The organism is Acidovorax sp. GW458-11-26-14-TSB4, assembly GCF_059423865.1.
The window spans coordinates 257,289-367,958 of sequence record NZ_JBWKYR010000002.1 but is presented as its reverse complement, the minus strand read 5'-3'; the positions used below and the strand labels follow the sequence as shown (position 1 = coordinate 367,958).

Below are 110,670 nucleotides of genomic sequence, written 5' to 3'. Positions count from 1 at the left end.
GCCCGAGCACTATGGCCCGCTGAGCCCGCTGCTGCACGTGGTGCCGCTGCAGCTGCTGGCCTACCACACAGCCTGCGCGCGCGGCACGGACGTGGACAAGCCACGCAACCTGGCCAAGAGTGTGACGGTGGAGTGAGGGTGTCATGCACTCCCTGGGCAATTTGAGCTGAAACAGGCCCGTTAACTTTTAAAGTTCGCTGTTGGCGAATTTATTTTTCGCTGTCAGCGAATTTCGATGTATGATTGCGGCTATGTTCGGCACGGAAGAAGATCAATCTAGCGTGCAGTAAAGGACCTCACCAGGTCTGCGGAAGGGAAACCTTCCAAATCTCTCTCGGGGCACGGCGACGTGCTGCGGGACGCCGCTGGCGGCTGGAGCGCCAGCGGCAGTTAGGGTGAGCAGGGTAAAAGTCGTCCCTCTTCACTGGTTGCGATGCTGGAGCCAGCAATCTTGCTGGTGCAACCGGAGAATGCTTATGGGTAAAGACCCCGCCGAACATGGACGACCGTCGATTGTTTTGTTTCTGAAGCATTTGTGGGCAAAGTGGTTGCCCGTGCTGAAGAACAAATGGACTTTGCAAATTGCCTTTTGGCTTTTGAAGATCCTGTATTGGATTGCTAAAAAGTTCGATTGGCTGTGAAGCCCGAGCGGTCGACCCCTGCTCCTTCCTTATGGCGGTCAAAAATGCTTAACAAAGCTCTCAAACATCTGCGTCGATACCATGGAATGAAGCAGCAGGAACTGGCTTCAAAACTGGGTATCTCGAACAACTATCTCAGCGAAATTGAGTCAGGCGCAAAGGCTCACGCGATAACGGTCGATCTTCTTACTAGGTATGCTGAGGTGTTTCAAGTGCCTGTGTCCTCGTTGATGCTCTTTTCTGAGCAATTAGGGGCTGGAAAAAGGAGCGACAAACTGCGTGTGTCGATGGCTAGCAAAGTGCTGAAGATGTTGGATTGGATTGACCAGCATGACCAACCTGACAAGCAAGAAGCACCTGCACGATAGGCGTGCCCTCAAGCGAGAAAACCGCCGTAGCCCAAGCGAAAAGTATCCGCTCGAGCGGTCGCCGCTCTACATGTTAGGTGGTCCGAGAGAGTTGGCTGGACTGATGCAGCTTTCGATGGATCGCATCAAAGAGATTGCAAGACGGCCGGATTACCATTGTTTTGAAGAGGCTGCAAGCCGACCAGGGAAAGCACCCAGGTACATCCAAGATCCGCGTGGGGATACGCAGACACTTCAGTATCGATTTGCGAAGTTCTTGAATCGAATTGAGCGCCCTGCCTTTTTGCATTCAGCGACCAGAGGTAGATCCCACATCTCCAATGCACAGGCGCACAAGGGGACTGATCCAGTCGTGTGTGCAGACATCGAAAAGTTCTATGAAAATACGACGCGCGCCCATGTAAAGGACTTTTTACTGCACGACCTCAAGTGGCCGATGGACTTGGCGACAACGATGGCAGATGCACTTACTATCAACCAGCATTTGCCTACCGGAAGCGCAGTCAGCCCAATATTGTCTTACTTCACGCACAGGCGAATGTTCGATGACATCGAAGTGCTATGCGTTGATGCAGGATGCACGCTGACATTGTTCGTTGACGACATCACAGTCTCTGGACCCCGTGCATCGATGTCGCTGCTTCGCAGCATCAAAAGGAGACTCCTGGGTCGCGGGCTCCGAGCGAAATCGAGCAAAGACAAGTCTGCACCCGCAGGTTCGGCTGTGATCATCACTGGGGCCGTGAGGGACGGCGATCAACTTCGCATTCGGAACGAGCATCGCAAGGGCATCATCGCGCTGTTGGCTCAGTACGAAGCAGGGGCGGTTGGGGTGGAGCAAAGTCTGCAGTCGAAAATTGCGGCAGCCAAGTGCGTTGATCCAAGTGGAGCAACGCCGCTGGAAAGTCGGTTCATCCGATTGCGTAGCGCTGCAATACGAACGAGGACGATGGCGTTGCAAAGTGCAGCGCCCCAATGACAGGGGTGACCTGGAATCACCTCAAAAAGTCCTTCTAGGCACCGCGAATAAGAGCCGTGTCCATTCGAAATTCAACTACTCTAATTTGCTTGGCATTGGACAACGCTGCTCTCTCGAGTTCACACCAACAACAGAGCAGGGTTTCTGATTAAGCTCTAGGATGGCCCCGGGACAGGGACAAGAGCCTTCTGAAATGGCGAACGAATCTGCTTTTCTCGATGCAAGCCAGCGAAGTGACCATAAGGCCCGACTTCTTGATCGTGCGTGCTGTACGCACTATGCAAATCTGCTGAAGCACGCAGCCATCTTCGGTGCGCACTCGGTGGCATCAAGCAGGCTGCAGGGGCTACACCACTTTCGACGCGCTGTATGAGAAGTACGGATATCCCTATCTGTAGCAAGGTGGCCGGCATGAGACATGCTGCAATGCGGCTCTTTGCAATGGAGGTCCCCTGGTTCGGGTCTCTGTGCGATATTCATGGGACACCGTTCTGAAAACAGCCAACCCCGCAGCATCAGGCGCCATAGACCATGGACCGCACAGACCAACTCCTGGCCGACCTGAAAGACTGCGAAGCCGCCAGTCTCGTGGGCGCCCACGACGCCGGGGTCGAGATTGCGGCGCGTGCCCTGCAAACCGCAACGGAGGGCGGGCTGCGGCCTGAAGCCGCGCTGGCGGCCGCCTGGCTGGCCGAGCACCAACTGCGCCGGGGCGAGAGCGACAAAGCGGCACAGAGCGCACGTGCAGCGCTAGCGGAGGCCGATGCCCTGGAACTGCACGGGGTCGGTATCAAGCTGCGCAACACCCTGACCCGGGCCTGGTGCCAGCTCGGGCGGGCGGACGAGGCGCTGCCCGAGGCCATGCTGGCGCTGGGGCGGGCACGCAAACTGGGTGTGCCCGGGATGGTGTCGCGCAGCCTCTCCAGCCTGGCGGGCGTGGTGGAGTTGCTGGGCGACCATCCGCACGCGATCACCCTGCTGCACAAGGCGGATGAAGAGGCCCAGCGCGACAGCGACAAGGTCGCGCAATTCGCTGCGGTGGTCAACCTCGCCGGCGCCCTGTGCCGGTCCGGGCGCAAGCTGGCCCATCTGCCGGGCCCGCTGGCGCCGACCGAGGCGCAGGCGGCGGATCTGCGCGAGGCCCTGGCCGTAGTGCAGCGGGCGAAAACGCTCGCGCAGGGGCATGTGCGCTGGGAAATGGTCTGCGCCGAAATCGAGTGCCTGGCCCTGGAGGCCCTGGGGCGGCTTGAAGAGATGCGCGTTGCGGTCGATCGGCACCGGGCCTTCGCCTTGCAGGCCAAGGCCCCCGATGCCCGGGCAGAAAACGAACTGCTCAACGCCGACTGGCTGTTGGCCAGCGGGCGCGCGGTCGACGCCTGCGAAGCGCTGGACCACCGGGTGGATGCGGCCGCGGCGCAGAGAAACGAGGGATGCCGCCGGTGGTGGTGGCGATCCCGGTACCGGGCCTTCAAGGCCGCGGGCGCCGATGCGCAGGCCCTGGCGGCGCTGGAGGCCATGGTGGTCCAGGTGCGCCGCGACCGGGAGCTCAGCCTGGATGCCCAGGCGCGCGTGCTGCTGGGCGAGGTGAGGATGGAGATCGCCCAGCAGGAACTGGCCCAGTTGCGGCGCGAAGCGCAGGAGCTGCGCGAGCGCGCCGACGTGGCGACGCAGAAATCCCTGCTGGACCCGCTCACCGGGCTGGCCAACCGGCGGGCGCTGGACGCCCGCCTGATGGCCCTGCTTCCGATGGCGCATGGCCAGGAAGAGGTCTTTTCGCTGGCCATCATCGACATCGACCACTTCAAGCAGATCAACGATGGCTGGGGCCATGATGTGGGGGACGCCGTGCTGCGCGAGATCGCCCAATTGCTGACCGGCGGCGTGCGGGGCGGCGACTTCGTGGCGCGCATCGGCGGCGAGGAGTTTGTCGTGCTGCTGTGGGGGCAGGCCTTGGGTGATGCCTCCCTGGTGTGCGAACGGCTCCGGCAGCAGGTGCAGGCCCATGACTGGTCCCGCTTCGTGCCGGGGCGTGAGGTGACCGTCAGCATGGGGCTGACCTGTGCCCAGCCCCAGGACGATGCGGCCCAACTGCTGCGGCGTGCCGATCAATCGATGTACACGGCCAAGCGCGAAGGGCGCAACCGGTTGCAAGGAGGGTGAGGCGGGCAGTGCCGCGCGGTCCGCGCGTGGCAGGGAGTTTTGCATGGTTTTGTACGCAAGCGCTGCAGGCCCTGCATGGCTTCAGAAAACCGCTGGGACGGAATGCCTTGCGGATTCAACAATCCGGTCGTCATTTCGACAGACACCATCTCTCCCAAGGACGAGACCATGACCGCAGCAACCGACGCCCACGTTCTCTACCTCGTACCCGGCGCGGCGAACGGCAGCCTGTGCGCTTTCACGTGACGCTGGATGGGCAGCCGCCCGGCATCCACCATGGCACGGACGTGGACGCCGAGGGCAACGGGATGGCCGATGCGACGCGGCTCCACCAGCCCATCCGCCAGGACGAGGCCGCCAAGCCCCGCACCGTGGAGATCCAGTTCCTGGATGCGGGCGCGCGCAGCTATGCCTTCACCTTTGGCTGAAGGGCCTTGCCCTCCAGCGCTGCTGTCAAAGCAGGTGCTCCAGCCGGATCGGCAGCTCGCGCAGGCGCTTGCCCGTGGCGTGGAAGATGGCGTTGGCAATCGCTGGAGCCACGCCGGTCATGACCACCTCGCCCAGGCCCTTCACGCCCAGGTGGTTGATGCGCGGGTCGGGCTCGTCGATGAAATCGGCCTCGATGCTGCCGATATCGAGGTTCACCGGCAGCACGTACTCGGCCAGGTTGGCGTTGAGGAAACCGCCGTAGCGCGGGTCCACCTCGCTGACCTCGCGCAGCGCGGCGCCTATGCCCCAGACCACGCCGCCCTGCACCTGGCTGCGCGCGGTGCGCGGGCTGGCCACACGGCCGCAGTCGGCCACGCTCACCACACGCGGCACACGCACGCGGCGGGTGTGCGGCTCGATGCGCACCTCCACGAAGTGCGCGATGTAGCTGAAGGCGGTGAACTCCGGGTAGTGCGGGCCCGCCGCCGAGGGCAGGCCCTGGGCCAGGCGGCCGTAGATCTGCTCGGGCTGGCCCGGCGCGCGGTGGCGGCTTTCCACCTCGATGAAGGGCGTGCGCGCAGCCTTGAGGATCTGCTGCGGCGTGCGGGCTCGCCGTGAGGGGTTGAGCGCCGCCAGTTCCGCCATGGCCTGCTCGGCCGCCTGCAGCGCTGCCGGCAGGGCCGTGGCTGTGCCCCAGGAGCCGGCGGTCAGGTGCTGGGGCACGCCGCGCGTATCGCCCAGCACCACCGTGACCTGCCGCGCAGGCACCTGCAGCACACCGGCCACGGTGTTGGCCACGGCGGTGCGGATGCCCTGGCCCATCTCGTGCCCACCGATGTCGATGCGCACCCGGCCATCGTCCGACACGCGCAGCCGCGCGATGGCCGGCGCCGTCGCTGCCTTGTAGGCGCCGGCGGCCACGCCCCAGCCGATCAGCGTGCCATCGGCCGCCTGCATGGACCCGGGGGCCGGGTTGCGGCGCGCCCAGCCAAAGCGCTCGGCGCCGCGTGTGAGGCACTGCGCGAGGTGGCGTGACGAAAAAGGCTTGCCCGAATGCGGATCCACCTGCGTGTCGTTGGCCAGGCGCAGGGCCACGGGGTCCTGGCCCAGGGCGTGGGCCAGCTCGTCCATGGCGCTCTCCAGCGCGAAGCAGGTGAAATGCTCCCACGGCCCGCGCATGAACCCCGGCGTGTGGGTGTCGGTGCGCACCAGGCTCTCGCGCCCGCGGAAATGGGGGCAGGCATACATGCTGGCAGAGATCTCGGTGCACGACGAGGGGAACAAATCGTGCTGCGAGGTCTGCTGCTGCACCTCGTGCGTGATGGCCTGCAGCCGGCCCGCGGCGTCGGCACCGAGCTGCAGCCGGTGCATGCTGGCGGGCCGGAAGCCCGAGGCGTGGAACACCTGCTCGCGCGGCACCACCAGCTTCACCGGGCGGCCCAGCCGGCGCGCCGCCAGCGCCACCAGCACCGTGTGCCCCTGCAGCGAATTCTTCTGGCCGAAGCCGCCCCCGACCGAGGGCGAGACCACGCGCACCTGATCGGGCGGCACGGCCAGCTGCCGCGCCAGGCCGTGGCGCAGTGCGCCGCTGTTCTGGGTGGATTCGTACACGGTGAGCATGTCGCCCTGCCAGTGCGCCACCGTGCCCAGCAGTTCGATGGGGTTGGCATGCTGGGCAGGGCCGCGGTACTGCGCCTCGACGCGCACGGGGGCTGCGGCATAGGCCGCATCCGCATCGCCGCGCAGCTTGTCGGCAAAGGCCGGCTTGGGCAGGGGCGAGTCGGCCTGCGCCAGTGCGCGCAGGCCCGGTGCGCCGAAGTCCACGGTGAACGGCGCTTCGTCGTATGTGGCGCGCACCAGGGCGGCGGCCTCGGTGGCAGCTTGCAGCGTATCGGCTACCACAATGGCGATGGGCTGGCCGTAGTAGGCGATGGCCGCGCCGGCCAGCGGCTGCAAACTCTGCACCCCGTAGCCACCGCCCAGGATGAAGCCGGCAGAGGCCAGGCCCTGCACGTCCTCGTGCGTGAGGATGAGGCGCACGCCGGGAACGGCCTGGGCCGCGCCGCGGTCGATGGAGCGCACCGTGCCGCGGCCGATGCGCGCCACGGCGAGCATGGCGTGGGCCATGCCGGGCAGGTTCTGGTCCGTGCCGTAGCGCGTGGCGCCGCGCACCTTGTCGTAGGCGTCCACGCGCGCGGTGTCGGGGTAGGCCTTGGTCGGTTGGTGTGTCGTGGTGGTCATGCAGTGCCTGCCCGTTCCCTGGCGATGAGGAGTGCGTCGGCCACCGTCTGGCGGCCCAGTTCGATACGAAAGCCGCTGTGCTGCCCGGCCCGGGCTTTTTCGAAGGCGATGGAGCCCGCGCGCATTGCGCTCTCGTGCGTGAGCGGCTGGCCCAGCAGTGCTTCCTCGGCTTGGCGTGCGCGCCAGGGCCGGGTGGCGACGCCGCCCAGGGCGATGCGCGCGGCGCGCACCATACCGCCCTCGATCTGCAGTGCCACGGCCGCAGATGCCAGCGCGAAGGCATAGGACTCGCGGTCGCGGACCTTGTGGTACGTGGAGGCCCGGCCCAGCGGCGAGGCTGGCACGCGGATGTGCGTGACCAGCTCGTCGGCGGCCAGGGCGGTCTCGATGTGCGGCGTGCTGCCCGGCTCGCGGTGCAGTGCTTCGATGGGAATGGAGCGTGTGCCGCGCGGGCTGATGGTGTCCACCATGGCATCGAAGGCCGTGAGCGCGATGGCCCAGTCGCCAGGGTAGACCGCGTTGCAGGCGTCGCTGGCGCCCAGCAGGGCCTGGCCGCGGTCGGCGCCGTCGATGGCGGCGCAGCCGCTGCCGGGCTGGCGCTTGTTGCAAGGGTAGGCCTCGCCGCCGCGGAAGTAGGCGCAACGCGTGCGCTGCAGCAGGTTGCCGCCCACGCTGGCCATGTTGCGCAGCTGCTGCGAGGCGGCCTTCCACAGCGATTCGGCGAGCGCCGGGTAGAGCACCATGACGCGTGGATCGGCGGCCACTTTGGCCATGGGCGCGAGTGCACCGAAGCGCAGCTCGCTGCCCGAGGTCTGGATGGCCGTGAGTTCGCGCACGCCGGTGATGTCGATCACGGCGGGCGGCGACATCACGCCCAGCTTCATCAGGTCGTACAGCGTGGTGCCACCGGCCAGGTAGCGTGTGCCCTCGGGGGCGGCGGCCATGGCGTGCATGGCCTCGGCCGCCGTGGTGGCGCGGGAGTAGGCGAAGGGGCGCATGCTCAGGCCCTCCGCACCAGAGGGGCCGCCTGCTGGATGGCGCCCACGATGCCCACGTAGGCGCCGCAGCGGCACAGGTTGCCGCTCATGTACTCGCGGATCTGTTCGGGCGACTTCGCATGCCCTTCGCGCACGCAGGCGATGGCCGCCATGATCTGGCCCGGCGTGCAGTAGCCGCATTGCAGTGCATCGTGGTCGATGAAGGCCTGCTGCATGGGGTGCAGCGCGCCACCAGGGCCTGCGATGCCCTCGATGGTGGTCACCGCGCGCCGGTCGGCCTGCACCGCCAGCGTGAGGCACGAGGCCACACGCTGGCCATCGAGGTGCACCGTGCACGCGCCACACTGGCCGTGGTCGCAGCCCTTCTTGGCGCCCGTGAGGGCGAGGTCTTCGCGCAGTGTGTCGAGCAGCGAGGTGCGGGCATCGACCACCAGGTGGACCGGCTGGCCATTGACCTGCAGGCGGATGGGCAGCTCGTAGGCCGGCGTCGAAGCGCTGGTGGCCGGTGCGGCGTCGGCATCGAGGGCGATGCCGCCGGCCAGCGCGGCTGCGGCGCTGCCGAGGACCATTTCGCGGCGGTTGAGTTCGGGGCCTGCCAGGCCGCAGGGCGGGGCGTGGGTGGTGTCGTTGGAGGAGGGGGGCTTCATCGTCGTTTCCTGCTAGGGGGAAACCAGCCCAACAGCACGTGTGGCCATTGGCGGGTCGTGGTGGGGCGGATCGTATGATCGGCCCGAGCCCATGGGAAGTAGGCACTTGAAAGTGCCTCACTTACCGCGCGGAAACCGCCATGACCCAGCCCGACACCACCCACGCCCTCCATCGCCATCCGCTGCACAAGCACCCGCCCGCTGGCCCCACCGATCCGGAGCTCGACCAGCTGGTGCGCGAGATCATCGGCCGCGTGGCCGACAAATGGACCATGCTGGCGCTGGAGGTGCTGGCCGAGCACGGGCGCCTGCGCTTCACGCGCGTGGGTGAACTGGTGGGCGACATCAGCCAGAAGATGCTGACCAAGACCCTGCGCCAGATGGAGGCCGATGGCCTGGTGGTGCGCACCGTGTTCGCCGTGGTGCCGCCGCGCGTGGAGTACGAACTGACCGAACGCGGCCAGAGCCTGGGCGCGGCCTTTTGCGGGGTGTGGCTGTGGGCCGAGGAGCACCGCCAGGGCATCCTCGAATCGCGCAAGGCCTTCGAAGAAGGCGCTGGAGCGCCCTGAAATTCCGGATCAGGCAGGGCGCTGGCTTGAGCGGCCGCTACCCTTGGCTGGCAGGGTGTTCCAGGTGATGGGCTGCCACAGAGCCAGTTGCGCCAGGGCGGGGCTGGTGTTGACCAGGTCGGCGATCGAGTAGCGGTCGAGCTCGCGCAAAAAGACCTCGGTGGCCTGACGCAAGGCCACCTCCAGGCCGCAGCCGCCGGTCAGCACGCACTGGTTGTCCTCCCCCAGGCATTCGACCAGCGCGAAGTCGGCCTCCAGCCGGCGCACGACTTCGCCGAGCGAGAGCTTGCGCGGGTCGGCCGCCAGGCGCATGCCGCCATTGCGCCCGCGCACCGTGTCCACCCAGCCCGTCTTGCCCAGCGTCTGGGTCACCTTCATCAGGTGCGCCTGCGAGATGCCGAAGGCTTCGGTGATGTCGGCGATGGTCACCAGCGCATCGGTGCGCGAGGCCAGCACCAGCAGCACGCGCAGGGAATAGTCGGTGAAAACGGTCAGGCGCATGGGGCAGGGCGGTGGGGCATGGCGCCGGATTGTCTCAGCTGGCGTGCTGCACAGTGACCGGGCGGGTCAGCGCGTCGGCAAAGCCGTGGTTCACGTCGCGGTGGCCGGCCTCATCGGCGCGCACGGCCAGCACCACGTCGCGCAGGCGGGCATCGGCGGGCAGCTTCCAGTAGGCAATGGCGATGTCGGGGGCGGGCACGTTCTCCACCCGGCCTGCGTCGATCTCTGCCAGGTACAGCGTGTAGCTGACCACGGCCTGCTCTTCGAAGTAGCCGACCAGGCGGTGCGCCGTGCGCGAAGAGACCAGGTACAGCGCGAAGAAGCATACGAAGAACACGGCCTGGGTGAGCAGGATCACAGCGCGCTCGAACCAGCTGGGCCGGGCGATCTCGATGAAGGTCATGAGGTGCATGCGCTCGTTCTCGGCTTCGTCCAGCAGGGTGCGGATCCAGCCTGCGTCGTCCACCATCCAGCGCAGACAGCGCAGGTGCACGAGCATGCCGCCCACCATGCCGGGAACGGCGGCCACGGTTTCCAGAACAATGGCGCGGTTGCCATAGCGCTTGGCGAAGAAGGTGTCGGCAAAGAAGCGCAGTGCCAGGGTGATGGCCAGGGCCACGCGGTCCGAGAGGCCGTGGGCGTGGTGGTGGGCATCGAGGCTGCGGGCGGAATCGGGGATGTGGGTATCGGTGTTCATGCTTGCATTCCAGTGGTGGCGCCGGGATGAAAGGCCAGGATCCTGGATGGCTTGTGTCTACCGCGCCGCGTAAACATTTATTTAATGTATATCTTTAAATGGTCGGCGTCAAGGACGCGGTAGCGGCTCTGGCGTCCAGTCTCAGGATTTCAGCCGAAGCCGGGCCAAAAGAGGCGCACCGAATACGTTCACGAACAGGCCCACCATGAGCAGGGCGCCGCCTGCGAAATGCACTGGCTGCAGCGCCTCGCCAAAGGCGATCCAGCCCGTGGTCAGCCCCACCAGGGGCACGAGCAGCGTGAAGGGCGCGACGCGGTTGACCGGGTAGCGCGCCAGCAGGTAGGTCCACACGCCATAGCCGAACAGCGTGGCCGCCCAGGCCAGGTAGGCGACCGAGGCGAACGAGGCCCAGCTGAAGCCCTGCAGCGCCGCCACGATTGCATCCGGCCCCTCGATCAGGCCCGACAGCGCCAGCAGCGGCAGCGGCGGCACCAGGCTGGCCCAGACCACGAAGGCCAGCTGGTTCATGGGCCCGTAGCGGCCCACGGCGCGGCTCACGAGGTTGCCGCAGGCCCACATGGCGGCGGCGGCCACGGTGAGCAAAAAGCCCAGCAGCGGCATCGATGCGCCATGCGCGCTACCGATCAATGCCAATCCCCCGGCTGCGAGCAGCAGGCCCGCGAGCTGGCTGCCCTGCCAGCGCTCGCGCAGCCACAGCACCGTGAGCACCAGCGTGAAGAACGACTGCGACTGCAGCACCAGCGAGGCCAGCCCCGAGGGCATGCCCACGTGGATGGCGCTGAACAGAAAGGCGAACTGCCCCACCGACATGGTCAACCCGAAGACCAGGTACAGCCGCAATGGCACCTTGGGTGCCTTGAAGAACAGCAGCGCGGGGAAGGCCGCGAGCATGAAGCGCAGCGCCCCCAGCAGCAGTGGCGGCACGCCGGCCAGGCCGACCTTGATGACGGCGAAGTTGACGCCCCAGACCAGGATGACGAGCAGCGCCAGACCCAGGTCGCGCGGGCGCAGGGAAGCAGTTGGGGTCATGGGGCAACCCCTGGGGTTGCGAGAGGGGTGTTGGGGCAGGTCAGGCGGAACATGCCGGAATCTTAGGCCCCCGGCCGCCGGCCCGCCATGCGCGCGCGAGACGACCGAGGATCAGAATCGGACATTCACCCCGGGTCGATCACAATGGCGCGGAAATCGTTCACATTGGTCATCGTGGGTCCGGTCACCACCGCGTCGCCCAGTGCGCCGAAAAAGCCATGGCCATCGTTGCGCGCAAGCGCGTCGGCGGGCCGGATTCCCAGGGCCTGTGCGCGCTGCAGCGTGGTGGGCGTGATCTGGGCGCCCGCGATTTCCTCCTGCCCGTCCACGCCATCGGTATCGCCCGCCAGCGCATGGATGCGCGGGTGGCCCTGCAACGCCAGCGCCATGGACAGCAGGCATTCCACATTGCGCCCGCCGCGCCCGTCGCCACGCACGGTGACCGTGGTCTCCCCACCCGAGAGCAGCACGCAGGGTGCGGCAAACGGCTGGCCGCGCTGTGCGACCTGCAGGGCCATGCCGGCCAGCACCCGGCCCACGTCGCGCGCCTCGCCCTCCAGCGCATCGCCCAGGATGTACGGTATGTAGCCGGCCTGGCGCGCCACCTCGGCAGCGGCCTCCAGGGCCATCTGCGGCGTGGCCACCATGCGCACCGCGCTGCCGGCCAGGTGCGGATGGTCGGGTGGGGGCGATTCACCTTGGCCCGACTCCAGCACCTCGCGCACGGCGGGTGGCAGCGCGATGCCGTAGCGGCGCACGATGTCCAGTGCATCGGCGCAGCTTGTGGGGTCGCCCACCGTAGGGCCCGAGGCGATGTCCATGGGCGCATCGCCGGGCACGTCCGACAGCAGCAGTGTCAGCACGCGCGCCGGGTGGCAGGCCAGCGCCAGCCGCCCGCCCTTGATGGCCGAGAGGTGGCGGCGCAGGCAGTTCATCTCGGCAATGGTGGCGCCCGATTGCAGCAGGGCGCGGTTCACCTCTTGCTTCATGGCCAGGGTGATGCCGGGCAGCGGCAAAGGCAGCAGGGCCGAGCCGCCGCCCGAGATCAGGCACAGCACCAGGTCATCCTCGTGCAGCCCGGCCGCGGTGCTGTCCAGCATGCGCTGCACAGCGGCCATGCCGGCGGCGTCGGGCACGGGGTGGGCGGCTTCCACGATCTCGATCTGCCGGCAGGGAACGGCGTAGCCGTAGCGTGTGACGACCAGACCCGATAGCAGTCCGTCCCAGTGGTCCTCCACCGCCCGCGCCATCGCGGCCGAGGCCTTGCCCGCGCCGATGACCACCAGCCGGCCCGCCGTGCCCAGGTCCCTGCGCGATGGCAGATGGGGCGGCACGCACAGCGCCGGCTGGGCGCTGGCAATGGCCGCGTCGAACATGCGGCGCAGCAGCGCCTGCTGCGCTGCCATCAGCGCGCGGCCGGCTGGCCGATCTCGAAATGCGCCAGGGTCTCCAGCGCCCGCACCAGGGCCGAGTGGTCCCAGGCCGCGCCACCCTGCGCCACGCAGCTGTTGAACAGCTCCTGCGCGGTGGCGGTGTTGGGCAGGGCCACGCCCAGGGCCCGGGCACTGGCCAGGGCCAGGTTCAGGTCCTTCTGGTGCAGCTCGATGCGGAAACCGGGGTCGAAGGTGCGGCGCAGCATGCGTTCGCCATGCACTTCGAGGATCTTGGAGGAGGCGAAGCCCCCCATCAGCGCCTGTCGCACGCGCGCCGGGTCGGCACCGGCCTTGGCGGCGAACACCAGCGCCTCGGCCACGGCCTCGATGTTGAGCGCCACGATGATCTGGTTGGCCACCTTGGCGGTCTGCCCGTCGCCGTTGCCGCCCACCAGGGTGATGTTCTTGCCCATCAATTCGAACAGCGGCTTGACGCGCGCGAACGCCGCGTCCGGCCCGCCCACCATGATGGACAGCGTGGCGTTCTTCGCGCCGACCTCGCCGCCCGAGACCGGCGCGTCGAGGTAGTCGCAGCCCAGGGCGTTGATGCGCTGCGCGAAGTCCTTGGTGGCGATGGGCGATATCGAGCTCATGTCCACCACGGTCTTTCCCTTGCTGAGGCCGGCCGCCACGCCGCTCTCGCTGAACAGCACGTCCTCGACATGCGGGGTGTCGGGCACCATGGTGAAGACGATGTCGGCCCGCTCGGCCACGCCGCGCGCCGTGACGCACTGGGTGGCCCGGCTTTCGGCAATGGCGGGCGGCACACGGCCGCGGGTGTGCACGAAGAGCTGGTGGCCGGCCTGGATGAGGTGCTGCGCCATGGGCGCGCCCATGGTGCCAAGGCCGATGAAACCGATCTTGAGGGAGGTGCTGGTCATGGGAGTGTGTCCTTAAAAGTCATGCGTGGGTCAGGGCCGTGCGCCAGCCCAGGCCGGCCTCGGTGGTGGTGGCGGGCTTGTACTCGCAGCCGATCCAGCCCGTGTAGCCGATGGCGTCGATGTGCTTGAAGAGCCAGGCGTAGTTGATTTCGCCGGTGCCCGGCTCGTTGCGGCCCGGGTTGTCGGCCAGCTGGATGTGGGCGATGCGCGGCAGGTGCTTTTGCAGCGTGGCGGCCAATTCGCCCTCCATGCGCTGGGCGTGGTAGATGTCGTACTGCACGAAGGCGTTGCTGGCATCCACCTCGTCCAGCAGATCGAGCGCCTGGGCCGTGGTGTTCACGAAGAAGCCAGGGATGTCATGGGTGTTGATGGGCTCCACCAGCAGGCGCAGCCCGGCCTGGCGCAGTTCCTGCGCGGCAAAGCGCAGGTTCTCCACCAGCGTGCGGCGCAGCAGCGCAGGGTCCGCTCCTTCGGGCGCCTTGCCCGCCAGGCAGTTGAGCTGGTTCACGCCCAGGGCCTGGGCATAGGCGATGGCCTGGGCCACACCCGCGCGGAACTCGGCCTCGCGCCCTGGCAGGCAGGCGATGCCGCGCTCGCCCGCACCCCAGTCGCCCGCAGGCAGGTTGTGCAGCACCAGCTGCAGGCCATGGGCGTCGAGCTGGGCGCGGATTTCTTCGGCCGGCCAGGCGTAGGGGAACAGGAATTCGACGGCGCTGAAGCCGGCGCGCGAGGCGGCGCTAAAGCGGTCTATGAAAGGCAGCTCGGTGAAGAGCATGGTCAGGTTGGCGGCAAATCGGGGCATGTCGGTCTTTCGTTGCTTGTTCAATCCAGCAGGCCGGCGAGTTCGAGGCCGGCGCGCCCGCCAGGGTGGCGGCAGTCGATCTCTTCGAACTCGTTGACCTTGTCGATCTCGGTGCCCATGGCGATGTTGGTGACTTTCTCCAGGATCACCTCCACCACCACCGGCACGCGGTGCTCGCGCGCCAGGGCCAGGGCCTCGCTGAGGGCGCCGGCGATCTTCTCGGGGTCGGTCACGCGCAGGCTGCGGCAGCCCAGGCCCTGCACCACGGCCTGGTGGTCCACGCCATAGCTGCGCAGGTCGCCCTCGCCCGGTGCCACGTTCTGGTTCTCGAACGCCAGCTGCACGCAGTAGTCCATCTCGAAGCCGCGCTGCGCCTGGCGGATCAGGCCCAGGTAGCTGTTGTTCACCAGCACCTGTACATAGGGCAGGTTGAACTGCGCGCCCACAGCCAGCTCTTCCATCAAGAACTGGAAGTCGTAGTCGCCCGAGAGGCCCACCACCGTGCGCGTGGGGTCGGCCGCCACCACGCCCAGTGCGGCGGGAATGGTCCAGCCCAGCGGGCCGGCCTGGCCGCAGTTGATCCACTGGCGCGGGCCGTAGACGTGCAAAAACTGCGCGCCCGCGATCTGGCTCAGGCCGATGGTGCTCACGTAGATGGTGTCGCGCGGCAGCACGGCATTCATCTCCTCGTACACGCGCATGGGCTTGATGGGGGTCTCGGTGAAGTGCGACTTGCGGTGCATCAGCGCCTTGCGCTCGGCGCAGCGGCCGGCCCACTCGCTGCGCTCGGGCAGGCCGCGGGCGTCCCGGCGCTCGCGCGCCACCTGCACCAGCAGCTGCAGTGCGGCATGGGCGTCGCTGACGATGCCGTAGTCGGGGTTGAACACGCGGCCGATCTGCGTGGGCTCGATGTCGATGTGCACGAACGTGCGCCCCTTGCAGTACACCTCGGGCGAACCGGTGTGCCGGTTGGCCCAGCGGTTGCCGATGCCCATCACGAAGTCGCTGGCCAGCAGGGTGGCATTGCCGTAGCGGTGGCTGGTCTGCAGGCCGCACATGCCGGCCATCAGCGGGTGGTCGTCAGGGATGGCGCCCCAGCCCATGAGCGTGGGGATCACGGGCACGCCGGTGAGCTCGGCAAACTCCACCAGCAGGTCGGCCGCATCGGCGTTGATGATGCCGCCGCCGGCCACGATGAGCGGGCGCTCGGCGGCCTCCAGCATGTCCAGGGCCTTTTCCACCTGTTTGCGTGTAGCGGCGGGCTTGTAGACAGGGAGCGGCTCGTAGGTGTCGATGTCGAACTCGATCTCGGCCATCTGCACGTCGAAGGGCAGGTCGATCAGCACCGGCCCCGGCCGGCCCGAGCGCATCAGGTGGAAGGCCTGCTGGAAGGCGCGCGGCACCAGGGCCGGCTCGCGCACCGTCACGCTCCACTTGGTCACGGGCTTGGAGATGGACTCGATGTCCACCGCCTGGAAGTCTTCCTTGTACAGCCGTGCACGCGGTGCCTGGCCGGTGATGCACAGGATGGGAATGCTGTCGGCGATGGCCGAGTACAGCCCGGTGATCATGTCGGTGCCGGCCGGCCCGCTGGTGCCCACGCACACGCCGATGTTGCCGGCCTTGGCGCGGGTATAGCCTTCGGCCATGTGCGAGGCGGCCTCGACGTGGCGGGCCAGGATGTGGGTGAGCGACTGGCGTTCGCGCAGCGCGGCATACAGCGGGTTGATCGCCGCGCCGGGCACGCCGAAGAGCTGGGTGATGCCCTCCTTTTCCATCACCAGAACGGCGGCCATGGCGGCCTTCATCATTGCCATTGCGGGGTCTCCTGTCAGGGGTTGATTGGTCGATGGACTGGATGCTCCGCCCAATGGCCGCTGCCCGGAACCCGCATCCAGGGCATTAGCGTTATTCCCTTTTGGAATGCAATCGGCGGCGGGGCGCTGCCGATAATCGTTTCCATGGATCGCCTTCTCGGAGTCAAACTGTTCGTGCGCGTGGTGGACCTGGGCTCGTTCAGCAAGGCCGCGGCCGAGATGGGCGTGGGCCAGCCCTCGGCCACCAAGCTCGTGGCCCAGCTCGAAAGGCAGCTGGGCTCGCGCCTGCTGCACCGCAGCACGCGCGGCGTGTCGCCCACCGAGATCGGCCGCCTGTACTACGACAAGTGCAAGCTCATCACCCACCATGTCGAAGAGGCCGAGACCGTGGCCGCGCTGCTGCAGTCGCAGGTGCAGGGGGGCTTGCGCATCAGCACTTCGGTGGCCTTCGGGCGGCGCGTGCTGGTGCCGCTGGTGATGCGCTTCATGCGCGAGAATCCGCGCCTGCAGATCGACCTGGTCTTCGAGGACCGCTATGTGAACCTGGTGGAGCAGGGCATCGATGTGGCCATCCGCATGGGGCGCCTGGCCGATTCGACACTGGGCGCGCGCTACCTGGGGCTCAACCCCTGGGTGCTGGTGGCTTCGCCCGGCTACCTGGCGCAGCGCGGCATGCCGGCCGCTCCGGCCGACCTGGCCCGGCACGATGCGCTGATCTACAGCACCGTGCAGGGCGATGCGCGCTGGCATTTCAGCAACGGCACGGGCGTGGCGCATGCGGTGCCGGTGGCGGGGCCGCTGCGCTCCAACAACCTCTCGGCCCTGCTGGCCGCCGCGCGCGGGGGCATGGGCATCGCTGCGCTGCCGACCTATGTGGCGCATGGCTCTCTCGAAAGTGCCGCCGTCGTGCCGCTGCTGCCCGGCTGGACCCTGCCGCCGCAGGAGATCCACGCCGTCTACCCCTCGCCGCGCATGGTGCCGGCCAAGGTGGTGAGCTTCATCGAATGGCTGCAGCAGCAGATGGGCGAGCGCTGGTGGGCAGCGCAGGGGGTAGACGCGTCTCCCTGAAATGAAGCACCCCCTGAGTCGCTTCGCGCCTTCACCCCTCTCTCGACTCGCTGCGCGAGTCGGGAGGGGGACGCCCCCGGTGCGGCGGGGCGGCCCTTGCACGGGGGCGCTGGCTTTTGGGCGCGCCAGTTTCATGCACTGCGATCGGCGCGTAGCGCGGTGAGCAGGCGAAAAGAAGCTACGCTTGAGGTTCCTTCATCGACTTGCGGCGGCCACTCCGCCGCTTTCTCGACCATGCGTGAGACCATCCAGACCCTCGAACCTTCCATGATCCGCGAGGTCGCCAATGCCGGCCTGGGCCGCGACGATGTGCTGGCCTTCTGGTTCGGCGAGAGCGACGAGGTCACGCCCGAGGTGGTGCGCAACGCGGCCATCGAGTCGCTGCAGCGTGGCGAGACCTTCTACAGCCACAACCTGGGCCTGCCCGCGCTGCGCGAGGCGGTGGCGCGCTACACCAGCACGCTGCATCCGGCGGTGGACGCGGGCCGCATCGCCATCACCTCGGGCGGCGTCAGCGCGCTGATGCTGGCCGTGCAGACCCTGGTGGATGCCGGCGACGAGGTGGTGGTGGTCACGCCGGTGTGGCCCAACCTGGTGGCGCAGCCGGTGATCCTGGGGGCGCGCGTGCGCACCCTGCCGCTCACGGCGGCCGATGGGCAGTGGACGCTGGATCTGGACGCCCTGTGCCAGGCCGTGACCGCCAAGACCCGGCTGCTGATCGTCAACGCCCCCAACAACCCCACCGGCTGGACGCTGACGCGCGCCGAGCAGCAACGCATCCTGGACCACTGCCGCAGCACGGGCACCTGGATCCTGGCCGACGAGGTCTACGAGCGCCTGTACTACGAGCCCACCGAGAACCGCTGCGCGCCGAGCTTTCTCGACATCGCCAGCGCCGACGACCGGCTGGTGGTGGCGCACAGCTTTTCCAAGAGCTTTCTCATGACCGGCTGGCGCCTGGGCTGGCTGGTGCTGCCGCCTGCGCTGGTGGACGGCATCGCCAAGGTCATCGAATTCAACACCTCGTGCGCGAGTGTGTTCACCCAGCGCGCCGGCCTGGCCGCGCTGGAGCACAGTGCCGAGATCACGCCGCGCGTGGTGGCCCAGCTGCAGACCTGCCGCGACACGCTGGTGCCGCTCCTGGCCCAGGTGCCGGGCGTGAAGGTGGTGGCCGCGCGCGGCGCCATGTACGCCTTCTTCCAGATCGAAGGCGTCACCGATTCGCTGGCCCTGGCCAAGCGCCTGGTGGCCGAGGCCGGCCTGGGCCTGGCGCCCGGCAATGCCTTTGGCGCCGAAGCGCAGGGCTGGCTGCGCTGGTGCTTCGCCTCCCAGGACCCGGCGCGCCTGGTCGAAGGCGTGCGCCGCCTGCGCACCTGGCTGGAAGCCAACCCGGCGCGCTGACTCCCGTTACTGGGCGTCGGGCTGCTGCGAAGGGTGCGCCTGCTGGAAGGCCGGCAGCGCCTGGCAGCGTCCGTCGATGGCCACGAGCGTGGGGTAGGGCGACAGGTCCACCTCGAAGCGGCGGGCATTGAACAACTGGGGCACCAGGCAGCAGTCCGCGATGGTGGGGGTGTCGCCAAAGCAGAACTTGCCGGCGCCGCTGCCGGTAGCGGTGAGTTCCGCCTCCAGCGCCGCAAAACCTTCGGCGATCCAGTGCTTGATCCAGTCGCTCTTGGCGGCCTCGGCCACCCCCAGCGTGCCGCTCAGGTACTTGAGCACGCGCAGGTTGTTGAGCGGGTGGATCTCGCAGGCCACCACCAGCGCCAGCTGGCGCACGCGCGCGCGGTCGGCCGCCGCAGCGGGCAGCAGGGGCGTGCCGGGGTACTGCTCTTCCAGGTATTCGAGGATGGCCAGCGACTGGCTGATGCGCATGCCGTCCTCGCCGAACACGGGCACCAGGCCCTGTGGGTTGATGGCCTTGTACTCGGGTTTCAGGTGCTCGCCGCCATCGCGCACCAGGTGCACGGGGATCTGGGTGGCCGTGAGGCCCTTGAGGTTGAGCGCGATGCGCACCCGGTAGGCGGCCGAGCTGCGGAAATAGGTGTAGAGAATGCGGTCCATGGCCGAATGATAGGGCTAGCCAAGAGCGAGGTAGACCCGGCCGCCATCGATGCGCACGGGATAGGTGCGCACCGCATCGGTCACGGGCTGGCAGGTGGGCGCGCCGCTGCGCACATCGAACTTGCCCTGGTGCAGCGGGCACTCGATCTCATGCCCGTCCAGAAAGCCGTCGCACAGCCGGGCGTGGCCGTGGGTGCACAGGTTGTCGGTGGCGTAGACGGTGCCGTCCACGCCGTAGAGCGCGATGTCGCGCCCGCCGACCGCCAGGCCGATCACGTCGTCCTGCGGCACCTCGTCGAAGGCGGCCGCATCGGTCCATTGCAGGGTGGTGCTCGTATCGCTCATGGTCGTTTTCCTAGATGGGGTAGATGATCGAGTTGGGGATCATTTCGCTGTCGAAGACAACGAGCTTCTTCGCGAACTTCAGGCCTTCGGGCGTGCGCACCACCTCGTCGATGTAGCGGCCCACGTTGAACACCGTGGAGACCTGCGACAGCTTGGTGCGCAGCACTGCGTAGTTGGCTTCGCAGTGGATGCGCTCGCCCTCCACCCGACGCACCACGGGCGCACCGATGATGTGGCGCTGGTAGTAGGGGTCGTGGAACAGGGTTTCCTTGATCCCGTAGACCCGGTCGCGCAACATGCCCTTGCTCTCGAACGAGAGCGTGGCCAGCGGAAAGCCGCGCTCTTGGTTCTCGCGCGGCTGCAGGCGGTAGCTGCAGTCGTCGGTGAAGAAGCCGGGCCACAGGTCCCAGTCGCCCGAATCCACGGCGCTCGCGTAGTCGGCATAGAGCTGGGTGAGGGCGTAGTAGGTGGCGAAGTCCATCTCAGCCCCCTGCCTTGTCCTGGGGTGCGTCGCCGTCCTCCATGACCTCACGCCAGTATTGGTACATGCCGCGGATCAAGGTCTCGGTCACCATGTGGTCGGTGTTGCCCACCTCGCGCCCGCCCAGTTCGGCCAGCGCGCGGTGAAAGGGTTTTTGCTCGAAGCCTTGCTGCGAGAATTCGATCACCTCGCCATCGTCGGCCGAGACGAATCCCGCAGGGCCGAACAGGTTGGCCTGGCGCAGCCGGAGCTGGGTCATCTCCTGGGTGTCGTCCGCAAAGCCGAAGTGGGTCCACACGAAGTCGAAGGCGCCATGGCCTGAGGGCTGGATGTGGCGCGTGGAGACGCTGTTGACCTGCTGCTGCAGGATGACGCTGGGGAACAGCGTCATCATCACCGCCGTGGGCCCGCCCCACCAGGGCTCGGGCACGATGTCGAGGAAGCGCGGGTCTTCGAGCTGCATGCTCTCCTTGAAGCTCGACACCTGCGTGACCTGGCCCGCCTTGCCCGCCTGGCCGCGCGTGGAGACCATGGCCGCGTGGCGGTGGCGCGCATCCATCCTGAGCTCGCTCTTGTTGTCCGCGCGCCAGAGCCCGAAGGTCACGAACCAGGTGTGCAGCAGTCCGGGGTGGTAGGGGTCCTTGATGTTTTCCTGCATCAGCTTCCAGTTGCCGGGAATGCGCTGGCGGCTGTAGCCCAGCAGGGTGAGCTGGCGACCGTTGAACAGGCGGTCGAAGTAGGCCAGGATCTCTGGGCCCAGGAAGTCCTCGAACGATTCCACTCCGTGATCGAACGAGGCGAACACCACGCCGCCGCGCGTGGCCACCTTGAGCCGGTTGAGCCCATGGTCGGCAGGGTTGAAGTCGGCCGGCATGCCGCCGTGGACCTTGCCGTCCTGCTTCACGCCGCGGCGGAACGGCACACCCTGCAGCTCGCCCTTCAAGGTGTAGTTCCACTGGTGGTAGGGGCAGACCAGTTCCTTGCGGTTGCCCGAGCGCTCGCGGCAGAACTGCATGCCCCGGTGGGCACAGACGTTCTCGATCACGTTGATGCCGCCCTCGGCATCGCGCACCAACACGACCGAGCGCTCGCCAATCACCGTGCGCTTGAAGTCGCCCGCGTTCGGGATCTCGGCCTCCAGTCCCACGTAGCACCAGTGCTTCTGGTAGAAGAAGCGTTCAAGCTCCTTGCGGTGCAGTTCCTCGTCGGTATAGACCTTGAAAGGCACACGGCTGGTGCCCGGGCCCTCCCACCTGGCCTGCGCCGGGAAGATGGTGGCGGGTTCACTGTTCATGCCTGTCTCCTTGTTGTGGGTAGGGTTCAGAGCCGCTCTTCGCGCCACAGGCCCAGGGTCTTCTGCACGGGGCGGTCGGAATAGGAAAAGAGAACGCTGTCGGCCCGGGCGCGCAACGCCAGCGTGTGCCAGGACGGTACGACGAAGACGTCACGCTCCTCGAAGCGATAAACCTGGCCTTCGATCTCGGCTTCGCCACCGCCCTCCAGGCACACATACACCGTGCCATCGGTGCAGCGCCGGGGCCGGGTGGCGAAGCCGGCTGGCAGCCACTGGGCGAAAGTGCCCATGGTGGGCATGGGCGATGCGCCGGTGGCCGGGTTCACGAAGCGCTGCTTGAAACCCAGGTGCGCGTCTGGCGTGCCCTGGGCCAGGGTCTGCAGTGCTGCCCGGGTCTGCGCGTAGCGGTAGATGAACAGGCGGGTCGGGTCGCCAGGCTGCGGCGGCGCCTCGTCCACGGGCAGCATGTTCGTGCCGTAGCGCGCCAGGGCATCGCCTTCGGGCCGCTCCACGCCCTGTGAGCGTTCCAGCGACTTCTCGGCAAAGCCCGCATCCAGGAAGCGCACCAGCGGAATGTCCAGCCCGTCGAGCCAGACCACGGGCTCGCTGCCCAGGTTGCCGTGGTCGTGCCAGGTCCAGGCCGGGGTGATGATGAAGTCGCCGCAGTGCATGGTCACGCGCTCGCCGTCCACTGCCGTGTAGGCGCCTTCACCGTCGAGCACCAGGCGCAGGGCCGACTGGGTGTGGCGGTGCGCCGGCGCCACCTCGCCCGGCAGGATGAGCTGCAGACCGGCGTACAGCGACTGCGTGATGCACGACTGCCCGCGCAGGCCCGGGTTCTCGAGGATCAGCACTCGGCGCTCGGCCTCTTCGGCGCTGATCAGCCGCCCCGCCTCCAGCACCTGGTCGCGCACGGCCGCGTAGGACCAGCGGTGCGGTACGGCCGGCGAGCGTGGCCGGGGCGGCACCAGAGCGCCCAGCACCTCCCACAGCGGGGTCATGCTGTCACCGCCGATGCGCTCGTAATAGGCCTTGCGGGCGGCCAGGGTCTCTGCGGAATGGGTTCGAGGCTGTTCCATGGGGCTTCCTTGGGCGGTCACGTGCCACTGGCGTAGAAGGCGTCTGCATAGATGTGCTCAGGCAGCACGCCCCGGCGGCGCACAAGCAGCGCGGTGGCCTCCACCATCGGGGGCGCGCCGCACAGGTAGGCGCGAAAGCCGGCCAGGCGGGGCCAGTCTGCGGCGATGGCCTCGGTGACCAGGCCGCTGCGGCAGCCTGGCGCGCGGCCCGAGGCCAGCACGGTGTGCACCGTGAGGGCCGGGTGCGCGCGCTGCAACGCGGCCAGCCAGTCCAGGCCGTAAACGTCGCGCTCCGAGCGCACACCAAAGTACAGGTGCACCGGGTTGGGCAAGCCCGCCGCGAGCGCGCCGCGCACGATGGACAGGATGGGCGCGAGGCCCGTGCCGCCCGCCACGCAGAGCATGGGCCCGTCGTGCCGGCGGCGCAGGTAAGCCGAGCCGAGCGGGCCGCTCACGCGCACGGTGTCGCCCACCTTCAGGCCCTGGGCGATGTAGCCGGTGACGCGCCCCTCGGGCACCAGCCGCACGTGGAATTCCAGCTCGCCATCGCCCGCCAGCCCCGCCATGGAGTAGGGGCGCGCATGCGCGGGCGTGAACTGCAGCTGCGCGTACTGGCCGGGCGAGAAGTCCAGGGGCTTGGCCGGCTGCAGGCGCAGGCGCTTGATGTCGTGGGTGGCGTCTTCTATGGCGATCACCGTGGCCTTGAGGGTGCGCGCGGTGTGCACCACCACCTCGTCGGGCTCGGCGATCTCCACCGTGCAGGGCTCGGTCACAAAGGTCTGGCAGGCCAGCACGTAGCCGCCATCGTCCCCGACCACGGTACCCAAGGGGCGCTGGGCTTCACGACCCGCGTCGAGCACCGTGCCATCGACCACCTTGCAGCGGCAGGTGCCGCAGCGCCCGGCCATGCAGCTGTACGACACGGGCACGTCGTGGGCGCGCAGGGCCTCCAGCAGGTTCACGCCAGGGGCGACGTGCAGGGTGCGCCCGAGCGGGCGGACTTGGATTTCCATCGTGCGTTGTCTCTTGCGGTCGCAATGTTCTTGTGCGGCGGATGATCCGGGGCACCTGAAAATCAGTCAACGCGATGGTGTGAATGTTGAATATCATTGAAATCAATATTCATGAAGGCAGGCCATGGAACTCAAGGACATCGACCTCAACCTGCTGGTGGTCTTCAACCAACTGCTGGCCGAGCGCAAGGTCTCCAAGGTGGCCGAGAACCTGGGCCTGGGCCAGCCTGCGGTGAGCAATGCCCTGGCGCGCCTGCGCCGGCAGTTCGACGACCCCCTGTTTCTGCGCACCGCCAGCGGCATGCAGCCCACGCCGTTCGCCGAGCAGCTGGCCGAATCGGTGGGCTATGCGCTGGGCATGATCCATGGCGCCGTCAATGCGCGCAACGCCTTCGACCCCGCCAGCAGCCAGCGCAGCTTCACGGTGGGCATGACCGATATCGGCGAGATCTATTTCCTGCCCCAGCTCATGCAGCACCTCGGCGAACTGGCGCCCGGCGTGGGCATCAGCACAGTGCGCAACACCGCCGTGAACCTCAGGGACGCGATGGAAGCCGGCCAGGTGGACCTGGCCATCGGCCTCTTGCCGCAGCTCAAGGCCGGCTTTTTCCAGCGCCGGTTGTTCGAGCAGGACTACGTGTGCCTGTTGCGCGCCGACCACCGGCTGGCGCAGCGCCGCCAGCTGCGCCTGGCCGACTTCTTCGCGGCCGAGCATGTGGCCATCGTCTCGGCCGGCACCGGCCACGGCCAGGTCGACGAGATCCTGGACCGGCACACGCCCCAGCGGCGCGTGAAGCTCAAGGTGCCGCACTTCGTGGCCATCGGCCACATCCTGCAGTCCACCAACCTCATCGCCACCGTGCCCGAGCGGCTGGCCGCGCGCATGGTGGAGCCGTTCGGCCTGGCGGTGCGGCCGCACCCGGTGAAGCTGCCGCGCATCGCCATCAACCTGTTCTGGCATGCCAAGTACCACAAGGACCCGGCCAACCAGTGGCTGCGCACCCTGGTGTTCGACCTGCATTCGGACTATGCAGGCGGCTCGGCTCAATAGCGGTCGTCGTCTGTTCTGTTGCCCCAGGTGCCGACATTGGCAGACTTGAGCAGCGGTGACGCCTGGCCTGCGAGGGCCAGCTCGTCCGCCGCGGCCATGAGGTCCGGGCCGAAGCGGGCCATGGCCTTGGCCGTGAGCCGGGCCGATGGCCCCGCGATGACCAGCACGCCCGTGGTGGGCTCGCCCTTGCGGCGCACGGGCGCGGCCATGGAGCTCATGCCGGGCGCATAGCCGTCCTGGATCAGGCTGTAGCCGCGCCGGGCGTGGGCGTTCAGGGCCGTCTGCAGCGCCTTGAGCGAGGTGGGCGCATTGGGTCCGAACTGGCGCGGGCTGCCCAGGCCCTGCTTCGACACACGCGCGGCGGCCTCGTCCTCGGGCAATGTCATGAGCCAGGCGTGGCCTGCGGCGCTGCACGACAGGCGCAGGTCGATGCCCATGTCCGGGTCGTACAGCAGGCCCGAGCGGGCGCCCTGTGCCTTGGCCACCAGCGTGAGCCGGTCGCCGTCCACGATGGCCAGGCGCACCAGTTCCTCGGTGGTGCGCGCGAGCCGGTCGATCACCGGCTGGGCGATGTCCACCACGCCCGAGCGGCTCAGAAAGCTCAGGCCCATCGAGGCCATCTTGGTGGTGAGCGCGTAATCGCCCTTGTGCGGCATCTGGCGCACATAGCCATACCCGATCAGCTCGTGCAGCGTGCGGTGGCAGCCGCTGCGCAGCATGTTCAGGTCGGTGGAAATGCGCGCCAGCGCCACGCCATCGGGGTGCGCGACCAGGTACTCCAGGATGGCCAGGGATTTTTCGAGCGCTCCGCTCATGGGGTCTCCTTCGGGTTCATGACGCGATCATACGCAGCCTTTCAGTTTTTGAATGATATGTAAATGTTGAATGGTGTTCAGAAAATATGGATACCATGCGCCTCGTGCAGCGAAGCAGGGGGGCTTCACCCGGCAGGCCGCCACGATCCATCACGAAAGAAAGGAAGAGACAAGCATGACCACTTCAACCTTGCGCCGTGCGGCGCTGGCCACCATCGGTGCCCTGGCCTTCGCCTGTGCCGCGCCCTCGGCGCTGGCCCAGGACATCAAGGAGCGCAACCTCAAGTTCGCCTTCAGCCTGGCCAAGGACCACCCGCTCGGCCAGGGCGCGCAGAAGTTCGCCGATCTGGTCGCGCAAAAGAGCGGCGGCAAGATCAAGGTCACGCTGTTCGCCAATGCCGTGCTGGGCAGCGACACGCAGAACCTGTCGGCCGTGCGCGGTGGCACGCTCGATTTCGCGTCCATGGCCACGGGCCTGCTGGCCGGCATCGACAAGCAGTTCATGGTGTTCGACTTTCCCTTCCTGTTCGACAGCCCGCAGGAAGCCTATGGCCTGGCCGATGGCCCCCTGGGCACGAAGCTGCAGGCCGGGCTGGCTGCGCACGGCATCGTCGGCCTGGGCATCTGGGACCTGGGCTTTCGCAACATGACCAACAGCAAGCGCCCCATCGCCAGGCACGAAGACCTGCAGGGCCTCAAGCTGCGCGTGATCGCCTCGCCGATCTACCTGGACATGTTCAACACCCTGGGCGCCAACCCCGTGCCCATGACCTTCGGCGAGGTCTACGGCGCGCTGGAGTCCAAGGCCATCGACGGCCAGGACAACCCGGTGGGCGTGATCGAATCGGCCAAGTTTGCCGAGGTGCAGAAGTACCTCTCGCTCACGCGCCATGTCTACACCGGCATGCCCGTGCTCATGAGCAAGAAGACCTGGGACGGCATGTCCGAGGCAGAGCGCAAGCTCATCACCGATGCCGCCAACGAAGCGAAGCAGGAAGAACGCCGCATCGCCCAGGCCAAGGAGGCGGAGTCCATCACCAACCTGCGCAAGACCATGCAGGTCAACGAGGTGGCGCCGGCCGAGCTGGCGCGCCTGCGCCAGAAGGTGCAGCCCGTGGTCGACAAGTTCGCCAAGGAAGTCGGCGAGCCGCTGATGACCCAGGTCAACGCCGAGCTCGCGCGCATGCGCGGCGGCAAGTGAGGGCGGGCCATGGCACTGTTGGGTGACGCCGCCCTGGCGATGTGGTGGGACATCGCACCTGCCCACCGCGCCGAGTTCGAGGACTGGCATACGCACGAACACTTCCCTGAGCGCATGGGCATCCCCGGCTTCCACCGGGGCTCGCGCTGGTCCGCGGTGGACGGCGGCGAAGGCTTCTTCGTGCTGTACGAACTGGCGGCTTACGAGACCTTGTTCTGTGATGCCTACCTGGCGCGCCTGAACGCTCCCTCGCCCTGGTCCACAAAGATGATGCCGCACCACCGCCACATGGTGCGCAGCCAGTGCCGCGTGCTGGAAAGCCGCGGCGGCGCGCTGTCGCGCCATGCGCTCACGGTGCGGCTGTCGCCCGCCGAGGGGGCGGGCGAGCGGCTGCGTGCCCACCTGGGTGCGCTGGCAGGCTCGCTGTCATCGCGCCCCGGCACCACGGCCGGGCACCTGCTGCAGAACCAGACGCCGCAGATCGCCACCACCACGGAGCAGCAGATCCGCGGCGGGCCCGATCCGGCGGCCGACTGGGTCTTCATCGCCTGCGGGTACGAGCGGGCGGCGCTGGAAGCACTGGCCGGTGCTGAGCTGTCGGAGGCTGCGCTGGTGGCCGGCGGTGCGCAAGCTGGCGCGCTGCGCTGCCTCTACGCACTGGCGCACTCCAACACGGCGCAGGACCTGGGTTAGCAGCCCCGCAGCGCGTTGCGGTCAGACGATGCGCAGCTTCAGGTTGGGAAAACGGTCGATGTGGATTTCGATCTCGTCGCCCTTGACCACTGAGCCCACGTTTTCGGGCGTGCCCGAGTAGATGATGTCGCCGGCTTTGAGCTCAAAGGCGCGGGACAGGCGGCTGATCTGCTCGGCCACCGACCAGATCATGTGCTGCAGCGTGGCGCTCTGCTTGGTGGTGCCGTTCACCTTGAGCCAGATGTCGCCCTCCTTGATGTGGCCGACCTGGCTGACCGGGTAGAGCGGGCCCACGGGTGCGGACTGGTCGAAGGCCTTGCCGATCTCCCAGGGTTTCTTCTGGTCGCCCATCTCGCGCTGCAGGTCGCGGCGCGTCATGTCCAGGCCCAGCGAGTAGCCGAACACATGGTCCAGCGCCTTCTCGACCGGGATGTCGCGCCCGCCCTTGGAGAGGGCCACCACCAGCTCCACCTCGTAGTGGTAGTTCTTGGTGAGCGTGGGGTAGGCATGGTCGGCCACCACGCCGGGCTGCACGAACTGGATCGCGTCGGCCGGCTTCTGGAAGAAGAAGGGCGGCTCGCGCGTCGGGTCCGAGCCCATCTCGCGCGCATGGGCGGCGTAGTTGCGGCCGATGCAGTAGACGCGGCGCACGGGAAACACCTGGTCGCTGCCCACGATGGGAATCGTGGGCTGCGGCAGGTCGAAGGGGGTGGCGGCGGCTTTGCTGGCGCCTGCGGGCAGGGCGCAGCCGGCCACGGCGCCGGTGGCGAGAAGGGCGGAGTGGGTCAAGATGTTGCGTCGGGGTTGGTCCATGGTGCTTGTCTCCTGGCGTTGTAGTGGTGTGCCAGCGATTGTTGGGCCCTGGAGCCTGGGCGACTTGCACGCATCTACGGCCAAACCGGACTGGGCCCACACTGCACCAGCCGCTACCATGTGCGCATGCCTTCCCCGTCCCGACCGAACGCCCATGCACGCCTGTACGGCATGCAGGAGCGCGCCCAGCACCTGGATTTCGACATCCGCTTCCAGGGTGCGCGCGACGTGCTCAGCCGCCCGCACCGTCACGAGTATTTCCAGATCCAGGTGAGCCTGGAAGGCGGCGACCGGCAGGTGGTGGGCACGGCCACGCGGCCCTTCGGCGCAGGCACGCTGAGCTTTGTGCTGCCCTACCGCATGCACGTGGTGCCGCACCCGGTGGGCGCGCGCTATGCCATCATCAATTTCGACCAGCGCTTTCTCTGGCCCGAGCTCGACGTGCCCGCGCTGGACCTGGAGGACGTGCGCATGGCGCAGCACCCGGAGCTGGCGCCCTTCCTGTTCCAGGAGCACCTGGACTTCATATTCGGCCCCGAGGACTTTGCCCAGATCCTCCAGTGGCTCGATGCCCTGGTGGTGCACAACCAGCCGCGCACGCTGGGCTCGGCGGCCAGCATCCGCGGCACCCTGCTGCAGCTGCTGGGCCTGGCCTGCACGCGCTTCGCCGCCGACCTGCACGCCCAGGCCGCACGCCACCACCGGCAGGGCGGGGTGCACCATGATGCGCTGCAGCGCGCGCTGCGCCACCTGCGCGAGCACTCGCACGAGGACATCGCGCTCACCGACACGGCCGCGGCCGTGGCGCTGTCACCCAACTACCTTGCGCACCTGCTCAAGAAGCAGACCGGGCGCACCTTCACCGAGCTGCTGACCGAGCGGCGCCTGGAGCATGCGCGCGAACTGCTCGCCGGTTCCGACACCCTGATCCGCGAGATCGCGCGCCAGAGCGGCTTCCACGACGAGGCCTATTTCAGCCGCCGCTTCCGGCAGGAAGCCGGGCTCACGCCGCGCCAGTTCCGCCAGCAGGCCAGGCTCACGGGGTGATGCCTGCCGGGAGCGGGCGGCCCGCGCGCTCACCCACTGCCCGCAACTCGGCCAGCAGGCCGGCGGATACGGGCACGCCATCGCGGCTGCGCTGCTGCTCGCACTCGGCCTGGCGTTGCCCCGGGTAGCGGGCGCCAGGGCCGCTGGCCGCCAGGTAGGTCTGCATCCAGGCCTGTACGCTGGCATCCAAGGCCTCGCGCCCGGTGGTCAATGCAGGGTTGATCACCAGCGCAAAGGCGCTGGCGTTGGCGGCGGACCCTGCTGTACCGGCGCCCGCCTCCGGTGCCGAGGTGACGCCGCCCATGCTCGCCGCCAGGCACTCGACCAGCATCGCCAGCCCCAGGCCCTTGTGCCCGGCGATGGGCTGCATGGCGCCCTGCAGGGCGAGGGCGGGGTCGCTGGTCGGCTGCCCATCGGGGCCCAGCGCCCATTCGGGCGGAATGTATTGTTGCCCCTCGCGCACGGCCTGGGCCACGTGGCCGCGTGCCACCACGCTGTTGGCCATGTCGAACACCAGGGGCGCGTGGCCTGCCAGCGGCAGGGCAAAGGCCAGGGGGTTGTTGCCGATCACCGGGCCGCTGGCGCCCGGCAGCGCCATGACCGGTGGCGTGCGCTGGCACAGGAAGGCGAAGAAGCCCTGCTCCGCTGCTGCCGCCACGTACACCGCCAGCGCGGCCAGGTGGCCGGTGGCGCGGATGTGGCAGGCCACCAGGGGCTGCTGGCGGGCCCGGGCCATGGCCTGCTCCAGCGCGAAGCTGGCCACCACCTGGCCCAGCCCGCCGTCACCATCGCAGCGCAGCCAGCCGGCGGCATCGGACTCGATGCGCGGCACGGCGCGGGGATTCACCTCGCCGGCAGCGAGCCGTTCCACATAGCCCGGCAGGCGCGAGATGCCGTGCGTGTCGATGCCGCGCAGGCTGGTGCGCAGCAGCAGGCCTGCAGTCTGCAGGGCAGGCTGTGCGGCCACGCCCTGGGCCATGAGCACATCGGCCATCCAGGCGAGCAGGGTGGGGGCAGGGAGCAGGGCAGCTGCGGTCATGCGAAGGGACTTTGGATGCACGGCCGCGACCATCGGAGCCCGGGCCCCGCGAGGTCAGGGCCGCTCGGGGTTGAAATGCTTGCGCAGGCCCTGCCAGCAGCGGTAGTAGTCGTCCTGCAACTGGGCCGACTGCAGGGCCTGCGCCGTGGGGCGCTGCACGCAGCGGGTCTCGAACATGAAGGCCATGGTGTCCTTGATGGCGTGCGGCATCGAGAGATCGGCATTGCTGGCCTTCTCGAAGGTCTCGGCATCGGGCCCGTGGCCGGTCATGCTGTTGTGCAGGCTGGCGCCGCCGGGCATGAAGCCTTCGGCCTTGGCGTCGTAGACGCCGTGCACCAGGCCCATGAACTCGCTGGCGGTGTTGCGGTGGAACCAGGGCGGACGGAAGGTGTCCTGCATCACCAGGGTGCGCGGCGGGAAGACCACGAAGTCGATGTTGCTCACACCCGGCGTGTCCGACGCGCTGTGCAGCACAAGGAAGATCGATGGGTCCGGGTGGTCGTAGCTGATCGAGCCGATGGCGTTGAAGCGACGCAAGTCGTATTTGTAGGGCGCGTAGTTGCCATGCCAGGCCACCACGTCGATGGGCGAGTGCTCCATCTTCGCGGCCCACAGGTGGCCCATGAATTTGGCCACCAGCTCGTGCGGCGCGTCGATGTCCTCGTAGGCGGCATGCGGTGTGAGGAAGTCGCGCGGGTTGGCCAGGCCGTTGGAGCCGATGGGCCCCAGGTCCGGCAGGCGGAAGTTGGCGCCATAGTTCTCGCAGATGTAGCCGCGCGCCTCGCCGTCCGGCAGCTCCACGCGAAAGCGCACGCCGCGCGGTATCACCACGATCTCCTGCGGCTCGGCGTCGATCACGCCCAGCTCCGTCACGAAGCGCTGGCGGCCTTGCTGCGGCACGATGAGCATCTCGCCATCGGCGTTGTAGAACACGCGCCGCTCCATGGAGCGGTTGGCCGCGTACAGGTGCATGGCCGCACCGTTCTGGGCGTGTGGGTCGCCATTGCCGGCCATGGTGACGATGCCCTGCACGAAGTCGGTGGGCTCCGTGGGCATGGGCAGGGGGCTCCAGCGCAGCTGGTTGGGCGGCGTGGGCACGGCGCTGAAGTCGCTCACGATGCGGCCATGGTCGATGCGCTCGAACGGCGTATGCATGGCCGACGGGCGGATGCGGTACAGCCAGGAGCGGCGGTTGTCCGCGCGCAGCGCGGTGAAGGCCGTGCCGCTCAGCTGTTCGGCATACAGGCCGTAGGGACAGCGCTGCGGCGAGTTGCGGCCCACGGGCAGGGCGCCCGCGAGCGCCTCGGTGGCGAATTCATTTCCAAAGCCGGATTGGTAAGGGGTGCTCATGGTGTGGGCGTGCAAGGTGGGGGTGGGCGCGGCCCCCGATGGCCGCGCCTTCACGGCCCATTGTGCGGCGGTTCGCGCGCAGGTTTCCTGCGCGGCCCGCAATACCGCTGCCGGCGGCCAGGGAGATTCCTACTCGACCGTGACGCCCGCCTTCTTCACCAGCCGCGCGTAGCGCTCCTGCTCGGTCTTGAAGAACTGCAGCGAGGCTTCGGGCGACATGGGGTTGATGATGTTCTCCTGCTTGGCCATGGCGTCCCGGGTTTCGGGCATGGCGAAGGCGGCCACCACGGCGGCATGCAGGCGCTTGACCTCGGCGGCCGGCAGCTTGGCCGGGCCCACCACGGCGAACCAGCCGGCAATGTCCACGTCGGGGAAGCCCTGCTCTGCAATGGTCGGCAGGTCGGGCAGCGAGGGCACGCGCTGCTTGCCCATGATGCCGATGGCGCGCAGCGAGCCGGCCTTGAGCTGGCCCTGCACGGCGGGAAGGGCCACCACGCCCATCTCGACCTGGCCGCTCATCAGGTCCGTGACCATCGGGCCCACGCCCTTGTAGGGTATGTGGCGCACATCCACGCCCGCCGCTTCCATGAACATGGCGCCAGCCAGGTGGATGATGGTGCCGTTGCCCGAGGAGGCGTAGTTGTACCCGTCGGGTTTGGCCTTGAGCAGGGCCTGCAACTCCTTGGCATTCTTGGCGGCGACCTTGGGGTTGACCACCAGCACGAAGGGCGTGGCGCCGACGACGGAGATCGGCGTGATGTCACCCACGGCGTCGAACGGCATCTTCTTGAACACGCTGGGGTTGACCACGTGGTTGTTGGACACCACGCCCAGCGTGAGCCCGTCGGCCGGCGCGCGCACGATGACCGAGGCCCCGGTGATGCCGCCGGCCCCCGGCAGGTTCTCGATGGCCACGGGCTGGCCGTTCAGCGCCTTGATGAGCTGCGGCGCGGCGGCGCGCATGATGGTGTCCACACCCGAGCCGGCGCCCACGGGCAGCACCATGCGGATGGGCTTGTCGTTGGCGCGCACGGTGGCGGCGGCGCCGCACAGGGCCAGGCCGGCGAGGAGCAGGGCGGCGCGGCGGCGGTTCAGGTGGGGGATGGGGGTGGCTTGCATGGTGTTTGTCTCCTGGATGATTCTTGTGTGGTGAAAAGGGTCAGGCGGGTACGCGGTCGGCGCGGCGGGCCAGGCCGGCGAGGATTTCCTCGGTGTGCTCGCCCACCTTGGGCAGCGGGCTGCGCACACCGGGTCGGCGCCCGTCCATGCGCAGGGGCAGCAGCACCACGTCGGTGGTGCCCCCGTCGTCGGTCTGCATGGGCACCAGGCCGCCGCTGGCCTTGAGGTGCGGGTCGTCCATCAACTGGTCGGGCCGCACGATGGGGGCGTAGGGGATGCCGGCGGCCTCCAGCTTCGGTGCCAGTTCCTGCACGCGGTGGTGCTGCAGGATGGCGCCGAGCTTGTGCAGCAGCTGCGGGCGCACCGCCACGCGCAGCGCGTTGGTGGCCAGGGCCGGGTCGGCCGCCAGTTCGGGCGCCTCGATCACGCGGCACAGCGTGAGGAACTGCTTGTCGCTGACCGCACCGATGAACAGCTGCTCGCCGCCGGCCAGCGTGAACACGTCGTACACGCTCCAGGCCGACACGCGCGAGGGCATGGGCGGCGGTGCCTCGCCTGTCATGGCGAACTGCTGCATGTGCTGCGATGCCAGGAACACGCAGTTCTCGAACAGCGCGCTCTGGATCTCCTGGCCGCGGCCGGTGAAGTCGCGCTCGCGCAGCGCCGCCAGCACGCCGATGGCGCCGAACATGCCGCCCATGATGTCGTTGACCGAGGTGCCCGCGCGCAGCGGCCGGCCGACCGGGCCCGTCATGTACGACAGGCCGCCCATCATCTGCACCACCTCGTCCAGCGCCAGGCGGTTTTCGTAGGGGCCGGGCATGAAGCCCTTGTGTGTCACGTAGATCAGGCGCGGGTAGCGCGCGGACAGCGTGGCGTAGTCCAGCCCGAAGCCGGCCATCAGCCCGGGCCGGAAATTCTCCAGTACCACGTCGCAGGTGCCTGCCAGCTCGGCTGCGGTGGCGCGGCCCTCTTCGGTGGCGATGTCGATCACCACACTCTTCTTGTTGCGGTTGAACGAGCGGAAGAAGCCGATCCCCAGGCCCGGCAGCTCGCGCGTCTTGTCGCCGCCGGGCGGCTCGACCTTGATGACCTCGGCCCCCAGGTCGGCCAGCACCATGCCGCAGGTGGGGCCCATGACCATGTGGGTGAATTCGAGGACGCGGACGCCAGTGAGGGGCAGGCGGGCTTCAGTGGGGGTGCTCATGGCAGATTCCTGGTGGCGGGGCAATTCAGGCGGCAAGCGCTGCCTGGGGAAAGGTCTTGGGCAGTCCGGCGCGCCACAGCGTGCCGTGCAGGGTCTCGCCGGCCAGCCAGCCGGCCACCTGGCCGCGCAGTTCCAGCAGCCGGGCGATGTCGATGCCGGTGGCAACGCCCATGCTGCCCAGCAGGTAGGCCAGGTCCTCGGTCGAGACATTGCCGCTGGCGCCGGGCGCATGCGGGCAGCCGCCGATGCCGGCCAGGCAGGCGTCGAAGCGGTCCACACCCACTTCGAGCGCGGCGTAGACATTGGCCAGGCCCAGGCCGCGCGTGTCGTGGAAGTGCCCGCACCAGAAACGCTCGCCCGCGATGCGCACGGCGTCCTCGAACAGGTCGCGCACCATGGCGGGGTCGGCATAGCCCACGGTGTCGGCCAGGCTCACGCGGTCGGCACCGGCGTCGAGCAGGGCCTGCATCAGGCGCAGCACCTCGGCCTTGTCCACCGTGCCCTGCAGCGTGCAGCCGAAGGCCGTGCCCACGCCGCCTTCGATCAGGGTGCGCGAACCTGCTGCATCGCGTGCCGCACGGATGCGCGCCACCTCGGCCACCACCTCGTCGGGCGTCTTGCGCAGGTTGGCCAGGCTGTGGGCGTGGCTGGCCGACAGCGGCACGATCATCAGGTCGGCTGCGCCCGCAATCGCGCTCTCGGCGCCGCGCAGGTTGGGCACCAGCACCGAGGCGAACAAGCCCGGCAAGGTCTTGGCATAGGCCAGCAGCTCGCCCGTGTCCGCCAGCTGCGGCAGCAGGCGCGCGGGCACGAAGGAGCCGACCTCGATCTCGCGCTGGCCGGCCGCGTGGGCGGCGTGGATCCAGGCACGCTTGTACTCGGTGGGCAGGATGGTGGCAATGCTCTGCAGGCCGTCGCGCAGGCCGACTTCGCGGATGGTGGCGGCGCGGGGCAGGCGGGCGCTCGTGGGGGGCATGTCGTTGTCTCCAGGATCTTGGATGGCACTGTAGACATTCCCGATGCATTGAAAAAGCGGTATTCTGGAAGCTTTGGCGTTCCAAATTGGAATGGCAGATCCCTTTAGACCCATGCGAGACCTGGACCTCACCACCTTGCGCCTGTTCGTCGCCGTCTGCGAGGCGCGCAACATCGCCCGTGCCGCCGAGCAGCACCACATCGTGGCCTCTGCCATCAGCAAGCGCCTGGCGCAGCTGGAGCAGCAGGTGGGCCACGCGCTGATCGACCGGCGCCGCCGCGGCGTGGTGCCCACGGGCGCGGGCGAGATCCTGCTGCAGCACGCCCGCGCCATGCTGGCCGCGGGCGACCGCGTGGGGCGCGACATGGCGGCCTATGGCAACGGCATCACGGGGCAGGTGCGCATCCTGGCCTCGGTGTCTTCGATTGCCGAGTTCCTGCCCGACGACATCGCCGCCTTCCTGCAGGTGCCAGCGCACCGCGACATCCGCGTGGACATCGAGGAGGCAGTGAGCAGCGAGCTGGTGCGCAGCCTGCGCGAGGGCGTGGTGCCCGTGGGCGTGTGCTGGGATGCGGCGGACCTCAATGGCCTGCAGACCCGCAGCTACCGGCGCGACCACCTGGCCATCATCACCCCGCTGTCGCACCCGCTGGCGCGGCGCAAGCGCTGCGCGTTCGAGGACACGCTGGCGTTCGACCACGTGGGCCTGCCCGCGTCGACCGCCGTGCATACCATGCTGGCGCGCGCGGCGGCGATCATCGGGCGGCCGGTCAATTACCGCGCGGTGGTCAGCACCTTCGATGCGTCCATGCGCTGCGTGCGTGCCGGCCTGGGCATTGCCGTGGTGCCGCGCGAGGTGGCCGAGCCCGTGGCCGCGAGCCTGGGCGTGCGCGTTCTGCCGCTCACGGACGGCTGGGCGCAGCGGCGTTTTGCCGTCTGCTTCCACGACGAAAAGAAGCTGTCACCCGCCGCGCGCATGCTGGTGGAGCACCTGCACCAGGCGGCGCTGGCGGCCGAGGGGAGTCAGGCGGCCGGATAGAGCTTGCGCACCCGGCCGAACAGGCGCACCAGGCCCAGCAGGGCGTCGATGTTCGGCGTGGCCTCGCCCACGCGGTGGCCGATCTCCTGCACCGCGGCCACCAGGGCGTCGATCTCCAGCGCGCGGCCGGCTTCCGCATCCTGCAGCATCGAGGTCTTGAACGCACCGAGCTTGCGCGTGAGGGCATGGCGCTCCTCGGGGCTTTGCGCAATCGGGCAGCCGATGCGTGCGCCGATGCGCCCGGCCTCCTGCATGGCGGCCGAGCAGAAGCCGCGCACCAGCTCGTCGTCGAGCAGACGGTCCACCGTGGCGCCGGTGATGGCCGAGACCGGGTTCATCGTCATGTTGCCCCACAGCTTGTACCAGATGTCGTAGCGCACGTCGGCCGAGTGCGTGGCCTCGAAGCCCGCGTGGTTCAGCAGCTCGGCCAGGCGCTGCACGCGCTCGCTGCGGCCACCGCCGGGCTCGCCGATGAGCAGCCCTTGGCCCATCTTGTGCAGCACCAGGCCGGGCTCGGGCGTGGAGGTGGCGGCATGCACCACGCAGCCCACCACCTGGGCCAGGGGAATGGCGCGCGTGATCTCGCCACCCGGGTCCACGCTGGCCAGCGGCACACCGCCAAAGCCCAGTAGCTCCTGGCAGAACCACCAGGGCACGCCGTTCATGGCGGGCAGCACCAGGGTCTCGGGGCCGAGCAGCGGCGCGATGCCCTGCGCCACGCCGGCGAGGGCCGGGCCCTTGACGGCAATGACCACCAGGTCCTGCACGCCGAGGTAGGCCGGCTGGTCCGTGGCATGCGCGGGTGCCTGCACCAGCCCGTCGGCCGTCTGCAGGCGCCAGCCCTTCTCGCGCAGCGCCGCCAGCGTGGCGCCGCGCGCCACCGCGCTCACCTGGGCGCGACCTGCCGCGGCCAGCCGCGTGCCGATAAAACCGCCGATGGCGCCCGCGCCGATGATGCAAACCTTCATGGAACCTGCCTGGTCGTGGAGTGGTGAGGCGCGCGAGTCTGCCCGGCTTTGCCGTTCCCCACAATCAATCCTTTCTGATGGATTGATTAGGCGGGCTGAAGAATGCCCCGGCCTTCGGCGACGTGCTCCAGCATCAGGTCCAGGTTCTGCACGGCTGCGCCCGAGGCGCCCTTGCCCAGGTTGTCGAACACCGCAGCCAGCAGCACCTGGCCGTGCTGCGCGTTGGCGAAGACCGACAGGCGCAGCTGGTTGCTGCCGTTCAGCGCCTCGGGGTCCAGGTGCTCGGTGGACTCGGCCTCGGCCAATCCGGTCACCTCCACATGGCGCTGGCCTGCGTAGTGCTGCGCCAGGGCGTGGTGGATCGCTTCGGCGCTGGTGGCTGCAGGCAGGCTGCGCAACTGCAGGGGAATGGTGAGCACGATGCCCTGGCGGAAGGCGCCGTAGGCCGGCAGGAAGAAGGGGCGCGCCGACAGGCCTGCATGGCGCTCGATTTCGGGCGTGTGCTTGTGTGCCAGGCGCAGGCCGTAGACCTGGAAGGCCGGGGCCTGCGCGCCGGGGGCTTCGTGCTCCTGCACGCGGGCGCGCCCGCCGCCGGAGTAGCCCGACACTGCGTGGATGGCCAGGGGGTGGTCCGCCGGCACCAGGCCGGCCTGCACCAGCGGGCGCAGCAGCGCGATGGCGCCCGTGGGATAGCAGCCAGGGTTGCTCACGCGCTGTGCTCTGGCGATGCGTTCGGCCTGGCCCGCGGCCATCTCGGGAAAGCCGTAGACCCAGCCTGGCGTGGTGCGGTGTGCAGAACTTGCATCGATCACGCGCACGGCGGGGTTGGTGATGGCCGCCACCGCCTCGCGCGCAGGGCCATCGGGCAGGCACAGCACGGCAATGTCGCTGGCGTTGATGGCCTCAGCCCGGCGTGCCGGGTCCTTGCGGTCCTGCTCGGGCAGGGTCAACAGGCGCAGGTCGGTACGGCCGTGCAGGCGCTCGTGGATCTGCAGGCCGGTCGTGCCCTGGTCGCCATCAATGAAGACAAGTGGTGTGCTGTTGCTCATGGGGTTCGCTCCTGCGGGGTGCCAAATGGGTGATGCGCAATCTTCGGGCGCTGCCTAGAATTTGAAAAGTTGAATTTCACAAACATCTGGGTCAGAATTTCTGAACGACATGCGTGAACTGAACCTTGATCGCCTGCGCACCCTGGTCACCATCGCCGACCTGGGCTCCTTTGCCGAGGCCGCGCGCGTGCTGCACCTGGCGGCCCCCACGGTGAGCCTGCACATGGCCGACCTGGAGGCCCAGGTGGGTGCGCCGCTGCTGCTGCGCAAGCGCGGCGAGGTGCGCGCCACGGGCGTGGGCGAGGCCCTGGTGGAGCGTGCGCGCCGCCTGCTGGCCGATGCCGACGAAACCCTGGCCGTGGTGCAGCGCCAAGTGCAAGGCCTGGCGGGGCGCGTGCGGCTGGGGGCGTCCACCGGCGCCATCGCCCACCTGCTGCCGCAGGCGCTTGAAGTGCTGGGCCAGCAGCACCCGGGCATCGACGTGCAGGTGGCGGTACTGACCTCGCAGGACACCATGGCGCGCCTGGCCGGCGGCACGCTGGACGTGGGCCTGGTGGCGCTGCCGCAGTCCGCCCGGCGGGGTGTACAGGTGGAGCCCTGGCGGCGCGACCCGGTCATGGCCTTTGTGCCCGCGCAGTGGCAGGCCCCGACGCGCGCCACGCCGCACTGGCTGGCGCGCCAGCCGCTCATTCTCAACGACGAGGGCACCAGCCTGTCGCGCCTGACCGCCGAATGGTTCGCAGCGGCAGGCGAGCAGCCCACGGCCCGCATCCAGCTCAACTACAACGACGCCATCAAGAGCCTGGTGGCTGCGGGCTACGGTGCCACGCTGCTGCCGCACGAGGCGGCGGGCAGCACGCCGCCCGACCCGCGCATCACCATGCTGGCACTGCGCCCCGCACTGTGGCGGCCCCTGGGCCTGGCCTACTGCACCGGGGCCCTTGAGAAAGCCACGCAGCACGTGCTGGAAGTCTTGCGAGAGCAGCGCCAGGCGTGAGTGCCCTTCGGCGGGCAGCGCTGGCATGCTTCGAGAGTAGAATTTGAAAGTACTACTGTGGGTGCCGGTATGTCGGAGGGCAAGAGGCGTTCAGGCATCGGAATCTGCTGCCGCAAGCCCCTCGATGGCGCGGAGTCGATGGCCCATGGTTAGGTTTGCCAACACCTGTCGATCTCTTTGCCGGGCCCATTCATGAACCTTGCCGCACCCCTTGCCATTGCCCTGAACGAGCCTCTTGGCGCGGGAACCCGGGGGACTTGCGCGCCAGGCCGATGCCCCGATGGCGGGGGTGCCGGGGCTTGACTCCCACGACCCCACCCAAAGGCATTCCTGCCCGGACCTTGGGGGGCAGCGCAAGGCTGCGCAAGCCCTTGCACCCCGCTCCCGTGGCGCAGGCGGCCAATCCCCTGGAGGATGCGGCGGCAGAGCGTGCGCCGGTACTGCAGCGCCTGCGCAAGGCGGGCCTGCGGCCCACGATCGCGCGCATCGGCATCTACCAGGTGATCGCCGGGGCCAAGCCCTTTGGCCTGTCGGCCGACGAGGTGTACCAACGGATGCTGCTGCGCGGCACCCATGCATCGGCAAGCACCGTCTACCGGGTGATCCGGGAGTTTGACGAGCATGGGCTCGTCTCCAGCGTGTGGGACGAGAGCAGAAAGGCCGTCTACCTGGTCAAGCCTGCCGAGCCCCAGTCCAGCGTGCTGCTCATCGGATGCTCGCGCACCGGCCAGTTGGTGGCCATCGATGACGCGGATCTCCATGCGCGCCTGGTTGCCGCCGCCCGGCGCTTCGGCCTGGAGATCGAAGGGCGCGAGCTGCTCGTGCGTGCGTGAGCCGCTGACCCGCTGGACCCTGTGGGATGCAGCACCGGGGAACCCGCCACAGCGTGTGAAGACGCTTACACCGGATTCGGCGCTGGCTGGACCCCGCTGGCAGGCAGGCAGGCAGGGCGCGTTGCTGGGCCAGGCACAGCAAGAGCCAGGCGGCTTCGGCCAGCACGGCGCCCAGCACATCCGGGGGGAGTGGACCCCCAAGTACACCCGGCTGGAGGCCACGCTGCACACCAGCGCCATGCCGCATGGCGCGTGCCCTGGAGCACGGCGTGCACCAACCATCCGGCCATCAAGGCGGCTGCGCAGGTGTGTCCGTCCGGGAATGGCGCTCTCGAGTTCGTCCAGGTCTCCATTGAATTCGTCAACGGCCCGGTCGATGATGGCCAGGAGATCCTTGTCGGTCATGGGGGCAGGTCGGGGCGGGGTCGAGGGGCGCGCGGCGCCGTGTCGGCAGGCGGGTTGCGCAAGTGTCCCAATGGAACGCTGCAGGCAAGCGCCGATAATGAGACGCATCCTTAACCCCTACCGCCCGCCAGGCGTTCCATTCTTGTGTTCGATGCATTTGCGGTGATGCTCCGGGAGTCCGCCGAGCTGATTCTCATCCTGGCCTCGCTCGTGGCCTGCCTGCGCTCTGCCCGCGCCGGGGACCTGCTGCGCTGGACGGCGGCCGGTGCCGTGGCGGGCTGCACGCTCGGTGCCGGGCTCAGCCTGTGGCTCATTGCCTCGGACATCGACGCGCGCTGGACTGCGGGCCTGACCTTCGTGCTGGCCGTTGGCGTGCTGCTGATGGTGAGCACCATGCTGGTCACCGCCACCTCCATTCGCTCGCGCACGCAGGCGCTGGTAGAGGTGTGGCTTGAACGTCCTTCGGCCCCGCTCGTGATCCTGGGCTTCGCCACCGTGGTGGCCTTTCGCGAGACGCTGGAGGTGGGGCTGTTCCTGCGCTCGCAGTGGTTGCGCGCCGAGGGCTTGGACGTGCTCGCCGGCGCCGCGCTGGGCGTGCTCGGCGTGGTGTGCCTGGTCATCGCATCGCGCAAGATCAGCACGCGCATCGGCCTGCTGGCGGCCTTTCGGGTGTCGGCGCTGGTGCTGTCGCTGCTCTCCATCCAGATGATGCTCGGGGCACTGGCGGAGTTCGCGCATGAGTCGGTCGCCGCGGGCGCGGATGCACAACTGCTGGCCTGGGCCCGGCCGGCACTGCCCGAAGGCCGGTGGTACGGATGGATGTGCGCGGCGCTGATGTCCATGCCCGTGGTCTGCGTGCTGCGCAGCTGGTGGCGAGAGACTTGCGCATAGCGCAAAACGGAGCGGGCCGCTGCCCTCGCGGCCGTGCAGGCAGCGCGGCCAAAAATGAAACAGGGCCGGCGCTTGCGCGCACGGCCCTGTGTCAAGGGTGCAGGGTGGCGATCAGGCCGTTGCGTCCTTGAGCTTCTTCAGCGCGCGGGTCTTGATCTTCACGCTGGCGGGCTTGGCGGGGAACCAGCGCTCTTCACCGGTGAAGGGGTCCTTGCCGAAGCGCTTCTTCTTGGCGGCCACTTGCTGCAGGCCGATCTTCAGCACGCCGGGCAGCGTGAATTCGCCGGAGCCCTTCTTGTGCACGGAGCCCAGGATGGCGGCTTCGAGCGCTGCCAGCACGGCCTTGGTGGCCTTGGGTTCCACGCCCGATTGCTCGGCCAGGTGGGCCACCAGGGTCGTCTTGTTGAAGGCGGCCTTGATGGGCTTGAGCGCTGCAGGCGTTGCTGCTGCGGCGGCGGGTGCAGCCTTCTTGGCTGCCGGTGCTGCGGCCTTCTTGGCAGCAGCAGGCGCTGCCTTCTTGGCCACGGGTGCTGCAGCCTTCTTCGCTGCGGGTGCTGCTGCCTTGGGCGCAGCGGTCTTCTTTGCAGTTGCCATGATGATGATTCTTTGTTTTCGAGAGTTGCAATGGGCCTCCTCGCATATGCAAGGAGGTGCGCGATTTTAGAAGCACTGCGCGCGCGAACGCTATAGGACAAGACCGCAAAACCCCAGCGGCCTTTGCTTGGCGTGATTTTTACAACGGCGGCAATGCGTTTTTGTGCACTGTCAGGCGCGCAGAAATGCCGAAGGCGGAGTGCCCAGGCGCTTCCTGAACATCGTGGAAAAAGCGCCGGGGCTTTCGTAGCCGAGGTCCAGCGCGACCGTGGTCACCGCATCGCCAAGCGACAGGCGCGACAGGGCCGCGAGCAGGCAGGCCTGCTGGCGCCACTCGCCGAACGACATGCCGGTCTGCAGGCGAAAGAAGCGCGTGAAGCCGCGCTCGCTCCTGTGCAGCTGCTGCGCCCAGTCGGCAGGTGACGCATGCACATCCGGCCGGTGCAGAAAGCGCGCGCACAGGGCCGCCAGCGCCGCGTCGCGCGGCATGGGCGCGAAGAAGGGCAGGGTCGGCGCACGCTGCAGTTCGTGCACGATGAGCTGCACCAGGGCGGCGTCGCGCCCCCGCCGCTCGTACTCGGCCGGCAGGCCGGCCGAGTCCAGCAGCAGCTGGCGCAGCAGGGGCGAGACCTGCAGCACCTCGCACTGCAGGGCCGCCCGCGGTGCGGCGCGCGGCTCGATGTACAGGCTGCGCGTGCTCACGCCCAGCATGCGCACGCGGTGCGGTTTGCCGGCCGGTATCCACACGCCGCAGCTCGGCGGCACGACCCAGGCGCCATCGTCCGTGCCGACTTCCATGCTGCCTGTGGCACCGTAGAGGAACTGCGCGCGCCGGTGGCTGTGCGTGTCGAGCAAGGTGCCCGCGGGGTAGTCGGTGGCAATGGCCAGCAGCGGCCGGTCCACGCCATCGACGGTGCTCAGGGGAATGTTGCGCATGGGCCTGGGCGAGTGGCTGAAATGCAAACATTATTGTCCTGGCTGCGAAAGCGGGCCAGGGCCTTGCGGGCTACGCTGGGGCCTGTGTCTTGTTGCCCTTGGATCTGCGCATGGAGTTCTACCTCGTCCTGGCCGTGTTCGGCACCCTGGCCGGTGTCACCACCGTGCTCTTCGGCTTTGGCGGTGGCTTCGTCGTCGTACCCGTGCTCTACCGCACCCTGGTGCATCTGCATGGTGCGGACAGTGCCGTCGGCCAGTCGGCCATGCAGGTCGCGGTGGCGACCTCCACCTGCGTGATGATCGTCGGCGCGGGCCTGGCCACGCGGCGCCACCACCGCGCCGGCAATGTGGACTGGGTGCAGGTGCGGCCGCTGCTGGCGGCCATTGCGGCGGGTGCGGTGGCGGGTGCAGCGGCCGCCACCGCGCTGCGCAGCGACTGGGTGCGCTGGGCCTTTGTTGCCTACCTGGCGCTCACCATCCTTGACGGCCTGCTGCGCCCGGGCTTCATCCGGCCGCGCGTTGCTGCAGCGGACCAGGCCGCCAAGCGACGGCCCTCCGGCCCGCTGACTGCCGTTCTGGGGCTGGTCATCGGTGCGGCGGCCGCGTTCCTGGGCGTGGGGGGCAGCGTGATGACGGTGCCGCTGATGCGCCGGCGCGGCGCGCCCATGGTGCAGGCCACGGCGGCGGCCAATCCCCTGTCGCTGCCGGTGGCGCTGGCCGGCACCGCCACCTACGTGCTGCTGGCCTGGAACCAGTCCGTGCCGCTGGGCGCCTGGCATGCGGGCTTCGTGGACCTCAGGGCCTTTGCGGTGCTGGTCGTGGGCTCGTGGCTCGGCATCCGCCTGGGCGGGTGCTTCGTGGGGCGCCTGCCCGATGGCCTGCACGCCAAGGTCTACCTGGCGCTGCTGACCCTGGTGCTGCTGGCCATGCTCATGCGCTGACGATCACGTCCGCGCGCCGCAGGCTGGCGTGCAGGGCGTGTACGTCCTCCTCGCGGTGGGCGAGCACGGCGCTTTGGTTGATGTAACCCTTGTCGGTGATCTCGCCCGCATCCGCATCGGGCGGCGTGCGCAGCACCAGCGCCCGCGTGGGGCATTGCGACGAGCCCGCGCCCGCCTCGCGCCGCGCACGCATCACGCTGCGCAGGGCCTCTTCCAGCCGCGGCGCATCGCCCGCGCCAGCGGCCGAGGGAAAGACCAGCATGCCCACTTCGTCGCGGTCGTGCCCGGTGAGCACGATGTCCTGCACCAGCGGCGCCAGCTGCGAGACCAGCTCCACGCGCAGCGTGCCCACCGAGACCCAGCTGCCGGTGGACAGCTTGAAATCCTCGGCCACGCGGCCGTTGAACACCACGCCGCGCTCGGGCCGCCCGGTGTCGGCCAGATAGCCTGCGTCGCCGATGCGGTAAAAGCCCTCCTGGTCGAAAGCCGCCTCGGTTTCGCGCGGTGCATTGCGGTAGCCCGGGAACACCGACACGCCCTTGACCCGCATCTCCAGCTTGCCCCCGTTGGGCACCAGCTTGAGCGTGAGGCCCGGCAGCGGCGCGCCGATGCAGCCCGCACCCTGCATGCGCCAGTGGGCCGTGGTGATGGCCGGGGCGGTCTCGGTCGCACCCCAGGAGGTGGTGAGCCACAGCGGCTGCGTGGGCCGGGCGCGCGCGGCCACAGCCTCGAGCCGCTGCCAGGTGGAGGGTGCGAGCGCCGCCGCTGCGTAGAAGGCCAAGCGCAGGCGCGAGAACACCTCGGCCGCCAGGGCCGGGTCGGATTCGAGCGCGGGCAGCAGCATGTCGAAGCCGCGCGGCACGTTGAACAGCAGCGTCGGCCGAACCTCGCGCAGGTTGCGCAGGGTCTTCTCGATCAGGCCGGGCGCGGGCCGGCCCTCGTCGACGTACAGCGCGCCGCCGTGGCACAGCACCATGTTCAGGTTGTGGTTGCCGCCAAAGGTGTGGCTCCAGGGCAGCCAGTCCACCAGCACGGGCTTTTCGTGGGCCAGGAAGCGCCAGATCTGCGCGATCATCTGCTGGTTGGCGCAGAGCATGCGGTGGGTGTTGATCACCACCTTGGGCTTGCCGGTGGAGCCCGATGTCAGCAGGTACTTGGCATGGGTGTCGGGCGTGATGGCCTCGAAGGCCTGCATCACCGCAGGCGTTTCCCGGCCCGCGAGCAACTGCTCAAAGCCGAGGGCGCCCGGGACTTCCTCTGCGTTGCGGCTGAATACCCGCACCGCGCTGCCGCCATAGCCTGCCAGGGCCGGCGCGTAGGCGCGGGCGTCCGATGCATAGACCAGGGCGGGGTCGAGCGCGGCCAGCATGCTGTGCAGCCGGCCCGGGTCGCGCGAGCGTGCATACGCACTCGACAGCGAGCATGGCGTGCGGCCGATGTGCATGGCGGCCAGCATCAGCACCGCATGGTCCACCGCGTTGTCCGACAGGATGGCGATGGGGCGCCCCGCAGGCAGATCCAGGTCCAGCAGCGACTGGGCCACCGCACCCACGGCCTGGCGCAGTTGGGCGTAGCTCAGCCGGCGCCAGTCCGCGCCATCGCCGCTGCGTTCGGCCAGGGCCAGCGCGTCGGCGGTCTCTAGCGCCCAGTGCTCCAGCCATTCGCCCACGCAGCGCGCATACAGGCCCAGTGGTTCGGGCGAGTGCAGGGTGAAGGCGCCGCCAGGCAGCGGGGTGTGGACGGTGTTCGGGGGCGCCAGCTCGGCGGGATCGTCGACGAAATCGGTGGGCATCGCGGTGTCTCTTGTTTTCTTGTGAGGGGGTCAGTCGAGATGGCCCGAGGTCTGCTTGGCGCGCAGCAGGTCCAGCAGCAGCGCATCGCGCGTGCGCGTCAGGTCCTCAGCGGTGCGCTTGCCCAGTTCTTCGGCCACGCCCTGCGCCACCTGCTGCTTCAGGGCATCGGTCATCGCGGGGGCGCCCAGGTCCTGCCACCAGCTTTCGATGGGGCCGCCCAGGTGCGCCAGCACATGGGCCACGCCGCCCGCACCACCTGAGAGGTGCAGGTTCATGAACGGGCCCATCAGCGCCCAGCGCAGGCCGGGGCCGTGGGCGATGGCGGTGTCGATGTCGGCCACCGTGGCCACGCCCTCGTTCACCAGGTGGAAGGCCTCGCGCCACAGCGCCGCCTGCAGCCGGTTGGCGATGTGGCCCTTGATCTCGCGGCGCACGTGGATGGGGCGCTTGCCGATGGCGGTGTAGAAGGCCATGGCGCGCGCAATGGCCTCGGGTGCCGTCTGCTCGCCCCCGCCCACCTCCACCAGCGGAATCAGGTGCGGTGGGTTGAACGGGTGGCCCAGCACCACGCGCCCAGGCGTGGCGCACAGCGCCTGCATGGCCGTGACCGACAGGCCCGAGGAACTCGATGCCAGCAGGGCATGGCCCGGGGCGGCGGCATCGATCTGGCGCAGCAGCTCGGCCTTGAAGTCGGCGCGCTCGGGGCCGCTTTCCTGCACGAAGTCGGCATTGGCCACCGCGTCCTCCAGCCGCTCGTGGAAGGCCAGGCGCGCCAGGCTGGCGCCCGGTGCCAGCCCCTGGCGCTCCAGCGTGGGCCAATGCGCGGCCACGGCCTCGCGCAGGCGCTCCTCGGCGCCGGGCGAGGGGTCGGTGGCGTCCACGTCCAGCCCGCGCGCCAGGAAGTAGGCGGCCCAGCTGGCGCCGATGACGCCGGTGGCCACCACGGCGACGCGCTTCACGGTCGAATCCATGCGGGGGGCTCCTTTCAGGATTCAGCGGTGAAGCCGATCTTCTTGACCAAGGGGCCCCAGCGGTCGAACTCCGCGTGCTGGGATGCCGCCATCTCGGCGGCGGTGGAGCCCTGGGCGATCAGCCCCACCACGGCCAGGCTGTCGATGACGGACTTTTCCTTGATCGCCGCATTGATGGCGGCATTGGCCGCGGCCACCACCGGGGCGGGTGTCTTGGCCGGCGCATAGAAGCCGAACCATTCCTCGGTGGTCAGCTCGGGGAAGCCCTGCTCGGCAAAGGTCGCGACCTCGGGCGAGAACGGCGAGCGCGCCTTGCCCGAGGTGGCGATCAGCCGCAGCTTGCCGGCCTTGTGGTTGGGGATGAAGTCGCCGCTCGGTGTCACCATCGCGGCGATCTGGCCGCCCACCACGTCGGTCACGCCGGGCACCGAGCCGCGGTAGGGCACATGCTTCAAGTCCACCCCGTGGTTGATGCCCAGCAGCGCGCCGATGAAGTGCGGCGTGGAGCCCGCGGCCGGCGAGCCGTAGTTGGCCTGGCCCGGGTTGGCCTTGGCCCAGGCGAGGAAGTCCTTGACGTTCTTCACCGAAGCCGGCACCAGCGGCCCCACGGCCAGGCCGTGGTGCATGATGGCTGCGATGGACACGGGCACGAAGTCCTTCACCGGGTCGTAGCTGAGCTTGCTGTAGATATGCGGGTAGATCGAGGTGCATGAGAACGGCGACAGCGTGAGTACGCTGCCATCGGCTGTGGCGCCGCGCAGGGATTCGAGCGCGATGCGCCCGCCCGCGCCGGGCTTGTTCTCCACCACGCCGGCATTGCGTGTGTAGGCCGAGCCCGCGAGCTTCTCGCCCACGCGCCGGGCCACGCTGTCGCCCGAGCTGCCGGCCGGAAAGCCGTAGAAGATCTTCACCTGCTCGATACCCTGGGCGAAGGCCGCCAGGGGCGAGAGCGAGCCCAGCGCCGCGGCAGCGCCCAGGTGGCCCAGGAAGTGGCGGCGGGTGGTGGTGTGGTGGGTCGTCATCGTCTTGTCTCCTCGTTGTGGTCTTGGGATGGTGGGTTCAGCGCGCCGGGTTGGTCAACCCGGGGCAAACTCGGGGCGTGGGCCGCCCTGGCGCGGCAGGCCCATCAGTGCGCGGGCTTCGGCCGGCGTGGCGGGCTCCATGTCCAGCTCGCGGATGATGCGCACGATGCGCTCGGTGAGCTGCACGTTGGTGGCCAGTTCGCCCTGGCGGAAGTACAGGTTGTCCTCCAGCCCCACGCGCGCATGCCCGCCCAGCAGCAGCGCGGCGACGTTGGCTTCGAGCTGCGAGGGGCCGATGCCGCTCACGCAGAACAGGCTGTTCCTGGGCAGCGTGTCCACCATCATCTGCAGGAAGCGTGGCGAGTAGGGCATGGCGTTCTGGAAGGCGCGGTGCACGTTCATCACCAGGTTGATGAAGTGCGGGCCGTCGCCGTCGTGCCCCTCCTCGATCAGCGTGGTGGTGTCCTGCAGGATGTGGGTGGGGCTGAACACCTCCCACTCGGGCTTGATGCCGCGCGCCTTCATGCCGGCGGCCAGTTCGCGCCCACGGCTGAGCGGCGTGTCCATCAGGATCTCGCGGCCATCGAAGGAGAGGTTCAGCGTGGTCGCGTCCAGGGTGCACATCTCGGCGCCGGCGTCCATGCCCTTGATGCGCTCTTCCCACGCGATCTCCCAGCGGCCGCCGGGCAGGGGCTTGACCATGTCGCCATGCACGCCACCGCCGGTGGAGTTGTTGAGCACGATGTCGCAGCCCTTGGCGCGGATGCGGCTGTTGATGTCGCGGTAGACGTTGGCATCGCAGGTGGCGCCGTCGTCGGGCCGGCGCGCGTGGATGGCGACCACGCTGGCGCCGGCGTTCCAGCAGCGCTCCACGTCGTCGGCGATCTCGACCGGCTGGGTGGGCAGGTGGGGGTTTTGCGACTTGTGGGCCATGCCGCCCGTGGGGGCGATGGTGACTATGACTTTGCGCTTGCTCATCGGGGTCCTGGTGGAGAATTGCGGGGTGCTCCGCATTGTTTTTCTGGGCACCTTTCCACTCAGTCATCGCGATGACATTTGGGGGCAGGGTATACGCGGGGCCTGTGTTTTCTTCCGGGAGAAATCCACTTTGTCACCCCCTGCGACACGGCCTTCCACCACCAGCCTGCTGGCTGCGTCCGCCTGGTTCCCGCTGCTCGACGCGCCGGCGCAGCAGCGCGTGCTCGACGATGTGCGCGAGGTGGAGGTGCCCGCAGGCGGCGCGCTGTGCCGGCGCGGCGACATCCCCGTGCACTGGTTCGGTGCCATCGAAGGCCTGCTCAAGTGGTCCGTGACCTCGGACGACGGGCGCGCCGTGACCCTGGGCGGCCTGTCGGCCGGCAGCTGGTTCGGCGAGGGCACGCTGCTGCGCGCCCTGCCGCGCACGGCCGACATCATCGCCCTGCGCCCCAGCCGCGTGGCGGTGCTGCCGGTGGAGACCTTTGCGTGGCTGCATGCCACGCAGCGCAGCTTTGACCACTTCCTGCTGCGCCAGATCAACGAGCGCATGCACTGGTTCCTCGGCACCTTCACGGCCCACCACCTGCTCGATACCGACAGCCAGGTGGCGCGCGCGCTGGCCGGCCTGTTCCACCCCTTTCTCTACCCCGGCATGGACCGCCACCTGCAGATCTCGCAGGAGGAGATCGCCAACCTCACGGGTGTCTCGCGCCAGCGCTGCAACGCGGCTTTGAAGCGCCTGCAGGAGTCAGGCATCCTGCAGATCGAGTACGGCGGCATCACCGTATTGGACCTGCCCGGGCTCAGGCGCTACGTCGAATAGACAGGAAGTCCGCAGCCGCCGCGATCACCGCCTCTGGCTGGTCGCGGTGCGGCGAGTGCCCGCACGCCGGCAGTTCCAGCAGCTGCGCACCCGGCACCTTGCGTGCGATGCCGCGGATCTGTTCCAGCGTGCCGTACTCGTCGTCCACCCCCTGGATGGCCAGCACGGGCGCTCGGATGGCGGCGATCTCGGCCTCGATGTTCCATTGCCGAAAGGGCGGGTGCAGCCAGATGCGGTTCCAGCCCCAGAAGGCCGAGTCCGCGTCATCGTGGTAGCGGCCGAGCTTCGCGGGCAGGTCGGTGCGCTGGTAGGCATCGCGCGCGATCTCGATGTTGGCGATGGTCACGTCCTCGACGAAGATGTGCGGCGCCATCAGCACCAGGCCGCGCACCGCATCGGGGAAGCGCGCCGCGTACAGCAGCGCGATCGATCCGCCATCGCTGTGGCCCAGAAGCCAGGGCGCCTCGGTGAGGCCGACCGCATCGAAAAACGCCGGCAGCACCTCGTGCGCCTGCCGATGCATGAAGTCCAGGTCCCAGGTCTCATCGGCTTCCCGCGGGGTGGATCGGCCATAGGCCGGGCGCGAGAACACCAGGCCGCGCACGCCCGCCGCGTTGCACAGCCGCTCGGGGAAATCCTTCCACATCGCCACCGAGCCCAGGCCCTCGTGCAGGAAGACCAGCAGCGGGGCCGTGCTGCGCTCGGACGCGATCCACTGGTGCTCGATGCGCGCCGTGCGGCCGCGCCATTCGATGCTGGCGAACTCCGTGGGCCCCTGCGTCACGCGCGGGCCTCCTTCTCGCGCAGGCGAAAGCGCTGGATCTTGCCGGTGGCCGTCTTGGGCAGCTCCTCGATGAACTCGATGAAGCGCGGGTACTTGTAGGCTGCCAGTCGCTCCTTCACGAAAGCCTGCAGCGCCTGCGCGTCCACCTGCTGGCCCGGCTTGAGCACCACGTAGGCCTTGGTCTTGGTCAGGCCATCGCCGTCCTGCACGCCGATCACGGCCGATTCGAGCACGGCAGGGTGCTGCATCAGGGTGGCCTCCACCTCGAAGGGCGAGACATAGATGCCGCTGACCTTGAGCATGTCGTCGCTGCGGCCGGCATAGGTGTAGTAGCCGTCTGTGTCGCGGGTGTACTTGTCACCGCTCTTGGTCCAGCCGCCCTGGAAGGTCTCGCGCGACTTCTCGCGGTTGGCCCAGTACATCAGCGCCGCGCTCGGGCCGCGGATGTACAGGTCGCCCACCTCGCCGTCGGGCACGGGCCGGCCGTCCTCGCCTCGCAGCTCCACCTCGTAGCCCTGCACGGGCTTGCCGGTGGTGCCGTAGCGCACATCGCCCGGGCGGTTGGAAATGAAGATGTGCAGCATCTCGGTGGAGCCGATGCCGTCGATGATCTCGCAGCCGAAGCGCTCCTTGAAGCGCTGGGCGATCTCGCCAGGCAGGGCCTCGCCGGCCGAGGAGCACATGCGCAGCGCCACGGCTTCTCGCGCGGGCAGCGCGGGCGAGGCCAGCATGCCCGCAAAGCCCGTGGGCGCGCCGAAGAACACCGTGGGCCGGTGCTGCGTCCAGCGGCGGAAGGTGGCGTCGGGCGTGGGCCGCTCGGCCATTAGCACCACGGTGGCCCCCACCGAGAGCGGGAAGGTCAGCGCGTTCCCCAGGCCGTAGGCGAAGTACATCTTGGCGGCCGAGAAGCACACGTCGTCCTCGGTCAGGCCGAGCACCGGCTTGCCATAGAGCTCGGCCGTCCACCACAGGTTGGCGTGGGTGTGCACCGTGCCCTTGGGCTTGCCCGTGGAGCCCGAGGAATAGAGCCAGAAGCCCGGGTCGTCCGCCGCGGTGCTGACCGGTGCGGCGAGTGGCGCAGCCTGCGCCAGCGCAGCCTCGAAGTCCTGCGCGCCCTCGGGCAGCGGCCCGGCGGGCTGCGAAACCAGCAGGGTGCGCACCTCGTGCGGGGTGCGGCCCATGGCGTCTTGCAGCACGGCCAGCAGCGCCCCCGAGACGATGGCTGCTTGTGCGCGGCTGTGGTCCAGCATGTAGGCGTAGTCGTCGGCCGTGAGCAGGGTGTTCACCGCCACCGGCACCACGCCCGCGTACAGGCAGCCCAGGAAGGCCACGGGCCAGTCGCTGCAGTCGTGCATGAGCAGCAGCACGCGCTCTTCGCGGTGCACGCCCGCGTGGGTGAGCGCCGCGGCCAGGCGCCGGGCGCGGTCTTCGAGCGCGCCGTAGGCCAGGCTGCCCCGGTCGTCGATGTAGGCGGTGCGCTGTGCGCGGCCCCGGTTCAGGTCGAACAGGTGCTGGGCAAAATTGAATCGTGGGGGCAGGCCCATGGTGTTGTCTCCTTTGGCCCTCTCGGGTCGGGTGCGCGCTTGGTGCCGCGTCTGTGGTGGTGTGTGGTGTCAGAGGCCCAGCGCCGCCAGCACGCCGGGGCTGGCCTGCACGGCCGTGCGCTGGTGGTAGAAGGCAAGGGCACGCAGACCACCCAGTTCGGCGCCACCGCCCGCGCGGCCCGGGCCGCCGTGCTGCGACATGGGCATCACATTGCCGTGGCCGGTGTGGGTCTGCGCCACATCGGGCGTGACCACATGCACGCGGCCATGGCTGGCGGCCACGGCCAGCGCGGTCTGTGCCAGCGCGGCCTCGTCGCTGCCATAGAGCGAGGTGACCAGCGAGCCCTGGCCGCGGTGTGCCAGCGCCACGGCATGGGCGCTGTCGCGGTAGGGCAGCAGCGTGGCCACGGGGCCGAAGACCTCCACGTCGTGCACCGCCTGCGCCGCATCGGCATCGCGTGCGCCCAGCAACACCGGGCCGATGCAGGCGGCCACGGCGGGGTCGGCATCCAACAGCGGGCGGTCGCGCCCGTCGTGCAGCACCGTGGCCTGCGCTTGCAGCGCGGCCAGGCCTTCGCGCACGGCAGCCAGCTGGGCCCGGCTGACCAGCGCGCCCATGCGCACACCGTCGTTGCGCGGGTTGCCCACGCTGATGCCGGCGAGCTTGGCGGCTATGGCCTCGGCAGCCGCGTCATACACCTCGGCCGGCACCAGAATGCGGCGGATCGCGGTGCATTTCTGGCCCGACTTCACCGTCATCTCGCGCACCACTTCGCGCACCAGCAGGTTGAAGGCCTCGCTGCCCGGCGCCTCACCCGGCAGCAGCAGGGCGCTGTTGAGGCTGTCGGCCTCGATGTTGGCGCGCACCGAGCGCTGGGCCACGGCAGGGTGCGAGCGGATGATGCCTGCCGTCTCGGCCGAGCCGGTGAACGACACCACGTCGAAGGGCTGCAACTGGTCCATCAACCCGGCCGAGCTGCCCGCGATGACCGACAGCGCGCCCGCGGGCAGCACACCTGCCTCCACCACATCCTTGACCATGCGCTGGGTGAGCCAGGCGGTGGCCGTGGCGGGCTTGGCGATGACCGGCACGCCCGAGAGCAGGGCGGGCGCGGCCTTTTCCCACAGGCCCCAGGAAGGGAAGTTGAAGGCATTGATGCACAGCGCCACGCCCCGCGTGGGCACCGACAGGTGCTGCGACTGGAATACCGGCTCCTTGCCCAGGCGCACGGCGTCGCCGTCGCGCAGCGCGCGCACATCGCCCAGGGCATCGCCCCACTTGGCGTACTGGCCCAGGGTGAAGATGGCACCGTCGATGTCCACGGCCGAATCGTTCTTCACCGTGCCGGCATTGGCGGTGGCGATCTCGTAGTAGGCATCGCGGTGGGCCTGCAGCACCTTCACGATGGCCCCCAGCAGCGCGGCGCGCTCGCGGTAGGTCAGCGCGCGCAGGGCAGCGCCCCCCTGCTGGCGCGCAAAGGTGAATGCCTCGGCCAGGTCGAGCCCGGTGGAATCCACGCGCACCAGTTCGTTGCCCAGCACGGGGTCGAACAGCGGGGTGCCCGCGCCCGTGCCGATCTGCCAGCGGCCGGCGGCGTGGTTGGAGAGAAGTTCGGTCATACAGATAGAGAGATAAAAACGCGGGTCAGTTCTTCGTGAACTGGATCTGGCCCTCAGGGAGCAGGTAGAGCACCAGGGCACGGCCCTGGGCCACGGTGGGCCTGTGGGCGGTTCCCGGGCCATAGACGCACCAGCCCGCGGGCCGGCCATCGAAGGTGGCGCTGCTGCCTTCGATGGGCATGATCAGGTCGATCTCGCCATTCGGATGCGTGTGGTGCGGGCCGGCCAGGTCCTGCATGTCGACGACATCCACCGAGAAGCGGTGCAGCGCGTCCTCGGCCTTGAAGACCCGGCCGTACTTGATGCCGCCGCCCTCGCGCTCGCACAGCCAGCCTTCGGCCACGCCGGTCTGGCAGGCGCTGCGCAGCTGTTCATAGGTGGTGCTGCCTGCGCCGTGGGCGGCGTTGAGCCACTGGTCCAGCGCCGCGTCGAGCGGGCGGCCGTCGATCTGCGCGGTGAGGTCGGCGATCAGGGCGTGGAAGGCTTGTTGGCTGGCGGGGCGGGTCGTCGTCATCGTGGCGGGCTCTCTTGGAAGCTGGCTGGGGCCGGGACATGTGCACGGCCGTTGGCCATTGATGGCCTTGCGGTATCGCATAACGTGCAGTATCTTGCGTGCGACTGAACGATAAACTTCGATGTGACGTTCGTCAAGCACTATAGTGCATATATTTAGGTGGCGCCTCGGAGGGCACAATCCGGTGGTGTGAACAAGGACGCGCATGAATGAGCAAGACGACGCAGTGCTGGCCACTGCGCCCACCGACGGCAATGGCGCTGCCGCGCCAGGCGGCGAGGCCCGCAACCCGCTGCTGACGGCGCTGGGTGAGCGCGTGCGCAACCTGCGCGCGCAGCGTGGGCTCACGCGCAAGGCCGTGGCCCTTGCGGCCGACGTGTCCGAGCGCCACCTGGCCAACCTGGAGTACGGCACGGGCAACGCCTCCATCCTGGTGCTGCAGCAGGTGGCGGGTGCACTCCACTGCTCCCTGGCCGAACTGGTGGGCGACGTCACCACCAGTTCGCCCGAATGGCTGCTGATCCGCGAACTGCTGGAGAACCGCAGCGAGGCCGATCTGCGCCGCGTGCGCATTGCCCTGGGCGAACTGCTGGGCACGGCTTCGGTGGATCCGGCGCGGCACACGCGCATCGCCCTCATCGGGCTGCGCGGCGCGGGCAAATCCACCCTGGGCCAGATGCTGGCGGACGACCTGGAACTGCCTTTCGTGGAACTGAGCCGCGAGATCGAGAAGCTCGCGGGTTGCAGCGTGCGCGAGATCCACGACCTCTATGGCACCAACGCCTACCGCCGCTACGAGCGCCGTGCGCTGGAGGAAACCATCCAGATCTACAGCGAGGTGGTGATCGCCACGCCCGGCGGCATCGTCTCCGACCCCGCCACCTTCAACGAGCTTTTGGCCCACTGCACCACCGTGTGGCTGCAGGCCGCCCCCGAGGAGCACATGGGCCGCGTGGCTGCGCAGGGCGATACCCGCCCCATGGCCGCCAGCAAGGAAGCCATGGACGACCTGCGGCGCATTCTCAACGGGCGCGCGGCCTTCTATTCCAAGGCCGATCTCTCGGTGGACACCAGCGGCAAGAGCCTGGCGCAGGCCTTCAATGGATTGCGCACTGTCGCTCGCCAGTCCATGAGCGCATTCTGAGCGCCTGACCCCGCCATCTGCGGGGCAAAGCAGACACACCTTTCGCAACGAAAAAAGCAGCCCAGGCATTGACGCGCCCGTAAACATGCATCATGATGCATGTCATTGAAATCAAAAGCTGCATTATTTTTCTTGTTCTGAGGTTTGCAGCCGCCCCCGGCCCCACAGGAGACATGCCATGACCGCCACCACCACCACCAGCGCCCCGGCGCGCGTCGACTACCGCACCGAACCCGGCCAGTACCGCCACTGGTCGCTCAGCGTCGAGGGCGCCATCGCGCGCCTGTCGCTCAACATCGCCGAGGACGGCGGCATCCGCCCCGGCTACAAGCTCAAGCTCAACAGCTACGACCTGGGTGTGGACATCGAGCTCAACGACGCGCTCAACCGCGTGCGTTTCGAGCACCCCGGGGTGCGCACCGTGGTCGTCACCAGCGGCAAGGACCGCATCTTCTGCTCGGGCGCCAACATCTTCATGCTGGGTGTCTCCAGCCACGCCTGGAAGGTGAACTTCTGCAAGTTCACCAACGAGACGCGCAACGGCATCGAGGATTCTTCAAAGCATTCGGGCCTCAAGTTCCTGGCCGCCGTCAACGGCGCCTGCGCGGGCGGCGGCTACGAACTGGCCCTGGCCTGCGACGAGATCCTGCTGGTGGACGACCGCTCGTCGGCCGTCTCGCTGCCCGAGGTGCCCCTGTTGGGCGTGCTGCCGGGCACCGGTGGCCTGACCCGCGTGACCGACAAGCGCCATGTGCGCCACGATCTGGCGGACATCTTCTGCACCAGCGTGGAAGGCGTGCGCGGCCAGCGTGCGGTGGAATGGCGCCTGGTGGATGCGGTGGCCAAGCCGGCCCAGTTCGCTGCGGCGGTGCAGGCACGTGCCACCGAGCTGGCTGCCGGCAGCGACCGCCCGGCCGGCGCCAAGGGCGTGGCCCTGACCCGGCTGGAACGCGAGGACGGTGCGGACAGCTTGGGCTATTCGCACGTGCAGGTGCAGATCGACCGCGCCAAGCGCACTGCGACGATCACCGTGAAGGCCCCCACGGGCGCACAGCCCGCGGACATCGCCGCTATAGAGGCGGCCGGCACGGCCTGGTGGCCGCTGGCCCTGGCGCGCGAACTGGACGACGCCATCCTCAACCTGCGCACCAACGAGCTCGACATCGGCACCTGGCTGCTCAAGACCGAGGGCGATGCCAAGGCCGTGCTCGCTTCCGACGCCGTGATGCTGGCGCACAAGGACCACTGGCTGGTGCGCGAAACCATCGGCGCGCTGCGCCGCGCACTGGCGCGGCTCGATGTGTCCTCGCGCACGTTGTTCGCGGTGGTGCAGGAGGGCTCGTGCTTCGCCGGCACCCTGGCCGAGCTGGCCTTCGCCGCCGACCGCAGCTACATGCTGGCCCTGCCCGACGACGCCGAGCGCGCGCCCAAGCTCACGCTCAACGAATTCAACTTCGGCTTCTTCCCCATGGTCAACGACCAGAGCCGCCTGCAGCGCCGCTTCTACGAAGAGGCCGCGCCGCTCGACGCCGCACGCGCCGCGGCGGGCAAGCCGCTCGACGCCGACCAGGCCCTGGCCCTGGGTCTGGTCACCGCCGCACCCGACGACATCGACTGGGACGACGAGCTGCGCATGGCCATCGAGGAGCGCGCCGCCATGTCGCCCGACGCCCTGACCGGCCTGGAAGCCAACCTGCGCTTTGCCAGCAAGGAGAACATGGCCACGCGCATCTTCGGCCGGCTCACCGCCTGGCAGAACTGGATCTTCAACCGCCCCAACGCCGTGGGCGACAAGGGCGCGCTCAAGGTCTACGGCACCGGTGAAAAAGCTGGCTTTGACCTGAACCGCGTCTGATCCCGCCGCCCGAACCATCCAAGGAGACCTCCATGAGCACGATCAACTACAGCGAGAAGATCCCCAACAACGTCAACCTCGGCGAAGACCGCACGCTGCAGCGCGCGCTCGAAGGCTGGCAGCCCAACTTCATCAACTGGTGGGACGACGTGGGCCCCGAGGGCTCGACCAACCACGAGGTCTACCTGCGCACCGCCGTGAGCGTGGACCCGCAGGGCTGGGCCCAGTTCGGCCACGTGAAGATGCGCGACTACCGCTGGGGCATCTTCCTGAACCCGGGTGATGCCAACCGCGAGATCCACTTCGGCGACCACAAGGGCGAGAAGGCCTGGCAGGACGTGCCCGGCGAGCACCGCGCCAACCTGCGCCGCATCATCGTCACGCAGGGCGACACCGAGCCCGCCTCGGTCGAGCAGCAGCGCCACCTGGGCCTCACGGCGCCCAGCATGTACGACCTGCGCAACCTGTTCCAGATCAACGTGGAAGAGGGCCGCCACCTCTGGGCCATGGTCTACCTGCTGCACAAGCACTTCGGCCGCGACGGCCGCGAAGAGGCCGAGGCCCTGCTGCAGCGCACCTCGGGCGACGAGAACAACCCGCGCATCCTGGGGGCCTTCAACGAGGCCACACCCGACTGGCTGGCGTTCTTCATGTTCACCTATTTCACGGACCGCGACGGCAAGTTCCAGCTCTCGGCCCTGGCCGAAAGCGCCTTCGACCCGCTGGCGCGCACCACCAAGTTCATGCTGACCGAAGAGGCGCACCACATGTTCGTGGGCGAGAGCGGCGTCTCGCGCGTGCTCACGCGCACCGCCCAGGTCATGAACGAGCTCAAGACCGACGACCCGCAGAAGATCCGCGCCGCTGGCGCTATCGACCTGGGCACGGTGCAGCGCTACCTGAACTTCCACTACAGCGTCACCATCGACCTGTTCGGTGCCGACCAGTCGAGCAACGCCGCCATTTTCTACAGCTCGGGCCTCAAGGGCCGCTACGAGGAAGGCAAGCGCACCGACGACCATGTGCTCAAGGGCCAGACCTACACGGTGCTGGAGGTCCGTGACGGCCAGCTCGTCGAGAAGGAAGTGCCCATGCTCAACGCCCTGAACGAGGTGCTGCGCGACGACTTCATCAAAGACTCCGTCGCCGGCGTGGGCCGCTGGAACAAGGTGCTGGAGAAGGCCGGCATCCCTACCCGCCTGGTGGTGCCGCACAAGGCCTTCAACCGCCAGATCGGCGCGCTCGCCGGCATCAAGATGTCGCCCGAAGGCCGCGTGGTCAACGAGATGGAGTGGGCCGCCAAGAAGGACGAATGGCTGCCCAGCGCCGAGGACTTCGCCTTTGTCGCATCGCTGATGGGCCGCGTGGTCGAGCCCGGAAAGTTCGCCGGCTGGATCGCCCCGCCGGTGATGGGCATCAACCGCCAGCCGGTCGACTTCGAGTACGTGCGTTTCGGCTGATGGACAAAGCAGTGCCCTCGGCGTATGAACGAGGGCAGCAGGGATGGCGGCCGGCCCCACGAGCATTGCAGGCCCCATCCCGCCCCCCGCACCTGCGGGGGTGACACAGGAGAATTACATGGACATGGCCGTTGAAGCCGGGGTCATCAAGCAGCACCTGATCGACCCGGAAATCTGCATCCGCTGCAACACCTGCGAGGCGACCTGCCCCGTCAACGCGATCACGCACGACGACAACAACTACGTCGTGCGAGCCGACGTCTGCAATGGCTGCATGGCCTGCATCTCGCCGTGCCCCACCGGCTCCATCGATAACTGGCGCACCATGCCGCTGGTGCGCGCCTATTCGATCGAAGAGCAGCTGACCTGGGAGTCGCTGCCCGCCGAGCTCAGCCCAGAGGAGCTGGCTGCGGCAGGCGCCGATGCCGGGGAAGGGGACGCACCTGCAGCGGCACCTGTGGCCGTGGCCACCGCCGAACCCGGGGTGCAGCCCCAGCCGCCCCTGCACCGCGGTGCCACGGTGCCGCCCTGGTCGGCGGCGCATGCCTACACCAACCTCTACCCGCCCAAGTCACCCACCACGGCCACGGTGGTCGGCAACTTCAACTGCACCGAGGTGGGTTTCGAAAGCGAGACCCACCACGTGGTGCTGGACTTCGGCAGCCTGCCTTTCCCCGTGCTGGAGGGGCAGTCCATCGGCATCATTCCACCGGGCACCGACGCCCTGGGCAAGCGCCACCATGCGCGCCAGTACTCGATTGCCAGCGCGCGCAATGGGGAGCGGCCGGGCTACAACAACCTGGCGCTCACCGTGAAGCGCGTCACCTCCGACCACGATGGCACGCCTGTGCGCGGCGTGGCATCGAACTATGTCTGCGACCTCCAGGTGGGCGATACGGTGGAGGTGGTGGGCCCGTTCGGCCACTCGTTCCTGATGCCCAACCACCCGAAGTCGCACGTGGTGATGATCTGTACCGGCACCGGCAGCGCCCCGATGCGCGCCATGACCGAATGGCGCCGCCGCCTGCGCAAGAGCGGCAAGTTCGAGGGCGGCAAGCTGATGCTGTTCTTCGGGGCGCGCACCCAGCAGGAGCTGCCGTACTTCGGCCCGCTGCAAAGCCTGCCCAAGGACTTCATCGACATCAACCTGGCCTTCTCGCGCACTCCGGGCCAGCCCCGGCGCTACGTGCAGGACCTGATGCGCGAACGCGCGCCGGACCTGGCCGCACTGCTGCGCGACGGCAACAGCCATTTCTATGTCTGCGGCTTGAAGAGCATGGAGGAGGGCGTGCTGCTCGCACTGCGCGACGTGGCGGCCGACGCGGGTCTGGACTGGGACGCCCTGTCGGCCACCCTGGCGCGCGAAGGGCGCCTGCACCTGGAGACCTACTGAGGCTTACGTGCCTGTCAAGCTGGCCAGGCCCTCCTGCCGCACCAGCTCCTCGTACCACTGCTGGTAGCCCGCGCTGCTCGGGTGCAGGCCATCGGCCGCATGCAGCTCGTCGGCGCGTTGCACGAACGGGTCCAGCGCGCGCGGCTTGAGCAGGCGCACGTAGCGCACGCCGCTGTCGAGGGCGATGGTCTGCGCGGTGGCGTGCAGGCGCTTGGAGCGGCTCTCCATGAACCACGAGACCGGGGGCACGAAGAGCGGAGCATGGCCGACATTGCCGCAGGGCATCAGCACCACCTGCTTGCCGCGCGCCTTGGCGGTGCGGATGACCTGTTCCATGTGGTCGTGCAAATGCTGTTCCGACGTCAGCCGGATCACGTCGTTGCCGCCGGCCAGCACCAGCACCAGGTCATAACCCGTGCCGGCACGCTCGAGCTGGGCCTGCACGTCCTCGAACTTGGCACCATTGGAGGCCAGGTTGTCGATCTGCCAGCGCGGATGGGCGCTGCCGATGCGCCCCACCAGGCTGTCCTCGGGGCGGGCCGCGCCGGTGCCCACGGCGGTGCTGTCGCCCACCACGAGGATGCGCCGCTCGGGCTGGGACGGCTGGGCGGTGTAGGGGCGCGATGCCTTGGCCAGGTCCGATGCCGTCATCAGGCGCCAGGGGGCGCAGCCGGTGAGCAGCAGGGCACCTGCCGCGACGGCGGCCAGGGCCCACCAGCGCGGTGACGGGGCGTGAAAGTGGCGGGCAGGGTGGGGCATGGGGCGGTGGTGCAGGTGACAGGGGTCGATACTGCAGAGTACGCGCCGAAACCGGCCCTGGATGTCGGATGCCTCGATGCCCGCGCGTAGGACGCCGGGCCACGCCTGCGCGCTCCGCTGGGCCCTACTTCTTGAACACCACGGCTTCCAGGCCCATGCCGCGGATGGTCTGCGCGGCCGTGTCGGCCTCGGACTTGCTGGCGAAGGGGCCCACGCGCACTCGGATGCGCGGGCCTTTGGCGCTTTCCAGCGGCTGGCGGAAGGCCGGCAGGCCCTCGTTGAGCAGGCGCGACTGCGTCTTGCGCGCATTGGCCTCTTCGGCGAACAGGCCCACGTTGATGTAGAAGCCCGATGCGCTGCCCACCATGGCGAGCTCGGGGTCGCTGGCGGCCGAAGCTGCGGGGCTGGCCGGTGCGGGCGCGGGCGCTGGCCGGGCGGGCTTGCTGGCGGCCGGGGTGCTGGCCGTGGCCTTGGATGCGGGAGCGGCTGGGGCACTGGCCCGGGTTTTGGCAGGGGCGGGGGCCTGCGGTGCCGCGGCAGGTGCCGGGGCCGGCTTGCTGGCGGCCGCCGCGGGAGCGCTTGCCCTGGGTGCCGCGGGCGCGGGCGCCTTGGCCAAGACCGGCGCGGGTGCGCTGGCTGCGGCGGGTGCCGTGGGGGCGCTGGCCGGCTGGCTGCGCGCGGCGGGCGCCGAGGCCAACTGCGGCGCGGCAGCCGGCACGGGGACTGGTGCAGGGGCAGGGGCAGGTGTCGAGGGTGCGGCGTTTTCCGCGCTGGCTGGCGGGGCGGTCTCGGAGGCCGCGCCGATGCTTCCCGAGGCGCTGGGCGCGGCAGGTGGGGCGGCGGCGCCGCGCAGTACCGACACGGCCGCCAGGCCCGAGGTTGGAAGCGGCGCGGAGGCCGCAACCGCAGGGGCTGGGGCACTGGTGGCCACAGCGCTGCTGGCTTCGGGCGCGCTGCCGGGCGGGAACAGCATGTAGGCCAGCAGGGCCGTTGCCACCACGATCACATGCCCGATCACCACGGTGCTCAGCCGCTGGCGCGAACTGGCCTGGCGCTCCAGCAGCGCGGCGGCCTCGGGCAGCGTGCGCGAGGCCGACAGCGCGCGCGCGATGCGCTTGCGGATCTCGGTGTGCAGCACGGCATTGGCAAACAGGCCCGGCAGGGCGCAACTGAACAGCACGATGGCCGCCAGGAGGCCCCACTCCACCTGCTGCGGCAGGTGCAGGAACTGCCGGCCCAGGCCGAAGACCAGCAGCGCCAGCCCCTCGGCCGCAGCCACGTAGACCAGGGCCGCGCCCCAGAGCTGGCGGAACACCAGCCAGCTCAGCGTGAACAGCGCGGCCGGCCAGTTCCAGGTGGTGGTGGTACGCCCTGCATCGTCGAAGCGCGCGAAGATGGGCAGGTAGTGGTCTGCGTTCACCGGGCCCAGGGCGACCCGGTACAGCGCCGTCATCGTGTTGTCCGACGGGGAGTCCAGCGACATGGGTGCGATGGCGTTGGCAGGGTCCAGTGTCAGGGGCATGCCCGATTCTGGCACGGGCCATGGCCCTCGTAAAAGAGGGAAGTGGCCGGCAGGCGCCCCCTTCCCGCTGCGATCAGACGCCGCCGCGGACCATGGACATGACCTTGGCAGCGTCCAGGGTCGAGGCCTTTTCGCGGATCTGCGGCAGGTACTGGGCCTGCAGGTCCTTGGCCGGGCCCAGCAGGTTCTGGAAGCTTTCGCGCAGCACGGCGGTGCTCATCACGCGCCCGCCTGCGTAGTAGCGCTTGGCCACCTGGCCCAGCGCATAGGTGGTGGCGAACGAGAAAGCCACGCCCGTGGCTGCCTGGCCGATGCCGCCGATGGTGCGGCCCGCCACCTTGCCCAGCAGGCCGCCGAGCAGCTTGCGGCCGAACTGCTCGATGTACTGCGAGGCCATGCCCACGCCGGCCGCCGCGATGAAGTCCTTGATGTGGCCCTGGTCCAGCTCCACGCCATGCGCCTTGCCCACGGCATAGACCATCTTCACCTGCAGGGGGATGATGGCCATCGAGGCCCAGGACTGCGGCAGCAGCTCCAGCGCGCCGCACAGCAGCGCGTAGTTGAGGATGCTCTTGTCCAGCTCGGCATCTGGCACCTGCGGCACATTGCGAACGGGCAGGGCCGCCGCTGCGGCTGCAGCCACCGTGCCCGCGGCCACAGGCGCCAGACCCCGGGCAATGGGGGCGGCACGCTCGGCCACTTCCACCAGCGCATCGGCCTGCTGCTCGAAGGCCGCGGTGTCGCCGTCGCCGAGCTGCAGCCAGCCCTTGAGCTGCGCCAGGAAGGCGCGCTCGGTCTCGGTCTGGCGCCCATCCACGTCGCAGACGCAGACCGCCATCTCGTAGGCCAGCTGGCGCAGGCCCGGCTCGGTCAGCGCGGTGGCGGCGGCCTGGGCGCTGGTGCGCTGCAGCAGCACATCCTGAACCAGGCGCGGCAGGTCGATGGCCGGCGCGTCCTGGGCCAGCGATTGGGCGATGCGCCGGATCTCCTCGCGCTCGCTGTCGCCCTTGTGGCCATCGGCGAAGGCGGCGAACAGGGCGATGGTGAGAATGGCTTGTTGCTGGTCGAGTTGCATGGTGGCGTGGCTCCTGAGGAAGCCGTGGGTGGCAGGACAGGGGTGCAGTGTGGCAAACCCAGGCTTTTCCATCACTGCGGTGGGGGCTTGCAGGGGGGGGCAATGGCCGTACCGCTGCAAGGACGTGCCAATCGTCCTAGGATATTGTCCTGACCTCCTGGTGACCGCATGACCACAGCCCTCAAGATCGATTTCGTCTCCGACGTTTCCTGCCCCTGGTGCATCATCGGCCTCAAGTCGCTGGAACAGGCGGCCGAGCGCCTCAAGGGCGAGGTCGCGCTGGACCTGCACTTCCAGCCCTTCGAGCTCAACCCGCAGATGGTGCCCGAAGGCCAGGACATCGCCGAGCACCTGCACGAGAAGTACGGCGCCACGCCCGAGCAGAGCCAGAAGAACCGCGACGCCATCGCCGCGCGCGGTGCGGCCCTGGGCTTCACCTTCAACATGGCGCAGCGCAGCCGCATCTACAACACCTTCGACGCGCACCGCCTGCTGCACTGGGCCGAGGAAGAGAGCGACAAGCAGCCCGCCCTGAAGCACGCGCTGTTCAAGGCTTACTTCACCGATGGCCAGAGCCCCGGCGACCATGAAGTGCTGGCCCGCGTGGCTGGCGAGGTGGGGCTCGACGAGGCCGAGGCCCGTGCCGTCCTGGCATCGGACCGCTACGCGCAGGAGGTGCGCGAGCGCGAGCAGTTCTACCTGCAGCAGGGCATCCACTCGGTGCCGGCCATCATCATCAACGACCGCCACCTGATCTCGGGCGGCCAGCCGCCCGAGGTGTTCGAGCAGGCCCTGCGCCAGATCGCATCCGGCAAGGTCTGAACAACAGAAAAGGGCGCCTCGGCGCCCTTTGTCATTTCAGCGGAATCGGGGTGGCCCGGTCCACCGGCACGGCCGTCACGCTGTTCTGCGGCGAGCCGTCCACCAGTTTTTCGGAATAGGTCAGGTAGACCAGCGTGTTGCGCGCCGGGTCCACCATGCGCACCACGCGCAGGCGCTTGAACAGGATGGACAGGCGTTCGCTGAACACTTCTTCCTGCTTGCGCAGCGGCGCGGGAAAACTCACCGGCCCGGTCTGTCGGCAGGCGATGGAGGCTTCGGAGCGGTCCTCTGCCAGGCCCAGCGATCCCTTGATGCCGCCCGTGCGGGCGCGCGAGACATAGCAGGTCACACCCGCCACGGCCGGGTCGTCGTAGGCCTCGACGATGATGTCGTGGTCGCGGCCCAGCAGCTTGAAGGCCGTGTCCACGGTGCCGATCTTGTCGGGCGCGGCGCTGGCGGCGCCTGCTGCCAACAGCGTGAAGGCAGCCAGGGCCGCCGTGTGCAGGGCAGCGCGCGTCATGCCGCGGTCCCGGCTTCGGCGCAGCGCTTGGCCAGGTGGGCCAGGGCTTCCTCGACCTGGTCCACCAGCACCAGGCACAGGTCGCCTGGTTGCAGGCGGCCGAGGGCCGTGTCGATGGCGATGAACTCGCCGCGGATCTCTTCCACATGCGTGGTGCGCGCCGCGCCGGCCAGGCCTTCGCGCAGCAGTGCCATCACCTCGCCGTCGCCGCGGCCACGCTGGGCCGCGTCCTGGTACAGGATCACGTCGTCGAAGGCGGCGCCCAGGATCACGGTCTGCTCGCGGATGTCCTCGTCGCGGCGGTCGCCGGCGCCGCTGATGACCACGCTGCGGCGCTTGCCGGGCAGGGCATCCACGGCAGCCACCAGGGCGCGCATGGCGTCGGGGTTGTGGCCGTAGTCGGCGATCACCGTGGCGCCGTTGTGGTCCATGATGTTGAAGCGGCCGGGGGCGTTGTCGCTGTCGTTCACGAAGCCCGACAGCCCGCGGCGGATGGTCTGCCAGGGCAGGCCGGCGCCCCAGGCGGCGGCCACCGAGGCCATGACGTTCTCCACCTGGAAGCCGATGCGGCCGTTGCGCGTGATCGGCACGTCGCGCAGGTGGATGGTCTCGCGCCAGGAGCCTTCGGAGGCGACGATGGAGTCGCCATCCACGTACACCGTGCGGTTGCCCTGGGCGCGGTGCGTGGCCATCACCGGGTTGTGGCGGTCGCTGGCGAAGTAGATGATCTTGCCGGGGCAGACCGGCGCCATGGCCGCGACGATGGGATCGGCCGCGTTGAGCACGCCATAGCCGTCGGGTGCCACGTTCTGCACGATCACGCGCTTGAGCACGGCCAGGTCTTCCACCGTGGTGATGTAGTTCAGGCCCAGGTGGTCGCCCGCGCCGATGTTGGTGACCACGGCCACCTGGCAGCGGTCGAAGCCCAGGCCCTCGCGCAGGATGCCGCCGCGCGCGGTCTCGAACACGGCCGCGTCCACCTCGGGGTGCAGCAGCACGTTGCGTGCGCTCTTGGGGCCGCTGCAGTCGCCGCTGTCGATCTGGCGGCCGTTCACGTACACGCCATCGGTGTTGGTCATGCCCACACGCAGGCCCTGGGCCGTGAACAGGTGGGCGATCAGGCGCGCCGTGGTGGTCTTGCCGTTGGTGCCGGTCACGGCCACGGTGGGGATGCGGCCGTCATCGCCGTGGGCGTAGAGCTTGTCCACCATGGCCTGGCCCACATTGCGCGGCTTGCCGTACGACGGTGCCAGGTGCATGCGCAGGCCGGGCGCGGCATTCACTTCGACGAAGCCGCCGCCTTGTTCTTCCAGCGGGCGCAGCACGGTCTCGGCGACCATGTCCACGCCGCAGATGTGCAGGCCCACCATCTGGGCTGCCGCGATGGCGCGGGCCGCCACCTCGGGGTGCACGTCGTCCGTCACGTCGGTGGCGGTGCCGCCGGTGGACAGGTTGGCGTTGTTGCGCAGGATCACGCGCTGCCCCTTGGGCGGCACGGAGTCGGGCGTCAGGTCCTGGGCCGCCAGGCGGGCCACGGCGATGTCGTCCAGGCGGATCTTGGTCAGCGAGGTGGCATGGCCTTCACCGCGGCGTGGGTCCAGGTTGACCTGCTCGACCAGTTCGCGCACCGTGTGCTGGCCGTCGCCCAGCACCTGGGGCGGCTCGCGGCGCGCGGCGGCCACGAGTTGGTCGCCCACCACGAGCAGGCGAAAATCGTGGCCGGGCAAAAAGCGCTCGACCATCACGGTGCCGTATTCCTCGGCGTTCTTGTAGGCGGCTTCGAGCTGGGCGCGGTCGGTAATGTTCACCGTGACGCCCTTGCCCTGGTTGCCGTCCTGCGGCTTGACCACCACGGGCATGCCCACCTTCTGGGCCACTTCCCAGGCTTCGTCGACGCTCTCGACCGGCTTGCCCAGCGGCACGGGCACGCCGGCGGCATGCAGCAGGCGCTTGGTCAGATCCTTGTCCTGGCCGATGGATTCGGCCACGGCGCTGGTGGAGTCCACCTCGGCGGCCTGGATGCGGCGCTGCTTGGAACCCCAGCCGAACTGCACCAGGCTGCCGCGCGTGAGGCGGCGGTAGGGAATGCCGCGGGCCACGGCGGCGTCCACGATGGAGCCGGTGCTCGGGCCCAGGCGCTCGTCCTCGTCGAGCTCGCGCAGGTCGGCTACGGCCTTTTCGGCATCGAAGCTGCCCTTGCCCAGCGCGGCCTGGATCAGCTTTTGCGCGTCCTCGAAGGCCTGGCGGCCCACAGCCTCTTCGCTGTACTCCACCACCACCTGGTACACGCCGGCATCGGTGGTGGCCGTGGTGCGCGCAAAGGTCACACGGCAGCCGGCCTGGGCCTGCAGCGCCAGCGCGGCGGTCTGCAGCACGTGGGCCAGCGAGATGTCGCCGTCGCCGCCCTCGGGGTGCAGTGCGCCGATGGCGGGGAACAGGGCGCGCAGGCGCGCCTCGAACCCGTCCATCTGGCGGATGGCGCGTTCGTTCTCATCGCAGGCCACGACGGCCTCGATGGCCATGTGGCGGCTCCACAGGTTGGGGCCGCGCAGGGCCCGGGTGCGGGATACATCCATGGAAATTCTCTTTCAGTGTCCATTGGGGCGGGCAGGCCCCGGAGTCATCGCAGTGTTCGGTCTATCGGGCGCGCAGGGGCTCAGGTGCGCAAACCTGGGGGCGGTGGCAGGTCGGGCTCGAAGGTCTTGATGCCGGCACCGATCAGATCGGGCGCAATGTCCATGGCCCAGGCGGCGCCTGCGGCGGCCAGCAGGGCATCGGTGTCGGGCACCACGGCATTGCGGCCAAAGGTCAGCTCGGCCAGCGTGCCCAGCACATGCTCGGCACTGCCCGTGGCCAGCACCACGCGGCCGTTCTTCACCACCACGGCCCGGCCGTTGTCCTTGGCACGGTGTTCGACGATGGCCGGCAGCGTGTGGTCCTGCGCATACAGCACCACGTCGCCATCGCACAGGCGGGCCAGGTCGACCACCTGTTCCTCGGCGGCGTTGAGCACGGCGGCGCCGTCGGCCAGCACCACGTCCACCTGGGTGCGCAGCACCTTGGTCATCTGGTCCTGTTCGTGCACGTCGAATTCGGCCAGGGTGCCGGCGCCGTCCATGTCGGTCACCACGCCCACCTTGCAGCGGTCATACGCCAGGCCGTCGCGCAGGATGGTGCGGGCGTCGTTCTCGATCACCGCGGCCTGCACCATCTGGTTCATCAGCAGGCGGTGGGCGGCTTCCCAGTGGGCGCTGTCGGTGGCATCCACGTGGCGGCGGTCCAGGAACAGGCCGTCGCGGCAGGCCACTCCGGTGTGGCGGCCGCTCAGGTGCAGCAGCCAGGCCACCAGGCGCGAGATGGTCGCGGTGTTGCGCGTACCGGCGACGCCCACCACGGGGATGCGGCCGGCCGTGCCCTCGGCATGGTCCTCGGTCGGGAACAGGTGCTCCACGATGGCCTGGCCCACGGGGCGGGGCGCGCCCACGGCGGGTTTCAGGTGCATCAGCAGGCCGGGGCCGGCGTTCACCTCGACGATGGCGCCACCCTGGGTGTGCAGGGGCTTGGAGATGTCCTGCGCCACCATGTCGATGCCCGCGATATCCAGGCCCACGACCTTGGCTGCGAGCTGGGCGATGTAGGCCACCTCGGGGTGCACGTCGTCCGTGCAGTCCACGGCCACGTTGCCGTTGCGCTGCACCACGATGACCCGGCCGGCAGCGGGCACGGAGCCGGCATCCAGGTCCTGGCGCTTGAGTTCCAGCTGCACCTTGGTGTCGGTGGCCAGGTCGATGATTTCCAGCGGGTATTCCTCTTCGTAGCCGCGCCGCGGGTCGGAGTTGAGTTGGCTGTCGATCAGCTCCTTGACGGTGGAGCGGCCGTTGCCGGTGATGCTCACCACCTCGCCGCGTGCGGCGGCCACCACCTTGCCGCCCACCACCAGCAGGCGGTGCTCGTCGCCGGGGATGAAGCGCTCGACCATCACGTCGCTGCCCTCGGGGTAGGCCACGTGGTAGGCAGCCTCGATGTCTTCCCGCTTGCGCAGGTCCAGGGTCACGCCGCGGCCGTGGTTGCCGTCCGAGGGCTTGACCACCACGGGCAGGCCGATGTCCTCGGCCGCTTCCCAGGCTTCCTCGGGGCTGTTGACCACCTGGCCTTCGGGAATCGGCACGCCGCAGGCCTTGAGCAGGCCCTTGGTCAGGTCCTTGTCGCTGGCGATGCCTTCGGCGATGGCGCTGGTGAATTCGGTCTCGGCGGTCCAGATGCGGCGCTGGCTGGCGCCGTAGCCCAGCTGCACCAGGTTGCCATCGTTCAGGCGGATGTGGGGGATGCTGCGGTCGGTGGCGGCCGTGACGATGCAGGCCGTGCTGGGGCCCAGGTACTGGTCGTCCACCTCGGTGCGCACGCGCGCCACGGCGGCGGCCACGTCGAAGGGCTCGTCGTTGATGGCCGACATCAAGAGCCGGTGGCCCTGGGCCAGGGCCACGCGCGCCACCTGTTCGTCACGCGCGCGGAACACCATGCGGTATACGCCGCGCTGCGAGGTGCTGCGCGTCTGGCCAAAGCCCGTGGGCATGCCGGCCAGGTTGAGCAGCTCGATCACGATGTGCTCCAGCACGTGGCCGCACCATGTGCCTTCCTCCAGGCGCTGCAGGAAGCCGCCGCGCTCGCCCACACCGCAGTGGTGCTCGATCAGCGCGGGCAGCCAGGCCGTCAGGCGATCGTTCAGGCCGGGCAGGGTGTGGGAGGGGTGGTCCTCCAGCACGCCCAGGTCCAGCCAGACTTCCAGCACGGGCCGGTAGGTCCAGATGTTGGGTCCACGCAGGTAATTGATGCGGAGCAGTTGGATGTCGTTGAATTTCGCCATGGGATGCAGCGGTAGGGTTTCCGGCCTTTCGGGGCTATGCGGGGAGGACAACGAGAAGAATATGGGGGAATATTGTGCTCCACCCGGACGGCAGCAGCGGCTGTCAGCCGGGGAGCCGTCGCAGACGTTACAGGTGGATGCCTTGGCGTTCCTGCCCGCAGTATCGGGGAGAATTCGCGCTGTGGCGCAATCGGTGACCGCTGGCTGCCAGGGGCGCAAATACCAATCCAACATGCAACATCACCATTCTGTGGACGCCTCCGGTGTCTTTTCCGGCCCCCTGGGTGCCGACCTGCGGGCCATGCTCGCTTCCCAAGAGAACGTGCTGGCCACGTTACAGGTTGACCTGAGCGCCGAGTTGCGCTTTGCCACGGGGTGGGTGGTGGTGACTTCCGAGCGCCTGCTGGCCTGCGAGCCCGGTACCAGTGCCTGGCGGGCCTGGCCGCGCAGCCCCGCCCTGGAACTGCGCATGCACGACCACGGGGGCATCGGCGCGCTGGAGCTGCACGATGCCGACGCGCGCCTGGCGCTCTGGCGCTTCACCCTGGGCCAACATGCCCAGGCGCTGCGCCTGGTGCAGCGCTTCGAGCAGCCCGCTGGCGCCAGCGAGGCGGAGGAAGCCACCTGCCCCCAGTGCCACACCCCCCTGCCGCCCGATACCGAAGAGTGCCCGGCCTGCGCACGCGCCCAGCCGCCGCAGACCTCCACCTGGGTGCTGCTGCGCCTGTGGCGCTTTGCCCGCCCCTACCGTAAGCAATTGGCGGCCGGCTTCGCGCTGACCCTGGCCTCCACGGCGGCCACCCTGGTGCCGCCCTACCTGACCATCCCGCTGATGGACGACATCCTGATCCCGTTCCAGAACGGGCAGAAGATCGAGCCCGGCCTGGTCATGCTGTACCTGAGCGGGCTGCTGCTGTCGGCCCTGGCGGCCTGGGGCCTGTCCTGGGCGCGCACCTACATCCTGGCGCTGGTGTCCGAGCGCATCGGCGCCGACCTGCGCACCACCACCTACGAGCACCTGCTGCGCCTGTCGCTCGACTATTTCGGCGGCAAGCGCACGGGCGACCTCATGGCGCGCATCGGCTCGGAGACGGACCGCATCAACGTTTTCCTTTCCTTGCATGCCCTGGATTTCGTGACCGACGTGCTCATGATCATGATGACGGCGGCCATCCTGTTTTCCATCAACCCCTGGCTGGCCCTGGTCACCCTGGTGCCGCTGCCCTTCATCGCCTGGATGATCCACACCGTGCGCGACCGCCTGCGCACCGGCTTCGAGAAGATCGACCGCGTCTGGTCCGAGGTGACCAACGTGCTGGCCGACACCATCCCCGGCATCCGCGTGGTCAAGGCCTTCGCCCAGGAAAAGCGCGAAGCCCAGCGCTTTCGCGACGCCAACCAGCACAACCTGGAGGTCAACGACAAGCTCAACAAGACCTGGTCGCTGTTCACCCCCACGGTGTCGCTGCTGACCGAAATCGGCCTGCTCGTGGTCTGGGCCTTCGGCATCTGGCTGGTGTCGCGCAACCAGATCACGGTGGGGGTGCTCACGGCCTTCATCGCCTACATCGGGCGCTTCTACAGCCGGCTCGACTCCATGAGCCGCATCGTCTCGGTCACGCAGAAGGCGGCCGCCGGCGCCAAGCGCATCTTCGACATCCTGGACCACGTGAGCAACGTGCCCGATCCGGCCCAACCGGTGAAGGTGGACAAGGTGCAGGGCGCCATCGCCATGCGCAACGTGGGTTTCCGCTACGGCAGCCGGGCCGTCATCAAGGGGCTGGAGCTGGATATCCGCCCTGGAGAGATGATCGGCCTGGTGGGCCACAGCGGCTCGGGCAAGAGCACCCTGGTCAACCTGATCAGCCGCTTCTACGACGTGACCGACGGCTCTATCCAGGTCGATGGCGTGGACATCCGCCGTTTTGCCGTGGCCGACTACCGGCGCCACATCGGCCTGGTGCTGCAGGAGCCCTTCCTGTTCTTCGGCACGATTGCCGAGAACATCGCCTACGGCAAACCCGAGGCCACGCGCCAGGAGATCGTGGCCGCAGCCCGTGCGGCCAACGCGCACGAATTCATCCTGCGCCTGCCGCACGGCTACGATTCGCTGGTGGGCGAGCGCGGCCAGGGCCTGTCGGGCGGCGAGCGCCAGCGCATCAGCATCGCGCGGGCTCTGCTGATCGACCCGCGCATCCTGATCCTGGACGAGGCCACCTCGGCCGTGGACACCGAGACCGAGAAGGAGATCCAGAAGGCGCTGGACAACCTGGTCCAGGGCCGCACCACCATCGCCATCGCCCACCGCCTGTCCACCCTGCGCAAGGCCGACCGGCTGGTGGTGATGGACCGCGGCGAGGTCGTGGAAGTAGGCCCGCACGACGAACTCATGGAGAAACAGGGCGCCTACTGGCGCCTGTATGAAGCCCAGGCCCGCCGTGCCGAAGAGGATGCCCAGGCCGCCGGCGTGATCATCGACAGCAGCCTGCTGCACCCGGCCCACCCTGCGGGCAACGCCTGAGACAGGGGCACAGGAATCACCATGACCGAATTGAACATGTCCCCGACCCAGCCGGTGCAGCTGCACCGCGACCCCCACGGGCGCCTGGTGCTCACCCTGCCCGACGGCACCGTGCACCAGGGCGTGGTGCCCGTGCGCGCCTTTCCCATCGCAGCGCCTGCCGAGGGCCTGTCCCTGGTGGGCAGCGATGGCCATGAACTCCTGTGGCTGGACCGCTTCGACCAGTTGCCCGCGGCCGGGCGTACCCTGGTCGAGGAAGAGCTGGCGGTGCGGGAGTTTGTGCCCACTATTGAAAAAATAGCCGCGGTATCGAGTTTTTCGACGCCCAGCACCTGGGATGTGGAAACCGACCGGGGCCCCGCACGCCTGGTGCTCAAGGCCGAGGAAGACATCCGCCGGCTCGGCGGACGCACCCGCTTGCTTATTGCCGCAGGCGAGGGTGTGCAGTTCAAGGTGCCCGATACCACGCAGCTGGACCGGCACTCGCGGCGCCTGCTCGAACGCTTTCTCTGACGCCTGGCCCACCCCCGCCCGCCCCGGCTTGATGCAGGGGCGGGTTTTTTTCGCCCTTTTATGGCTTAAAAACTAGGGGTAAACCCCTAATTTTGGGCTTAAAGGCAAAAAAGACCTCAATTTCCCCTTTTGTTTGCCGTTATGAATGTACGAAGAGTCCGGAAGTGCCTCTGTCCATTCCATCCACCACCTGGGGCCCGCCATGCAAATGCCACCTGTTGATCGATCGCCGACCTGGCGTCCTCCGGGCGCCGATTTGTATTCCACCGGCGCCTCGGGGGCGCCGCCGATACGCCCTGTGAACGCGCCACTGCCCGTCGAGTCCATGGACCGGCTGGGGGAGGGGGCTATCGTGCGCGAGCCCGACAAGCCCTCGGCGCCCGAGGCGCCGAACCGCGACTGGACCGAGGTGAAGAAGAAGGAAACGGTGGAGGAGCCGCCCGAGCCGCCGCCGGAGCCCATCTACAAGCAGTTGCTCGAACTCATACAGTCCATGTGGCGTGCCAGCGGCAGCGCCGTGGAGGTGGCGCAGGACATCAACAAGGTGACCCAGCAGGAGCGCCTGGCCCAGCAGGTCAAGAACGAACCGCTGACCTACTCGGATCCCAAGGTCAAGCGCACGGCCGGGCTGTGAACCGGTAGCCAGGATGTGGCGCTGCGGCGGCGCCGGACAGGGTGGGTTTTTCGCTATCGAAGCGATAGCAATTGAGGTCAGGGAGCGCTGGCTGCAGGAGCGGGAGCGGCAGGCGCCTGCTGTTGTTTGGCGCGATCCCGTTCGTCGCGGTACTTGGCCGCAAAAACGCGCACCTCTTCGTACGAGACAAAGCCATCGCGGTCGGTATCGGCCTCGTCGAAGGCATTGGCCAGGCGCGGGAACAGTTTCACTTCGGTCCGGCTGAGCTTGCCGTCACCGTTGAAGTCCAGCATCTTGAACTCCCGGATGGCCTTGGCCTCACCCTTGGACAGGCCTTCGGTATCGGCGGGCGGCGGAGCGACCGGCGCCTGTGCGGACGCCAGGCTGCACGCGATCAGGGCCGCGGCGCCCCATGCCAGAAAAATCGTCTTCTTCATGCGCTCAAATCCTTGTGATGGGCCATGGTCCCACAGATGCAGCCTGCCGGTGCCCTTTGCAATCGGTCAGAGGCCGTCTTTCACCACAAGTTGCAAACCATTGCACAAACTTGCGCGCGGGTTGCCCTTCAATCCGCCAGCAGCGTGACCGGGTTGGACACCCCGCTGTTCACATGCCCGGCCGGCACATGCAGCGATGCCGAGGTGACGTGTCCGGTCTGGTCGTCGAAGAAGAAGTCGGGCTCGAACTCGCGCAGGAACTCACCCTTGGGCAGCCCGCCGAGGAACATGGCCTCGTCCACGGCGATGTCCCAGTCCATCAGCGTGCGGATGGCGCGTTCGTGCGCGGGCGCGCTGCGCGCCGTGACCAGCGCGGTACGGATGCGCATGCCCGTGCCGCCCGCGTGCTGCAGCCGGTGCAGGGCGGCCAGCAGTGGTTTGAACGGGCCATCGGGCAGGGGCTGCGCCGCCTTGTCGGTCTCGTGCCGCTGGAAGGCGGCCAGCCCCTCGGCCTGGTAGACGCGTTCGGCCTCGTCCGAGAACAGCACGGCATCGCCGTCGAAGGCAATGCGCACCTCGTTCGGGTTGGTGTCGCCCGCGCGCACGGATTCGGTCAGCACCCGCGCCGCCGGGTAGCCCAGGTGCAGGGCCTGGCGCACGTCGGCCTCGTTGGCCGACAGGAACAGGTGCGCCCCCAGCGGGCGCAGGTAGCGGAACGGGTCGCGGCCCTGGGTGAACACGCCGCGCTGCACCATGGGCAGGCCGTGGGCGAGGCAAGAGCGGAACACACGCATGCCGCTCACCGGGTCGTTGCGCGAGAGCAGCACCACCTCCACCCGCTGGTGCTCGGTGGTGTTAAAGGCCAGCAGCTTGCGCACCAGCGAAAAGGCCACGCCCGGCGCGGCCGGCACGTCCAGGCGCTGGCGCTGCATCTCCACGTAGGCGCGGTCGTCCGTGTCGTCGAAGACGCGGTTTTCTTCCTCGAAATTGAACAGCGCCCGCGAGGAGATCGCGACCACCAGCTTGTCGTCCAGGGTGACGGCCATGGCGTGTCTACCTACTTGACGAACTGGTTGAGCTGGATGATGGGCAGCATCACGGCCAGCACGATGGCCATCACCACCAGCCCCATGGCCACGATCAGCAGGGGCTCCAGGATGGTGGCCAGCTGCATGGCGCGGCGCTGCACCTCGACCGACAGCTGCGTGGCGGCGCGCTGCAGCATCACCGGCAACTGGCCGGTCTGCTCGCCCAGGCGCGCGAACATCGACAGCAGGCCCGGAAAGCGCTTCTTCTGCGCCAGGGCCGAGGCCAAGGGCGCGCCCTCGCGCACCAGCACCAGGGCATCGAGCGCATCGGCACGCAGGGCGCGGTTGTTCAGGGTTTCGGCGGCGGCCTGCAGGGCGCGCAGGATGGGCACGCCGGCACTGGCCAGCATGGCCAGCGTGCTGGCAAAGCGCGCCGCGTTGTAGCCGCGTGCGAGCTTGCCCACCAGGGGCAGGTTGAGCCAGGCGGCATCGAAGCGTTCACGCACGCTCTCGGACTTCAGCGACCAGCGCAGGCCCAGTGCGCCGATGACCAGCACACCGAAGATCGCCAGCCCATAGTTGCGCACCAGGGCGCTGATGCCCAGCATCACCGTGGTGATGAAAGGCAGGGCGCGCTTGGAACCCGCGAACACGCTGGCCACCTGGGGCACCACATAGCCCAGCAGGAACATCACGATGGCGATCGCCACCAGGGTCACGATGGCCGGGTAGAGCGCGGCGCCCACCAGCTTGGCCTTGAGCGCCTGGCGGTCTTCGAGGTCATCGGCCAGGCGTTCGAGCACCAGGCCCAGGTTGCCGCTGTGCTCGCCGGCACCGATCACCGCGCAGTAGATGTCGGAGAACTCGCGCGGGTGCTGGCCCAGCGCACGGGCGAAGGTGGCGCCGGCATTCACCTCGGCGCGCAGCGCGGCCACCAGGTGGCGCTGGCGGTCGTCGTCGGCCTCGTCCGAAAGGGCGCTCAGGGCGCGCTCCAGCGGCAGGCCCGAACTCACCAGGCCGGCGATCTGCCGCGTCCAGATGGCCAAGCCGGTGGCGTTGAACACCGGGCGGGTGAACAGGCTGCGGTTCCAGCCCTGGCCGGAGCCGTCGCGGGACTGCCCGGTCTGCACCTGCTCCACTGCAATCGGCACCAGGGCCTGCGCACGCAACTGGGTGCGGGCGGACTTGGCGGTGTCGGCCTCCATCAGGCCTTTGCGGGTCTGGCCCTGGGCGTCCAGGGCTTCAAAGGAAAAAGCGGGCATGCAGCAGGTGGTGGGTGGGCGGTTGCGAAGTGCACAAATGCACTGTCATCAGCCCGATGGTAGCGGCAACCGGCACCCGATACCGTGACGCACCACCCCCGCAGGTGACAAGCCGGCTACCCCAGCCGATTTCTCAGGCCGCCACGGCGCTGCCCAGGGCCGCATGGGCCTGCGCCGCGATCTCCAGCGAACGCAGCCGCAATGCGGGGTCGTAGACATCGCTCACCAGCATCAGCTCGTTGGCACCGGTCTCGCGCACCAGGTCGGCCAGACCAGCCTGCACGGTCTCGGGCCCGCCGATCACGGCCGCTGCCAGGAAGTCGCCGATGGCCGCGCGCTCCTGCGGCTGCAGGCGCGCCGCAAAATTCTCCACGGGTGGCAGCAGCAGGCGCCGGTCGCCGGTGAGGATGCCCAGCACGCGCTGGTAGGTGCTGCTGGCCAGGAACTCGGCCTCCTCGTCGGTAGGCGCCGCGATCAACGGCACGCCGATGGCCAGGTAGGGCTTGGGCCAGGCGGCCGAGGGGCGGTACAGGTTGCGGTACAGGTCGATGGCCTGGTGCAGCAGGCGCGGCGCGAAATGCGAGGCAAAGGCATAGGGCAGGCCGCGCTCGGCCGCCAACTGGGCCGAGAACAGGCTCGAACCCAGCAGCCAGATGGGCACATTGGTGCCGGCACCGGGCGTGGCCACCAGGCGCTGGCCCGGCTCCGGTGCGGCCAGCAGGCGCTGCAGCTCGGCCACATCCTGCGGAAAGTCGTCGGCCGTCTCCACGCGGCTGCGGCGCAGCGCGCGCATGGTGGCGGGGTCGGTGCCGGGCGCGCGGCCCAGCCCCAGGTCGATGCGGCCGGGGTAGAGCTCGGCCAGCGTGCCGAAGGCCTCGGCCACCACCAGCGGCGCATGGTTGGGCAGCATCACCCCGCCCGAGCCCACGCGGATGCGCGAGGTGCCGCCCGCGATGTGCCCCACCAGCACGGCCGTGGCCGAGCTGGCGATGCCGGCCATGTTGTGGTGCTCGGCCAGCCAGTAGCGGGCAAAACCGAGCTTTTCGGCATGCTGGGCGGTGCGCAGGGCGATCTGCAGGGCCTCGGCCACGGTGCCGCCATCGCGGACGGCCACCAGGTCCAGCATGGACAGGGCGGTGCGGGGGGAAACAGGTTCAGTCATGTGCGCATTGTGGTCCGGCCCGGCCGGCAGCGCTTGCATGGCGACCAAGAGCCGAGGCTGGCAGCAGGGGCGCAGTGCACACGCCGGCAGGGGTATGGCATTTTTTGGTAGCCAAAACCCAAAACGCTACACAAAATGTTTCAAATGGGTGGCGGCATTCCGTGCGCGGGGGCCTGCCCGCATACCAACACGGGGTCGCACATGGGTTTTTTCAGCCGACTGTTCAAGATGCGGGAGCAAGACCCGAGCAGCCCCGACACGACCTGGGCCATGGAAGACAACGGCAGCGAACTGGTGCTGGACGCCGAGTACGCCACCATGCTCATGACCGAGATCGACATCGATGCGGCCATCGCCAGCCATGAGCGCTGGCGCCTGCAGTTGCAGGACATGGTCAATGGCGTGAGCAACGAGGTGATGCGGCCCGAACGCATCTGCCAGGACGACCGCTGCGACCTGGGCCGCTGGCTCTACGGCACGGGCCGTGTGCGCCTGGGGCACTACCCGGCCTTCGGCATGCTGGTGGCACGGCACAAGTACTTCCACCAGCAGGCTGCCGCTGTGGTCACCTTGTTCCATGCGGGGCAAAAGCCGCAGGCGGTGCAATTGCTCAACAGCAGCTGCCGCCACGCGTCCAACCAGGTGCTGCTCTTGCTCAAGGAGCTCAAGCGCGGGCTGGGCAGCGCCGGACCTGCAGCCCCCGACGCTCCTCAGTAACTTCTGCCGCCCTTGTACATGGCGTGTTGTCGCCTTTGCAGCGTACTGGCCTCGCCCAGGCGGGCCATGGCGGCGCCCGCATGCGCATGGGTGATGGCCATGCCCAGGCCGTCGGCGGCGTCGGTTCCCGGCAGGCCGGGCAGGGAAAGCAGGCGGCGCACCATCTCCTGCACCTGGCTCTTGGCGGCGCGGCCATGGCCGACCACGGCTTTCTTCATCTGCAGCGCGGTGTACTCGGCCACGGGCAGGTCGCTGGCCACCAGGGCCGTGATGCAGGCGCCGCGCGCCTGGCCCAGCAGCAGGGTGGATTGCGGGTTGACGTTGACGAAGACGATCTCGACCGACGAGGTGTCGGGCTCATAGCGAGCCACCACCTCGGTGATGCCGTCGAACAGCATCTTCAGCCGCCCCGGCAGGTCGCCCAGGGCCAGCGTGGTCGTGCGGATGGTGCCGCTGGCCACGTAGCTCAGTTGGTGGCCGTCCACGTCCACCACGCCGAAGCCCGTGGTCTGCAGGCCGGGGTCGATGCCCAGGATCCTCATAGCCCGAAGTACCAGCGCACCGAATGGAAGAACACCGGCGCCGCAAAGCACAGGGCGTCCACCCGGTCGAGCAGGCCGCCGGCCCCGGTGACCGACATGCCCTGCATGCCCCAGCTGGTGATGCCGCGGTCGCGCTTGAGCGCCTTCATCACCAGGTGGCCCAGGCTGCCGGCCACGCAAGCCAACAGGGCCATGCCCAGCGCCTGGCCAGGCTTGAACGGGGTGATGAAGGTCAAGAGGCCGCCCACCAGGCCCCCCACGGCCACGCCTGCCAGCCAGCTCACCCACTGGAAGCTCTGGCTCACCTGGGGCGCCACGGGCTTGTGCGGAAAGCGCCGGCCCAGCAGGTGCTGCACCACCATGCAGGTCTGCACCACGAACACCAGGAAGAACACCAGGAAGGCGCCCTTGTCCTTGTAGCCCGGAAAGTCGAGCAGCAGCAGTGCCGGCACATGGCTCATGCCGTACACGCAGACCATGATGCCCCACTGCAGCTTGGCATTGCGTTCCAGGAAGCGCTGCGGGTCATTGGCCAGCGCGCTCACCACGGGCAGCGCCAGGAACACATAGACCGGGATGAACACCGTGAACAGGTCGAAGTGCCGGCTGCCCACGATCCAGAACTGCAGCGGCAGCACCACGAAGAAGGCCAGCACCAGGCTGCGGTGGTCGCCCCGGCGCGTGGGCGAGAGCGTGATGAACTCGCGCAGCGCGAAAAAGCCCACGATGGCGAACAGCACCGTGGCCACGGTGTCGCCCAGCGCCCAGCCGACCCAGAACACGGTGGCCATGGCCCAGGAGGTCTTGAGCAGGCCCCAGAAGCGTTTGGCCTCCAGCGCGTCGGCCTCGGCCATCGGGTCGTCGGCCTGCTGCTCGCGCAGCATGCGCACATAGGCCCAGATGGTGGTGATCGACAGGATGCCGAAAACCACGAGGAACAGGGCGCCGATCTGCTGGGTGGCCGTGAGGCTGCGCAGGAAGTTGTTCACGTCACACCTCCCGGAGCGCAATGACGGCGCGGCGTGCGCGGTCGAGGAAGGGGCGGCGCTCCTCGTCCGGCGCCAATTCGATCGGTGCGCCGAAGGTCACCGAGCAGAGGATGGGCACGGGCACCACTTCGCCCTTGGGCATCACGCGCTGCACGTTGTTGATCCAGGCCGGCACCAGCACCACCTGCGGGAACATCTGGGCCAGCTTGTACAGCCCCGACTTGAAGGCCTGGGGCTCCTCGCCATGGCCGCGCGTGCCTTCGGGAAAGATCACGATGGAGTCACCACTCTGCAAGGCCTTCACCAGCGGCGCCAGCGGGTCGCCCTCGGGCAGCGCCGCGCGCAGTTCCTCGGGCGTGGGTTTTTTGGGCGGCACCTCGGGGGAGGGGTCCGGCCCACCGGCAGAGGCGGTTTCCGCCTCGGGCTGCATGGCGGCGGCCAGCGGCTCCGCAGGCGCGGGCCGTGCCGGCGTGGCCTGGCGGTCCACGTACACTGCATTGAACACGGCGGTGGTGATCCACTGGCGAAACGGCGTCTTGGTCCAGTAGTCCTTGGCGGCGATCGGGCGGGTGATGCTGCGCAATTCCTCGGGCAGGGCCGCCCAGATCAGCACCATGTCGGCATGGCTCTGGTGGTTGGCGAAATAGATGCGCTGCTCCGCCTTGGGCGGGCAGCCATACCAGCGGGCCTGGGAGCCGGTCAGAAACCGCACGATTCCCAGCAGGAGGAGACTCATCAACTTGGCAAGCATGGCGCGATGTTACTGGCGAATCGTGGCGCCCTTGCCAGGGCGGCGCCGCAGGCGGTGCGGTGCCCGACAGTATCATCCGGGTCCGCCCTGCCCCATGAAAAAGTCCCAAGCCTTCACCGTCCACGATGTGGCCCGCCTGGCCGGCGTGTCCGCCATGACGGTGTCGCGCGCATTGAACCACCCCGAGCGCGTGGCTCCGGGCACGCTGCACAAGGTGCGCGAGGTGGTCAGCCAGACGGGATTCGTGCCCAACGGCATGGCGGGGGGCCTGCGCTCCTCGCGCGCCCGGCTGGTGGCCGCAGTGCTGCCGACGCTGACGGGCCCGGTGTTCCAGGAGATGGTGCGTTCGCTGAACCAGGCGCTGGACGAGCGCGGCTACCAGCTGATGATCGGCCAGAGCGGCTACGACGCTTCGCGCGAGGACGCGCTGCTCGACGCCATCATCCGGCGCCGGCCCGATGGCATCGTGCTCACCGGCATCATGCATTCGGTGGAAGGCCGGCGCCAGTTGCGGGCTGCGGGCATCCCGGTGGTCGAGACCTGGGATCTGACGCCCACCCCCATCGACATGCTGGTGGGCTTCTCCCACGAGCGCATTGGTGAATCCGTCTGCCAGTTCCTGCACCAGCGCGGCTACCGGCGGCCCTTGCTGCTGGGCGCCAACGATGACCGGGCGCGCCTGCGCATGGGCGGGTTCCGGCGCGCGGCGCGGGAGCTGGGCCTGGCGGACGAGGTGCCTGCCGTGCTGGTGCCGGCGCCCACCACCCTGGGTTCGGGGCGCAGCGGTCTGGTGGAGGCGCTGGCCAACCACCCCGGGACCGATGCCGTCTTCTGCAGCTCCGACATGCTGGCGCTGGGGGCGCTTATCGAGGCGCAGGCGCGCGGCCTGTCGGTGCCCGAGCAACTGGCCGTCGTGGGCCTGGGCGACCTGGAATTCGCGGCCAGCCTGCAGCCGGCGCTGACCACGGTGCGCATCGACGGCACCCGCATCGGCCGCACGGCGGCGCAGTTCATTGACGACCGCGCAGAGGGCCGCACGGTCGAGCAGCCGATCCTGGACATCGGCTTCGAGATCGTCTCGCGCGCCAGTGCCTGAGCACAGTCTGTGGCAATAAAACACCAGCGCCGCACGCCGTGCTTGAAAGCACCGGCGCTCACCCGTAGCATTCGCCCTCTTTCAAAAACCTGCACCTCGCGAGACCCACATGCCCCGCACCCCCCGTTCCTGCTGAACGACACGCCACACGAAGCCCGCGGCCTCAAGCCCCGGGTTATGCCGCTCGTGTGGGCCTGCGGACAAGCCAGAGTGTTCCCCTGCCGCGCTACCGCGGTCGCGCCGTGAGCCTCCTGCCTTGATCCCGCCATTCCCGGTCCCCTGCTGACCGCCTGCGTCGTCTTCGGCCCCTGTCCCAGGCCTTTGCTGCCTGGTTCCCTGCCTGCCGGAGACTTCCATGACACAACCCTCTTTGCACAACCGCGAACTCGCGAAATACCCCCGTACGCCCCACCTGCAGGGCTCCCGCTACCAGCCCGGCGACAAGGGCGACCCCGTGCCGTATGCCGAACTGCTGGGCAAGACCCTCGTGGTGGAGGAGAAGCTCGATGCCGCGAATGCCGGCCTGAGCTTCGACACCGCGGGCCAGTTGCTGCTGCAGTCGCGCGGGCACTACCTCGACGTGGACCGCCTGGGCGGGCGCGAGCGCCAGTTCAACCCGTTCAAGCAATGGGCCCGTGCGCACGAGGGCCGGCTGCTCGACGTGCTCGAAGACCGCTACGTGATGTACGGCGAGTTCATGCACGCCAAGCACTCGGTCTACTACGACGCGCTGCCGCACCTGTTCTGCGAGTTCGACATCTGGGACCGCCAGGCAGAGGCCTTTCTCGACACACCCGCCCGGCACGCCCTGCTGGCCGGGGTGCCCGTGGTGTCCGTGCCGGTGCTCTACGCCGGGCTCGCGCCGCCACGCATGCAGGCGCTGCAGGCCCTGGTGGGCCCGTCGCTGGCCCGCACGGGGCAGTGGCGTGCCGCGTTCGAGGACGAGGTGGCGCGCCAGGGCCTCGACCGGGCCCTGTGCTGGCAGCAGACCGACCGGTCCGAGCTGGCCGAGGGCCTGTACATCAAGGTGGAGGAGGGCGGCCGCACCGTGGGGCGCTTCAAGCTCGTGCGGCCGGACTTCATCCAGACCATTCTGGATTCGCAGTCGCACCACAGCGAGCGCCCGGTGGTTCCCAACCGCCTGCGCGCAGGCGTGGATCTGTTCGGCCCTGAGGTCGACAAGCGCTGGCCCATCGCGGGCGGTGGCCGGCTCTGAACACGATGGCGGGCCATGGCCCGTCCAAGGAGAATTTCATGACCATGTTCCAATGGAAAGACGTGCAGGGCCTGGTCCCTGCCGCAGGTGGCACGCCCGATCTGGCCGCCTGCCTGGAGGCCTTCCCGCAGCTGCGGCTGGCTGCCACCACGCCGCAGGACCCGGTGTTCCATGCGGAGGGGGACGTGTGGACCCACACGGCCATGGTGCTGCGCAGCCTGCTGGACAGTGCGGACTATGCGGCGCTGGCGCGGGCCGACCAGGAGGTCGTGTTCCTCGCCGCGCTGCTGCACGACGTGGCCAAGTGCAGCACCACCGTGGTGGACGAGGCCACGGGCCGCATCTCGCAGCCCGGGCACTCGCGCAAGGGCGCCATCGACGCGCGCATCGCGCTGTGGGATGCGGGCGCGCCGCTCGTCGCGCGCGAGGCCATCTGCCGGCTCATCGCCGTGCACCAGGTGCCCTTCTTCGCGCTGGAGACATCGCGCAAGGGGGTGTCTCCCGAGTTCACTGTGCGCCATCTGTCCTGGCAGGTGGACCTGCACCTGCTGGCGATGCTGGCCGAGGCGGACATGCGCGGGCGCATCTGCCCGGACCCGCAGCGCACGCTCGATGCCATCGAGCTGTTCCGCGAACTGGCGCGCGAGGAGGGCTGCTATGGCCAGCCGCGCGCCTTTGCCGACGCGCACACGGCGCTCAGCTACTTCCGCGGCGCCAATGTGCACCCGGACTATGCGCTGCACCAGGAGCCGGGCTCGCGCGTGCTGGTGATGTGCGGCCTGCCCGCATCGGGCAAGGACACCTGGGTCGCCACCCACCACCCGCGGCTGCCCGTGGTGTCGTTCGACGATGCGCGCGCGCAGTTGGGCCTGCGCCACGGCAAGAACGAAGGCCTGGTGGCCCACCACGCGGTGGACCAGGCCAAGGCCTTGCTGCGCACGCACGCGCCCTTTGTGTGGAACGCAACGCACCTGTCGGACCAGATGCGGTCCAAGACGCTGGATCTGTGCCTGGCCTACCACGCCGAGGTGGAGATCGTGTACCTGGAGCAGCCGCGCGCAGCCCTGCTGGCGCGCAATCAGCGGCGCGACTCCTCGCTGCCGAACAAGCGCCTGCTGGAGATGCTGCTGCGCTGGGAGGTGCCGCTGCCGACCGAGGCACACCGGGTGGCTTACACCCAGATCCGGTAGGCCCAGAAGGCCTCGTCGCTGCGGATGCCCTCGTACAGGGCCTGCGGTGCGTAGCCCGTGATGCGGCGCGTGACGCGGCTCAGGTGGGACTGGTCCGAAAAGCCCGCGCCCGCGGCCACCTCGGCCCAGCGCACGGGCGCTTGGGCTGCGTCCGCAGCAATGGTGTCGAAGAAGGCCTGCTCGGCCTTGCCAAAGCCGCGCAGCTCGCGCAGCGGCAGCCCGGCCCAGCGCTTGATGCGCCGCTCCAGCTGGCGCAGGCTGCGGCCCGGGGCCGAAAGCGCGGCGCGCTGGGCCAGATGGGCCGCCCAGTCGCCATAGCGCTGCGACACCGTGGCCGCACCAGGCCGGCAGGCCTGCCAGCGCGGCAGCAGAAACTGCTCCAGGCACTCCATGCGGGCCGCGTCGTCGGCCTGCTGCTGCACCGCCTCGCACATGGCCAGCCAGTCGCGCGGCAGCAGCGTGGCGGCGTCCACCGTGCGGTCGGTCAGGTCCCCAGGCGCCAGGCCGGTGAGCAGGTGCAGTGCATCGGGCATGAACATCACCATCATGGCGTGCGTGGGCTCGGGGCACCAACTGGTCGAGGGCCGGGTCTGCGGGCCCGCCAGCACCCAGCGCCCCGCGAAGGGCTCGCGCGGGCTGTCCAGGCCGGGCATGGTGTCGGGCCTCTCGGGCACCAGGCGCTCGCTGCGGCCCGTGAACCACCAGCTCAGGCTGCACAGCGGCGTGGCGGGAAAGCGGTTGATGCGCTCGGCATCGCTGAGCGCATGGCCCAGCGTGCTGCGCACGATGGTGGCGCGCAGGCAGGCCGACAGGCTGGCATGCGGCAGCCACAGCTGGCCCGAGGGGATCAGTCCCTCGGGTTGCCGGGTGGGCGAGGCGGCGAGAAAGGCCATGGGGCGCGAGTGTAGGCCAGCGGCCATGTCGCAATCGTTCAATACGCCGGTGCCTGCCCACCGCACCATGCACGGCATGAACACGAGTTTGTCCCCTGAACTGACCCCTGCCGCAGCCCCCACCCTGCCGCATCCGTCGGGTCCTGCGTCCCGCTGGTGGGGCCTGCCGCTGCTGCGCGCGATGCGCGCCGACTACCTGGGCTTCGTCACGCGGCTGCAGCGCGAGCATGGCGACCTCACGCGCATGCGGCTGGGCTACGAGGATGCCTGGGACCTGCTGTCGCCCGAGCTGGTGCGCGAAGCCCTGGTCACCCATGCCGAGCACCTGGTGCGCTGGGAGCGTGGCATCGAGGTGTTCGAGCAGGTCTTCGGCCAGAGCGTGCTGGTCACCGAACACGCCACCTGGCAGCGCCAGCGCCGCATGCTGATGCCGGCCTTCGCACCCAAAAGAGTCGCGGGTTATGCGCAGCTGATGACCGATGCGGCTCAGGCTGCACTGGACGCGGCCGTGCCACCCGGCCAGGCCGAGGCCCTGGTGGCGATGGACGGGTTGTGGAGCGGCGTGGCCATGGACGTGATCCTGCGCACCCTGTTCGGGGAGTCGGCACAGGACGATGCGCGCGATGCCGCCTGGGCCACGCAGATCCTGTCGGCCATGGCGTTCTCGGAAATGTTCCTGCCCTTCTCCCTGCCCGACTGGCTGCCCTTGCCCGGCAAGGCCGCCAAGCGCCGTGCGCTGCGCCTGCTGCGCGGGCTGGTGCAGCGCCACATCGACCAGCGGCATGCGCAAGCAAGGGAGCCGGCGCCGCGCACCGATCTGCTGCAGATGCTGCTGGACCTGCGTGACGAGGCCACGGGCGAGGCCCTGTCGCCGCAGGAGGTGTTCGACCAGTGCATGGTCAGCTTCCAGGCCGGGCACGAAACCAGCGCCACCGCCCTGCTGTGGTGGAGCCGGCTGCTGGCCGAGCACCCCGGGGCCGCAGAGCGCGCCCAGGCCGAGGTCGACGCCGCCTTGCAGGGCCGCGTGCCGGGCCCGCAGGACATGGCGCAGCTGCCCTGGCTCACCGCCACCTTGAAGGAGGCCATGCGCCTGTACCCGCCCGTGGCCGCGGTGATGAGCCGGCGCACCACGGCGCCCATCACCCTGGGCGGCGTGGCCGTACCGCGGGGCGCGCTGCTGCGTATCACCCCCTGGGTGCTGCACCGCGACGCGCGCTGGTTCGCCGAGCCCGAGCGCTTTCGGCCCGAGCGTTTTATGGACGGTGCACCGGAAATCCCCCGTGGCGCGTTCATGCCTTTCGGCCTGGGCCCGCGCGTCTGCATCGGCCAGCACTTCGCGATGCTGGAGATGCAATTGCTGGCCGCCATGCTGCTGCAGCGCTACACCTTGCAGGTGCCCGAGGGGGCCGCGCCGCTGCGGCCCCAGCTGCATGTGACCCTGCGGCCGGGGCAACCGGTGCAGTTGCTGCTCAGCCAGCACGCCTGAAGCTCACGGCAGCTCCGCGCTGTTCATGCGCGCCAGGATGGTGCGCGTGCGCCCGGCCAGGTAGGCGGACCCCGGTGCCTTCTCGAAGCGCTTGGGCGCGGGCAGCATCACGGCCAGGCGGGCCGCCTCGCTGGGGCTCAGGCGGCTCGCGTTCTTGCGGAAGTAGTGCTGCGCCGCGGCCTCGGCGCCGAACACGCCCTCGCCCCATTCCACGCTGTTGAGGTAGATCTCCAGGATGCGCTCCTTGCTCAGCAGTTGCTCCAGCAGCAGCGTGAGCACGAACTCCTGGCCCTTGCGCAAGAGCGTGCGCTCGCCCGAGAGCAGCAGGTTCTTGGCCAGCTGCTGGGTGATGGTGGAGCCGCCGCGGATCTTGGGGGCGCGCTGCGGGCGGTCGGGGGCGCGGGCCTGGGTCTTGGCGGCCTGGGCCTCGGCCTTGGCGTTGCGCTCCCAGGCCTTCTCGATGGCGGCCCAGTCCACGCCGTCGTGGTTGGCAAAGCCATCGTCCTCCGAGGCGATCACGGCGCGCTTCAAGTGCTCCGAGATCTCGCCATAGGGCATCCATTCCTGGCGCCAGCGCACCTTGCCGCTGGCGGCCACCTGCACCCAGGCTTCGGAACGCTGGAAGCTCGTCGACTCGGGGTTGACCACTACCATGGCCGCGATACGCAGCACGAAGAACAGCTGCAGCGCCAGGAAGGCGAACACCAGCAGGCCCAGCCAGCGCAGCACGGCTTTCATGGTGTGGGGTTCTTCCTTGCGGCGATCAGTGGGTCTGCAGCGCCAGCTGCGCCTGCAGTTCGGCCAGCACCTGGGCCGAGGGGGGGCGCACACCGCGCCAGAAGGCGAAGGCCTCGGCCGCCTGCTCCACCAGCATGCCCAGGCCGTCGCGCGGCACGGCGCCATGCGCGGCCGCCCAATCCAGGAAGCCCTGGGCCGCGGGGCCGTACATCATGTCGTAGGCCATGCCGCCCGGGCGCAGCACGCTGGCCGCCACGGGCACGGCATCGCCCGCCAGGCTGCTGGCCGTGGCGTTGATGACCACGTCGAAGGTGCCGCCCACGCCATCCAGCGTGCTCGCCGCCACGCTGGCACCCAGTTCGGTGGCCAGGGCGTGGTGCGACTGCACCAGCGCCTGGGCCTTGGCCTCGGTGCGGTTGGCGATGGTGACGTGGCGGGCTCCCGCCTGCAGCAGCGGGCCCAGCACGCCGGCCGCGGCACCGCCGGCACCGACCAGCAGCACGCTGGCTCCCTGCAGGGCCACGCCCGCATTGCGCGTGATGTCGGCCACCAGGCCCAGGCCATCGGTGTTGTCGCAGTGGATGCTGCCGTCCGCGCGGAAGGCCAGGGTATTGGCTGCGCCGGCCAGTTGCACGCGCTCGCTGCAGTGTGTGGCGAGCGCGGGGGCCTCGGTCTTGAACGGCACGGTGACATTGCAGCCGCGCCCGCCCTGGGCCGCGAAATCGCGCACGCCCTCTGCAAACCCATCCAGCGCCACCAGGCGCCGCTCGTAGGCCAGCACCTCGCCGGTCAGCTCGGCAAAGCGCGCATGGATGGCGGGCGAGCGGCTGTGCGCCACCGGGTTGCCCATCACGCAATACAGGTCGGTGGCTTGGCTCATCTCAAAACAGCAATTCCGCAAGGTCGGCAGGGCCGGGGGAGGGGCCGCGCTAGCGGACGGTGGTTTCCAGGGTCTGGTCGCGGGTGAAGCGAAAGCGCGCCACCATGGCGATCTGGTCGGCCTTGGCGCGCATTTCCTGACTGAAGGCGCCAAACGGTCCGGCGGCCCGGGCAATGGCCTCGGCGCGGCGGTCCAGCGTGGCGTTGCCCGACCCCTGCACGACCTCGGTCTCGAGCACGCGGCCGTCGTGGTTGACGGTGACGATCATGGTCAGCTCGCCATAGAGCTTGCGGCCGGCCTGCTCGGGGAAGTTCTCGGTGCCCTTGTCCTCGACCTTGCGGCGCAGCGCATCGTAGTAGATCGCATAGGCCTCTTCGCGCGTGGCGGGGCTGATGTAGCGCTTTTTGGGGCGCGAGTTCTCTTCGTTGATGCGCTTTTCGATCTCGGCCAGCAGCTTGACCAACTGGCGGCGCTTCTCGTCCTGCGCCGACTGTTCGGCACTTTGGCTGGGTTTGCGCGGGTCGGGCGGGGGCATGGTGGCCAGCTGCTTGCGCAGCTGCGTGAGCAACTGGGTTTGCTGCTCCTGCATCGCATCCATCCTGCGCTGGGCTTCCTCGAAATCGTCGCCCATGGCGGTCAGCGCCGAGTAGGGCAGGGGGCTCGTCGCCCGGCCCTTCTCCGCATCGCCGCCGCCCGCCAGGTTGGACTGGGCGATGGCCTGTGCCTTCTCGGGCCGCTCGTTGGACTTGGCATTGACCAGGATGACTTCCAGCGGCGTGTCCTGGAACACGCGGTTGAAGCCCTCCGGGTCGATGAAGCGCACGGTGATGAGCGCCGCATGCACGGCAATCGAGATGCCGAGCGCAAGCTGCAGCGTGCTGAAGGTGCGGAGGAAGGCAGGCAGTTTCACGGCGTCAGATTATCAGCGCTGGCGGGTGCGTCGGCTTCATTCACGTCCACCGCGATGGCAATCGGGCCGGCCACGGTGTCCTCGTCCTCCTCCGCCGCCTCGTCGGCACCGGCCTCGGCTTCGTCGCTGTCCAGGCGTTCCAGCACCGTGCCATGGATGTCCAGCGTGATCTCATCGATCTCGCCGAGCTTGACGCGCAGGCGCGCGCCGCGCGGCAGGTTCTGGGCGCCGAGCACCGGGAACACCAGCGGAAGGTCGTCTGCCCGCACCAGGAAGCTGCCGCCCGGGCCTTCCTTGAAGACGGTGGCGGTCAGCTCGGTCAGCCCGTGCTGCTGCACGTACTTCAGCGTCCAGAAGCGCTCCATGCCGGCCTGGTAGCCGTTGTAGGCGCTGTAGGCCCCATCGAAGCTGCTGATGATGGAGAACAGGTCCGCATCCTTGGGCTTGAACGGTGCGGCCAGGGCTGCGGTCTTGCCATGGCGCGCGCAGGCGATGATCTGCCACTGGTTCACCAGGTCGGTGTAGCGGCGCAGCGGCGAGGTCGCCCACGAATAGCATTTGACCCCGATGCCGGCATGCGGCAGCGCCTTGGTGCCCATGCGCACCTTCACGCCCGGGGCCATGCTGGCCTGGCTGCGGTAGATGCCGGGCACCCCCAGCTCGGCCATCCAGGCGCCCCAGGTGCTGTTGGCCACGATGGCGGCTTCGGCCACGATCAGGTCCAGCGGCGCGCCGCGGCGGCGCGTGGTGATCTGCACCTGCTCCGAGCCATTGGGTTCGCCCCGGTCGTTGCCCACCAGGCGGAAGTTGTAGTCCGGCCGGTTGAAGTTCTCGGGCTTGCCGCGCACCACCTCGCGCTGTGCCTTGAGGCTTTGCGCCAGGCGGAACAAAAAGGACAGCTCGCCGCGCCGCACGGCCAGTTCCGCGGGCGTGCCATCCACCTGCACGGTGGGATCGGTCAGCCAGGCCTCGGTCACGATGTGGTCGAGCTGATCGTGGCGCAGGTTGGCGGCCACCGGCACGCGCTCCAGGCGGGTTTCGGTGGACAGGATCTCCAGAGTGCCTTCATTGATCGTCACGTACAGCGACACGGCCGGGTTTGCGCGGCCTTCGTCCAGCGTGTAGATCTGCACCACCTCGTCGGGCAGCATGGTGATCTTGTAGCCCGGCATGTACACCGTGGACAGGCGCGCGCGGCCCACCTGGTCGATGGTGCTGCCCGGCTGCACGGCCAGGCCGGGCGCGGCGATGTGGATGCCCAGCACCACCGTGCCGGTGCCCAGGCCCTGGACCGACAGCGCATCGTCGATTTCCGTGGTCTGCGAATCGTCGATGGAATAGGCCTGCACGTTGGCCAGGGGCAGGTCGTCCGGCGGCTGGGGCGCGGTCAGGTTGGGAAAGCCCGTGCCCTTGGGGAAGTTCTCGAACAGGAAACGCTTCCAGTGGAACTGGTAGGCCGAGTCGATGGCGCCGGCCTTCTGCAACAGGTCCAGCGGGGCGGTGTGCGTGGCGCGGCTGGCGTCGACCACGGCCTTGTACTCGGGCGCGTTCTTGTCGGGCTTGAACAGTATCTTGTAGAGCTGGTCGCGGATGGGCTGGGGGCACTCGCCCCGGGCCAGGGCCGCGGCCCACTCGTCGATCTGGGCCAGCACGGCCTTTTTCTTTTCGATGGCGGCCAGCGCCTGCTGCAGGATCTCGGCCGGGGCCTTCTTGAAGCGGCCCTTGCCCGCGCGGCGGAAGTAGTGCGGCGCTTCGTACAGGCGGAACAGCGCGCCGGCCTGCTGGACCAGCGTGGCGTTCTCCGAGAAATAGTCGCGCGCCAGGTCGGCAAAGCCGAAATCCTCCTCGGGCGCGAATTCCCAGGCCAGGTCCAGCTCGATGGTCTGGGCCACGGCCTGAGCCTGGGCCACCAGCTCGGCCGGGGCGGGTTTTTCGAACTTCAGGAGGACGTTGGCGGCCTTGACCTTGACCCGCTTGCCCGAATCGAGCTCGATCTGGGCCGAACTCTCGGCTTCCGACAGGATACGGCCGGCCATGAACTTGCCGGCTTCTTCAAACAATGCATGCATGGGCGGCATTCTCCCATGGGGCGCCAGCCCTTCAGGATTTCACCGGGCCCATGCAGTCCAGGGGGGTGGCCATCACCGGGATGCTGGTGGCATCCGTTCCCTGGGCGATCATCTTGTCTGGTACCTTGGCCTTGCCGCAGACCCAGGCAATGGGCACCTGGGGGAAATCCGGCACGATGGCCGGCCGCAGGGTCAGGACTTTGCCCGCGATGGCCTTGTTGGCCTTGTTGCCGTAGACGATGTTCACCGCCCCGCCGGTCACGGTGACCTTGGCCACGTTGGTGCTGACGATGCGGTCCTCGGGCGGCAGGCCGGCGGCGGCATTGTCGGCGGGCAGGGTCTTCTTGAGCGCGTAGTGCACGGCCACGGCCTGCTTGACGAACTCCACCATGGCCTGGCCCTCCTTGACCTGGGTGCGCAGCACCCGGTCCTGGTAAGAGGGCAGGGCGATCAAGGCCAGCACGGCGATGACCACCAGGACCATCATCATCTCGATCATCGTGAAGCCCTGTGCGCGAAGGCGGGGCAAAAGGGCTGTGCGCTGCGGGTGGATCATGTCGGTGGTGCACGCCGGTGAGGGCGGGTGCTGCAGGAGGCATCGATGGGGCTGAATATAAGGGCTGGCGCCCCGGCCCCCGGGGCGGCGCCCCGCGCGTGGCCGGCGCGCCACGGTGCGGGGCTCTATGATTCGCGGTTTCATTCTTCTTCATCGCGCAATCCGCCCCCGCCCGCCTCCCCGATGCCGATCGCTGCCATTGCCGCACCGCTGACTTTGCTGGCAGTGGCCCTGCCCTTCCTGTTCTCCGTCACCAGCCCCCCGTCCACCAATGTCTGGCCGCTGCTGACCTCGTGGTCGTGCATCACGCTGCTGGCGGCGCTGGCATGGCTGCGCGCGCTGCGCTCGCGCCGCCACCCGGAGCTGTGCGATGGCGGCACCACGGCGGCGACCTGGCTGGCGCTGGGCCTGCTGCTGGCTGCGGTCGTGGGGAGCGTGGTCTGCCTGGTGCAGTATTTCGGCGGCGATGTGGGCCTGGCGCCCTGGATCCATGCCTCCACCCCCGGCCAGGCGGTGGGCAACCTGCGCCAGCGCAACCAGCAGGCCACGCTGGTGGCGCTGGGGGCCTGGGTGCTGGCCTGGTCGGTGGCGCAATGGCAGGCCCGTGGGGCCGGCGGCGCTCGGCACCCGCGCGTGCCCGAGAGCCTGGCGGGCCTGGCCTTCGGCATGGCCCTGACCGTGCTGGCCCTGGCCAGCGCCGCCACGTCTTCGCGCACGGGTGCCGTGCAGTGGCTGGTCATCGTGGTGCTGCTGCTGTGGTGGCGCCGCTCCCTGGGGCGCATGGCGCTCGGGGTGGCGCTGGGCGGAGTGGTGCTCTACATCGCGGCGGCCTGGCTGCTGCCGCTGGCACTGCACGGATTCAGCGGCGTGCAGGCCGAGGGGCTGTTCAACCGCTTCTCCGGCGACTCCCACCAATGCACCAGCCGCCGCGTGCTCTGGTCCAACGTGCTCACCCTGATCGCGCAGAAACCCTGGACCGGCTGGGGCTGGAACGAACTCGATTACGCGCACTACACCACCTTGTTCCCCGGTGAGCGCTTCTGCGTGCTGCTGGACAACGCCCACAACCTGCCCCTGCACCTGGCCGTGGAGCTGGGCCTGCCGGCCGCCGTGCTGCTGTGTGGTGCGGCGCTGTGGTTCACGCTGCAGGCGCGCCCCTGGCGCGAGACCGACCCCGTGCGCCAGCTGGCCTGGGGCGTGCTGGCGCTGATCGGCGCGCACAGCATGCTGGAATTTCCGCTCTGGTACGGGCCGTTCCAGCTGGCGGCCCTGGGGGCGGTGGCGCTGCTGTGGCCGCGCCGCAGGATGCCACGCCCTCCCTCCGCGATGCTGCTGGCGGCCACAGGTGTCGCGCTGGTGGCGGGCACCGTGTTCCTGGCCTGGGTGGCACACGACTACCACCGCATCAGCCAGCTCTACAAGGTGCCCGACAAGCGCGATCCGGCCTACCGTGACATGGCGCCGGCCACGACGGCGCCTTCCCTGCTGTTCGAGGACCAGGTGGACTTCGCCCTCCTGCCCTCCATCGCACTCACCCCGGCCACGGCGCAGCAGGTGTTCGATCTGTCCGGCCAACTGCTGCACTACTCGCCCGAACCCCGTGTGATCGAGCGGCGCATCGACAGCGCGGTCATGCTCGGCCGGGACGATGAAGCCGCCTACCACCTGCTGCGCTACCGCATCGCCTACCCCAAGGACCATGCGCGCTGGCTGAACAAGAAGGCGCCGCCGGCCCCGCGGGCACCGGCATCATCAAAGACGCAGGAATGAGGCCACCCGGGGCAGGTGCGCCTCGAAGCCGGTCAGCGCATGGTCGCCGCCTTCCAGCACCTCCTGCTGGGCGGCCGGGTAGCGTGCCACCATTTCGCGCCAGTCCAGCACCTCGTCGCCCTTGGCGATGATGGCCAGCTCGGGCCCCGCCGGGGGCTGGCCGCGCACGTCCAGCGCCTGCAGTTCGCCGATGTACTCGGGCAGAAAGAAAAAGCGCTCGGCCGGCTCGTGCCAACTGGTCTGCTCGCCGATGTAGCGCGCCAGGTCGCGTGCGGGATCCACCGCGGGGTTGAGCATCACGCTGGGGCAGGAGAGCTGCTGCGCCACCCAGCTGGCATAGAAGCCGCCCAGCGAGGAACCGATCACCGCGCTCGATGCCCGGGGCCAGTGCGCCACCGTCCCTGCCACCAGGGCCATGGCGTGGCGGGGCGAAGGCGGCAACTGCGGGCACCAGAAATGCACGCCGGGGTGCTGCGCCGCCACATGGGCAGCCGTCTGCCGCGCCTTGGCCGACTGGGGGGAGGAGCGGAAACCGTGCAGGTACAGAAGGTGGGTGGTGCGGTTCATGGAAAAGGCGCAACAGGCATGGGGGCAGGGGAATCACTGCCTTGACAGGCCTTGTACAGGCATAAGATGTTGCAAAGTGTATGCCGCAGCATGCGGCACCACGCCTGCCCCCGAGCCGCCCCGCCATGACCGATTCTGCGCCGCTTTCCCCCGCCCGCCGCTCCGCCTGGGTGGTCGGGGACCGGGTGCCTGCGCCCCAGGGGCGGTTCGAGCTGCAGCAGGTGCTGGTGGCCAACGGGCAGTTCACCCAGTGGCGCGCGCTGGACCGGCGCGGCCAGCGCCCGGTCACGATCCGGCAGTGGGCGGTGGCACCGCCGCAGGCGACGGCGGCACTGGAGCGCTGGCTCGAAGCTGCCGAACGGGCCACCCAGCTTCACCATGCCTTCGTCGCCCCCGTGCTGGCGGCCGATGTCCTGGCGCGCCAGCCCAGCATCGCGCACGAGCAGATGCATGGCCCCACGCTGGCCGAGCACCTGGCCCGCCAGGGCCGCTGCACGCCGCACGATGCCGTGGCGCTGGTGGTGGATCTGCTCGATGCGCTGGAGGCGGTGCATGCGGTGGGCCTGGTGCACGGCCGGGTGGACCTGGACCATGTCGCCATGGACCCGCAGCGCCACGCCCGGCTGCTGGGCCTGGGCTGGCATGCGCCGGCCTTCGTTCCCGGGGAGGAGGATTCGGCCAGCGCCGATGGCGATGTGCGATCGGCCGCCCAGGTGCTGGTGCATCTGTTCACCGGCAGCCCCTGGGTGGGGGCTGCGGCGGCGGGGCGCAGCCTGCCCGCCGTGCTGGCCGAGGCCCTGGACGAAGGCCTGCGCACCCTGCTGCAGCGCGCCCTGGGCCATGACGGAGCGGACCCCTTCGCGGGCGCGGGCGGGTTGCGCGATGCCCTGCGCGCCTGGGCTGCGCCGGTGAGCGCGCCGACCGCTGCCAGCAACGCCACACTGGATTTCCTGCTGCGGCGCATGCGCCACAAGAGCGATTTCCCGGCCCTGTCCGACTCGGTGACCCGGATCCAGCGCGTGGCGCATTCCGAGGACGACAGCATCAGCGACCTCACGCACGAGATCCTCAAGGACGTGGCGCTCACCCACAAGCTGCTGCGCCTGGTCAACAGCGTGCACTACGCCCATGCAGGGCGCGGCACCATCAGCACGGTCTCGCGCGCGGTCAGCCTGGTTGGCTTCAATGCCGTGCGCAACATGGCCATGAGCCTGGTGCTGCTGGACCACATGCAGGACAAGGCCCATGCCGAGCAGATGCGCGAGGAGTTCCTGCGCTCCATGATGGCCGGTTCGGTGGCGGCCGAGCTGTGCGGGCCCGGGCAGGGGGCCGAGGAGGCCTTCATCGGTGCCATGTTCCAGAACCTGGGGCGCATGCTGTGCAGCTTTTATTTCCCCGAAGAGGCCGAGCAGGTGCGCAAGCTGGTGGCCGGTGGCCGGCTCGAGGGCGGGGAGGAAGCCGCCGCCATGCAGGTGCTGGGCCTGGGCTTCGAGGACCTGGGCACCGGGGTGGCCCGCGTCTGGGGCCTGCCCGACAGCCTGCAGCGCTGCATGCGCAAGCCCCTGGGATCCCCCATGCAGCGCCCTGCGGAGCAGGGCGTGGAGCGCCTGCGCTGGGTGGCGCTGGCGGCCAACGAGGTGGCCGACATCCTGCTGCACGGCGAGCCGGCACGGCTCGAAGAGCGCCTGCGGGGCGTGGGCACCCGCTACAGCCGCACCCTGGCCCTGGCGCCGGCCGCCATTGCCGAGGCCACGCTGCGCGGGCGCCGCAAGCTGGTGTCGCTGGCGGAAACCCTGGAGTTGCGCGTGCCGCCCGGCACGCCCGCCGCCCGCCTGCTCCAGTTGCCGCCGTCGGCCGAGGACGGCGCGGCCCTGCTGGACGATGCCCTGGCCCCCCATGAGCTCGGGGCCGGCGAGGTGCCTCCCCTGCCTGCGGTGCTGGCTTCGCAGGCGGGCGGGGCGGTGTCGGTGGCCCAGGTCAACGAGCTGCTGTCCGCCGGCGTGCAGGACGTGACCAACGCCATGGTGGACACCTTTGCGCTCAACGACGTGCTGCGCATGATCCTGGAGACCATGTTCCGCGCGCTGGGTTTTCGGCGCATGGTGTTCTGCCTGCGCGACGCCCGTACCGAGGTGCTGGTCGGGCGCTTTGGCCTGGGCGAGGGCAGCGAGGCCGCCGTGCGCGCGATGCGGGTGCCGCTCAAGGTGCCGGGCGATCTGTTCGCCGCCGTGTGCCTGCGCGGCGCGGACACGCTGATCAACGACGCCACCGACCCGCGCATCAAGGCGCGCCTGCCCGAGTGGTACCGCGCGGGGCTCGACGCCCCGTCCTTTCTGCTGCTGCCGCTGCAAATCAAGGGCCAGACCTTCGCGCTGATCTATGCCGACCAGTCGTCGGCGGGCGGCATCGTGGTGGACGACAAGGCCCTGGGGCTCTTGCGCACCCTGCGCAACCAGGCCGTGATGGCCTTCCGCCAGGCGGGTTGACGCGCCTTTTGCGGGGCAGCGGGCCAGCCGGCACCCGATAATCGGGGGATGGCCGCCGTTTTTGACAAGCCCTCCGTTGCCCAGCGCTTCCTCCCCCTGTTCCGCGGGTTCGATCTGCCGCTGGTGCTGATCATCCTGCTGCTTGCCAGCGCGGGGTTGCTGGCCATGTATTCCTCGGGCTTTGACCACGGTACCCGCTTCATGGACCATGGGCGCAACATGCTGATTGCCTGCGCCATCCTGTTCGTGGTGGCCCAGGTGCCGCCGCAGAAGATCATGGCGTTTGCTGTGCCGCTGTACGCTGCGGGGGTGGCGTTGCTGATCGCGGTGGCGCTGTTCGGCATCACCAAGAAGGGGGCGCAGCGCTGGGTGAACCTGGGCATCGTCATCCAGCCCAGCGAAATCCTCAAGATCGCCATGCCGCTGATGCTGGCCTGGTGGTTCCAGAAGCGTGAGGGCACGCTGCGCCCGCTCGATTTCGCTGCCGCCGGGCTGCTGCTGGCGATCCCGGTGGGCCTGATCATGAAGCAGCCCGACCTGGGTACCTCGCTGCTGGTGCTGGCCGCAGGGCTGTCGGTGATCTTCTTTGCCGGCCTGCCCTGGAAGCTGGTGCTGCCGCCGGTGCTGATCGGCGGCATCGGCATTGGCATCCTGGTGGTCATGGGCGACCCCTGGTGCGCCGATGGCGTGCGCTGGCCGGTGCTGCACGACTACCAGCAGCAGCGCATCTGCACCCTGCTGGACCCCACGCGCGACCCGCTGGGCAAGGGCTTCCACATCATCCAGGGCATGATCGCCATCGGCTCGGGCGGCGTGTTCGGCAAGGGTTTCATGGCGGGCACCCAGACGCACCTGGAGTTCATTCCCGAGCGCACCACCGACTTCATCTTCGCGGCGTTTTCCGAGGAGTTCGGCCTGGCAGGCAACCTGTTTCTGATCACCTGCTTCCTGCTGCTGGTCTGGCGCGGCCTGGCCATTGCCGTGGGCGCGACCAGCCTGTTCGGCCGCCTGATGGCCGGCGCCGTGTCCATGATCTTCTTCACCTATGCCTTCGTGAACATGGGCATGGTCAGCGGCATCCTGCCCGTGGTGGGCGTGCCGCTGCCTTTCATCAGCTATGGCGGCACGGCCATGGTCACGCTGGGCCTGGCCCTGGGGATCCTGATGTCGGTGGCGCGTGCCCAGCGCACGGATCCCAAGGACGCACCGCCGGCCATGCAGGCCAGCTGAGCGAGGGATTGGCGCCATTGTCAGGGCGCGCGCTTGGGGTTACAAATGCCGAACTACCGGCTTTAGAACCTGTTTGCGATCACCTGCGAGATCGTGAACAGGTTCGTAGACAACCCTAGGGAGGTGCTTCCATGGCGTCCAAGTTCGAACTCAAGAAGTCCAGGAACGACAAGTTCGTCTTCAACCTGCTGGCCTCCAACGGCCAGGTGATCCTCACGAGCGAGTTGTACGAATCCCGCGCCAGCGCTCTGAACGGCATTGAATCCGTGCGCAAGAATGCGGCCGACGATGGCCGCTACGGCCGGCTCTGCGCCAAGGACGGTTCTCCCTACTTCACCCTCAAGGCCGGCAATGGGCAGGTCATCGGCCAGAGCCAGCGCTACTCGGGTGAAAAAGCGCGCGAAGCGGGGATCGAATCGGTCAAGGCCCATGCACCCGGTGCCGTGGCCGACGACCAGAGCGCCTGAACTGCGCCGGGGCCCTGTTGTCCCTGTGCCGGACGGGGCCTGCATGCGCGCCTAAAATGCCTGCATGACCTTCAGTTCCTCTACCGCCGCGCCGCAGCGTGCCTCCACCACCCAGCGCATCGACGTTGCCCGGCAACTGCTTCTGGCACCCTTTGGTCTGGATGAAAGCCACCTGGCCCGGGCGCTGGCCGAGATCCGCACGCACCAGGTGGACGATGCGGACCTGTACTTCCAGTACACGCGCAGCGAGGGCTGGAGCCTGGAGGAGGGCATCGTCAAGACCGGCTCCTTCAGCATCGACCAGGGCGTGGGCGTGCGGGCCGTGAGCGGTGAGAAGACTGCATTCGCCTACTCCGACGATATTTCCGAAGCCTCGCTGCTCGATGCCGCGCGCACCGTGCGCTCCATCGGTGCGGCCGCCCAGGGCGGCCGCGTGAAGGTCCCCGGCCAGAAGATCGCCACCAGCCGCAGCCTCTACCCCGGCGTGGACCCGATCGCCTCGCTGGACAGCACGGCCAAGGTGGCCTTGCTCGAACGCCTGGAAAAGCGCGCCCGCGCCAAGGACCCGCGCGTAGCCCAGGTCATGGCCGGCCTGGCCAGCGAATACGACGTGGTGCTGGTGGCGCGCGCCGATGGCACGCTGGCGGCCGATGTGCGCCCGCTGGTGCGCCTGTCGGTCACGGTGATCGCCGAGCAGAACGGTCGCCGCGAAATGGGCTCCGCCGGTGGCGGCGGCCGCTTCGGGCTGGCGTACTTCGACGACGAGCAGATGGGCAAGTACGTGGACGAGGCCGTGAATGCGGCCCTGGTCAACCTCGATTCGCGCCCCGCGCCCGCGGGCGAGATGACGGTGGTGCTGGGTTCGGGCTGGCCCGGCATCCTGCTGCACGAAGCCATCGGCCACGGGCTCGAAGGGGATTTCAACCGCAAGGGCTCGAGCGCCTTCAGCGGCCGGGTGGGCCAGCGCGTAGCGGCCAAGGGCGTCACGGTGCTGGACGACGGCACCATCGCCGACCGCCGCGGATCGCTCAACGTGGATGACGAGGGCAATGCCAGCCAGCGCAATGTGCTGATCGAGGACGGTATCCTGAAGGGCTACATCCAGGACTCGATGAACGCCCGCCTGATGGGCGTGGCCCCCACTGGCAACGGCCGGCGCGAGAGCTATGCCCACATCCCCATGCCGCGCATGACCAATACCTACATGCTGGGTGGCGACAAGGATCCACAGGAGATCATCGCCAGCATCAAGAAGGGGCTGTACGCCTCGAATTTCGGCGGCGGCCAGGTGGACATCACCTCGGGCAAGTTCGTGTTCTCGGCCAGCGAGGCCTACTGGGTCGAGAACGGCAAGATCCAGTATCCCGTGAAGGGCGCCACCATCATCGGCAGCGGCCCCGAATCGCTCAAGAAGGTGACCCTGATCGGCAACGACATGCGCCTCGACAGCGGCGTGGGCACCTGCGGCAAGGAAGGCCAGAGCGTGCCCGTGGGAGTGGGCCAGCCCACGCTGCGCATCGAGGGCTTGACGGTCGGCGGGACAGCTTAAGCACCCCCTGAGGCGCTTCGCGCCTTCACCCCTCTCTCGACTCGCTGCGCGAGTCGGGAGGGGGACGCCCCCAGCGCGGCGGGGCGGCCCTTGCGCGGGGGCACTGGCCTTGGCCGCGCCGGTTCAGAGGCTTTGAACGATGCCTGGCGCAAGCGAAGGCGAGGCCCCGCAGGTCTTACGGCCGCCTCGCCAATTGTTGCGTGGCTGCACCACCCCCGCCATCCATTGTCCGCAATTGGCCGGTCTTCACCCGCCAATTGGCATGCCTGGGGCTTGCCCGTAGCCGCACAGGGTCTGGGCGGCGCACAATGCCCTTCATGCCTGCCACGCGTCCCAGTCTGCAGCACACACTCCAGTCGTTCGGCGACATCAGCCGCTTCCTGCGCGAAAGTGTGGCCGACGAGGATTCGCGCCAGTTGCGCGATAGCCTGAGCGGCCTGTCCAACCACATCGACGAGGCGGTGCGCACGCGCCGCACCAGCACCGATGCGGCCGCCATCATGCGCCGGGTGGTGGGCCTGTCGCACTGCGCGCGCGAGCACCAACTGTTCCTCACCGGCCTGGGATCGGCCTGGCATGCGCTCTATGAATTCGGTGCCTACCAGCGCGCCCTGCGCGAACTGCGCAATGCCATCGGCGCCTGGCAGCAGGCGCTGGAGCAGCGCAGCACGCGCGAGAGTGCCTGCTTCGACCAGTTCGAGCTGCTCGCCTGGCGCACTCTGGGCGAGGCCTTGCTGCTGGTCGACATGTACGAGCACCAGAGCGAACCGGTGAGCGAGCTGCCCAGCGAGCCACCGCCCCCGCGCTCGGCATTGCAGCGCGCGGCTGCCTGGTTGCGGCGCTTACGCGGCTGATTTTTCTCGGCTCCTTGGTCGCCCAGCATTGCCTTGCAAGCCGCCATGGCGTTGCGTCTGCGCAACGCGAGGGGGTTGTTGCAATGCGGCAAGACTGTGCTACATTGATTGTCATGCAAGTTCGCAGCGCGTTTTATTTTTGGTTTTTTATCTCAGTCCCCGGCGGATGAGAGGCGAACGCGCAAGCACACACAACCTCACCATACCAACCGCCGACGCTGCAAAGCCCGGCGGTTTTTGTTTTTCTGCCCTCCCCTTTTTCCATTCCATCCACTTTGCAGCCACGAGGAAGACAACATGACGGCCCATGCCAACCCCACCAGCGATGCCTGGTACCGCAGCGTCGAGAAGACCAGCCAGACCGACGACGAACGTATCAAGGACATCACCGTGTTGCCCCCTCCCGAACACCTGATCCGCTTTTTCCCCATCAGCGGCACGCCGGTGGAATCGCTGATCACCCAGACCCGCAGGAACATCCACAACATCATGGCCGGCGAGGACGACCGCCTGCTGGTCATCATCGGCCCCTGCTCCATCCATGACCCCGTGGCGGCGCTTGAATACGCCCGCCGCCTCAAGGTGGCACGCGAGCAGTACAAGGACACGCTGGAGATCGTGATGCGCGTGTACTTCGAGAAGCCCCGCACCACCGTGGGCTGGAAGGGCCTGATCAACGATCCCTACCTGGACGAGACCTACCGCATCGACGAGGGCCTGCGCATCGCGCGCCAGTTGCTGATCGACATCAACCGCCTGGGCATGCCGGCGGGCAGCGAGTTCCTGGACGTGATCTCGCCCCAGTACATCGGCGACCTGATCTCCTGGGGCGCCATCGGTGCGCGCACCACCGAAAGCCAGGTGCACCGGGAGCTGGCCTCGGGCCTGTCGGCCCCCATCGGCTTCAAGAACGGCACGGACGGCAACATCCGCATCGCCACCGACGCCATCCAGTCCGCGAGCCGCGGCCACCACTTCCTGTCGGTGCACAAGAACGGCCAAGTTGCCATCGTCAACACCAACGGCAACAAGGACTGCCACGTCATCCTGCGCGGCGGCAAGGCCCCCAACTACGACGCCGAGAGCGTGGCTGCGGCCTGCAAGGACCTGGAAGCCGCCAAGCTGCCCGCCACGCTGATGGTGGACTGCAGCCATGCCAACAGCAGCAAGCAGCACCAAAAGCAGATGGACGTGGCACGCGACGTGGCCGGGCAGATCGCCGGCGGCTCGCGCAGCGTCTTCGGCCTGATGATCGAAAGCCACCTCACGGCCGGCGCCCAGAAGTTCACGCCCGGCAAGGACGATGCGGCCGCGCTGGCCTATGGCCTGAGCATCACCGATGCCTGCCTGGGCTGGGACGATTCGCTGCAGTCGCTGGCCGACCTGTCGGCCGCCGTGCAGGCCCGTCGTTCGCGCTGACGGCACCCTCCGCTGCTGAGTGTAAGCTCCTGGCATGGCCTCTGGCGGTCGCCGGGGGCTTGCAGTCTGCAGAAAAAGAAAGGCACCCCATGCACAGCGAAGTCTCCGTCCGTCTGGCGGGCAACCAGGAATTCCGCTTCGATCTCGCGAACGCAGAGCCCATGGCCCATGAGGAAGGGCGGCGCTGGCTCGACGAACAGTTCACCCGCCTGGACTGCGAGCCCTTGCGCGCCAGCGGCAAGGTGCTGCTGGCCGACAAGGTGCTCGTCGTGGCCCAGGCTGCCGGCAGCCCGCTGATGGGCGATGTGCAGTGGTCGCGCGATTTCGCGCGCGCCGCCAGTGCAGCGCTGGCGCGGCCCGTGGTGCGGGTCGACGTGCCTGCGATGGCTGTGACGTTTTAGGCTCCCCCGAGTCGCTTCGCGCCATCCCCTTGAGGGGAACGCCCCCAGCGCACGCAAGTGAAGCGCTGCTAAACCGCGGGGGCGGCCCTTGCGCGGGGGCACTGGCGTGGGCAGCGTCGGTATCTCAGGTTGGTAGCTTTCGGAAAACTGAGGTAGAGGCGGCGGGGCTACCGCAGCGCCTGCAGCAGGCGCGCATGCACGCCGCCGAAGCCGCCGTTGCTCATGCACACGATGTGGTCGCCGGGGCGCGCCGCGGCGCTGACCTGGGCCACCAGGATGTCGATGTCGGGGGCGGTCTGCGCGCGCTGGCCCGGGCCCACGCCCAGGGGCGCCAGCGCTTCGGCCGCATCCCAGTCCAGCCCGGCCGTGTGGCAAAACGCCAGGTCGGCCGATTCCAGCGCCCAGGGGAGCTGGCTTTTCATCGCGCCAAGCTTCATGGTGTTGCTGCGTGGCTCGAACACCGCGAGGATGCGCGCGCCCGCAGGCAGGGTGCGGCGCAGGCCGTCGAGCGTGGTGCGCAGCGCCGTCGGGTGGTGCGCAAAATCGTCGTACACCGCGATGCCGTTCACTGTGCCGCGCAGTTCCATGCGGCGCTTGACGTTCTGGAAGGCACCCAGCGCCCGCGCCGCCTGCTCGGGCGCCACGCCCACGTGGTGGGCGGCGGCGATGGCCGCCAGCGCGTTGAGCTGGTTGTGCACACCGGTCAGTGCCCACTCCACGCGCGCGACGGTGCGGCCTTGCTGCACCACGTCGAACGCCTGGGGCTCGCCCACGGCAGAAAAATCGCCCACGGCCGTGCCGAAGCTGCTCACGCTGCTCCAGCAGCCCGCGTGCAGCACGCGCGCCAGGCTTTCTTCCAGCCCGTTGACCACCACGCGGCCCGAGGGCGGCACGGTGCGCACCAGGTGGTGGAACTGGCGCTCGATGGCGCCCAGGTCGTCGAAGATGTCCGCGTGGTCGAACTCCAGGTTGTTCAGCACCGCCGTGCGCGGGCGGTAGTGCACGAACTTGCTGCGCTTGTCGAAGAAGGCGGTGTCGTATTCATCGGCTTCGATCACGAACAACGGGCTGGCGCCCAGGGGGCCATCGCCCGCATGCGGGCGTGCGGCCGCACCCAGGCGCGCCGAGAGGCCGAAGTTCAGCGGCACGCCGCCGATCAGGAAACCGGGCTGCTGGCCTGCGCTTTCCAGGATCCAGGCGAGCATCGAGGTGGTCGTGGTCTTGCCGTGCGTGCCGGCCACGGCCAGCACATGGCGGCCCTGCAGCACCTGCTCGGCCAGCCACTGGGGGCCGCTGGTGTAGGGGGCCCCTGCATCCAGGATGGCTTCCATCAGCGGGTATTTGGGGCTCCCGTCGGCCAGCCGGACGCGGCTGACCACGTTGCCGACCACGAACACATCGGGTTGGAGGTCCAGCTGGTCGGTGCCGTAACCCTCGATCAGCTCGATGCCCAGGGCGCGCAACTGGTCGCTCATGGGCGGGTAGACACCGGCGTCGCAGCCGGTGACCCGGTGGCCCGCCTCGCGGGCCAGGGCTGCCAGGCCGCCCATGAAGGTGCCGCAGATGCCCAGGATGTGTATATGCATGGGCGAGGATTCTACGTTTCAATCCCCAGGGCCCCGCAGCAGCGGCCCTGAGCCTGAAGTGCTATGCAATCGATAGCTATAAGGTGCCATGGCACGGTAGGCTGCAGGGTTGTGGGGGCATGCGCAGCACCCCGAAGGCGCGTTCGCGCCACAATGGAGCCTCCACTGCCTGGTTTGTGCCATGAACACACCTCTGAGTGCCGAAATCGCCAATACCACCGCCCGCATCGTCGTCGAGGAAGGGATGGAGTGGGGCCCCGCCAAGCGCCGTGCGCTGCGCGAAATGGGCCTGCCCGCCCGCACGGCCCTGCCTGGCAACGACCAGGTCGAGGACGCGGTGCGCGAGTACATCGCCCTGTTCTGTGCCGACACCCAGCCGCGCGAGCTGCGCGCCCTGCGCCAGCTGGCCCTGGTCTGGATGGAGCGCATGGCGGCCTTTCGCCCCCATCTGGCTGGGGCAGTGTGGCATGGCACGGCCACGCGCCTGTCGGACATTTACCTGCAGTTGTTCTGCGATGATTCCAAATCCGCAGAAATTGCCCTCATCGACCACCATGTGGACTACGAGCCGCGCACGGTTCCCGGTTTCCACGGCGAATCGGTCGAAGCCCTGAGCCTGGGCAGCAAGTCGCCTGAACTGAACGAGATCATCGGAGTCCACCTGCTGATCCATGACCTCGATGACCTGCGTGGCGCGCTGCGGCCCGATGCCAAGGGGCGCTCGCCCCGTGGGGACATCACGGCCGTACGCCATCTGCTCCAAGACTCCGAAACCCGTGCTCCATGACCCACCCCATTCCCGACACTTCGCCTGCCACGCCAATGGACGCCAGCCCTGCCAATCCCGCCCGCCGCCGCTGGCTGTATGCGGGCGTGGCCGGTGCGGCCGCCGTGGGCGGGGCGGGGGTGGCGTGGTGGAAGTTCCAGCCCCACGCCGTGGAGGACGGGGCCGAAAAAGCCCTGTGGGCGATGGAGTTCGAAACGCCCGATGGAGCCGCCTTGCCGCTGCAGCGCTTTGCCGGCAAGCCGCTGCTCATCAATTTCTGGGCGACCTGGTGCGCGCCCTGCGTGGAAGAGCTGCCCATGCTCAATGCCTTTTACCGCGAACATGCGCCCAAAGGCTGGCAGGTGGTGGCGCTGGCCATCGATCAGCCGTCATCGGTGCGCAAGTTCCTCGCCAGGCTGCCCCTGGAATTTCCGGTGGGTCTGGCCGGGATGCAGGGCACGGATCTTGGGCGTTCGCTCGGAAACCTCACGGGCGGCCTGCCTTTTACGGTGGTGCTGGGCGGGGCAGGGCGGGTGCTGCACCGTAAAATGGGCCAGGTCACGGCGCAGGATCTGCAGCAGTGGGCGGCCCTGCGCTAGGCGGGGCAAGGCTTGGTGCTTCAATATCCTGCGTTTGTGCGGATGGCTCGCAGGTCGGCGTTCATCAAAAATGTGGTCCAAAGACCGAAATAGGGCGAAATTGGAGTAAATTCGCGCCCTGTTCAGTTTTTAGCCGTTGGAGCTTTCATGGATCTGCGAAAACTCAAGACCCTCATCGACCTCGTGTCCGAGTCGAATGTATCCGAACTCGAAATCACGGAGGCCGAGGGCAAGGTCCGCATCGTCAAGAGCGGCGGCGCCGTGGTCCAGCAGTATGTGCCAGCGCCCATGCAGCAGGCCCCCGCTCCCGCCCAGGCGGCCGCACCGGTCGCCGAGCTGCCCGCGCCGGCCCCCGTGGCCCCCGCAGGCCACACGGTCAAGTCGCCCATGGTCGGCACCTTCTACCGCTCGTCCAGCCCCGGCGCCAAGCCTTTTGTCGAGATCGGCAGCCAGGTGAAGGAAGGCGAGACCATCTGCATCATCGAAGCCATGAAGATCCTCAACGAGATCGAGGCCGACAAGTCCGGCACGGTGACCCGCATCCTGGGCGAGAACGGCCAGGCCGTGGAATACGGACAACCGCTGTTCGTGATCGAATAAGGCTCGCATGTTCAAGAAGATTCTTGTTGCCGACCGGGGCGGTCTTGCCGCAGGCAAGGCGAAGCAAATTGCGTTGGCACGCGCCAGCGTGCCGGCGATGAGCCGCGAGGCAGCCTATGTTTAAAAAGATCCTTGTTGCCAACCGCGGCGAAATCGCCCTGAGAATTCAACGTGCCTGCCATGAGCTGGGCGTGAAGGCCGTGATGGTGTATTCCGAGGCCGACCGCGACGCCAAGTACGTCAAGCTGGCCGAAGAGGCGGTGTGCATCGGCCCCGCGCCCTCGCCGCTGTCCTACCTCAACATGCCGGCCATCATCTCGGCCGCTGAGGTCACCGATGCCGAGGCCATCCACCCCGGCTACGGCTTCCTGTCCGAGAACGCCGACTTCGCCGAGCGCGTGGAAAAGAGCGGCTTCCAGTTCATCGGCCCCACGCCTGAGTCGATCCGCATCATGGGCGACAAGGTGTCGGCCAAGCAGGCCATGATCCGTGCGGGCGTGCCCTGCGTGCCTGGCTCCGAGGGCGAGTTGCCCGATGACCCGGTGCAGATCCGCCGCATCGCCAAGGCCGTTGGCTACCCCGTGATCATCAAGGCCGCTGGCGGCGGCGGTGGCCGCGGCATGCGCGTGGTGCACACCGAGGCGGCCCTGGTCAATGCCGTGCAGATGACCAAGGCCGAAGCCGGCGCGGCCTTCGGCAATCCTGCGGTGTACATGGAGAAGTTCCTCCAGAACCCGCGCCACATCGAGATCCAGATCCTGGCCGACAAGCACCGCAACGCGGTCTACCTGGGCGAGCGCGACTGCTCCATGCAGCGCCGCCACCAGAAGGTGATCGAAGAGGCGCCGGCCCCGGGCATCCCGCGCAAGCTGATCGAGAAGATCGGCGAGCGCTGCGTCGCCGCCTGCAAGAAGATCGGCTACCGCGGTGCGGGCACCTTCGAGTTCCTGTACGAAAACGGTGAGTTCTATTTCATCGAGATGAACACCCGCGTGCAGGTGGAGCATCCGGTGACCGAGTGGATCACCGGCGTGGACATCGTGCGCACGCAGATCATGGTCGCGGCCGGCGAGAAGCTGCCCTTCACCCAGCGCCAGATCGAGATCCGCGGCCACGCCATCGAATGCCGCGTGAATGCCGAAGATCCGTACAAGTTCACCCCCTCGCCCGGGCGCATCACCACCTGGCACGCGCCGGGCGGTCCCGGCGTGCGCGTGGACTCGCATGCCTACACGAACTACTTCGTGCCGCCGAACTACGACTCGATGATCGGCAAGATCATCGTGCACGCCGATACGCGCGAACAGGCGCTGGCGCGCATGCGCACCGCGCTGTCGGAGACCGTGATCGAAGGCATCAACACCAACGTGCCGCTGCACCGTGAACTCATGGTGGACGCCAAGTTCATGGCCGGCGGCACCAACATCCACTACCTGGAAGAATGGCTCTCGCACCACAAGCGCTGAGCTCTTCCCTAGCAGGTTGATCTACATGCTGGCCCCTGGCGACGGGGGCCGGCATTTCATTTTTTCTGAGAGGCGTACGCCCATGTTCGAGCTGATTCTGATGTGCCCCGAAGACCGGATCGAGCCGCTCAGCGACGCGCTGGACGCGCTGGACGCGCTGAGCGTCTCGGTCGAGGACGCCGACGCCCAGACCGATGCCGAGCAGGCGCTTTTCGGCGAGCCCGGCATGCCGCCGCCCAAGGATGGCTGGCAGCGCAGCCGTGTCGTGGCCTTGTTCCCCACGCGCGAGGCTGCGGCCGAGGCGCAGCAATTGCTGTCGGTGCAGGATTTCTTCGAGGGCTGCCAGGTGCTGGGCCTGGCCGAGGTGGCCGAGCAGGACTGGGTGCGGCTCACGCAGTCGCAGTTCGCGCCGGTGGACATCACGCCCGACTTCTGGATCGTGCCCACCTGGCACGAGCTGCCGGCCCAGGCCGTGCGCAGCATCCGCCTGGACCCGGGCCTGGCCTTTGGTACCGGCACGCATCCGACCACGCGCATGTGCCTGCGCTGGATCGCCCGCCAGGGTGCAGGCGGTGAAGGCGCCGCCGCCTTCGGCCGCGTGCTCGACTACGGCTGCGGCTCGGGCATCCTGGCCATCGGTGCCGCCAAGTTCGGCGCCGCCGACATCGATGCGGTGGACATCGACACGGCGGCCGTGGAGTCTACGGCCCTGAACGCCCAGGCCAATGGCGTGCAACTGCGCGCCGGCCTGCCCGACAAGGCCCAGGGCCAGTACCAGACCGTGCTGGCCAACATCCTGGCCACGCCGCTGCGCGTGCTGGCCCCCCTGCTGTGCAACCACGTGGCGCCCGGCGGCCACCTGGTGCTGGCCGGCATCCTGGAGCGCCAGGCCGACGAGCTCAAGGAGGCCTATGCCCCCTGGGTGAAGCTCGAAGTGGCGGACACCGAGGACGGCTGGATCCTCATGACGGCTGCACGCTGAAGCCGCACACCGGGCGGCACGCGCCGCCCCCTACAATCGACCGCAGATGAGCCAGATCACACGCTGCCCGGCCTGCGCGACCCAGTTCAAGGTGGTCGCCGACCAGCTGCGCATTTCCGAGGGCTGGGTGCGCTGCGGCCAGTGCAAGGAGGTGTTCGATGCGGCGGCGTACCTGGTGGCCGCGCCGCCCCCGCCGATGCTGCCCGACGTGTCCCTCACCGACACGCGTCCGCCGCCCGTGGTCGTGTCCCGGCCCGCCGAAGAGCGGGGCGCCTGGGGTGTGTTCGACGAGTCTGCGTCGCGGCCTGCGGGCCGTGCCGTGAACCAGCCGCCTGTGCCTGTGCCAGCCCCTGTGCCGGCCGTGTCTCCACCCGCGGCGCCTGCGGCTCCGGCAGCGGGCCCTGGCGCCAGGGCTGGCGATTCGTTCGAGATTCCCGCCCCCACGGTTCCTGCGTTCCTGTCGGCCACGCGTGCGCCCTCTGCGGCGCCCATTGCCGACGAGTTGAGCCTGGAGCCCTTGCAGACCTTTGGCTGGCGCGCCCCACCCCTGGCACCGTTGGCGCCCCTGGCCCCTCTTGCACCGCTGGCCCCCGTGGCGCCTGTTGCGCCGCTGACGCCACCTGCCGCAGCCGTGTCGCCGGCTGCTGCCGCCGTCACCGCCTTCGTGCCCCCGCCGCCGCGCGAGGAGAGCCGTGTGCTGCCGGGCCTGGCGGCCTCGCTGCTGGCCGACTTGGCCCCGGTGGCGAGTCCGGCATTGCCCAAGGGCGTGGTGGACCCGGTGTCCGAGGGCATCGCGCTGCCTGGAGGCTACGAATTGCCGGTGGCGGATTTTTCCGATTCCCTGCCCACAGCCGATCGCGATGGCTACGGCGATGATGGCCCGGACACGGAGATCATGTCTCTGCGCGAGGGCACTGGCGATGAGGATGCGTATCCGCCCCTGGACCTGCCGGCCACTGCGCCTGCGGCGCGGCGCGAGTCCCCGGTGCCGGATGAGGATGACGACGACCACGATGATGGTGTGCCGCTGTTCGGCCATGTTGCCGCAGCGCCTGCGCCCGAGCCCGGGCCGCCGCGCACGCCGGTGGACCCGAACGCATCCGTGAGCGGGTTTTCCGATTCCGTGACGCCTTTTCCCCCTGACGCAGACTTCGAGCTGATGCCCGATCCGGTGTTTCCGGCCTCGGCACCGGCGCTCGCCCGGCCCGATGGCGCCAGTGGCGTGCGCGGGTCTGCAGCGGCGGCCCTGGATGCCGATGAAGACGACGAACTGCCGGCCGGCCATGCCGATGCCGAGGAGGTGAGCTTCGTGCGGGCAGCACGGCGCAAGGCCTTCTGGCGCCGGCCGCTGGTGCGCACCGTGCTGTTGCTGGTGCTGGTGCTTCTGCTCGGGGTGCTGGCCTTGCAGGTCGCCGTGCAGGAGCGCAACCGCATCGCCGCAATGGACAGCCGCGCGCGCCCCTGGCTGCAGCAACTGTGCTCCTACATGGGTTGCACGCTGGCGCCCCAGCGCCAGATTGCCGACCTTGTGATCGACAGCTCGTCCTTCAACAAGGCCCGTGGCGATGGCTATGTGCTGGCCCTCACCGTCAAGAGCCGTGCCGAGATACCGCTGGCCATGCCGGCCGTGGAGCTGACGCTCACCGATGCCCAGGACCAGCCCGTGCTGCGGCGCGTATTGCTGCCCGCTGATCTTGCGGCGCCTGCCGAACTGGCGGCGCGCGGCGAGTGGAGCACCTCGGTCTCGGTGGTGGTGACCTCGGGGGCCTCGCGGGTGTCGGGCTACCGGGTGATGACCTTCTATCCCTGATCCCGCCGGATCGGGGTCTTTTCTTTCTCAACCCTTTACCTTCTTCCTACCTATGGCTGCCCTTATCTGCGGTTCCCTGGCATTCGACACCATCATGACCTTCGAGGGCCGCTTTGCCGAGCAGATCCTGCCCGAGCAGCTGCACATCCTCAACGTGTCCTTTCTCGTGCCCTCGCTGCGCCGCGACTTTGGCGGCTGCGCCGGCAACATCGCCTACAGCCTCAAGCTGCTGGGCGGCGAGCCCGTGCCCATGGCCATGGTGGGCAGCGATGGTGCGGACTACCTGCAGCGCATGGACGACCTGGGCATCAGCCGCCGCTTCGTGGGCCAGGTGCAGGACGTGCACACCGCGCAGGCCATGATCATGACCGACCGCGACAACAACCAGATCACAGCCTTCCACCCCGGCGCCATGATGCAGGCCCATGCCAACCGCATCGAATCCGGCGAAGGCATCCGCCTGGCGATCATCGCGCCCGATGGCCGCGATGCCATGCTCGAGCATGCGGCACAACTGGTCGCGGCCGGCGTGCCCTTCGTCTTCGATCCGGGCCAGGGCCTGCCCATGTTCAATGGCGAGGAACTGTCGCGCTTCATTGAACAGGCCACCTGGGTCACCGTGAACGACTACGAGGGCAAGATGCTCAGCGAGCGCACGGGCTGGAGCCTGGCCGAGATCTCGCAGCGCGTGGACGGCCTGGTGGTGACGCTGGGCGGCGAGGGCTGCGAGGTGTGGGTGAAGGGCGAGAAGACGCTGGTGCCGGCCGTGGTGCCTGCTGCCGTGGTCGACCCCACCGGTTGCGGCGATGCCTGGCGCGGTGCGCTGCTGTTCGGCCTGGAGCGTGGCTGGTCGCTGGTTCAGTGCGCCGAGCTGGGCAACCGTGTGGGCGCGCTCAAGATCGCGCAGCGCGGCCCGCAGAGCTATACGCTCGACTTCGATCCGGCCTGACCCAGGGCCTTGCACCCAGGCACATTGCGACCCGGTGGGTGCGGCCATGGGACGAGGGCAGTGCGGCGCCGCACCCGTCCTCCGGGCATAAAAAAACCCGGTGCCGAAGCACCGGGTTGAGCGTGAAGCACGTAAGAGGTCTTACGGCTTGGTGCCCGTAGGGAAAGGCCATGCTGCCTGAGGGTTCAGCGTGGTCTGCGCTGCGGGCGCGGCGGCTGCTGCTGCAGCTGGCGCAGGGGCAGGGGCCTTGGCCGCTTTCTTGGCAGGGGCTGCCTTCTTGGCGGGCGCAGGCGCGGCCTTTTTCGCTGCTACGGCCTTCTTGGCAGGAGCGGCAGCCTTCTTGCTGGGCGCAGCTGCCTTCTTGGCAGGAGCGGCAGCCTTCTTGGCTGGTGCTGCTGCCTTCTTGGCGGGAGCGGCCTTCTTGGCTGGTGCTGCTGCCTTCTTGGCAGGAGCGGCCTTCTTGGCTGGTGCTGCTGCCTTTTTGGCGGGAGCGGCCTTCTTGGCTGGTGCTGCTGCCTTCTTGGCGGGAGCGGCCTTCTTGGCTGGTGCTGCTGCCTTCTTGGCGGGAGCGGCCTTCTTGGCTGGTGCTGCTGCCTTC

At 68.8% G+C, this 110,670-nt stretch carries 104 protein-coding genes and 1 pseudogene (1 of these 105 cut by a window edge); 48 read left to right on the top strand and 57 right to left on the bottom strand.

Features of this window, described 5'->3' with window-relative positions:
* From glmS to AC07X5_RS08150, 7 genes are all read left to right on the top strand, one after another.
* Window positions 1–136 carry the end of a glutamine--fructose-6-phosphate transaminase (isomerizing) gene (gene glmS, locus AC07X5_RS08180; protein ID WP_494769722.1) on the top strand. 1,772 nt of this gene lie to the left of the window's left edge, so the window shows 136 of its 1,908 coding nt (coding positions 1,773–1,908); its start codon lies beyond the left edge, outside the window; it ends in the stop codon at window positions 134–136.
* Window positions 137–476: 340 nt separating this feature from the next.
* Entirely contained in the window at window positions 477–641 is a 165-nt protein-coding gene (locus tag AC07X5_RS08175; RefSeq protein WP_494769721.1) for a hypothetical protein, read from the top strand.
* A 44-nt stretch (window positions 642–685) separates the two neighbouring features.
* Window positions 686–1,009: a helix-turn-helix domain-containing protein gene (locus AC07X5_RS08170; RefSeq protein WP_494769720.1), complete on the top strand. Its 324-nt coding sequence runs from the start codon at window positions 686–688 to the stop codon at window positions 1,007–1,009.
* Window positions 972–1,988 carry a reverse transcriptase family protein gene (locus AC07X5_RS08165; protein ID WP_494769719.1) on the top strand — a complete coding sequence of 339 codons (1,017 nt, stop codon included), beginning with the start codon at window positions 972–974 and terminating at the stop codon, window positions 1,986–1,988. Before AC07X5_RS08170 ends, AC07X5_RS08165 begins: the two co-directional genes overlap by 38 nt.
* 531 nt (window positions 1,989–2,519) lie before the next feature.
* Window positions 2,520–4,148 carry a GGDEF domain-containing protein gene (locus AC07X5_RS08160; RefSeq protein ID WP_494769718.1) on the top strand — a complete coding sequence of 543 codons (1,629 nt, stop codon included), beginning with the start codon at window positions 2,520–2,522 and terminating at the stop codon, window positions 4,146–4,148.
* Window positions 4,149–4,223: 75 nt separating this feature from the next.
* Window positions 4,224–4,394: a hypothetical protein gene (locus AC07X5_RS08155; protein WP_494769717.1), complete on the top strand. Its 171-nt coding sequence runs from the start codon at window positions 4,224–4,226 to the stop codon at window positions 4,392–4,394.
* On the top strand, window positions 4,391–4,576 hold the full coding sequence (locus AC07X5_RS08150) for a hypothetical protein (RefSeq protein WP_494769716.1): 186 nt from the start codon (window positions 4,391–4,393) through the stop codon (window positions 4,574–4,576). The genes AC07X5_RS08155 and AC07X5_RS08150 overlap by 4 nt, the downstream gene beginning before the upstream one ends.
* A gap of 25 nt (window positions 4,577–4,601) precedes the next feature.
* On the opposite strand, the gene AC07X5_RS08145 is transcribed toward AC07X5_RS08150, so the two are convergent.
* From AC07X5_RS08145 to AC07X5_RS08135, 3 genes are read right to left on the bottom strand one after another with little or no spacing between them, the layout of a single operon-like run.
* The gene (locus tag AC07X5_RS08145) at window positions 4,602–6,818 is read right to left on the bottom strand and encodes a xanthine dehydrogenase family protein molybdopterin-binding subunit (RefSeq protein ID WP_494769715.1); all 2,217 of its coding nucleotides are present in this window, start codon (window positions 6,816–6,818) and stop codon (window positions 4,602–4,604) included.
* Window positions 6,815–7,816, bottom strand: a complete 1,002-nt coding sequence (locus AC07X5_RS08140) for an FAD binding domain-containing protein (RefSeq protein WP_494769714.1) — start codon at window positions 7,814–7,816, stop codon at window positions 6,815–6,817. The genes AC07X5_RS08145 and AC07X5_RS08140 overlap by 4 nt, the downstream gene beginning before the upstream one ends.
* A 2-nt stretch (window positions 7,817–7,818) precedes the next feature.
* On the bottom strand, window positions 7,819–8,463 hold the full coding sequence (locus AC07X5_RS08135; protein ID WP_494769713.1) for a (2Fe-2S)-binding protein: 645 nt from the start codon (window positions 8,461–8,463) through the stop codon (window positions 7,819–7,821).
* Between the two features lie 140 nt (window positions 8,464–8,603).
* Between AC07X5_RS08135 and AC07X5_RS08130 the strand changes: the two genes are divergently transcribed.
* Window positions 8,604–9,032: a winged helix-turn-helix transcriptional regulator gene (locus AC07X5_RS08130; RefSeq protein ID WP_409954970.1), complete on the top strand. Its 429-nt coding sequence runs from the start codon at window positions 8,604–8,606 to the stop codon at window positions 9,030–9,032.
* 9 nt (window positions 9,033–9,041) lie between these two features.
* Here the strand turns inward: AC07X5_RS08130 and AC07X5_RS08125 are convergent, their stop codons facing one another.
* The 7 genes from AC07X5_RS08125 to gcl all read right to left on the bottom strand — a co-directional run bounded on the left by AC07X5_RS08125 (window position 9,042) and on the right by gcl (window position 16,213).
* A complete protein-coding gene (locus AC07X5_RS08125) occupies window positions 9,042–9,533 on the bottom strand; it encodes an RrF2 family transcriptional regulator (RefSeq protein WP_494769712.1) in 492 nt (163 codons plus the stop codon).
* A gap of 34 nt (window positions 9,534–9,567) precedes the next feature.
* The gene (locus tag AC07X5_RS08120; RefSeq protein ID WP_494769711.1) at window positions 9,568–10,230 is read right to left on the bottom strand and encodes an alternative oxidase; all 663 of its coding nucleotides are present in this window, start codon (window positions 10,228–10,230) and stop codon (window positions 9,568–9,570) included.
* A gap of 141 nt (window positions 10,231–10,371) precedes the next feature.
* On the bottom strand, window positions 10,372–11,280 hold the full coding sequence (locus AC07X5_RS08115; RefSeq protein ID WP_494769710.1) for an EamA family transporter: 909 nt from the start codon (window positions 11,278–11,280) through the stop codon (window positions 10,372–10,374).
* A 125-nt stretch (window positions 11,281–11,405) separates the two neighbouring features.
* Window positions 11,406–12,686 (bottom strand): glycerate kinase type-2 family protein, encoded by a 1,281-nt coding sequence (locus tag AC07X5_RS08110; RefSeq protein ID WP_494769709.1) that lies wholly within the window; start codon window positions 12,684–12,686, stop codon window positions 11,406–11,408.
* Complete coding sequence (glxR, locus tag AC07X5_RS08105) at window positions 12,686–13,594, bottom strand: 2-hydroxy-3-oxopropionate reductase (protein WP_494769708.1); 909 nt, start codon at window positions 13,592–13,594, stop codon at window positions 12,686–12,688. The genes AC07X5_RS08110 and glxR overlap by 1 nt, the downstream gene beginning before the upstream one ends.
* Window positions 13,595–13,613: 19 nt before the next feature.
* On the bottom strand, window positions 13,614–14,396 hold the full coding sequence (hyi, locus tag AC07X5_RS08100; RefSeq protein ID WP_494769707.1) for a hydroxypyruvate isomerase: 783 nt from the start codon (window positions 14,394–14,396) through the stop codon (window positions 13,614–13,616).
* A 20-nt stretch (window positions 14,397–14,416) separates the two neighbouring features.
* Entirely contained in the window at window positions 14,417–16,213 is a 1,797-nt protein-coding gene (gcl, locus tag AC07X5_RS08095) for a glyoxylate carboligase (protein ID WP_494769706.1), read from the bottom strand.
* A 144-nt stretch (window positions 16,214–16,357) separates the two neighbouring features.
* On the opposite strand from gcl, the gene AC07X5_RS08090 reads away from it, so the two are divergent.
* Together AC07X5_RS08090 and AC07X5_RS08085 are read left to right on the top strand one after the other, a co-directional pair.
* A complete protein-coding gene (locus tag AC07X5_RS08090; RefSeq protein WP_494769705.1) occupies window positions 16,358–17,281 on the top strand; it encodes a LysR family transcriptional regulator in 924 nt (307 codons plus the stop codon).
* Between the two features lie 159 nt (window positions 17,282–17,440).
* Complete coding sequence (locus AC07X5_RS08085; protein WP_494769704.1) at window positions 17,441–18,682, top strand: pyridoxal phosphate-dependent aminotransferase; 1,242 nt, start codon at window positions 17,441–17,443, stop codon at window positions 18,680–18,682.
* 6 nt (window positions 18,683–18,688) lie between these two features.
* Here the strand turns inward: AC07X5_RS08085 and maiA are convergent, their stop codons facing one another.
* The 6 genes from maiA to AC07X5_RS08055 are packed head-to-tail and all read right to left on the bottom strand — an operon-like array spanning window position 18,689 to window position 23,554.
* Window positions 18,689–19,342 (bottom strand): maleylacetoacetate isomerase, encoded by a 654-nt coding sequence (maiA, locus tag AC07X5_RS08080; RefSeq protein WP_409954988.1) that lies wholly within the window; start codon window positions 19,340–19,342, stop codon window positions 18,689–18,691.
* 15 nt (window positions 19,343–19,357) lie between these two features.
* Complete coding sequence (locus tag AC07X5_RS08075; RefSeq protein WP_409954989.1) at window positions 19,358–19,687, bottom strand: non-heme iron oxygenase ferredoxin subunit; 330 nt, start codon at window positions 19,685–19,687, stop codon at window positions 19,358–19,360.
* A gap of 10 nt (window positions 19,688–19,697) precedes the next feature.
* Window positions 19,698–20,168 carry an aromatic-ring-hydroxylating dioxygenase subunit beta gene (locus AC07X5_RS08070; protein WP_409954990.1) on the bottom strand — a complete coding sequence of 157 codons (471 nt, stop codon included), beginning with the start codon at window positions 20,166–20,168 and terminating at the stop codon, window positions 19,698–19,700.
* A gap of 1 nt (window position 20,169) precedes the next feature.
* Complete coding sequence (locus AC07X5_RS08065) at window positions 20,170–21,462, bottom strand: aromatic ring-hydroxylating dioxygenase subunit alpha (RefSeq protein WP_494769703.1); 1,293 nt, start codon at window positions 21,460–21,462, stop codon at window positions 20,170–20,172.
* A 26-nt stretch (window positions 21,463–21,488) separates the two neighbouring features.
* Window positions 21,489–22,541 carry a gentisate 1,2-dioxygenase gene (gtdA, locus tag AC07X5_RS08060; protein ID WP_494769702.1) on the bottom strand — a complete coding sequence of 351 codons (1,053 nt, stop codon included), beginning with the start codon at window positions 22,539–22,541 and terminating at the stop codon, window positions 21,489–21,491.
* A gap of 17 nt (window positions 22,542–22,558) precedes the next feature.
* Window positions 22,559–23,554 carry a 2Fe-2S iron-sulfur cluster-binding protein gene (locus AC07X5_RS08055; RefSeq protein WP_494769701.1) on the bottom strand — a complete coding sequence of 332 codons (996 nt, stop codon included), beginning with the start codon at window positions 23,552–23,554 and terminating at the stop codon, window positions 22,559–22,561.
* A 124-nt stretch (window positions 23,555–23,678) separates the two neighbouring features.
* On the opposite strand from AC07X5_RS08055, the gene AC07X5_RS08050 reads away from it, so the two are divergent.
* Complete coding sequence (locus AC07X5_RS08050) at window positions 23,679–24,605, top strand: LysR family transcriptional regulator (RefSeq protein WP_494769700.1); 927 nt, start codon at window positions 23,679–23,681, stop codon at window positions 24,603–24,605.
* On the opposite strand, the gene AC07X5_RS08045 is transcribed toward AC07X5_RS08050, so the two are convergent.
* Window positions 24,599–25,420, bottom strand: a complete 822-nt coding sequence (locus AC07X5_RS08045) for an IclR family transcriptional regulator (protein ID WP_409954999.1) — start codon at window positions 25,418–25,420, stop codon at window positions 24,599–24,601. The two genes, AC07X5_RS08050 and AC07X5_RS08045, sit on opposite strands and share 7 nt — an antisense overlap.
* Window positions 25,421–25,595: 175 nt before the next feature.
* Between AC07X5_RS08045 and AC07X5_RS08040 the strand changes: the two genes are divergently transcribed.
* Window positions 25,596–26,621: a TRAP transporter substrate-binding protein gene (locus AC07X5_RS08040; protein ID WP_409955001.1), complete on the top strand. Its 1,026-nt coding sequence runs from the start codon at window positions 25,596–25,598 to the stop codon at window positions 26,619–26,621.
* Between the two features lie 9 nt (window positions 26,622–26,630).
* Entirely contained in the window at window positions 26,631–27,314 is a 684-nt protein-coding gene (locus AC07X5_RS08035; RefSeq protein ID WP_494769699.1) for a hypothetical protein, read from the top strand.
* A gap of 21 nt (window positions 27,315–27,335) precedes the next feature.
* On the opposite strand, the gene AC07X5_RS08030 is transcribed toward AC07X5_RS08035, so the two are convergent.
* Window positions 27,336–28,127 carry a fumarylacetoacetate hydrolase family protein gene (locus tag AC07X5_RS08030; RefSeq protein ID WP_494769698.1) on the bottom strand — a complete coding sequence of 264 codons (792 nt, stop codon included), beginning with the start codon at window positions 28,125–28,127 and terminating at the stop codon, window positions 27,336–27,338.
* A 126-nt stretch (window positions 28,128–28,253) separates the two neighbouring features.
* Between AC07X5_RS08030 and AC07X5_RS08025 the strand changes: the two genes are divergently transcribed.
* Window positions 28,254–29,174 carry a helix-turn-helix transcriptional regulator gene (locus tag AC07X5_RS08025; RefSeq protein ID WP_494769697.1) on the top strand — a complete coding sequence of 307 codons (921 nt, stop codon included), beginning with the start codon at window positions 28,254–28,256 and terminating at the stop codon, window positions 29,172–29,174.
* On the opposite strand, the gene AC07X5_RS08020 is transcribed toward AC07X5_RS08025, so the two are convergent.
* The 5 genes from AC07X5_RS08020 to AC07X5_RS08000 form a co-directional block, all read right to left on the bottom strand.
* A complete protein-coding gene (locus AC07X5_RS08020; protein ID WP_494769696.1) occupies window positions 29,164–30,213 on the bottom strand; it encodes an Ldh family oxidoreductase in 1,050 nt (349 codons plus the stop codon). The two genes, AC07X5_RS08025 and AC07X5_RS08020, sit on opposite strands and share 11 nt — an antisense overlap.
* Before the next feature lie 54 nt (window positions 30,214–30,267).
* Window positions 30,268–31,563, bottom strand: a complete 1,296-nt coding sequence (hmgA, locus tag AC07X5_RS08015; protein ID WP_494769695.1) for a homogentisate 1,2-dioxygenase — start codon at window positions 31,561–31,563, stop codon at window positions 30,268–30,270.
* 129 nt (window positions 31,564–31,692) lie between these two features.
* Window positions 31,693–32,682 carry a tripartite tricarboxylate transporter substrate binding protein gene (locus AC07X5_RS08010; protein ID WP_494769694.1) on the bottom strand — a complete coding sequence of 330 codons (990 nt, stop codon included), beginning with the start codon at window positions 32,680–32,682 and terminating at the stop codon, window positions 31,693–31,695.
* A gap of 40 nt (window positions 32,683–32,722) precedes the next feature.
* Entirely contained in the window at window positions 32,723–33,889 is a 1,167-nt protein-coding gene (locus AC07X5_RS08005; protein ID WP_409956418.1) for a CaiB/BaiF CoA transferase family protein, read from the bottom strand.
* 25 nt (window positions 33,890–33,914) lie between these two features.
* On the bottom strand, window positions 33,915–34,865 hold the full coding sequence (locus AC07X5_RS08000) for a hydroxymethylglutaryl-CoA lyase (RefSeq protein WP_494769693.1): 951 nt from the start codon (window positions 34,863–34,865) through the stop codon (window positions 33,915–33,917).
* A gap of 112 nt (window positions 34,866–34,977) precedes the next feature.
* Between AC07X5_RS08000 and AC07X5_RS07995 the strand changes: the two genes are divergently transcribed.
* A complete protein-coding gene (locus AC07X5_RS07995) occupies window positions 34,978–35,904 on the top strand; it encodes a LysR family transcriptional regulator (protein WP_494769692.1) in 927 nt (308 codons plus the stop codon).
* On the opposite strand, the gene AC07X5_RS07990 is transcribed toward AC07X5_RS07995, so the two are convergent.
* Both AC07X5_RS07990 and argC read right to left on the bottom strand, forming a co-directional pair.
* Window positions 35,889–36,872, bottom strand: a complete 984-nt coding sequence (locus AC07X5_RS07990) for a 2-dehydropantoate 2-reductase (RefSeq protein ID WP_494769691.1) — start codon at window positions 36,870–36,872, stop codon at window positions 35,889–35,891. The genes AC07X5_RS07995 and AC07X5_RS07990 overlap by 16 nt on opposite strands.
* An 86-nt stretch (window positions 36,873–36,958) precedes the next feature.
* Window positions 36,959–37,921, bottom strand: a complete 963-nt coding sequence (argC, locus tag AC07X5_RS07985) for an N-acetyl-gamma-glutamyl-phosphate reductase (protein ID WP_494769690.1) — start codon at window positions 37,919–37,921, stop codon at window positions 36,959–36,961.
* Between the two features lie 109 nt (window positions 37,922–38,030).
* Between argC and AC07X5_RS07980 the strand changes: the two genes are divergently transcribed.
* The 3 genes from AC07X5_RS07980 (at window position 38,031) to AC07X5_RS07970 (ending at window position 41,047) form a co-directional block, all read left to right on the top strand.
* Window positions 38,031–38,918, top strand: coding sequence for a LysR family transcriptional regulator (locus AC07X5_RS07980; RefSeq protein ID WP_494769689.1), 888 nt, complete (start codon window positions 38,031–38,033; stop codon window positions 38,916–38,918).
* A gap of 371 nt (window positions 38,919–39,289) precedes the next feature.
* Window positions 39,290–39,751 (top strand): Fur family transcriptional regulator, encoded by a 462-nt coding sequence (locus AC07X5_RS07975; RefSeq protein ID WP_409960018.1) that lies wholly within the window; start codon window positions 39,290–39,292, stop codon window positions 39,749–39,751.
* A gap of 570 nt (window positions 39,752–40,321) precedes the next feature.
* On the top strand, window positions 40,322–41,047 hold the full coding sequence (locus AC07X5_RS07970) for an FTR1 family protein (protein WP_494769688.1): 726 nt from the start codon (window positions 40,322–40,324) through the stop codon (window positions 41,045–41,047).
* 111 nt (window positions 41,048–41,158) lie between these two features.
* Here the strand turns inward: AC07X5_RS07970 and AC07X5_RS07965 are convergent, their stop codons facing one another.
* Together AC07X5_RS07965 and AC07X5_RS07960 are read right to left on the bottom strand one after the other, a co-directional pair.
* Complete coding sequence (locus tag AC07X5_RS07965) at window positions 41,159–41,641, bottom strand: HU family DNA-binding protein (protein ID WP_409960022.1); 483 nt, start codon at window positions 41,639–41,641, stop codon at window positions 41,159–41,161.
* Between the two features lie 171 nt (window positions 41,642–41,812).
* Window positions 41,813–42,577, bottom strand: a complete 765-nt coding sequence (locus AC07X5_RS07960; protein WP_494769687.1) for an AraC family transcriptional regulator — start codon at window positions 42,575–42,577, stop codon at window positions 41,813–41,815.
* Between the two features lie 110 nt (window positions 42,578–42,687).
* Here AC07X5_RS07960 and AC07X5_RS07955 point away from each other — a divergent pair, with 110 nt between their 5' ends.
* Window positions 42,688–43,518, top strand: a complete 831-nt coding sequence (locus AC07X5_RS07955; protein WP_494769686.1) for a sulfite exporter TauE/SafE family protein — start codon at window positions 42,688–42,690, stop codon at window positions 43,516–43,518.
* Here the strand turns inward: AC07X5_RS07955 and AC07X5_RS07950 are convergent.
* The 4 genes from AC07X5_RS07950 to AC07X5_RS07935 are packed head-to-tail and all read right to left on the bottom strand — an operon-like array spanning window position 43,508 to window position 48,282.
* Window positions 43,508–45,310 carry a feruloyl-CoA synthase gene (locus tag AC07X5_RS07950; RefSeq protein WP_494769685.1) on the bottom strand — a complete coding sequence of 601 codons (1,803 nt, stop codon included), beginning with the start codon at window positions 45,308–45,310 and terminating at the stop codon, window positions 43,508–43,510. The genes AC07X5_RS07955 and AC07X5_RS07950 overlap by 11 nt on opposite strands.
* Before the next feature lie 30 nt (window positions 45,311–45,340).
* The gene (locus AC07X5_RS07945) at window positions 45,341–46,282 is read right to left on the bottom strand and encodes a 3-hydroxyacyl-CoA dehydrogenase NAD-binding domain-containing protein (RefSeq protein ID WP_494769684.1); all 942 of its coding nucleotides are present in this window, start codon (window positions 46,280–46,282) and stop codon (window positions 45,341–45,343) included.
* 14 nt (window positions 46,283–46,296) lie between these two features.
* Window positions 46,297–47,304 carry a Bug family tripartite tricarboxylate transporter substrate binding protein gene (locus AC07X5_RS07940; protein ID WP_494769683.1) on the bottom strand — a complete coding sequence of 336 codons (1,008 nt, stop codon included), beginning with the start codon at window positions 47,302–47,304 and terminating at the stop codon, window positions 46,297–46,299.
* Window positions 47,305–47,358: 54 nt separating this feature from the next.
* Window positions 47,359–48,282, bottom strand: coding sequence for a beta-keto acid cleavage family enzyme (locus tag AC07X5_RS07935; RefSeq protein ID WP_494769682.1), 924 nt, complete (start codon window positions 48,280–48,282; stop codon window positions 47,359–47,361).
* A gap of 130 nt (window positions 48,283–48,412) precedes the next feature.
* Between AC07X5_RS07935 and AC07X5_RS07930 the strand changes: the two genes are divergently transcribed.
* Complete coding sequence (locus AC07X5_RS07930; RefSeq protein ID WP_494769681.1) at window positions 48,413–49,105, top strand: Crp/Fnr family transcriptional regulator; 693 nt, start codon at window positions 48,413–48,415, stop codon at window positions 49,103–49,105.
* Here the strand turns inward: AC07X5_RS07930 and AC07X5_RS07925 are convergent.
* The 4 genes from AC07X5_RS07925 to AC07X5_RS07910 form a co-directional block, all read right to left on the bottom strand.
* Window positions 49,086–49,889 (bottom strand): alpha/beta fold hydrolase, encoded by an 804-nt coding sequence (locus AC07X5_RS07925; RefSeq protein ID WP_494769680.1) that lies wholly within the window; start codon window positions 49,887–49,889, stop codon window positions 49,086–49,088. The two genes, AC07X5_RS07930 and AC07X5_RS07925, sit on opposite strands and share 20 nt — an antisense overlap.
* Window positions 49,886–51,433 (bottom strand): benzoate-CoA ligase family protein, encoded by a 1,548-nt coding sequence (locus AC07X5_RS07920; RefSeq protein WP_494769679.1) that lies wholly within the window; start codon window positions 51,431–51,433, stop codon window positions 49,886–49,888. Before AC07X5_RS07920 ends, AC07X5_RS07925 begins: the two co-directional genes overlap by 4 nt.
* Before the next feature lie 69 nt (window positions 51,434–51,502).
* A complete protein-coding gene (locus AC07X5_RS07915) occupies window positions 51,503–53,053 on the bottom strand; it encodes a 3,4-dehydroadipyl-CoA semialdehyde dehydrogenase (protein ID WP_494769678.1) in 1,551 nt (516 codons plus the stop codon).
* Window positions 53,054–53,078: 25 nt separating this feature from the next.
* Window positions 53,079–53,567, bottom strand: coding sequence for a DUF4863 family protein (locus tag AC07X5_RS07910; RefSeq protein WP_409960043.1), 489 nt, complete (start codon window positions 53,565–53,567; stop codon window positions 53,079–53,081).
* A 205-nt stretch (window positions 53,568–53,772) separates the two neighbouring features.
* Here AC07X5_RS07910 and AC07X5_RS07905 point away from each other — a divergent pair, with 205 nt between their 5' ends.
* The 4 genes from AC07X5_RS07905 (at window position 53,773) to boxA (ending at window position 59,419) form a co-directional block, all read left to right on the top strand.
* On the top strand, window positions 53,773–54,711 hold the full coding sequence (locus tag AC07X5_RS07905; protein WP_494769677.1) for a helix-turn-helix transcriptional regulator: 939 nt from the start codon (window positions 53,773–53,775) through the stop codon (window positions 54,709–54,711).
* A gap of 178 nt (window positions 54,712–54,889) precedes the next feature.
* On the top strand, window positions 54,890–56,566 hold the full coding sequence (gene boxC, locus AC07X5_RS07900; protein WP_494769676.1) for a 2,3-epoxybenzoyl-CoA dihydrolase: 1,677 nt from the start codon (window positions 54,890–54,892) through the stop codon (window positions 56,564–56,566).
* A gap of 32 nt (window positions 56,567–56,598) precedes the next feature.
* A complete protein-coding gene (gene boxB, locus AC07X5_RS07895) occupies window positions 56,599–58,026 on the top strand; it encodes a benzoyl-CoA 2,3-epoxidase subunit BoxB (protein WP_494769675.1) in 1,428 nt (475 codons plus the stop codon).
* 118 nt (window positions 58,027–58,144) lie between these two features.
* Window positions 58,145–59,419 (top strand): benzoyl-CoA 2,3-epoxidase subunit BoxA, encoded by a 1,275-nt coding sequence (gene boxA / locus AC07X5_RS07890; protein ID WP_494769674.1) that lies wholly within the window; start codon window positions 58,145–58,147, stop codon window positions 59,417–59,419.
* Window positions 59,420–59,422: 3 nt separating this feature from the next.
* Here boxA and AC07X5_RS07885 read toward each other — a convergent pair whose 3' ends face one another.
* The 3 genes from AC07X5_RS07885 to AC07X5_RS07875 form a co-directional block, all read right to left on the bottom strand.
* Window positions 59,423–60,178, bottom strand: coding sequence for an SGNH/GDSL hydrolase family protein (locus AC07X5_RS07885; RefSeq protein ID WP_494769673.1), 756 nt, complete (start codon window positions 60,176–60,178; stop codon window positions 59,423–59,425).
* 124 nt (window positions 60,179–60,302) lie between these two features.
* Window positions 60,303–61,700, bottom strand: coding sequence for an SPOR domain-containing protein (locus AC07X5_RS07880; protein WP_494769672.1), 1,398 nt, complete (start codon window positions 61,698–61,700; stop codon window positions 60,303–60,305).
* Window positions 61,701–61,773: 73 nt separating this feature from the next.
* A complete protein-coding gene (locus AC07X5_RS07875) occupies window positions 61,774–62,775 on the bottom strand; it encodes a YcjF family protein (protein WP_494769671.1) in 1,002 nt (333 codons plus the stop codon).
* A gap of 168 nt (window positions 62,776–62,943) precedes the next feature.
* Between AC07X5_RS07875 and AC07X5_RS07870 the strand changes: the two genes are divergently transcribed.
* A complete protein-coding gene (locus tag AC07X5_RS07870; protein ID WP_494769670.1) occupies window positions 62,944–63,597 on the top strand; it encodes a DsbA family oxidoreductase in 654 nt (217 codons plus the stop codon).
* Window positions 63,598–63,628: 31 nt separating this feature from the next.
* Here the strand turns inward: AC07X5_RS07870 and AC07X5_RS07865 are convergent, their stop codons facing one another.
* From AC07X5_RS07865 to AC07X5_RS07855, 3 genes are all read right to left on the bottom strand, one after another.
* On the bottom strand, window positions 63,629–64,117 hold the full coding sequence (locus AC07X5_RS07865; RefSeq protein WP_494769669.1) for a CreA family protein: 489 nt from the start codon (window positions 64,115–64,117) through the stop codon (window positions 63,629–63,631).
* Entirely contained in the window at window positions 64,114–66,693 is a 2,580-nt protein-coding gene (cphA, locus tag AC07X5_RS07860) for a cyanophycin synthetase (protein WP_494769668.1), read from the bottom strand. Before cphA ends, AC07X5_RS07865 begins: the two co-directional genes overlap by 4 nt.
* 80 nt (window positions 66,694–66,773) lie before the next feature.
* The gene (locus AC07X5_RS07855; RefSeq protein WP_494769667.1) at window positions 66,774–68,981 is read right to left on the bottom strand and encodes a cyanophycin synthetase; all 2,208 of its coding nucleotides are present in this window, start codon (window positions 68,979–68,981) and stop codon (window positions 66,774–66,776) included.
* Window positions 68,982–69,213: 232 nt separating this feature from the next.
* Between AC07X5_RS07855 and AC07X5_RS07850 the strand changes: the two genes are divergently transcribed.
* The 3 genes from AC07X5_RS07850 (at window position 69,214) to AC07X5_RS07840 (ending at window position 72,649) form a co-directional block, all read left to right on the top strand.
* Window positions 69,214–71,502: a cyanophycin metabolism-associated ABC transporter gene (locus tag AC07X5_RS07850; RefSeq protein WP_494769666.1), complete on the top strand. Its 2,289-nt coding sequence runs from the start codon at window positions 69,214–69,216 to the stop codon at window positions 71,500–71,502.
* A 21-nt stretch (window positions 71,503–71,523) separates the two neighbouring features.
* On the top strand, window positions 71,524–72,015 hold the full coding sequence (locus AC07X5_RS07845) for a cyanophycin metabolism-associated DUF1854 family protein (protein ID WP_494769665.1): 492 nt from the start codon (window positions 71,524–71,526) through the stop codon (window positions 72,013–72,015).
* Between the two features lie 202 nt (window positions 72,016–72,217).
* A complete protein-coding gene (locus tag AC07X5_RS07840) occupies window positions 72,218–72,649 on the top strand; it encodes a hypothetical protein (RefSeq protein ID WP_409960072.1) in 432 nt (143 codons plus the stop codon).
* Window positions 72,650–72,726: 77 nt separating this feature from the next.
* Here AC07X5_RS07840 and AC07X5_RS07835 read toward each other — a convergent pair whose 3' ends face one another.
* From AC07X5_RS07835 to AC07X5_RS07820, 4 genes are all read right to left on the bottom strand, one after another.
* Window positions 72,727–73,086 (bottom strand): EF-hand domain-containing protein, encoded by a 360-nt coding sequence (locus tag AC07X5_RS07835; RefSeq protein ID WP_494769664.1) that lies wholly within the window; start codon window positions 73,084–73,086, stop codon window positions 72,727–72,729.
* A gap of 128 nt (window positions 73,087–73,214) precedes the next feature.
* Window positions 73,215–74,132 carry a 5'-nucleotidase gene (locus AC07X5_RS07830; RefSeq protein ID WP_494769663.1) on the bottom strand — a complete coding sequence of 306 codons (918 nt, stop codon included), beginning with the start codon at window positions 74,130–74,132 and terminating at the stop codon, window positions 73,215–73,217.
* 11 nt (window positions 74,133–74,143) lie between these two features.
* Window positions 74,144–75,376, bottom strand: a complete 1,233-nt coding sequence (gspF, locus tag AC07X5_RS07825; protein WP_494769662.1) for a type II secretion system inner membrane protein GspF — start codon at window positions 75,374–75,376, stop codon at window positions 74,144–74,146.
* A gap of 133 nt (window positions 75,377–75,509) precedes the next feature.
* Window positions 75,510–76,538, bottom strand: coding sequence for an LLM class flavin-dependent oxidoreductase (locus tag AC07X5_RS07820; protein ID WP_494769661.1), 1,029 nt, complete (start codon window positions 76,536–76,538; stop codon window positions 75,510–75,512).
* Between the two features lie 201 nt (window positions 76,539–76,739).
* Here AC07X5_RS07820 and AC07X5_RS07815 point away from each other — a divergent pair, with 201 nt between their 5' ends.
* Window positions 76,740–77,255 carry a CZB domain-containing protein gene (locus AC07X5_RS07815; protein ID WP_409960081.1) on the top strand — a complete coding sequence of 172 codons (516 nt, stop codon included), beginning with the start codon at window positions 76,740–76,742 and terminating at the stop codon, window positions 77,253–77,255.
* On the opposite strand, the gene ruvC is transcribed toward AC07X5_RS07815, so the two are convergent.
* From ruvC to AC07X5_RS07800, 3 genes are read right to left on the bottom strand one after another with little or no spacing between them, the layout of a single operon-like run.
* Window positions 77,249–77,797 (bottom strand): crossover junction endodeoxyribonuclease RuvC, encoded by a 549-nt coding sequence (gene ruvC, locus AC07X5_RS07810; RefSeq protein WP_409960083.1) that lies wholly within the window; start codon window positions 77,795–77,797, stop codon window positions 77,249–77,251. The genes AC07X5_RS07815 and ruvC overlap by 7 nt on opposite strands.
* Window positions 77,794–78,786, bottom strand: coding sequence for a phosphatidate cytidylyltransferase (locus AC07X5_RS07805; protein WP_409960085.1), 993 nt, complete (start codon window positions 78,784–78,786; stop codon window positions 77,794–77,796). Before AC07X5_RS07805 ends, ruvC begins: the two co-directional genes overlap by 4 nt.
* Window position 78,787: 1 nt before the next feature.
* Window positions 78,788–79,537, bottom strand: a complete 750-nt coding sequence (locus AC07X5_RS07800) for a lysophospholipid acyltransferase family protein (protein ID WP_494769660.1) — start codon at window positions 79,535–79,537, stop codon at window positions 78,788–78,790.
* Between the two features lie 94 nt (window positions 79,538–79,631).
* On the opposite strand from AC07X5_RS07800, the gene AC07X5_RS07795 reads away from it, so the two are divergent.
* The 3 genes from AC07X5_RS07795 (at window position 79,632) to AC07X5_RS07785 (ending at window position 83,039) form a co-directional block, all read left to right on the top strand.
* A complete protein-coding gene (locus AC07X5_RS07795; protein ID WP_494769659.1) occupies window positions 79,632–80,633 on the top strand; it encodes a LacI family DNA-binding transcriptional regulator in 1,002 nt (333 codons plus the stop codon).
* A 355-nt stretch (window positions 80,634–80,988) separates the two neighbouring features.
* Window positions 80,989–81,849: an RNA ligase family protein gene (locus tag AC07X5_RS07790; protein WP_494769658.1), complete on the top strand. Its 861-nt coding sequence runs from the start codon at window positions 80,989–80,991 to the stop codon at window positions 81,847–81,849.
* Window positions 81,850–81,893: 44 nt separating this feature from the next.
* Complete coding sequence (locus AC07X5_RS07785; protein ID WP_494769780.1) at window positions 81,894–83,039, top strand: AAA family ATPase; 1,146 nt, start codon at window positions 81,894–81,896, stop codon at window positions 83,037–83,039.
* Here AC07X5_RS07785 and AC07X5_RS07780 read toward each other — a convergent pair.
* Window positions 83,021–83,932, bottom strand: coding sequence for an AraC family transcriptional regulator (locus AC07X5_RS07780; protein WP_494769657.1), 912 nt, complete (start codon window positions 83,930–83,932; stop codon window positions 83,021–83,023). The two genes, AC07X5_RS07785 and AC07X5_RS07780, sit on opposite strands and share 19 nt — an antisense overlap.
* Before the next feature lie 76 nt (window positions 83,933–84,008).
* Between AC07X5_RS07780 and AC07X5_RS07775 the strand changes: the two genes are divergently transcribed.
* A complete protein-coding gene (locus AC07X5_RS07775; RefSeq protein WP_494769656.1) occupies window positions 84,009–85,418 on the top strand; it encodes a cytochrome P450 in 1,410 nt (469 codons plus the stop codon).
* A 3-nt stretch (window positions 85,419–85,421) separates the two neighbouring features.
* Here the strand turns inward: AC07X5_RS07775 and mtgA are convergent, their stop codons facing one another.
* The 5 genes from mtgA to AC07X5_RS07750 are packed head-to-tail and all read right to left on the bottom strand — an operon-like array spanning window position 85,422 to window position 90,571.
* A complete protein-coding gene (gene mtgA / locus AC07X5_RS07770; protein ID WP_494769655.1) occupies window positions 85,422–86,156 on the bottom strand; it encodes a monofunctional biosynthetic peptidoglycan transglycosylase in 735 nt (244 codons plus the stop codon).
* 25 nt (window positions 86,157–86,181) lie between these two features.
* On the bottom strand, window positions 86,182–87,036 hold the full coding sequence (gene aroE, locus AC07X5_RS07765; protein ID WP_494769654.1) for a shikimate dehydrogenase: 855 nt from the start codon (window positions 87,034–87,036) through the stop codon (window positions 86,182–86,184).
* 49 nt (window positions 87,037–87,085) lie between these two features.
* Window positions 87,086–87,946, bottom strand: a complete 861-nt coding sequence (locus tag AC07X5_RS07760; RefSeq protein ID WP_409960101.1) for an energy transducer TonB — start codon at window positions 87,944–87,946, stop codon at window positions 87,086–87,088.
* Window positions 87,943–90,015, bottom strand: a complete 2,073-nt coding sequence (locus tag AC07X5_RS07755; RefSeq protein ID WP_494769653.1) for a ribonuclease catalytic domain-containing protein — start codon at window positions 90,013–90,015, stop codon at window positions 87,943–87,945. The genes AC07X5_RS07760 and AC07X5_RS07755 overlap by 4 nt, the downstream gene beginning before the upstream one ends.
* A gap of 31 nt (window positions 90,016–90,046) precedes the next feature.
* Window positions 90,047–90,571 (bottom strand): pilin, encoded by a 525-nt coding sequence (locus AC07X5_RS07750; protein ID WP_494769652.1) that lies wholly within the window; start codon window positions 90,569–90,571, stop codon window positions 90,047–90,049.
* Window positions 90,572–90,754: 183 nt separating this feature from the next.
* On the opposite strand from AC07X5_RS07750, the gene AC07X5_RS07745 reads away from it, so the two are divergent.
* Window positions 90,755–92,341 (top strand): Wzy polymerase domain-containing protein, encoded by a 1,587-nt coding sequence (locus tag AC07X5_RS07745; protein WP_494769651.1) that lies wholly within the window; start codon window positions 90,755–90,757, stop codon window positions 92,339–92,341.
* Here AC07X5_RS07745 and AC07X5_RS07740 read toward each other — a convergent pair.
* On the bottom strand, window positions 92,324–92,908 hold the full coding sequence (locus AC07X5_RS07740; protein WP_409960109.1) for a YqiA/YcfP family alpha/beta fold hydrolase: 585 nt from the start codon (window positions 92,906–92,908) through the stop codon (window positions 92,324–92,326). The two genes, AC07X5_RS07745 and AC07X5_RS07740, sit on opposite strands and share 18 nt — an antisense overlap.
* Before the next feature lie 125 nt (window positions 92,909–93,033).
* On the opposite strand from AC07X5_RS07740, the gene AC07X5_RS07735 reads away from it, so the two are divergent.
* From AC07X5_RS07735 to AC07X5_RS07705, 7 genes are all read left to right on the top strand, one after another.
* Window positions 93,034–95,394 (top strand): HDOD domain-containing protein, encoded by a 2,361-nt coding sequence (locus AC07X5_RS07735; protein ID WP_494769650.1) that lies wholly within the window; start codon window positions 93,034–93,036, stop codon window positions 95,392–95,394.
* Window positions 95,395–95,442: 48 nt separating this feature from the next.
* Window positions 95,443–96,624 (top strand): rod shape-determining protein RodA, encoded by a 1,182-nt coding sequence (gene rodA / locus AC07X5_RS07730; RefSeq protein WP_409960112.1) that lies wholly within the window; start codon window positions 95,443–95,445, stop codon window positions 96,622–96,624.
* A 131-nt stretch (window positions 96,625–96,755) separates the two neighbouring features.
* Complete coding sequence (locus AC07X5_RS07725) at window positions 96,756–97,091, top strand: YegP family protein (RefSeq protein ID WP_409960114.1); 336 nt, start codon at window positions 96,756–96,758, stop codon at window positions 97,089–97,091.
* Window positions 97,092–97,155: 64 nt separating this feature from the next.
* Entirely contained in the window at window positions 97,156–98,640 is a 1,485-nt protein-coding gene (tldD, locus tag AC07X5_RS07720; protein ID WP_494769649.1) for a metalloprotease TldD, read from the top strand.
* 317 nt (window positions 98,641–98,957) lie between these two features.
* Complete coding sequence (locus AC07X5_RS07715; RefSeq protein WP_409960118.1) at window positions 98,958–99,494, top strand: hypothetical protein; 537 nt, start codon at window positions 98,958–98,960, stop codon at window positions 99,492–99,494.
* A 297-nt stretch (window positions 99,495–99,791) separates the two neighbouring features.
* Window positions 99,792–100,913 (top strand): 3-deoxy-7-phosphoheptulonate synthase, encoded by a 1,122-nt coding sequence (locus tag AC07X5_RS07710; protein ID WP_409960120.1) that lies wholly within the window; start codon window positions 99,792–99,794, stop codon window positions 100,911–100,913.
* Between the two features lie 89 nt (window positions 100,914–101,002).
* Window positions 101,003–101,314, top strand: a complete 312-nt coding sequence (locus AC07X5_RS07705) for a hypothetical protein (protein ID WP_409960122.1) — start codon at window positions 101,003–101,005, stop codon at window positions 101,312–101,314.
* A gap of 167 nt (window positions 101,315–101,481) precedes the next feature.
* Here AC07X5_RS07705 and mpl read toward each other — a convergent pair whose 3' ends face one another.
* A complete protein-coding gene (gene mpl, locus AC07X5_RS07700) occupies window positions 101,482–102,900 on the bottom strand; it encodes a UDP-N-acetylmuramate:L-alanyl-gamma-D-glutamyl-meso-diaminopimelate ligase (protein ID WP_494769648.1) in 1,419 nt (472 codons plus the stop codon).
* Between the two features lie 181 nt (window positions 102,901–103,081).
* Between mpl and AC07X5_RS07695 the strand changes: the two genes are divergently transcribed.
* From AC07X5_RS07695 to AC07X5_RS07665, 7 genes are all read left to right on the top strand, one after another.
* On the top strand, window positions 103,082–103,687 hold the full coding sequence (locus AC07X5_RS07695; protein ID WP_494769647.1) for a hypothetical protein: 606 nt from the start codon (window positions 103,082–103,084) through the stop codon (window positions 103,685–103,687).
* Entirely contained in the window at window positions 103,684–104,265 is a 582-nt protein-coding gene (locus tag AC07X5_RS07690) for a TlpA family protein disulfide reductase (RefSeq protein ID WP_494769646.1), read from the top strand. Before AC07X5_RS07695 ends, AC07X5_RS07690 begins: the two co-directional genes overlap by 4 nt.
* Before the next feature lie 147 nt (window positions 104,266–104,412).
* Window positions 104,413–104,865 carry an acetyl-CoA carboxylase biotin carboxyl carrier protein gene (accB, locus tag AC07X5_RS07685; RefSeq protein ID WP_494769645.1) on the top strand — a complete coding sequence of 151 codons (453 nt, stop codon included), beginning with the start codon at window positions 104,413–104,415 and terminating at the stop codon, window positions 104,863–104,865.
* Window positions 104,866–104,981: 116 nt separating this feature from the next.
* Complete coding sequence (accC, locus tag AC07X5_RS07680; protein WP_409954759.1) at window positions 104,982–106,331, top strand: acetyl-CoA carboxylase biotin carboxylase subunit; 1,350 nt, start codon at window positions 104,982–104,984, stop codon at window positions 106,329–106,331.
* An 82-nt stretch (window positions 106,332–106,413) separates the two neighbouring features.
* On the top strand, window positions 106,414–107,313 hold the full coding sequence (gene prmA / locus AC07X5_RS07675; RefSeq protein ID WP_409954758.1) for a 50S ribosomal protein L11 methyltransferase: 900 nt from the start codon (window positions 106,414–106,416) through the stop codon (window positions 107,311–107,313).
* 46 nt (window positions 107,314–107,359) lie between these two features.
* Window positions 107,360–109,123: a zinc-ribbon and DUF3426 domain-containing protein gene (locus AC07X5_RS07670; protein WP_494769644.1), complete on the top strand. Its 1,764-nt coding sequence runs from the start codon at window positions 107,360–107,362 to the stop codon at window positions 109,121–109,123.
* A 52-nt stretch (window positions 109,124–109,175) separates the two neighbouring features.
* Window positions 109,176–110,072 carry a carbohydrate kinase family protein gene (locus tag AC07X5_RS07665; RefSeq protein WP_494769643.1) on the top strand — a complete coding sequence of 299 codons (897 nt, stop codon included), beginning with the start codon at window positions 109,176–109,178 and terminating at the stop codon, window positions 110,070–110,072.
* Window positions 110,073–110,213: 141 nt separating this feature from the next.
* Here the strand turns inward: AC07X5_RS07665 and AC07X5_RS07660 are convergent.
* Window positions 110,214–110,670, bottom strand: a pseudogene (locus tag AC07X5_RS07660) (hypothetical protein); the annotation flags it as partial.

Bases quoted from the DNA above. Each gene is read 5' to 3' on its own strand.
- AC07X5_RS08175 (WP_494769721.1), top strand. From the start codon at position 477: ATGGGTAAAGACCCCGCCGAACATGGACGACCGTCGATTGTTTTGTTT.
- AC07X5_RS08170 (WP_494769720.1), top strand. From the start codon at position 686: ATGCTTAACAAAGCTCTCAAACATCTGCGTCGATACCATGGAATGAAG.
- AC07X5_RS08165 (WP_494769719.1), top strand. From the start codon at position 972: ATGACCAACCTGACAAGCAAGAAGCACCTGCACGATAGGCGTGCCCTC.
- AC07X5_RS08160 (WP_494769718.1), top strand. From the start codon at position 2,520: ATGGACCGCACAGACCAACTCCTGGCCGACCTGAAAGACTGCGAAGCC.
- AC07X5_RS08155 (WP_494769717.1), top strand. From the start codon at position 4,224: ATGGCTTCAGAAAACCGCTGGGACGGAATGCCTTGCGGATTCAACAAT.
- AC07X5_RS08145 (WP_494769715.1), bottom strand. From the start codon at position 6,818: ATGACCACCACGACACACCAACCGACCAAGGCCTACCCCGACACCGCG.
- AC07X5_RS08140 (WP_494769714.1), bottom strand. From the start codon at position 7,816: ATGCGCCCCTTCGCCTACTCCCGCGCCACCACGGCGGCCGAGGCCATG.
- AC07X5_RS08135 (WP_494769713.1), bottom strand. From the start codon at position 8,463: ATGAAGCCCCCCTCCTCCAACGACACCACCCACGCCCCGCCCTGCGGC.
- AC07X5_RS08130 (WP_409954970.1), top strand. From the start codon at position 8,604: ATGACCCAGCCCGACACCACCCACGCCCTCCATCGCCATCCGCTGCAC.
- AC07X5_RS08125 (WP_494769712.1), bottom strand. From the start codon at position 9,533: ATGCGCCTGACCGTTTTCACCGACTATTCCCTGCGCGTGCTGCTGGTG.
- AC07X5_RS08120 (WP_494769711.1), bottom strand. From the start codon at position 10,230: ATGAACACCGATACCCACATCCCCGATTCCGCCCGCAGCCTCGATGCC.
- AC07X5_RS08115 (WP_494769710.1), bottom strand. From the start codon at position 11,280: ATGACCCCAACTGCTTCCCTGCGCCCGCGCGACCTGGGTCTGGCGCTG.
- AC07X5_RS08110 (WP_494769709.1), bottom strand. From the start codon at position 12,686: ATGGCAGCGCAGCAGGCGCTGCTGCGCCGCATGTTCGACGCGGCCATT.
- glxR (WP_494769708.1), bottom strand. From the start codon at position 13,594: ATGACCAGCACCTCCCTCAAGATCGGTTTCATCGGCCTTGGCACCATG.
- hyi (WP_494769707.1), bottom strand. From the start codon at position 14,396: ATGCCCCGATTTGCCGCCAACCTGACCATGCTCTTCACCGAGCTGCCT.
- gcl (WP_494769706.1), bottom strand. From the start codon at position 16,213: ATGGCAATGATGAAGGCCGCCATGGCCGCCGTTCTGGTGATGGAAAAG.
- AC07X5_RS08090 (WP_494769705.1), top strand. From the start codon at position 16,358: ATGGATCGCCTTCTCGGAGTCAAACTGTTCGTGCGCGTGGTGGACCTG.
- maiA (WP_409954988.1), bottom strand. From the start codon at position 19,342: ATGGACCGCATTCTCTACACCTATTTCCGCAGCTCGGCCGCCTACCGG.
- AC07X5_RS08075 (WP_409954989.1), bottom strand. From the start codon at position 19,687: ATGAGCGATACGAGCACCACCCTGCAATGGACCGATGCGGCCGCCTTC.
- AC07X5_RS08070 (WP_409954990.1), bottom strand. From the start codon at position 20,168: ATGGACTTCGCCACCTACTACGCCCTCACCCAGCTCTATGCCGACTAC.
- AC07X5_RS08065 (WP_494769703.1), bottom strand. From the start codon at position 21,462: ATGAACAGTGAACCCGCCACCATCTTCCCGGCGCAGGCCAGGTGGGAG.
- gtdA (WP_494769702.1), bottom strand. From the start codon at position 22,541: ATGGAACAGCCTCGAACCCATTCCGCAGAGACCCTGGCCGCCCGCAAG.
- AC07X5_RS08055 (WP_494769701.1), bottom strand. From the start codon at position 23,554: ATGGAAATCCAAGTCCGCCCGCTCGGGCGCACCCTGCACGTCGCCCCT.
- AC07X5_RS08050 (WP_494769700.1), top strand. From the start codon at position 23,679: ATGGAACTCAAGGACATCGACCTCAACCTGCTGGTGGTCTTCAACCAA.
- AC07X5_RS08045 (WP_409954999.1), bottom strand. From the start codon at position 25,420: ATGAGCGGAGCGCTCGAAAAATCCCTGGCCATCCTGGAGTACCTGGTC.
- AC07X5_RS08040 (WP_409955001.1), top strand. From the start codon at position 25,596: ATGACCACTTCAACCTTGCGCCGTGCGGCGCTGGCCACCATCGGTGCC.
- AC07X5_RS08035 (WP_494769699.1), top strand. From the start codon at position 26,631: ATGGCACTGTTGGGTGACGCCGCCCTGGCGATGTGGTGGGACATCGCA.
- AC07X5_RS08030 (WP_494769698.1), bottom strand. From the start codon at position 28,127: ATGGACCAACCCCGACGCAACATCTTGACCCACTCCGCCCTTCTCGCC.
- AC07X5_RS08025 (WP_494769697.1), top strand. From the start codon at position 28,254: ATGCCTTCCCCGTCCCGACCGAACGCCCATGCACGCCTGTACGGCATG.
- AC07X5_RS08020 (WP_494769696.1), bottom strand. From the start codon at position 30,213: ATGACCGCAGCTGCCCTGCTCCCTGCCCCCACCCTGCTCGCCTGGATG.
- hmgA (WP_494769695.1), bottom strand. From the start codon at position 31,563: ATGAGCACCCCTTACCAATCCGGCTTTGGAAATGAATTCGCCACCGAG.
- AC07X5_RS08010 (WP_494769694.1), bottom strand. From the start codon at position 32,682: ATGCAAGCCACCCCCATCCCCCACCTGAACCGCCGCCGCGCCGCCCTG.
- AC07X5_RS08005 (WP_409956418.1), bottom strand. From the start codon at position 33,889: ATGAGCACCCCCACTGAAGCCCGCCTGCCCCTCACTGGCGTCCGCGTC.
- AC07X5_RS08000 (WP_494769693.1), bottom strand. From the start codon at position 34,865: ATGCCCCCCACGAGCGCCCGCCTGCCCCGCGCCGCCACCATCCGCGAA.
- AC07X5_RS07995 (WP_494769692.1), top strand. From the start codon at position 34,978: ATGCGAGACCTGGACCTCACCACCTTGCGCCTGTTCGTCGCCGTCTGC.
- AC07X5_RS07990 (WP_494769691.1), bottom strand. From the start codon at position 36,872: ATGAAGGTTTGCATCATCGGCGCGGGCGCCATCGGCGGTTTTATCGGC.
- argC (WP_494769690.1), bottom strand. From the start codon at position 37,921: ATGAGCAACAGCACACCACTTGTCTTCATTGATGGCGACCAGGGCACG.
- AC07X5_RS07980 (WP_494769689.1), top strand. From the start codon at position 38,031: ATGCGTGAACTGAACCTTGATCGCCTGCGCACCCTGGTCACCATCGCC.
- AC07X5_RS07970 (WP_494769688.1), top strand. From the start codon at position 40,322: ATGCTCCGGGAGTCCGCCGAGCTGATTCTCATCCTGGCCTCGCTCGTG.
- AC07X5_RS07965 (WP_409960022.1), bottom strand. From the start codon at position 41,641: ATGGCAACTGCAAAGAAGACCGCTGCGCCCAAGGCAGCAGCACCCGCA.
- AC07X5_RS07960 (WP_494769687.1), bottom strand. From the start codon at position 42,577: ATGCGCAACATTCCCCTGAGCACCGTCGATGGCGTGGACCGGCCGCTG.
- AC07X5_RS07955 (WP_494769686.1), top strand. From the start codon at position 42,688: ATGGAGTTCTACCTCGTCCTGGCCGTGTTCGGCACCCTGGCCGGTGTC.
- AC07X5_RS07950 (WP_494769685.1), bottom strand. From the start codon at position 45,310: ATGCCCACCGATTTCGTCGACGATCCCGCCGAGCTGGCGCCCCCGAAC.
- AC07X5_RS07945 (WP_494769684.1), bottom strand. From the start codon at position 46,282: ATGGATTCGACCGTGAAGCGCGTCGCCGTGGTGGCCACCGGCGTCATC.
- AC07X5_RS07940 (WP_494769683.1), bottom strand. From the start codon at position 47,304: ATGACGACCCACCACACCACCACCCGCCGCCACTTCCTGGGCCACCTG.
- AC07X5_RS07935 (WP_494769682.1), bottom strand. From the start codon at position 48,282: ATGAGCAAGCGCAAAGTCATAGTCACCATCGCCCCCACGGGCGGCATG.
- AC07X5_RS07920 (WP_494769679.1), bottom strand. From the start codon at position 51,433: ATGGGCCTGCCCCCACGATTCAATTTTGCCCAGCACCTGTTCGACCTG.
- AC07X5_RS07915 (WP_494769678.1), bottom strand. From the start codon at position 53,053: ATGACCGAACTTCTCTCCAACCACGCCGCCGGCCGCTGGCAGATCGGC.
- AC07X5_RS07910 (WP_409960043.1), bottom strand. From the start codon at position 53,567: ATGACGACGACCCGCCCCGCCAGCCAACAAGCCTTCCACGCCCTGATC.
- AC07X5_RS07905 (WP_494769677.1), top strand. From the start codon at position 53,773: ATGAATGAGCAAGACGACGCAGTGCTGGCCACTGCGCCCACCGACGGC.
- boxC (WP_494769676.1), top strand. From the start codon at position 54,890: ATGACCGCCACCACCACCACCAGCGCCCCGGCGCGCGTCGACTACCGC.
- boxB (WP_494769675.1), top strand. From the start codon at position 56,599: ATGAGCACGATCAACTACAGCGAGAAGATCCCCAACAACGTCAACCTC.
- boxA (WP_494769674.1), top strand. From the start codon at position 58,145: ATGGACATGGCCGTTGAAGCCGGGGTCATCAAGCAGCACCTGATCGAC.
- AC07X5_RS07885 (WP_494769673.1), bottom strand. From the start codon at position 60,178: ATGCCCCACCCTGCCCGCCACTTTCACGCCCCGTCACCGCGCTGGTGG.
- AC07X5_RS07880 (WP_494769672.1), bottom strand. From the start codon at position 61,700: ATGCCCCTGACACTGGACCCTGCCAACGCCATCGCACCCATGTCGCTG.
- AC07X5_RS07875 (WP_494769671.1), bottom strand. From the start codon at position 62,775: ATGCAACTCGACCAGCAACAAGCCATTCTCACCATCGCCCTGTTCGCC.
- AC07X5_RS07870 (WP_494769670.1), top strand. From the start codon at position 62,944: ATGACCACAGCCCTCAAGATCGATTTCGTCTCCGACGTTTCCTGCCCC.
- AC07X5_RS07865 (WP_494769669.1), bottom strand. From the start codon at position 64,117: ATGACGCGCGCTGCCCTGCACACGGCGGCCCTGGCTGCCTTCACGCTG.
- cphA (WP_494769668.1), bottom strand. From the start codon at position 66,693: ATGGATGTATCCCGCACCCGGGCCCTGCGCGGCCCCAACCTGTGGAGC.
- AC07X5_RS07855 (WP_494769667.1), bottom strand. From the start codon at position 68,981: ATGGCGAAATTCAACGACATCCAACTGCTCCGCATCAATTACCTGCGT.
- AC07X5_RS07850 (WP_494769666.1), top strand. From the start codon at position 69,214: ATGCAACATCACCATTCTGTGGACGCCTCCGGTGTCTTTTCCGGCCCC.
- AC07X5_RS07845 (WP_494769665.1), top strand. From the start codon at position 71,524: ATGACCGAATTGAACATGTCCCCGACCCAGCCGGTGCAGCTGCACCGC.
- AC07X5_RS07840 (WP_409960072.1), top strand. From the start codon at position 72,218: ATGCAAATGCCACCTGTTGATCGATCGCCGACCTGGCGTCCTCCGGGC.
- AC07X5_RS07835 (WP_494769664.1), bottom strand. From the start codon at position 73,086: ATGAAGAAGACGATTTTTCTGGCATGGGGCGCCGCGGCCCTGATCGCG.
- AC07X5_RS07830 (WP_494769663.1), bottom strand. From the start codon at position 74,132: ATGGCCGTCACCCTGGACGACAAGCTGGTGGTCGCGATCTCCTCGCGG.
- gspF (WP_494769662.1), bottom strand. From the start codon at position 75,376: ATGCCCGCTTTTTCCTTTGAAGCCCTGGACGCCCAGGGCCAGACCCGC.
- AC07X5_RS07820 (WP_494769661.1), bottom strand. From the start codon at position 76,538: ATGACTGAACCTGTTTCCCCCCGCACCGCCCTGTCCATGCTGGACCTG.
- AC07X5_RS07815 (WP_409960081.1), top strand. From the start codon at position 76,740: ATGGGTTTTTTCAGCCGACTGTTCAAGATGCGGGAGCAAGACCCGAGC.
- ruvC (WP_409960083.1), bottom strand. From the start codon at position 77,797: ATGAGGATCCTGGGCATCGACCCCGGCCTGCAGACCACGGGCTTCGGC.
- AC07X5_RS07800 (WP_494769660.1), bottom strand. From the start codon at position 79,537: ATGCTTGCCAAGTTGATGAGTCTCCTCCTGCTGGGAATCGTGCGGTTT.
- AC07X5_RS07795 (WP_494769659.1), top strand. From the start codon at position 79,632: ATGAAAAAGTCCCAAGCCTTCACCGTCCACGATGTGGCCCGCCTGGCC.
- AC07X5_RS07790 (WP_494769658.1), top strand. From the start codon at position 80,989: ATGACACAACCCTCTTTGCACAACCGCGAACTCGCGAAATACCCCCGT.
- AC07X5_RS07785 (WP_494769780.1), top strand. From the start codon at position 81,894: ATGTTCCAATGGAAAGACGTGCAGGGCCTGGTCCCTGCCGCAGGTGGC.
- AC07X5_RS07780 (WP_494769657.1), bottom strand. From the start codon at position 83,932: ATGGCCTTTCTCGCCGCCTCGCCCACCCGGCAACCCGAGGGACTGATC.
- AC07X5_RS07775 (WP_494769656.1), top strand. From the start codon at position 84,009: ATGAACACGAGTTTGTCCCCTGAACTGACCCCTGCCGCAGCCCCCACC.
- mtgA (WP_494769655.1), bottom strand. From the start codon at position 86,156: ATGAAAGCCGTGCTGCGCTGGCTGGGCCTGCTGGTGTTCGCCTTCCTG.
- aroE (WP_494769654.1), bottom strand. From the start codon at position 87,036: ATGAGCCAAGCCACCGACCTGTATTGCGTGATGGGCAACCCGGTGGCG.
- AC07X5_RS07755 (WP_494769653.1), bottom strand. From the start codon at position 90,015: ATGCATGCATTGTTTGAAGAAGCCGGCAAGTTCATGGCCGGCCGTATC.
- AC07X5_RS07750 (WP_494769652.1), bottom strand. From the start codon at position 90,571: ATGATCCACCCGCAGCGCACAGCCCTTTTGCCCCGCCTTCGCGCACAG.
- AC07X5_RS07745 (WP_494769651.1), top strand. From the start codon at position 90,755: ATGCCGATCGCTGCCATTGCCGCACCGCTGACTTTGCTGGCAGTGGCC.
- AC07X5_RS07740 (WP_409960109.1), bottom strand. From the start codon at position 92,908: ATGAACCGCACCACCCACCTTCTGTACCTGCACGGTTTCCGCTCCTCC.
- AC07X5_RS07735 (WP_494769650.1), top strand. From the start codon at position 93,034: ATGACCGATTCTGCGCCGCTTTCCCCCGCCCGCCGCTCCGCCTGGGTG.
- rodA (WP_409960112.1), top strand. From the start codon at position 95,443: ATGGCCGCCGTTTTTGACAAGCCCTCCGTTGCCCAGCGCTTCCTCCCC.
- AC07X5_RS07725 (WP_409960114.1), top strand. From the start codon at position 96,756: ATGGCGTCCAAGTTCGAACTCAAGAAGTCCAGGAACGACAAGTTCGTC.
- tldD (WP_494769649.1), top strand. From the start codon at position 97,156: ATGACCTTCAGTTCCTCTACCGCCGCGCCGCAGCGTGCCTCCACCACC.
- AC07X5_RS07715 (WP_409960118.1), top strand. From the start codon at position 98,958: ATGCCTGCCACGCGTCCCAGTCTGCAGCACACACTCCAGTCGTTCGGC.
- AC07X5_RS07710 (WP_409960120.1), top strand. From the start codon at position 99,792: ATGACGGCCCATGCCAACCCCACCAGCGATGCCTGGTACCGCAGCGTC.
- AC07X5_RS07705 (WP_409960122.1), top strand. From the start codon at position 101,003: ATGCACAGCGAAGTCTCCGTCCGTCTGGCGGGCAACCAGGAATTCCGC.
- mpl (WP_494769648.1), bottom strand. From the start codon at position 102,900: ATGCATATACACATCCTGGGCATCTGCGGCACCTTCATGGGCGGCCTG.
- AC07X5_RS07695 (WP_494769647.1), top strand. From the start codon at position 103,082: ATGAACACACCTCTGAGTGCCGAAATCGCCAATACCACCGCCCGCATC.
- AC07X5_RS07690 (WP_494769646.1), top strand. From the start codon at position 103,684: ATGACCCACCCCATTCCCGACACTTCGCCTGCCACGCCAATGGACGCC.
- accB (WP_494769645.1), top strand. From the start codon at position 104,413: ATGGATCTGCGAAAACTCAAGACCCTCATCGACCTCGTGTCCGAGTCG.
- accC (WP_409954759.1), top strand. From the start codon at position 104,982: ATGTTTAAAAAGATCCTTGTTGCCAACCGCGGCGAAATCGCCCTGAGA.
- prmA (WP_409954758.1), top strand. From the start codon at position 106,414: ATGTTCGAGCTGATTCTGATGTGCCCCGAAGACCGGATCGAGCCGCTC.
- AC07X5_RS07670 (WP_494769644.1), top strand. From the start codon at position 107,360: ATGAGCCAGATCACACGCTGCCCGGCCTGCGCGACCCAGTTCAAGGTG.
- AC07X5_RS07665 (WP_494769643.1), top strand. From the start codon at position 109,176: ATGGCTGCCCTTATCTGCGGTTCCCTGGCATTCGACACCATCATGACC.